The sequence below is a fragment of the Diplocloster modestus genome, assembly GCF_019042245.1.
Lineage (GTDB): Bacteria > Bacillota > Clostridia > Lachnospirales > Lachnospiraceae > Diplocloster > Diplocloster modestus.
In genome coordinates, this window is the sequence record NZ_JAHQCX010000016.1 from 1 (window position 1) to 112762 (window position 112762).

The 112762-nt window shown below is 48.5% G+C and carries 120 protein-coding genes, 2 tRNA genes and 2 pseudogenes (1 of these 124 cut by a window edge); 26 read left to right on the forward strand and 98 right to left on the reverse strand.

All coding sequences use genetic code 11. The features are described 5' to 3' along the window. From KTH90_RS18690 to KTH90_RS18875, 37 genes are all read right to left on the reverse strand, one after another. A partial coding sequence (locus KTH90_RS18690) for a hypothetical protein (RefSeq protein ID WP_238727253.1) occupies positions 1 to 324 on the reverse strand: 324 nt, incomplete at its 3' end. A gap of 12 nt (positions 325 to 336) precedes the next feature. After that, the gene (locus KTH90_RS18695) at positions 337 to 669 is read right to left on the reverse strand and encodes a hypothetical protein (RefSeq protein ID WP_158353113.1); all 333 of its coding nucleotides are present in this window, start codon (positions 667 to 669) and stop codon (positions 337 to 339) included. 16 nt (positions 670 to 685) lie between these two features. Then, positions 686 to 1123: a hypothetical protein gene (locus tag KTH90_RS18700; RefSeq protein WP_158353115.1), complete on the reverse strand. Its 438-nt coding sequence runs from the start codon at positions 1121 to 1123 to the stop codon at positions 686 to 688. A gap of 18 nt (positions 1124 to 1141) precedes the next feature. Beyond that, positions 1142 to 3046 carry a phage tail spike protein gene (locus tag KTH90_RS18705; protein ID WP_158353117.1) on the reverse strand — a complete coding sequence of 635 codons (1905 nt, stop codon included), beginning with the start codon at positions 3044 to 3046 and terminating at the stop codon, positions 1142 to 1144. Beyond that, positions 3046 to 3741 (reverse strand): phage tail family protein, encoded by a 696-nt coding sequence (locus tag KTH90_RS18710; protein ID WP_158353119.1) that lies wholly within the window; start codon positions 3739 to 3741, stop codon positions 3046 to 3048. Before KTH90_RS18710 ends, KTH90_RS18705 begins: the two co-directional genes overlap by 1 nt. Beyond that, positions 3741 to 6785 carry a phage tail tape measure protein gene (locus tag KTH90_RS18715; RefSeq protein ID WP_158353120.1) on the reverse strand — a complete coding sequence of 1015 codons (3045 nt, stop codon included), beginning with the start codon at positions 6783 to 6785 and terminating at the stop codon, positions 3741 to 3743. Before KTH90_RS18715 ends, KTH90_RS18710 begins: the two co-directional genes overlap by 1 nt. A gap of 1 nt (position 6786) precedes the next feature. Then, on the reverse strand, positions 6787 to 7164 hold the full coding sequence (locus KTH90_RS18720; protein WP_238727254.1) for a hypothetical protein: 378 nt from the start codon (positions 7162 to 7164) through the stop codon (positions 6787 to 6789). Positions 7165 to 7214: 50 nt separating this feature from the next. After that, positions 7215 to 7523 (reverse strand): hypothetical protein, encoded by a 309-nt coding sequence (locus tag KTH90_RS18725; protein WP_158353122.1) that lies wholly within the window; start codon positions 7521 to 7523, stop codon positions 7215 to 7217. A gap of 13 nt (positions 7524 to 7536) precedes the next feature. Continuing rightward, positions 7537 to 8316, reverse strand: coding sequence for a phage major tail protein, TP901-1 family (locus tag KTH90_RS18730; RefSeq protein ID WP_158353124.1), 780 nt, complete (start codon positions 8314 to 8316; stop codon positions 7537 to 7539). A gap of 13 nt (positions 8317 to 8329) precedes the next feature. Continuing rightward, on the reverse strand, positions 8330 to 8740 hold the full coding sequence (locus tag KTH90_RS18735) for a DUF5072 family protein (protein WP_158353126.1): 411 nt from the start codon (positions 8738 to 8740) through the stop codon (positions 8330 to 8332). 2 nt (positions 8741 to 8742) lie between these two features. Next, on the reverse strand, positions 8743 to 9117 hold the full coding sequence (locus tag KTH90_RS18740) for an HK97 gp10 family phage protein (protein ID WP_158353128.1): 375 nt from the start codon (positions 9115 to 9117) through the stop codon (positions 8743 to 8745). After that, the gene (locus KTH90_RS18745; RefSeq protein WP_158353130.1) at positions 9114 to 9422 is read right to left on the reverse strand and encodes a phage head closure protein; all 309 of its coding nucleotides are present in this window, start codon (positions 9420 to 9422) and stop codon (positions 9114 to 9116) included. Before KTH90_RS18745 ends, KTH90_RS18740 begins: the two co-directional genes overlap by 4 nt. Continuing rightward, positions 9419 to 9748: a phage head-tail connector protein gene (locus KTH90_RS18750; RefSeq protein ID WP_158353132.1), complete on the reverse strand. Its 330-nt coding sequence runs from the start codon at positions 9746 to 9748 to the stop codon at positions 9419 to 9421. The genes KTH90_RS18745 and KTH90_RS18750 overlap by 4 nt, the downstream gene beginning before the upstream one ends. A 9-nt stretch (positions 9749 to 9757) precedes the next feature. After that, entirely contained in the window at positions 9758 to 10936 is a 1179-nt protein-coding gene (locus tag KTH90_RS18755; RefSeq protein WP_238727255.1) for a hypothetical protein, read from the reverse strand. 21 nt (positions 10937 to 10957) lie between these two features. Then, positions 10958 to 11578, reverse strand: coding sequence for a DUF4355 domain-containing protein (locus KTH90_RS18760; RefSeq protein WP_158353133.1), 621 nt, complete (start codon positions 11576 to 11578; stop codon positions 10958 to 10960). A 106-nt stretch (positions 11579 to 11684) separates the two neighbouring features. After that, on the reverse strand, positions 11685 to 11963 hold the full coding sequence (locus tag KTH90_RS18765) for a ribosomal-processing cysteine protease Prp (RefSeq protein ID WP_238727280.1): 279 nt from the start codon (positions 11961 to 11963) through the stop codon (positions 11685 to 11687). A gap of 45 nt (positions 11964 to 12008) precedes the next feature. Then, positions 12009 to 12359 (reverse strand): hypothetical protein, encoded by a 351-nt coding sequence (locus KTH90_RS18770; RefSeq protein WP_238727256.1) that lies wholly within the window; start codon positions 12357 to 12359, stop codon positions 12009 to 12011. A 67-nt stretch (positions 12360 to 12426) separates the two neighbouring features. Further along, positions 12427 to 12588 carry a DUF1129 domain-containing protein gene (locus KTH90_RS18775; RefSeq protein WP_238727257.1) on the reverse strand — a complete coding sequence of 54 codons (162 nt, stop codon included), beginning with the start codon at positions 12586 to 12588 and terminating at the stop codon, positions 12427 to 12429. After that, on the reverse strand, positions 12567 to 14288 hold the full coding sequence (locus tag KTH90_RS18780; protein ID WP_158353141.1) for a minor capsid protein: 1722 nt from the start codon (positions 14286 to 14288) through the stop codon (positions 12567 to 12569). Before KTH90_RS18780 ends, KTH90_RS18775 begins: the two co-directional genes overlap by 22 nt. Next, a complete protein-coding gene (locus tag KTH90_RS18785; protein ID WP_158353143.1) occupies positions 14230 to 15585 on the reverse strand; it encodes a phage portal protein in 1356 nt (451 codons plus the stop codon). Before KTH90_RS18785 ends, KTH90_RS18780 begins: the two co-directional genes overlap by 59 nt. A gap of 1 nt (position 15586) precedes the next feature. Continuing rightward, positions 15587 to 16858 carry a terminase large subunit domain-containing protein gene (locus KTH90_RS18790; RefSeq protein WP_158353146.1) on the reverse strand — a complete coding sequence of 424 codons (1272 nt, stop codon included), beginning with the start codon at positions 16856 to 16858 and terminating at the stop codon, positions 15587 to 15589. Then, a complete protein-coding gene (locus KTH90_RS18795) occupies positions 16830 to 17348 on the reverse strand; it encodes a terminase small subunit (protein WP_158353148.1) in 519 nt (172 codons plus the stop codon). Before KTH90_RS18795 ends, KTH90_RS18790 begins: the two co-directional genes overlap by 29 nt. A gap of 87 nt (positions 17349 to 17435) precedes the next feature. Further along, entirely contained in the window at positions 17436 to 17984 is a 549-nt protein-coding gene (locus KTH90_RS18800) for a hypothetical protein (protein WP_158353150.1), read from the reverse strand. Between the two features lies 1 nt (position 17985). Then, positions 17986 to 18831, reverse strand: coding sequence for an endonuclease/exonuclease/phosphatase family protein (locus tag KTH90_RS18805; RefSeq protein ID WP_158353151.1), 846 nt, complete (start codon positions 18829 to 18831; stop codon positions 17986 to 17988). A 218-nt stretch (positions 18832 to 19049) separates the two neighbouring features. Next, positions 19050 to 19475: a sigma factor-like helix-turn-helix DNA-binding protein gene (locus KTH90_RS18810; protein ID WP_158353153.1), complete on the reverse strand. Its 426-nt coding sequence runs from the start codon at positions 19473 to 19475 to the stop codon at positions 19050 to 19052. 159 nt (positions 19476 to 19634) lie between these two features. Then, a complete protein-coding gene (locus KTH90_RS18815) occupies positions 19635 to 20672 on the reverse strand; it encodes a tyrosine-type recombinase/integrase (protein ID WP_158353155.1) in 1038 nt (345 codons plus the stop codon). Between the two features lie 199 nt (positions 20673 to 20871). After that, entirely contained in the window at positions 20872 to 21123 is a 252-nt protein-coding gene (locus KTH90_RS18820; protein WP_238727258.1) for a LexA family protein, read from the reverse strand. Beyond that, positions 21116 to 21280 (reverse strand): hypothetical protein, encoded by a 165-nt coding sequence (locus tag KTH90_RS18825; RefSeq protein WP_238727281.1) that lies wholly within the window; start codon positions 21278 to 21280, stop codon positions 21116 to 21118. Before KTH90_RS18825 ends, KTH90_RS18820 begins: the two co-directional genes overlap by 8 nt. 466 nt (positions 21281 to 21746) lie before the next feature. Further along, positions 21747 to 22106: a hypothetical protein gene (locus KTH90_RS18835; protein ID WP_158353157.1), complete on the reverse strand. Its 360-nt coding sequence runs from the start codon at positions 22104 to 22106 to the stop codon at positions 21747 to 21749. Between the two features lie 229 nt (positions 22107 to 22335). Continuing rightward, on the reverse strand, positions 22336 to 22503 hold the full coding sequence (locus KTH90_RS18840; protein ID WP_238727259.1) for a hypothetical protein: 168 nt from the start codon (positions 22501 to 22503) through the stop codon (positions 22336 to 22338). A 36-nt stretch (positions 22504 to 22539) separates the two neighbouring features. Further along, entirely contained in the window at positions 22540 to 23673 is a 1134-nt protein-coding gene (locus KTH90_RS18845; RefSeq protein WP_158353159.1) for a hypothetical protein, read from the reverse strand. A gap of 76 nt (positions 23674 to 23749) precedes the next feature. Next, a complete protein-coding gene (locus KTH90_RS18850; RefSeq protein ID WP_158353161.1) occupies positions 23750 to 24493 on the reverse strand; it encodes a hypothetical protein in 744 nt (247 codons plus the stop codon). A gap of 23 nt (positions 24494 to 24516) precedes the next feature. Then, positions 24517 to 24747, reverse strand: a complete 231-nt coding sequence (locus KTH90_RS18855; protein WP_158353163.1) for a hypothetical protein — start codon at positions 24745 to 24747, stop codon at positions 24517 to 24519. A 231-nt stretch (positions 24748 to 24978) separates the two neighbouring features. Beyond that, positions 24979 to 26856, reverse strand: a complete 1878-nt coding sequence (locus tag KTH90_RS18860) for a DUF927 domain-containing protein (protein WP_158353165.1) — start codon at positions 26854 to 26856, stop codon at positions 24979 to 24981. 4 nt (positions 26857 to 26860) lie between these two features. Further along, positions 26861 to 27343 carry a CHC2 zinc finger domain-containing protein gene (locus KTH90_RS18865; protein WP_158353167.1) on the reverse strand — a complete coding sequence of 161 codons (483 nt, stop codon included), beginning with the start codon at positions 27341 to 27343 and terminating at the stop codon, positions 26861 to 26863. Beyond that, on the reverse strand, positions 27294 to 27776 hold the full coding sequence (locus KTH90_RS18870) for a hypothetical protein (RefSeq protein ID WP_158353169.1): 483 nt from the start codon (positions 27774 to 27776) through the stop codon (positions 27294 to 27296). Before KTH90_RS18870 ends, KTH90_RS18865 begins: the two co-directional genes overlap by 50 nt. A gap of 190 nt (positions 27777 to 27966) precedes the next feature. Further along, a complete protein-coding gene (locus tag KTH90_RS18875; RefSeq protein WP_158353171.1) occupies positions 27967 to 28203 on the reverse strand; it encodes a hypothetical protein in 237 nt (78 codons plus the stop codon). Positions 28204 to 28325: 122 nt separating this feature from the next. Here KTH90_RS18875 and KTH90_RS18880 point away from each other — a divergent pair, with 122 nt between their 5' ends. After that, a complete protein-coding gene (locus KTH90_RS18880) occupies positions 28326 to 28511 on the forward strand; it encodes a hypothetical protein (protein ID WP_158353173.1) in 186 nt (61 codons plus the stop codon). A gap of 130 nt (positions 28512 to 28641) precedes the next feature. On the opposite strand, the gene KTH90_RS18885 is transcribed toward KTH90_RS18880, so the two are convergent. The 8 genes from KTH90_RS18885 to KTH90_RS18915 all read right to left on the reverse strand — a co-directional run bounded on the left by KTH90_RS18885 (position 28642) and on the right by KTH90_RS18915 (position 32070). Further along, positions 28642 to 29157, reverse strand: a complete 516-nt coding sequence (locus KTH90_RS18885) for an ERCC4 domain-containing protein (RefSeq protein WP_238727261.1) — start codon at positions 29155 to 29157, stop codon at positions 28642 to 28644. 9 nt (positions 29158 to 29166) lie between these two features. Continuing rightward, positions 29167 to 29763 carry a hypothetical protein gene (locus tag KTH90_RS18890; protein WP_158353175.1) on the reverse strand — a complete coding sequence of 199 codons (597 nt, stop codon included), beginning with the start codon at positions 29761 to 29763 and terminating at the stop codon, positions 29167 to 29169. Positions 29764 to 29777: 14 nt separating this feature from the next. Then, positions 29778 to 30419, reverse strand: coding sequence for an AAA family ATPase (locus tag KTH90_RS18895; protein ID WP_158353177.1), 642 nt, complete (start codon positions 30417 to 30419; stop codon positions 29778 to 29780). Further along, on the reverse strand, positions 30419 to 30991 hold the full coding sequence (locus tag KTH90_RS18900) for an HD domain-containing protein (RefSeq protein WP_158353178.1): 573 nt from the start codon (positions 30989 to 30991) through the stop codon (positions 30419 to 30421). Before KTH90_RS18900 ends, KTH90_RS18895 begins: the two co-directional genes overlap by 1 nt. Next, complete coding sequence (locus KTH90_RS24970) at positions 30988 to 31122, reverse strand: hypothetical protein (RefSeq protein ID WP_275061447.1); 135 nt, start codon at positions 31120 to 31122, stop codon at positions 30988 to 30990. Before KTH90_RS24970 ends, KTH90_RS18900 begins: the two co-directional genes overlap by 4 nt. Continuing rightward, positions 31112 to 31396, reverse strand: coding sequence for a hypothetical protein (locus KTH90_RS18905; protein ID WP_158353180.1), 285 nt, complete (start codon positions 31394 to 31396; stop codon positions 31112 to 31114). Before KTH90_RS18905 ends, KTH90_RS24970 begins: the two co-directional genes overlap by 11 nt. Positions 31397 to 31477: 81 nt before the next feature. Next, complete coding sequence (locus KTH90_RS18910; RefSeq protein WP_238727262.1) at positions 31478 to 31651, reverse strand: hypothetical protein; 174 nt, start codon at positions 31649 to 31651, stop codon at positions 31478 to 31480. A 5-nt stretch (positions 31652 to 31656) separates the two neighbouring features. Then, the gene (locus tag KTH90_RS18915; protein ID WP_158353182.1) at positions 31657 to 32070 is read right to left on the reverse strand and encodes a hypothetical protein; all 414 of its coding nucleotides are present in this window, start codon (positions 32068 to 32070) and stop codon (positions 31657 to 31659) included. Between the two features lie 165 nt (positions 32071 to 32235). Between KTH90_RS18915 and KTH90_RS25520 the strand changes: the two are divergent. Beyond that, positions 32236 to 32289 (forward strand): annotated as a pseudogene (locus KTH90_RS25520) (hypothetical protein); the annotation flags it as partial. 34 nt (positions 32290 to 32323) lie between these two features. On the opposite strand, the gene KTH90_RS18925 reads toward KTH90_RS25520, so the two are convergent. From KTH90_RS18925 to KTH90_RS18940, 4 genes are read right to left on the reverse strand one after another with little or no spacing between them, the layout of a single operon-like run. After that, positions 32324 to 32557 (reverse strand): helix-turn-helix domain-containing protein, encoded by a 234-nt coding sequence (locus KTH90_RS18925; RefSeq protein WP_158353186.1) that lies wholly within the window; start codon positions 32555 to 32557, stop codon positions 32324 to 32326. 10 nt (positions 32558 to 32567) lie between these two features. Beyond that, entirely contained in the window at positions 32568 to 32963 is a 396-nt protein-coding gene (locus KTH90_RS18930; protein ID WP_158353188.1) for a 3D domain-containing protein, read from the reverse strand. Beyond that, positions 32953 to 33093, reverse strand: a complete 141-nt coding sequence (locus tag KTH90_RS18935; RefSeq protein ID WP_238727263.1) for a hypothetical protein — start codon at positions 33091 to 33093, stop codon at positions 32953 to 32955. Before KTH90_RS18935 ends, KTH90_RS18930 begins: the two co-directional genes overlap by 11 nt. A 35-nt stretch (positions 33094 to 33128) precedes the next feature. Continuing rightward, positions 33129 to 33368: a hypothetical protein gene (locus KTH90_RS18940; RefSeq protein WP_158353190.1), complete on the reverse strand. Its 240-nt coding sequence runs from the start codon at positions 33366 to 33368 to the stop codon at positions 33129 to 33131. Positions 33369 to 33449: 81 nt separating this feature from the next. Here KTH90_RS18940 and KTH90_RS18945 point away from each other — a divergent pair, with 81 nt between their 5' ends. After that, a complete protein-coding gene (locus KTH90_RS18945; protein ID WP_158353191.1) occupies positions 33450 to 34037 on the forward strand; it encodes a hypothetical protein in 588 nt (195 codons plus the stop codon). A gap of 193 nt (positions 34038 to 34230) precedes the next feature. Here KTH90_RS18945 and KTH90_RS18950 read toward each other — a convergent pair whose 3' ends face one another. Continuing rightward, the gene (locus KTH90_RS18950; protein ID WP_158353193.1) at positions 34231 to 34440 is read right to left on the reverse strand and encodes a helix-turn-helix domain-containing protein; all 210 of its coding nucleotides are present in this window, start codon (positions 34438 to 34440) and stop codon (positions 34231 to 34233) included. Between the two features lie 132 nt (positions 34441 to 34572). On the opposite strand from KTH90_RS18950, the gene KTH90_RS18955 reads away from it, so the two are divergent. Both KTH90_RS18955 and KTH90_RS18960 read left to right on the forward strand, forming a co-directional pair. Continuing rightward, entirely contained in the window at positions 34573 to 35217 is a 645-nt protein-coding gene (locus KTH90_RS18955; protein WP_158353195.1) for a LexA family transcriptional regulator, read from the forward strand. Positions 35218 to 35382: 165 nt separating this feature from the next. Then, positions 35383 to 36525, forward strand: a complete 1143-nt coding sequence (locus KTH90_RS18960) for a site-specific integrase (RefSeq protein WP_158353197.1) — start codon at positions 35383 to 35385, stop codon at positions 36523 to 36525. A 20-nt stretch (positions 36526 to 36545) separates the two neighbouring features. Here KTH90_RS18960 and KTH90_RS18965 read toward each other — a convergent pair. Then, positions 36546 to 36618: transfer RNA gene (locus KTH90_RS18965), tRNA-Val, on the reverse strand. Between the two features lie 398 nt (positions 36619 to 37016). Between KTH90_RS18965 and KTH90_RS18970 the strand changes: the two genes are divergently transcribed. Together KTH90_RS18970 and KTH90_RS18975 are read left to right on the forward strand one after the other, a co-directional pair. Continuing rightward, positions 37017 to 39593 (forward strand): heavy metal translocating P-type ATPase, encoded by a 2577-nt coding sequence (locus tag KTH90_RS18970; RefSeq protein ID WP_158353199.1) that lies wholly within the window; start codon positions 37017 to 37019, stop codon positions 39591 to 39593. After that, positions 39590 to 39853 carry a metal-sensing transcriptional repressor gene (locus KTH90_RS18975; protein WP_158353201.1) on the forward strand — a complete coding sequence of 88 codons (264 nt, stop codon included), beginning with the start codon at positions 39590 to 39592 and terminating at the stop codon, positions 39851 to 39853. Before KTH90_RS18970 ends, KTH90_RS18975 begins: the two co-directional genes overlap by 4 nt. Before the next feature lie 171 nt (positions 39854 to 40024). Here the strand turns inward: KTH90_RS18975 and KTH90_RS18980 are convergent, their stop codons facing one another. Beyond that, positions 40025 to 40579: a PadR family transcriptional regulator gene (locus tag KTH90_RS18980; protein ID WP_158353203.1), complete on the reverse strand. Its 555-nt coding sequence runs from the start codon at positions 40577 to 40579 to the stop codon at positions 40025 to 40027. Positions 40580 to 40702: 123 nt separating this feature from the next. Between KTH90_RS18980 and KTH90_RS18985 the strand changes: the two genes are divergently transcribed. After that, positions 40703 to 42061: an MATE family efflux transporter gene (locus tag KTH90_RS18985; RefSeq protein ID WP_158353204.1), complete on the forward strand. Its 1359-nt coding sequence runs from the start codon at positions 40703 to 40705 to the stop codon at positions 42059 to 42061. A gap of 7 nt (positions 42062 to 42068) precedes the next feature. Here the strand turns inward: KTH90_RS18985 and KTH90_RS25160 are convergent, their stop codons facing one another. From KTH90_RS25160 to KTH90_RS18995, 3 genes are all read right to left on the reverse strand, one after another. Beyond that, the gene (locus tag KTH90_RS25160; protein WP_330656094.1) at positions 42069 to 42296 is read right to left on the reverse strand and encodes a hypothetical protein; all 228 of its coding nucleotides are present in this window, start codon (positions 42294 to 42296) and stop codon (positions 42069 to 42071) included. A gap of 23 nt (positions 42297 to 42319) precedes the next feature. Further along, positions 42320 to 42493, reverse strand: a complete 174-nt coding sequence (locus KTH90_RS25165) for a hypothetical protein (protein WP_330656096.1) — start codon at positions 42491 to 42493, stop codon at positions 42320 to 42322. Between the two features lie 73 nt (positions 42494 to 42566). Further along, positions 42567 to 42947, reverse strand: a complete 381-nt coding sequence (locus KTH90_RS18995; protein ID WP_158353206.1) for a DUF6483 family protein — start codon at positions 42945 to 42947, stop codon at positions 42567 to 42569. 204 nt (positions 42948 to 43151) lie between these two features. Between KTH90_RS18995 and KTH90_RS19000 the strand changes: the two genes are divergently transcribed. Together KTH90_RS19000 and KTH90_RS19005 are read left to right on the forward strand one after the other, a co-directional pair. Then, a complete protein-coding gene (locus KTH90_RS19000) occupies positions 43152 to 43301 on the forward strand; it encodes a CD1871A family CXXC motif-containing protein (protein WP_238722868.1) in 150 nt (49 codons plus the stop codon). Positions 43302 to 43313: 12 nt separating this feature from the next. Then, the gene (locus KTH90_RS19005) at positions 43314 to 44204 is read left to right on the forward strand and encodes a 4Fe-4S binding protein (RefSeq protein ID WP_158353208.1); all 891 of its coding nucleotides are present in this window, start codon (positions 43314 to 43316) and stop codon (positions 44202 to 44204) included. Here the strand turns inward: KTH90_RS19005 and KTH90_RS19010 are convergent. Further along, on the reverse strand, positions 44192 to 44818 hold the full coding sequence (locus KTH90_RS19010; protein WP_158353210.1) for a class I SAM-dependent methyltransferase: 627 nt from the start codon (positions 44816 to 44818) through the stop codon (positions 44192 to 44194). The genes KTH90_RS19005 and KTH90_RS19010 overlap by 13 nt on opposite strands. 289 nt (positions 44819 to 45107) lie before the next feature. Between KTH90_RS19010 and KTH90_RS19015 the strand changes: the two genes are divergently transcribed. Beyond that, entirely contained in the window at positions 45108 to 45890 is a 783-nt protein-coding gene (locus tag KTH90_RS19015; RefSeq protein ID WP_158353212.1) for a prolipoprotein diacylglyceryl transferase, read from the forward strand. Between the two features lie 22 nt (positions 45891 to 45912). Here KTH90_RS19015 and KTH90_RS19020 read toward each other — a convergent pair whose 3' ends face one another. Genes KTH90_RS19020 through KTH90_RS19030 form a run of 3 tightly spaced genes read right to left on the reverse strand, consistent with a single transcriptional unit; the run spans position 45913 to position 50241 of the window. After that, complete coding sequence (locus KTH90_RS19020; RefSeq protein ID WP_238727264.1) at positions 45913 to 48192, reverse strand: ABC transporter permease; 2280 nt, start codon at positions 48190 to 48192, stop codon at positions 45913 to 45915. Continuing rightward, positions 48192 to 48899 carry an ABC transporter ATP-binding protein gene (locus KTH90_RS19025; protein WP_158353216.1) on the reverse strand — a complete coding sequence of 236 codons (708 nt, stop codon included), beginning with the start codon at positions 48897 to 48899 and terminating at the stop codon, positions 48192 to 48194. The genes KTH90_RS19020 and KTH90_RS19025 overlap by 1 nt, the downstream gene beginning before the upstream one ends. Next, a complete protein-coding gene (locus KTH90_RS19030; protein ID WP_238727265.1) occupies positions 48880 to 50241 on the reverse strand; it encodes an efflux RND transporter periplasmic adaptor subunit in 1362 nt (453 codons plus the stop codon). The genes KTH90_RS19025 and KTH90_RS19030 overlap by 20 nt, the downstream gene beginning before the upstream one ends. A 281-nt stretch (positions 50242 to 50522) precedes the next feature. Here KTH90_RS19030 and KTH90_RS19035 point away from each other — a divergent pair, with 281 nt between their 5' ends. Next, positions 50523 to 51152, forward strand: coding sequence for a TetR/AcrR family transcriptional regulator (locus KTH90_RS19035; protein WP_238727266.1), 630 nt, complete (start codon positions 50523 to 50525; stop codon positions 51150 to 51152). A gap of 80 nt (positions 51153 to 51232) precedes the next feature. Here KTH90_RS19035 and KTH90_RS19040 read toward each other — a convergent pair whose 3' ends face one another. The 8 genes from KTH90_RS19040 to KTH90_RS19075 form a co-directional block, all read right to left on the reverse strand. Then, entirely contained in the window at positions 51233 to 53080 is a 1848-nt protein-coding gene (locus KTH90_RS19040) for a heavy metal translocating P-type ATPase (RefSeq protein ID WP_408626299.1), read from the reverse strand. A 139-nt stretch (positions 53081 to 53219) separates the two neighbouring features. Next, on the reverse strand, positions 53220 to 53438 hold the full coding sequence (locus KTH90_RS19045) for a cation transporter (RefSeq protein WP_158353224.1): 219 nt from the start codon (positions 53436 to 53438) through the stop codon (positions 53220 to 53222). Positions 53439 to 53783: 345 nt separating this feature from the next. Beyond that, positions 53784 to 55151 carry a citrate/2-methylcitrate synthase gene (locus tag KTH90_RS19050; RefSeq protein WP_238727267.1) on the reverse strand — a complete coding sequence of 456 codons (1368 nt, stop codon included), beginning with the start codon at positions 55149 to 55151 and terminating at the stop codon, positions 53784 to 53786. Continuing rightward, positions 55144 to 55725, reverse strand: coding sequence for a TetR/AcrR family transcriptional regulator (locus KTH90_RS19055; protein WP_238727268.1), 582 nt, complete (start codon positions 55723 to 55725; stop codon positions 55144 to 55146). The genes KTH90_RS19050 and KTH90_RS19055 overlap by 8 nt, the downstream gene beginning before the upstream one ends. A 345-nt stretch (positions 55726 to 56070) precedes the next feature. Continuing rightward, on the reverse strand, positions 56071 to 56967 hold the full coding sequence (locus KTH90_RS19060; protein ID WP_238727269.1) for a glycyl-radical enzyme activating protein: 897 nt from the start codon (positions 56965 to 56967) through the stop codon (positions 56071 to 56073). An 8-nt stretch (positions 56968 to 56975) separates the two neighbouring features. Beyond that, positions 56976 to 59381, reverse strand: a complete 2406-nt coding sequence (locus KTH90_RS19065) for a glycyl radical protein (RefSeq protein ID WP_158353227.1) — start codon at positions 59379 to 59381, stop codon at positions 56976 to 56978. A gap of 151 nt (positions 59382 to 59532) precedes the next feature. Continuing rightward, positions 59533 to 60312, reverse strand: coding sequence for a DeoR/GlpR family DNA-binding transcription regulator (locus KTH90_RS19070; RefSeq protein ID WP_158353229.1), 780 nt, complete (start codon positions 60310 to 60312; stop codon positions 59533 to 59535). Next, positions 60309 to 60677: a metallopeptidase family protein gene (locus KTH90_RS19075; RefSeq protein ID WP_158353231.1), complete on the reverse strand. Its 369-nt coding sequence runs from the start codon at positions 60675 to 60677 to the stop codon at positions 60309 to 60311. The genes KTH90_RS19070 and KTH90_RS19075 overlap by 4 nt, the downstream gene beginning before the upstream one ends. Positions 60678 to 61004: 327 nt before the next feature. Between KTH90_RS19075 and KTH90_RS19080 the strand changes: the two genes are divergently transcribed. After that, positions 61005 to 61796 (forward strand): ZIP family metal transporter, encoded by a 792-nt coding sequence (locus KTH90_RS19080; protein ID WP_158353233.1) that lies wholly within the window; start codon positions 61005 to 61007, stop codon positions 61794 to 61796. A 79-nt stretch (positions 61797 to 61875) separates the two neighbouring features. On the opposite strand, the gene KTH90_RS19085 is transcribed toward KTH90_RS19080, so the two are convergent. The 4 genes from KTH90_RS19085 to KTH90_RS19100 form a co-directional block, all read right to left on the reverse strand. Further along, complete coding sequence (locus KTH90_RS19085; protein ID WP_158353235.1) at positions 61876 to 62526, reverse strand: ATP-binding cassette domain-containing protein; 651 nt, start codon at positions 62524 to 62526, stop codon at positions 61876 to 61878. Next, positions 62516 to 63259, reverse strand: coding sequence for a hypothetical protein (locus tag KTH90_RS19090; protein ID WP_158353237.1), 744 nt, complete (start codon positions 63257 to 63259; stop codon positions 62516 to 62518). Before KTH90_RS19090 ends, KTH90_RS19085 begins: the two co-directional genes overlap by 11 nt. A 177-nt stretch (positions 63260 to 63436) precedes the next feature. After that, positions 63437 to 63691, reverse strand: coding sequence for a hypothetical protein (locus KTH90_RS19095; RefSeq protein ID WP_238727270.1), 255 nt, complete (start codon positions 63689 to 63691; stop codon positions 63437 to 63439). A gap of 287 nt (positions 63692 to 63978) precedes the next feature. Beyond that, entirely contained in the window at positions 63979 to 64443 is a 465-nt protein-coding gene (locus KTH90_RS19100; protein WP_330656098.1) for a hypothetical protein, read from the reverse strand. A gap of 318 nt (positions 64444 to 64761) precedes the next feature. Between KTH90_RS19100 and KTH90_RS19105 the strand changes: the two are divergent. After that, positions 64762 to 65463 (forward strand): annotated as a pseudogene (locus KTH90_RS19105) (AAA family ATPase); the annotation flags it as partial. Between the two features lie 22 nt (positions 65464 to 65485). On the opposite strand, the gene KTH90_RS19110 reads toward KTH90_RS19105, so the two are convergent. The 5 genes from KTH90_RS19110 to KTH90_RS19130 all read right to left on the reverse strand — a co-directional run bounded on the left by KTH90_RS19110 (position 65486) and on the right by KTH90_RS19130 (position 70530). Further along, entirely contained in the window at positions 65486 to 66382 is an 897-nt protein-coding gene (locus tag KTH90_RS19110; protein WP_158353241.1) for a carbohydrate ABC transporter permease, read from the reverse strand. A gap of 13 nt (positions 66383 to 66395) precedes the next feature. Continuing rightward, entirely contained in the window at positions 66396 to 67373 is a 978-nt protein-coding gene (locus KTH90_RS19115; protein WP_158345431.1) for an ABC transporter permease, read from the reverse strand. Between the two features lie 66 nt (positions 67374 to 67439). Then, a complete protein-coding gene (locus tag KTH90_RS19120; RefSeq protein WP_238727271.1) occupies positions 67440 to 69149 on the reverse strand; it encodes an extracellular solute-binding protein in 1710 nt (569 codons plus the stop codon). A 27-nt stretch (positions 69150 to 69176) separates the two neighbouring features. Further along, positions 69177 to 69380, reverse strand: a complete 204-nt coding sequence (locus KTH90_RS19125) for a hypothetical protein (protein ID WP_158353245.1) — start codon at positions 69378 to 69380, stop codon at positions 69177 to 69179. Further along, entirely contained in the window at positions 69367 to 70530 is a 1164-nt protein-coding gene (locus tag KTH90_RS19130) for a glycoside hydrolase family 27 protein (protein ID WP_158353247.1), read from the reverse strand. The genes KTH90_RS19125 and KTH90_RS19130 overlap by 14 nt, the downstream gene beginning before the upstream one ends. Before the next feature lie 206 nt (positions 70531 to 70736). Here KTH90_RS19130 and KTH90_RS19135 point away from each other — a divergent pair, with 206 nt between their 5' ends. Continuing rightward, the gene (locus KTH90_RS19135; protein ID WP_158353249.1) at positions 70737 to 71573 is read left to right on the forward strand and encodes an AraC family transcriptional regulator; all 837 of its coding nucleotides are present in this window, start codon (positions 70737 to 70739) and stop codon (positions 71571 to 71573) included. Between the two features lie 382 nt (positions 71574 to 71955). Here the strand turns inward: KTH90_RS19135 and KTH90_RS19140 are convergent, their stop codons facing one another. The 8 genes from KTH90_RS19140 to KTH90_RS19175 form a co-directional block, all read right to left on the reverse strand. Further along, a complete protein-coding gene (locus tag KTH90_RS19140) occupies positions 71956 to 73344 on the reverse strand; it encodes an MATE family efflux transporter (protein ID WP_238727272.1) in 1389 nt (462 codons plus the stop codon). A gap of 166 nt (positions 73345 to 73510) precedes the next feature. After that, a complete protein-coding gene (locus KTH90_RS19145) occupies positions 73511 to 74875 on the reverse strand; it encodes an efflux RND transporter periplasmic adaptor subunit (RefSeq protein ID WP_158353251.1) in 1365 nt (454 codons plus the stop codon). 13 nt (positions 74876 to 74888) lie between these two features. Beyond that, positions 74889 to 77240, reverse strand: coding sequence for an ABC transporter permease (locus KTH90_RS19150; protein WP_158353253.1), 2352 nt, complete (start codon positions 77238 to 77240; stop codon positions 74889 to 74891). After that, complete coding sequence (locus KTH90_RS19155; RefSeq protein ID WP_158345437.1) at positions 77234 to 77941, reverse strand: ABC transporter ATP-binding protein; 708 nt, start codon at positions 77939 to 77941, stop codon at positions 77234 to 77236. Before KTH90_RS19155 ends, KTH90_RS19150 begins: the two co-directional genes overlap by 7 nt. Next, positions 77904 to 78554 (reverse strand): TetR/AcrR family transcriptional regulator, encoded by a 651-nt coding sequence (locus tag KTH90_RS19160; RefSeq protein WP_158353255.1) that lies wholly within the window; start codon positions 78552 to 78554, stop codon positions 77904 to 77906. The genes KTH90_RS19155 and KTH90_RS19160 overlap by 38 nt, the downstream gene beginning before the upstream one ends. 179 nt (positions 78555 to 78733) lie before the next feature. Further along, complete coding sequence (locus KTH90_RS19165; protein WP_158353257.1) at positions 78734 to 79357, reverse strand: ABC transporter ATP-binding protein; 624 nt, start codon at positions 79355 to 79357, stop codon at positions 78734 to 78736. A gap of 61 nt (positions 79358 to 79418) precedes the next feature. Beyond that, entirely contained in the window at positions 79419 to 80801 is a 1383-nt protein-coding gene (locus KTH90_RS19170; protein WP_158353258.1) for an FtsX-like permease family protein, read from the reverse strand. Between the two features lie 4 nt (positions 80802 to 80805). Continuing rightward, entirely contained in the window at positions 80806 to 82305 is a 1500-nt protein-coding gene (locus KTH90_RS19175) for an ABC transporter permease (protein WP_158353260.1), read from the reverse strand. A gap of 240 nt (positions 82306 to 82545) precedes the next feature. Here KTH90_RS19175 and KTH90_RS19180 point away from each other — a divergent pair, with 240 nt between their 5' ends. Continuing rightward, positions 82546 to 83820 carry an ABC transporter substrate-binding protein gene (locus KTH90_RS19180; RefSeq protein ID WP_158353262.1) on the forward strand — a complete coding sequence of 425 codons (1275 nt, stop codon included), beginning with the start codon at positions 82546 to 82548 and terminating at the stop codon, positions 83818 to 83820. 26 nt (positions 83821 to 83846) lie between these two features. After that, positions 83847 to 86381 (forward strand): response regulator, encoded by a 2535-nt coding sequence (locus tag KTH90_RS19185; RefSeq protein ID WP_238727273.1) that lies wholly within the window; start codon positions 83847 to 83849, stop codon positions 86379 to 86381. A 16-nt stretch (positions 86382 to 86397) separates the two neighbouring features. Here the strand turns inward: KTH90_RS19185 and KTH90_RS19190 are convergent, their stop codons facing one another. Continuing rightward, positions 86398 to 87285, reverse strand: coding sequence for an AraC family transcriptional regulator (locus KTH90_RS19190; protein ID WP_158353266.1), 888 nt, complete (start codon positions 87283 to 87285; stop codon positions 86398 to 86400). Positions 87286 to 87618: 333 nt separating this feature from the next. On the opposite strand from KTH90_RS19190, the gene KTH90_RS19195 reads away from it, so the two are divergent. The 6 genes from KTH90_RS19195 to KTH90_RS19220 all read left to right on the forward strand — a co-directional run bounded on the left by KTH90_RS19195 (position 87619) and on the right by KTH90_RS19220 (position 95281). Beyond that, positions 87619 to 88500: a carbohydrate ABC transporter permease gene (locus KTH90_RS19195; RefSeq protein ID WP_238727274.1), complete on the forward strand. Its 882-nt coding sequence runs from the start codon at positions 87619 to 87621 to the stop codon at positions 88498 to 88500. Further along, positions 88497 to 89324 carry a carbohydrate ABC transporter permease gene (locus tag KTH90_RS19200; RefSeq protein ID WP_158353268.1) on the forward strand — a complete coding sequence of 276 codons (828 nt, stop codon included), beginning with the start codon at positions 88497 to 88499 and terminating at the stop codon, positions 89322 to 89324. The genes KTH90_RS19195 and KTH90_RS19200 overlap by 4 nt, the downstream gene beginning before the upstream one ends. A 40-nt stretch (positions 89325 to 89364) precedes the next feature. Beyond that, complete coding sequence (locus KTH90_RS19205) at positions 89365 to 90711, forward strand: ABC transporter substrate-binding protein (RefSeq protein ID WP_238727275.1); 1347 nt, start codon at positions 89365 to 89367, stop codon at positions 90709 to 90711. A 14-nt stretch (positions 90712 to 90725) separates the two neighbouring features. After that, positions 90726 to 93047 (forward strand): glycoside hydrolase family 3 C-terminal domain-containing protein, encoded by a 2322-nt coding sequence (locus KTH90_RS19210; RefSeq protein ID WP_238727276.1) that lies wholly within the window; start codon positions 90726 to 90728, stop codon positions 93045 to 93047. Positions 93048 to 93074: 27 nt separating this feature from the next. Next, on the forward strand, positions 93075 to 94502 hold the full coding sequence (locus KTH90_RS19215) for an amidohydrolase (protein WP_158353270.1): 1428 nt from the start codon (positions 93075 to 93077) through the stop codon (positions 94500 to 94502). A gap of 206 nt (positions 94503 to 94708) precedes the next feature. After that, positions 94709 to 95281, forward strand: a complete 573-nt coding sequence (locus KTH90_RS19220) for an HD domain-containing protein (RefSeq protein WP_158353272.1) — start codon at positions 94709 to 94711, stop codon at positions 95279 to 95281. Positions 95282 to 95318: 37 nt separating this feature from the next. Here KTH90_RS19220 and KTH90_RS19225 read toward each other — a convergent pair whose 3' ends face one another. Continuing rightward, on the reverse strand, positions 95319 to 95774 hold the full coding sequence (locus KTH90_RS19225) for a hypothetical protein (protein ID WP_158353273.1): 456 nt from the start codon (positions 95772 to 95774) through the stop codon (positions 95319 to 95321). 349 nt (positions 95775 to 96123) lie between these two features. Then, on the reverse strand, positions 96124 to 96966 hold the full coding sequence (locus KTH90_RS19230) for a tyrosine-type recombinase/integrase (protein WP_158353275.1): 843 nt from the start codon (positions 96964 to 96966) through the stop codon (positions 96124 to 96126). A 234-nt stretch (positions 96967 to 97200) separates the two neighbouring features. On the opposite strand from KTH90_RS19230, the gene KTH90_RS19235 reads away from it, so the two are divergent. Then, a complete protein-coding gene (locus KTH90_RS19235) occupies positions 97201 to 99057 on the forward strand; it encodes a Na/Pi cotransporter family protein (RefSeq protein WP_158353278.1) in 1857 nt (618 codons plus the stop codon). A gap of 45 nt (positions 99058 to 99102) precedes the next feature. Here the strand turns inward: KTH90_RS19235 and KTH90_RS19240 are convergent, their stop codons facing one another. The 5 genes from KTH90_RS19240 to KTH90_RS19260 form a co-directional block, all read right to left on the reverse strand. Beyond that, complete coding sequence (locus tag KTH90_RS19240) at positions 99103 to 100092, reverse strand: MBL fold metallo-hydrolase (RefSeq protein WP_238727277.1); 990 nt, start codon at positions 100090 to 100092, stop codon at positions 99103 to 99105. A 481-nt stretch (positions 100093 to 100573) separates the two neighbouring features. Next, a tRNA-Arg gene (locus tag KTH90_RS19245) sits at positions 100574 to 100647 on the reverse strand. Between the two features lie 95 nt (positions 100648 to 100742). Then, positions 100743 to 101618 (reverse strand): heparan-alpha-glucosaminide N-acetyltransferase, encoded by an 876-nt coding sequence (locus KTH90_RS19250; protein ID WP_158353282.1) that lies wholly within the window; start codon positions 101616 to 101618, stop codon positions 100743 to 100745. Positions 101619 to 101713: 95 nt separating this feature from the next. Further along, complete coding sequence (locus KTH90_RS19255; RefSeq protein ID WP_158353284.1) at positions 101714 to 102778, reverse strand: GHKL domain-containing protein; 1065 nt, start codon at positions 102776 to 102778, stop codon at positions 101714 to 101716. Beyond that, the gene (locus tag KTH90_RS19260; RefSeq protein ID WP_238727278.1) at positions 102778 to 103542 is read right to left on the reverse strand and encodes a LytR/AlgR family response regulator transcription factor; all 765 of its coding nucleotides are present in this window, start codon (positions 103540 to 103542) and stop codon (positions 102778 to 102780) included. Before KTH90_RS19260 ends, KTH90_RS19255 begins: the two co-directional genes overlap by 1 nt. 260 nt (positions 103543 to 103802) lie before the next feature. On the opposite strand from KTH90_RS19260, the gene KTH90_RS19265 reads away from it, so the two are divergent. Then, complete coding sequence (locus tag KTH90_RS19265) at positions 103803 to 104258, forward strand: 8-oxo-dGTP diphosphatase (RefSeq protein WP_158353288.1); 456 nt, start codon at positions 103803 to 103805, stop codon at positions 104256 to 104258. A 165-nt stretch (positions 104259 to 104423) separates the two neighbouring features. Beyond that, on the forward strand, positions 104424 to 105575 hold the full coding sequence (locus KTH90_RS19270) for a DUF4317 domain-containing protein (protein ID WP_158353290.1): 1152 nt from the start codon (positions 104424 to 104426) through the stop codon (positions 105573 to 105575). A 128-nt stretch (positions 105576 to 105703) separates the two neighbouring features. Here KTH90_RS19270 and KTH90_RS19275 read toward each other — a convergent pair whose 3' ends face one another. From KTH90_RS19275 to KTH90_RS19300, 6 genes are all read right to left on the reverse strand, one after another. Then, positions 105704 to 107023 carry a D-serine ammonia-lyase gene (locus KTH90_RS19275; protein WP_158353292.1) on the reverse strand — a complete coding sequence of 440 codons (1320 nt, stop codon included), beginning with the start codon at positions 107021 to 107023 and terminating at the stop codon, positions 105704 to 105706. Continuing rightward, positions 107013 to 108515 carry a response regulator gene (locus KTH90_RS19280; protein ID WP_158353294.1) on the reverse strand — a complete coding sequence of 501 codons (1503 nt, stop codon included), beginning with the start codon at positions 108513 to 108515 and terminating at the stop codon, positions 107013 to 107015. Before KTH90_RS19280 ends, KTH90_RS19275 begins: the two co-directional genes overlap by 11 nt. Then, positions 108490 to 110304 carry a sensor histidine kinase gene (locus KTH90_RS19285; RefSeq protein WP_158353296.1) on the reverse strand — a complete coding sequence of 605 codons (1815 nt, stop codon included), beginning with the start codon at positions 110302 to 110304 and terminating at the stop codon, positions 108490 to 108492. The genes KTH90_RS19280 and KTH90_RS19285 overlap by 26 nt, the downstream gene beginning before the upstream one ends. 37 nt (positions 110305 to 110341) lie before the next feature. After that, positions 110342 to 111166 (reverse strand): carbohydrate ABC transporter permease, encoded by an 825-nt coding sequence (locus KTH90_RS19290; RefSeq protein ID WP_158353298.1) that lies wholly within the window; start codon positions 111164 to 111166, stop codon positions 110342 to 110344. Beyond that, complete coding sequence (locus tag KTH90_RS19295) at positions 111163 to 112026, reverse strand: carbohydrate ABC transporter permease (protein ID WP_158353300.1); 864 nt, start codon at positions 112024 to 112026, stop codon at positions 111163 to 111165. Before KTH90_RS19295 ends, KTH90_RS19290 begins: the two co-directional genes overlap by 4 nt. Before the next feature lie 113 nt (positions 112027 to 112139). Then, positions 112140 to 112762, reverse strand: partial view of an ABC transporter substrate-binding protein gene (locus tag KTH90_RS19300; protein ID WP_238727279.1) — the final stretch only. Its footprint extends 763 nt past the window's final position; the window shows 623 of its 1386 coding nt (coding positions 764-1386); the start codon falls outside the window, past its right edge; it ends in the stop codon at positions 112140 to 112142.

Below are 112762 nucleotides of genomic sequence, written 5' to 3' on the forward strand. Positions count from 1 at the left end.
ATAGTCCCTGTTAACAGGATTGCTACTGCCAACAACACCTGATTCGGAGAGTTTTTGCCAGCTTAAATTATTATTTAACTCGTTAATTGCAGCGACGGTATTGCTTTTTGCGGTGGTTGTCAACGTGGTGAGATCTCCGATTTTGTCCAGGATCACAGCAAGCCGCTTTTTGATCTTGCCAAACAGGGTGTTGATCGGATCGCCGCTGACCATGTCTGCGTCAGTGCTCGGCGTTGTAAATGGTATCAATGTTGTCGGATCGACCGCGCCAGCCGGTCCCTGTGGCCCAATCACAGGGCCTAAATCGACGGTTGTTGTTGCCATAACTCATACCTCCTATTCGTATGTTGCAATCAGATGGCCGGATGCATTGATCGAAAAGGCAGGAACAGGACCGGCGGATCCCGTGTCTCCTTTATCGCCCTTATCTCCCTTTGCACCTTGTAATCCAGTATCGCCTTTAATTCCTTGCGCGCCTGTCACGCCTTTGATATTACCTTTTTTCACCCAGGAACCGCTTTCTTTTGCGTACATATCCCAGTTTGATGTGTTTAAATATAGATCTCCATTGACTCCTTGCGCTGTTGGTGCTACAGTTCCGTACAATATACTTTTCCCGTCTGACCCAGCCGGTCCTACTACTGATCCTAAATCTAATACTTGTGCCATAATTACACTTCCTTTCCTATTCGTTGACCGTATAAACCAGGCGCCCGCTTTGGATTTCTAATGGGGGCGCGGGTTCATTGTCGTTGTGAGTAAGTATCAAATGTCCGTTACTGTTAACGGCCATTGCAAAGAGTCCCGGATCTAATTGTGTCACAACCGCCGCTCCGTCTTGTCCTGGTGGCCCCTGCGGCCCCGTAAACTCTCCTGCCTCCCGGCGGGCTATCAAGTCATCCGCAACGCTATTTGCATTGCTCGCAGCTGTATCGCAGCGCTGTATCGCGGCCGTGGTATCTGTTTGCCGTTTCTGTTCCGCTGATTCCCGGCCAGCTTCCGCCGCTGCATAGCTTTCAATCTCATCATTTCCGGCTTTGATCGCATCGTGGATGGATCCGCGGACTTCCCGACCATAAACAGCAGACAATATTTTTTCAAGATATACCGATATATTCGCCATTCGGTTTTTGCCTCCTTTCTAATCTATTCCCGTCATGATCCCTCCGCTAAACCGGATCGTTGTATAGGACGATTCGCCTGTCATCACACGGATGCTATCCGTTGATCCAACACCGCCACCCGTTGCGAATCCATCCCTGGCCGTGATTTGTCCGTCTGCATCTATTGCACCGGTTCCGCCGCCCGCTTGAACGGACAGAGATCCAATCAGATTCGCAGCGGCGTAATCGCCCAATATATCATTGAGTAGAAACACATATGTCCCATTTTTAAGCATACCTATTCGGGACCCAAGGATTTCCACACTGGATTCCGTTGGCGAAGTCACACTGAATTTCCCGGATCTACCGTCGTCCTGCAGGCGGATTTCCACTCCACTAAGTATACCTTTTTTGAGCGTCAACCCATTGATATCCAATGTAGCGATCACCGCTCCTGTGGCATCCTGTACTTCCAGGACACCGTTCCCGTTGTCCTGGCCACCCAGGCGAAGGGTTCCACCAAAAATTCGGTCTGCCAGCATAGTTCCGGTGGTGATGAAATCGGCAACAAAATGCCCGTCTATGGTCCATGCGCTGCGGTAAGGTCCAGCGATCCCTGCGGTAGAAAATCCTATCCCGTTTTTATTGATCTGAATAATGTTCATGGCCTGATTTTTATCCGGCGCATCCATGATCAGGATAGCCTGTGGGTGTCCATCGTCCGCCAAATCCAATACAATATACCCTCCCAGTCCGCCGGTAATTAACTGCGTAGCATGTTCGACCGCCTGGTTGATCCGAGTGTTTGTAGACCTTGCGATCTGCTCGATCCGGGCTGATATATCGTTCTTGCTCTTATTGTTTGACTCTGTAAGCGTCTGGAAGGTGCTCCCGAGGGTGATCTTGTTATTCCCCGGATTCGCAAGATCAATATCCATCTTAGACACCAGGAAGAGCCGGTCAAGACCGTGTGGTGCGCTGACCACTCTGATCCAATCGCCCAGCTTGATCTTTTCAGCATCAACATCCATCATGGACATATCCACCGCAGAAAGTTCAATCGTATTCACGAGATTGATGCAATCCTGCAGGTAGGCTTCACCTTTTTTCTTGAGATTTTCTGGAAGCGTCACGTCGTCAAATTCGACGGTGTTCCAGATCCACCCCCAGGTATTCACGGCTGTCTGATCAAAGATATAGTCCTTCCCGCCATTAACTGACGTGATATTAACCCGCAGCTTTGTGCCGTTGATTCCTTCTTCTTCCGTTTCTGCCCCAAGTGGGATTATTGCTGTCCGGATACTTTCTGCCTTTGCATACCGTTTCAGATCGATCAGGTTTTCGCCGAATCGGATCACCTGCGTGTTTGTGTTCCCGTAATCGGACAGGTAATCAAGATATCGATTCCCGCCGTCATGACGGATCCGGATATAGCCGCCATGGGTTTTGACTAGCTTTTCGTTGATCGTGGTCAGTGTGTCCGTATAATTGCTGTCTGATCGGTTGATATACCCATTCGGATCCACTACCGTTACGTCTCCAAGCTGGATCTGCTTCCCGGATTCAACCTGGGCGTTATGGTTGGTGATAAGTTGCTGCAGGAACGGACGGATATCACCGGTGTACTCATAAGGACGCTGTTTACTATCAAGCAGATAGGACAGATCGCCCTCACAGGGGATGGTCCCTGTGTTGTAAAAATCCACCTCATCGGACAACGGTCGGCCAGCAAAGATCAGGTCATCACCCTGATATACTTCGATCACCGAAGTCAACTTATTTATTTTGTCATAATTTTCATGCCCGGCGGGAAGCGCAAATGAGAGGCTCCCGGTCTTATTTAGCTGTAAAGATAGCTTCGGGTTTAGGGCGATCGTCTTATCGTCTCTGGTATCGTGCAGTACATAATCCTTACTGCCGTTCTTACATATAATTCTATACATTATAGGCTGCCTCCCCTATACTCAATGCTCACAGTACCGCTACCTGTAAAGGTTAGGGTGTTTTCTTCCTCTCCTAGCACCAGGTCGTATATTTTGTTTACTCCGGCCACCAGATCGTAGTACTTTGACTGATACGATACCGCCATCGCAGCACTCGCCGTAATAATTGGGATAACATGCTTGCGCAGTCCCGGAATTATCACGGTCAGCTCTCCTTCAACCTGCAGATCATTGTATTCCCTTACAATACCAGTCTCGAAATTAAAATCATCCCACATCCAGTCACCCAGGCTATCTGAGACCTCGTATTTATAAGGATCTACACTCCCAACGATGGCAATAATGCTATGTACCGCGTCTGACTTTTGTGAATCCACCAAGAAACGACCTTCGTAATAAAATTCTGGCTCGGTATCTAGTATGATTTGTAGTCGCTTACCGTGAATATAGTTCATTATCTCGTTTGTAATTTTGTGCCAGGTTTCTATATTTCTATCCTGCAATAGAAAATCAAATTCGATTTGGCGTTCGTGGAATTTAACGCCACCCAACGCCTCCGTCAGATCTATCGTCCCGTCGGCGCCGGGGATCTCAACTTTTACAGTTTTTGCTTCCGGCGCCGAAAGAATTAAATCGGTCCAAATTAATCCCCAGTTATCTTCCGTATGCTTTTCACCTATACGTATTCCAGACATTAATATGCCATCCTCCCTACCATTCTTTCGCGCTGACCCATACCGGTGTCCATCAGCGGAGTTATTTCATCTGCCAGGGTTTTTCCGTTCAAACTGGTTACATGCCTGACGCTTACATTCCTCATTGATTCAGCAATACCTGTTATCAACCGGGCATAATCTATTTCAACTACATTTCCCTGGTTCGCCCTTGCTGCCTCTTTCGCATACTGTACTGATATATCGTGTGGTATCACCTGGGTCCCGTCTGGCAGATATGTAAGTTCACCCCGGCCGCCTTCATTCATCCGAGCGAATCCACCCGCCCAGTCATCGGTACCATGCAACAGGTATGGAATCATTCCAATATTTACCCCAGGTATCTTGTTTATAATGCCTATGGCTGCATTGACTCCACCTATCACACCGTTCACAAATCCCTTAACCTTACTGACCAGTTTTTCAACTGCTCCTGCAATCCCCGAAAAGATCCCGGATACAAACGATGTCAAACCGTTCCACGCGCTTTTTATTCCGTTAAAAACTCCTGATATAAAATTTCTGACATTCGTCATGATCTTTGATACAACATTATATATGCCGTTGAACACTTTGCTCACGGTACCTGATATCGAAGCAATAACAGAAGATACTGCGTTTATTACTGCCGAAATGTAATTGGATATACTGGTCCAGACATTTGAAATCACGCTGAACACAGTAGAAAATATACCGGTTACTACTCCTATAATTGTCCCGATTACCTCAATAATTACAGCTATAATATCTGCTATAAATGTAACAATGGGGGCGATCACGGAAACAATCGCAGTAATTACTCCGCCAATAAACGATACGATCGGGCTTATGGCCGAAAGTATACCGCTTACAACACTTATGACCACACTTAAAATATCAGAGATGATCGGCACTACCGTTTTTATTATGGACATGATCACATTCATGATCGATATAACGGCCGGCATAACTGCCGTCACGACATTCATAATTACGGTAACAATGTTTGTGATCACCGGTAACAGTGAATTGATCAGCTGGGCAATAACCGGAGCCAGTGAAGCCATTAACTGACTTATGACATCGACGATCTGCGCGATAAATGGGGCAAGTTGCTGAATCAAGCTTATTACCACCGGTAACACCGCGTTAATGATCTGCATGGCAGTTGAGAATATATTCATTAGCACGGGGACTAAATTTGAAATAATGGACATTAAAGCCGGCAAAACAGACGCCGCTATCGATCCGATTGTCTGACCCAGCGTAGTAAATACTGGTACAAGGGCAGATCCTATCGTGGACGCCAATGTTTGAATCTGCGGTAAAAACTGCTGGAATAATCCAACGATCATTTCTATTACCGGTCCGATTCCTCCGAAAGCTCCCGATATACCGGTTGCGAAACCTGCAGCACCACCTAAATTACTGGAAAATCCATTTTGTAGGCCTGAAAAAAATCCATTAAATGCCTCTGCAATAGCCCCTACAACATCACCGATGACCCCAAAAACGGATGTTAAGGCGGGAGCTATATTGCTTATTACATCGGTTATTATGGGGGCTAATTGTGTAAATACGTTTCCTACCGTTTCAGTTATCGATGCAAATAGAGGTCCTATCTGGCTGACCAAATTTTGTATCACAGGTAGGATCGCATTGATCACACCGGAAATTGTCTCTTTTACCCCTCCCCATGCTGACATAACGCTATCCTTGAATTCAGAATTCGTGCTCATCAGATAGGCGAAGCCAGCGGCCAGCGCCGCAACAGCCGCAACGATTAGACCGATTGGACTACATAGCCCTGACAGCTTCCCGGCCAATCCCATAATGCTGCTTATTCCAGATGAAATTTTCCCGCCAATTATTAATAGTGGCCCGATGGCAGCTACTAAACCCGCAACGGTAATGATGGTTTTTTTCGTGTTATCATCAAGACCGGTAAACCACTTTGCAAATTCGCTGATCTTATCACTGGCGGATTCTATCGACGGTGCCAACATATCGATCATCGACGACCCCAAATCAATTGCTGTATTCTTGATTTTATTCAGCGAATTTCTTATCTTATCCCCACTAGTATCCAGTTTTGCGTAGGCGGCCTCTGTAGCTCCGGTGGCGGTTCCCATTGCTTCTAATTTTTCGTTAAAAGTATCGAACTGAGAACCGGTTAAGGCGGTCATGGCTACTATTGCTTCCTGGCTTCCAAATAACTCAGCCAGTTTATCAGACTGTCCACCCGTTTCATCCTGTAAAATTTTCAGTGTGCCCGCCAGTCCCTCTGATTTAATCATCGCTGCGCCATTGGCATACCCATATTTATCAAGTAATTTTTCCATAGAGGATGTAGGCGTCATTAAACCTCCTAAGACTGCCTTTAATTGCGTGGATACTTCTGCGGTATTCCCGGTTACGCCGGTAAGGGTCGCCATGGATCCAAATAATTCTTCGTATGATAAATTCAGGGAGTTGGACAGCGGGAATAACGGCTGCATACTTTTCGCCATTTCCGGAAATGTTGTTACACCAAGTTTTGCAGTCTGAAAAGCAAGGTCAGAAATTCTCTGGGCAGTTTCATCGTTTATGCTGTCATATCCCTTCATTCCGGCACTGATCAAGGCGACGGAGTCGGCAACTTCTGCACCACCCGCCTTTGCACTTTTTGCCATTGTTCCAAAGATTTTTTCTGTTTCTTTTCCGCCGTCACCCAGAGACGATATAGCTTGATACATACCGCTTGACATGATTCCCGCTGATATGCCTGTTTGATCGCTTAAATCCATGATGGAACTTTTATAGCTCTCTAAATTTGTCGTGTCGTCCAGCAGAGTATTGATGTTTGCTATGCTGTCCTCAAAATCAAGTGCCATCTTACCGCTTGCGACACCAACGCCGGTGATCGCTCCGGTGATTGGCATCCACTTTTTCCCGGCGCTTTCCATCTTTTTTCCAAATTCATCAAGGTTCTTTTGGGCGGTTGAAAAGGCTTGCTGCAATCCTGATGCATCACCGGTTATTTTCGCGCTTAGTGTATAGTCCGCCATTTCATTTCCTCCCTCGTTTCATAACTTTATTTCTATCAATACCGTTGGCCTGATAAATCAGGTCTACCCACGTCTTTCCTTCTTTGTTTTCAAGCTCTGTGACAAGATTCAGGTTTTCTTTTGCCGTATCTTTATCCAGGCGTTTTGGCTGTTTCTTCCATAGGGGTACTGCCTTTTTCCCCTTCTTTCTTAGGGAATTGCCGATCGCATTGCTTACCGCATTCGAGAGCATCTGGGAGTCTGATACCACTTTGTTTTCCCATGCTTTATAAATAAAGACTTTCTCGCGCGGGGTAAGAGTTTCGTAATCAGATTTGGAATATCCAAAATTTACAGCAAAAAAGGCAAAGTCTATCTCTTTTTGATAGTCCTTTGCCACTTTGCTATATTCCGGATCCGGTGTGGGATCTGTCAGGTATTCAAAATCGATTAGACGGCTGGGAAGAAAAAAGGGCAGTCCCTCTGCAACGCTTCCACAACCAGCATATCGACATTGTCATATCCTTCGTCCTCTATCAACTTTTCTGCAAACTCCTGGCCTTTTTTAACAGGCACGAAAACGTCGGAGCCGGCTTCCTTTAGTCCGAATGAAAAGCAAACTTTGAGATTCTGCAGGGATAAATACCCTTTGTTTTTTCTCAGAAGAGCCATTAAAGGCTCTTCTGTAGTGTTTTCGATCAACTCAACCCGCCTAAGGTTGTATTTCAACTCGTACTCTTTTCCATCAATTTCAATCATCCGTTTTCCCTCCCTATGCCTTTGCTGTTACAGTTGCCATTCCGGCCTTTTTCGCTCTGTTTGACGCATCCACCTCAACCACGGCAATCTCATGTCCGGTTGCTGCAGCTATATCAGCACTACCATCCCACGCTGTATAACCAGTGGAACACACCTGATTATAAATGGGCATTGTTGGATTCGCTGCCACCTTATATTTGTAGCTATTGCCACTTGTCAACCCAGGCGTTACCGTTATCGCCGTCTCTCCGGTATTTGTGCCGGCCACAGACGAAACTGCCAGAGTCCCAAGCGTTGCCAGGCTATCCGGCATCTGGTCCACACCTTCCAATTCCGACAAGTCAACCAGCGGGCCGTTGCCTTCCAAGGAAATGCTGTATGTCATAGCGTCATCATACGGCGCCTCAAGGGAATAGTCAGTAATTACCGCCAAGCCACCAAACATGGGCTTTTTTGTTTTCCCGTTGATAATCTTCGTGCAAACGGGATTCCCGTACTCAAAATATTTTCCCAACTCTTTGTGCGTTTCGTCGCTGGGTACATACAAACCGTCATTATCCACGGACCATTCCTTCATGCCGGCAATTTTAGCTTTCCAGCCCCCCGTGGTATCCTTGCTGGTAACCTCTATGCTGTCTGCACTCCTGTTGATCGTAAGCCCTTGCTGGCCTGACACTGCAAGCAGCCGACCCCCATCGCTACTAAAAATCGCCAGAAGCACATCTTTTCCTGCAATCGCCTTCGCGGAGCTTGCTTCAAAATTACAATAAGTATTGTTCTCGAATCCTGCCATATAAATCATCCTTTCATATCTTTGTTTTAAATCCATAGCTTACTTTGAAGTCATAAGCCAATACTGCATGTTTCTCTTTCGTTTCATCGGTTTGGATCGTCTGTATTCCCTGCTCTGCCTGTCGAATCAGTTCCACGCCCGCCGGCAGGGTTATATCTTCGGTCATGCTTTCCTCGGCCAGCTGGATCAGCTCATATATGCGCGTGCTTTCTCTCCCGGGTTCTGCGATTGCATGAATCCATACGGTAAATACTTCACAAAACATTGTCTTTGTATCTTCGGGCCGCTTATTCACTATCTGGACAAAATAAAAAGGAGCCTTTGTATTTTTGGGCACCTTATCATAGCACGAAAGTCCAGTACCGGCCTCGATCCGTTCTTTTATTGCAGCGTGGAGATCAACCAATCCTAATTTTTTTAACATAGTTACGCCTTTCTTATGTTCTCAATCAGATCCTGCCGGAAGATCGGACTCTGTATATCAACATTATTTTCCAAAAAATGCTGGCCTTGTATAAATCCTCCGTCAAGTGTTCGGCGGCCATATTCGACATGTGGAGCATATTCTTTCAAATACCCGATCTCACCGCTCAGACCGTCTCCGTTTGGCGGTACTACGTCTACAGATTGTCGAAGTTCTCCGCTATCGACTGGTGTCCCGCCCGTGCCAGGGTCTTGACTGCTTACCGCTCGATTCCGCATTTCGGTAAGGTTCTTTTTACAGACTGCATCCCAGCGTATTGAGGATTTCCTTCGCAACGCTGCGGAGAGTTGTTCTGCGCCTTTAAGTTCCATTTTCATAAGCGGTACCCTTTTACGTACAGTAACCGCCATCGGATCCCCAGATCCAGGATCTGCTCAATGGTATAGCAGGAACCATCGTCTTGAATCCTATCCGCTTTTTCCAGTAGATTTCGCGTTGCTCTCGTCAATACTTTGCGGTTTGCTGTTGTCATCTCTCGTCCAAGGAGTTTGATTTCATTTGCTGTCCATGGTGTAAAGCGTCCTAAAATCGTATCCAGAACTTTTCCCTCCGTGATCGGATTTCCAAGTATGTCCTGATCTAATTCTTCATCGTACAATAGATCAAACGACTGATATTTCATAGAAATCTCACCACCCGCCCCGTTCCTTCGGTATTTGTTTTGCGATCCTTCCACGCCTGTATTTCCTGTTCGTATTCAGCCAGCACATTATCTACAAAAGACGTAGTAATACCATCCATGCCCTCTGACTGTATCCCTTCGTAATAAATACGACGGTACATTTTGACAGACGCATCGACAGCAATGGATTGAAAAACATCCGGCAGGACACTTTCCCCAAGCCGGATGTTTAACCTATCTGAAATAGTCGTAACATACTCATTTATGTCTTCAACGGAAATATTGTCATCTTTAAGACGCTTCTGGACCCGTTCAAGTATAGTCATAGATCTCACCTACGCTTTTGCTGTGACGGTTGTCATTCCTGCTTTCTTCGCTTTGTTTGCCACGTCTACCTCGACGATTACGATTTTTTGTCCGGTCGCCGCGGTAATATCAGCGGTTCCGTCCCAAGCTGAATATCCAGTTGTACAGGTCGCATTATATGCGGGCAATGTCGGATTTGCGGCCACCTTGTACTTATAGCTGTTTCCGGACGTAAGCGCCGGCACCACCGTAATCTTTGTGTCACCGGACGCGGTACCCGCTGCAGAAGTAACCGTTAACTCATCTAATACCTCAGCATCTTTTATCGTGCTGACAATTACACCGTCCATGAATTCCGGGTAGAAGATAACTCCGCTGAACATCAATGTTTCGATAGAGGCATTTCCGGTTGTTGTGGCGTGAGTCATGCCGATTAATCCAGTTGCATCTGCGGTCAATCCGAAGGATGTCGCAAGATCACCGGATCCCGCCGGAACATAAGCCCCTCGAAGATTCTCTTTTGCAGTCGCGATCAGCTTTCCAGCCGGAAGAGAAGGCGCTACCACCAGTGTTCCAAGGCCGAGGAAGTCCTGAATGTAGGACATGCCGAATGCGGTCTGCATGGTAACCTGCGCATTACCCAGATAGGCCGCCACGTCATCAGAAGAAACAAAAAAGATCGGCGTTGCGTCTTCGTCTTCGTAAAATTTCTTGACCGCTCCCCAAGCGGAAGAAAGCGCCGCCTGCAGGCCGACGCCAGAAGCCGCCCCGGTCCCGGTTCCAAGCAGATCATAAAAGGTTTTCTTGATTTCTTTCTGAATCCCGGAAAGCAGCTTCTCATCTGTTTTGTTGATTGCCAGTTCGCGGCCACTCCGCTGGATGGCCTCCGCGGTTGTCTGCTTCCGGAACTTCTTGAGGGTTAATTCTACCTGTCGGGCCAGTTCTTGTTTGATCTTAGTGAGACTGATCTCTTCGCCTTCTCCCACCTGGGCCGGCGTGTTCACCTGAGTCATTTTGTAGATTTTAATAATCGTTCCGGCACTCATTGGATCCAGATCCACAATACCAAGCAAGTTCTGCAGCTCAGTAATATTTGTGCTCAGACGTGTCGTAAAATCAACAGATATAGCCGGCTCCAAATCAGTAGTGGTTGTAATATTTTCTGGTACTGCAAAAAGCTGTAAATTCATGATTTCTTTCTTTTTCATTCTCATAGTCTCCTTTTTTGGTTATTTGAATAAGTTCATATTTTCTCGGATAAGCTTCTGGCGTTCTACTCTGTCTTTTATCGCCAGTATTTGTTCTTTGGTATATCCGGAGTTTGTTCCTGCTTTTGGAACATTGCCTTTCAACTCTTCTGCTACGGCCTTTTTGACCGCATCCTGGAAAAGAGTTACGAATGAATCAATCGTACCCTTTGTTTTTTCCGCATCTTCGGAAACCAGCATGGACAGTAAGTCATCATTGATGTTGATGCTTTTCTCCGCCAAGATTGATCGGGCTGTCTTAGACATTTCGGAGAGGCTTTGCTGTTTCATCAGTTTCTCTAACTGCTGTTTCATCAGGTCGCGTTCGCGCTCTGCTTTCTCCTGTGCGCCCATACCTGCCAGGAGTTTGGCTTCATCCAGTTCTTTTTGTTTCTTTTCCTGCCATTCTGCAAACTTCTTATTTAGGATCTTGTCTACATCGTCGTCTGTGTACTTCGGATCAGGCTGTTTCGGATCTGTTTTTTGCGGATCGGCCGGGCTGGGATCTGCCTTCGCCGGTTCTTGTTTGGCGCCTGGTTCTGGACCCGCTGGGCTTGCTGGCTCCGCGAATAACTGTAATGCTAAATAGGTTTTGTTTTTCATACTTTTTTCCCTCCATAGTTTTAAGTGTCAATGCTTCACTTTTTCCGTAGCTTATAGCTTCCACGCCTGGCTATTTAACCGTAAAGTTTTAGACATTCACGCCTGGTCATATAATCCGAACATAGTCCGGATATTCATTGGCGATCAAACAGATGCCAATAAAAAAAGAATCTATCAACAGCGCGGCTGCCTCTGATAAATTCTCTGTTTCGATTATAAATGCTCCGGTATTAAGTGCATAAACCGGAATGCTGCCGATCAAGCTCTGGATGGATTTAACCAGAGTTTGTATGAGCACCGAAACGGCAGAACACACAATATCCTTTCCAGGCTCTGCATAGCCGGCGTGGCCGCCCACTATAATATGGCCGTCCCTGGCCTTCACTTCAATCAAGTCACATCGCCCCTTTCAATAAGGTCTATAAGTTCTTCACAAGCATCTCACCTCCTGAAATGCTTTTAAAATTTTAGTAAACTGAATCGCAATCCAATCAACCATCTCTTCGTTCGTTGCCCACGCAGTAACATCAGCGGAATTTTGACACAATCCTGATTCGTATAGAAATGCGTGAATGATTTCATGTCTAAGGATAGTATTTTTACGATTTTTCTTTGCTGTGTCGCTTTCATCTTTCCAGTCGTCATCAGTGTTAAAATCCTCAATGTGTATCTCTCGCTCATCGAAAAAGCAATATCCCATTCTATTCTTTCCCTTTAACTCAGGGTCATCATAGCTGTCTACTATTATTTTATATTCCGTTCCAAGTATATCTACGCGCATACGTCCTCCTGAAAGTTTTCATAGAAAAAGAGCGCTTATAAAGGCGCTCTAAAATAATAAGTAAAGTTTAATTGTTTATGGCTACGGGCCTCTCTATTAATTCATCCGCATAATCCGGTGGGGTAATCCCTGCCTTTTCAGCAGAATCATGGAGATCCAATATTTCAGTTATTTCCTCTTCCGTATATCCCATTTGATGTGCTCTTTCTATAAATTCTTTTCTTTCCATTCCTTATACTTCCTTTCAATTATTTCTCCGACTTTTTGAGCCGTTGGCCGCGGTGAATCACTATTACAATATTCCGCCCACGCTTCTGCTATAAACTCCCCCGTACTTTCCCCTGCATATCCGGACAGTTCCCGGTTAACATCTTCTTTACTCAATGATAAATATAATTCATTGAATTCAGAATCATTTCGGATATCAAGCATTGTATCAATCTGGTGTCCGATCTCGTGATCCAAAACAGACCTTATCGTATCGCAATCTTGTGGGTGAAACCCGGACTTGACATCTCTCGCCAAAACTTCTTTGAATCTTGCGCTGTCCTTACCCCAGTCTCGATTCACTGTAACACCTGCGTATTTCTTGAATACCGCATGTGTCGGTGACCAGCTCTGCGCAAGCGCGTTTCTGCCTACTGATAGCCCTCTCATTCCATTATTGACAGCCTTGTCTATAAACGGTTTCAAAGCACTTTCTGGGACATTCGGGTTCTGCCTTCTGTATGCATCCAGGTAATACTGATACATAGCCGATTTTACAGCTTTATTTCTTTCGTGTGCCTCACCGGCAAATCCGAAGTTACTTTTCAATTCAGGGAAACGTTCGAAACTTTCCATAAGCCCCCGGTTCCATTCGTTTGCCGTTTCCAGGTCAACGCCTTTATAGCTTACATTTTCGATTCCTAACTCATTTATAACAAATCTTTCGGCATCCGCGATAGATCCCGCAGGGGTAAACTCCTTTTTCTTTATTATATCATTTATTCGATGAGGATCACCATTTTTCTTTACATATTGATTAACAAAATTTCTCCCAACAATTATTGTGAATGTACAACGGCATCTGGTATGAAGTGGAGGAAAATTTATTCCAGGCGCCCTTTCCTTAATCTTAAATTTTTTGTTTATCAATGCCTTGCAAATATCACAAGCATTATTATCGGCAATCGATATTTTGTACTCCTCAAAATCATTTTCAAATGGCGTCATGATAGCTTCATTCATAATATAAGTTCCTTCGGTATAAATCAGGCCGAACATATCTTTCCGCGATACCTTTCCAAATCGTCCCTTAAGCTGCCTCATACACCTTTCATAGCTGTCACCGCGGGCCATTGCTGCGCTGAAATCATTGTTCAGATAATCTGCCAGTTTTTTTCGGTTATCCCAGATCCTGCTTGAGAAGTTCTTTCCGTTGCACCATGCGGCCCCCACCGTTTTTTTCAGAACATCCGGGCTGATTTTATTAAACTGGGTCCCATACCCCAATTCTTTCGCCATGGTTCCGTATCCGCGTTCGTATTGCTTTTCCAGGTGCTTCTCCAATTCTTTTTGCTCTATTGCCCCGATCTGCACTTGTTGTATGTATATGGATTCGCGCATTCCCTCCAACCGGTTCAGCTTATATATGGTTTCCCTCACTGGCATTACATTGACATATTCAGGATATTTGATCATAAAATCATCCATTTGTTCTATCAACAAGCGTTTATCATCTGCCGGAAGATCTTCCATCAATCTGCGGTACTGAATGATATTATCCTCCCCAAAAGATTTATAATAATAAGCAATCTGCTTTTCCAATTGTATCGCTTCACTGTCATATTTTTTTGATAACTTTTGAGTTAGCTTCTTTTCATCAGTTTCAAGCTGGCTCCATAGTTGCTGCTGTCTCTTTTTCCAATACTCCTGGTTGGTTGCCAATTATATCCCCTCCCTGCCCTCTGGAAAAATCGTCGGTATCGCCTTCCATTTCCATGCGCTTTCTCTCAATTTCTTTTTGCACGTTATCAACAATGGACAGAACCATTAACTGTGTTTCCTCAGAAGTGATTCCAGCAAGGTTTCCGGCAATCTGGCTTTCCTCTAAAAGATTGGCAGGAATGTTAGGAGTGAATTTATAGTGAATCCCAACCCACGCGTCTTTCGGCGCATCCGATAATGGATTGCTGAATATAAGCCGATACCTCTGGTTCATTCCGGAAATGAATTTTCGTTCTTTCGTCTTCGAAAGATTGCTCATGCTCTGCAGCTTGTATTTCAACGCGATCCCGGAGCTGTTCCCGAAATTTTCATCCGATATATTCGCCACCATGCTAATTTGGAAAATCAGTCTCTCTAATCGATCGATCAGATGCTCCTGCGTCTCATCACCGTTCGGCTTCGCCAGAAACTCTATTATTACATCCCCCACATCTCCCTCAAGATTTATAACCCTGCTGGCCCTAAGATCTTTTAGTGCCTGCTCATCTAGTTCTGCGCCTAAAACTTTTAAGTATGCATCTGCAAAGTAGTCAACATCATTGGCCTTTTCCGAAATTGCTTTATTGTATGCGTCTATAATGGGCAATACACTTTCAAAAATCCCTAATCTCTCCGCATTTTCCATGTATTCGACTGCCGGGACCCCGTCAAATCCGTGTCTTTTTGGTTCGTCCTCCCATTTATAACTTCCTCGATTTACAAAATGCTGCACTATTATCGAATCGGACCAGCTTCCGTGTTCGATATTGTCGGCATCTTTGTAATACCGTATGAAAAAAAGAGGACGTTCCAGAATGGAGTCATCGTATACAATGAAAGATTCCATCGGGCTAACATACGTGATCCCTATCTGCCCTGTGTCGTCTACAAAGTACATTTCATATCCGCAGCCATAAATACTGCAGATTTTGGACAGCTCCGCGTTATTATCATCCTGGTCGTTATATTGGTCCAAATATTCCAAATACTCTCCCACAGTAGCATCCTCGTGGGTTTCTTTAATCGGATTCCCGATAAAGTATCCATTCATGGTATCCACAATGTATTTTGCAAAGTTAACCGCGATTCGATTATCCGGTTTATATGCTGGTTTATCAGGTTGATCCATGATCTTGTATTTATTCTCGTAAGCATTTTTAAGAATGGAATACCTTTCAGTAACTATCCTTTTATGCTTTGTTATCAGTTCTCCCAGTAACTGCGCTGTCATTTCTGTTCCTGATGCTACACGTATCATGTTATATGCCTCCTGTCACATTCCTGTATGTTGCTTTCGTATCTATCTTCCGTAGTAAGCTTGCGGCACTGTCTGGGCTGTCATCGTGTTCAGCAAATTCTGAATAGTCCAAAATTTCATTGATGTATTCCGGATCCGTATCTTCCAGCCATATAATGTTTTTCCAGTTCTTCCGCAGATATGTGGATATCTTGAGAAACTTGTTCATGCTCTCGTGATACCCATGGACCGGAAGGCCGTTATTGCGCAGCTCCTTCCGCAAATAACCCTTATCCGCGTTATCTTCGCACTCAATAGTTCCTGCTCTAAGTCGCTTATGATGAAGCGCAATTTCATTTATGCAATCATCCACATGCCTATCCCAGCGCTTACCAAAGCCCACTATTGTTCCGTCTAATTGCTTCTTAAAAATTGTGAATGCTGTTCCGTCCTCGCCATCATATGCAGCATCAATATGTGCCAGGCCGTCATAGATTAGTCTTTCATCGTCTGTGAATTTAGGCTCTTTAAACATGGCCTCTTTATCCGCAATATGTTTCAGTTCGTAATTGGCTGCAAATAGGCTATCGCTCATTGACTGCCGGAGCTTTTCTAACTTCGCGCGTGAGATCAGCCCCGTAGAATAACAGTCGTATCGCCTTACATTCGGCATAGTGGATATAGCGTCTTCTTTGTGCCATGGCGTTCCGGTGTTGATAAATCGGCCGCCGCGGTTGCATATGTTCTGCAGCTCCATATACTGTATCTTTGTTCTTTCCCGTTCCGCCCGGCTGGTCCGGTCTTTCAGGTTGACAATATCATCTGTCACAACAATGTCGGCGTGCTTGCCGGTGATGGATGTTCCAATACCCAATCCCACAATCTGAGATACCCCGCGGGAAGATGTGCAGAGGTTGGTGCTGATCTCCGTGGTATTGGACCTGACCAACTGCAGATCAGTATCATATAAGTCGCGAACCAGTCTTTGCATGACGGGCGAACCCATAATCTTCTGGACCTGTGTCATGACTTCTTCTACATCCGGATCCGTTTTCCGGAAGAAAAGAACATTTTCGTTTGGCTGGATGACCGTGTGGATCGCAAGGAATAAGGAAAGATCCGTAGTCTTATAGGATCCACGGTGTGCCAGGAGCGTCTGATCGTCGTCCGCATACAAAAAAGACCGCAGCCACTCGTTATGCAGAATAGTCAGATCTTTGAACCCTACCCAATGACCGATTTTATACGGTTCGTTCCACAGGAGATCAAGGGCCTGCTTTTTTCTGCTGTTCAAAGTATGCCTCCATCTCCCTAATGGAATCATCTATGGCTGGAACATTCAGATTCAGTTTGTCGTTCCACATTCCCAAATGTCTTCCGAGAAGTTCCAGCGCCTTTTCCTTGTCATTGAGTTTTATTTCGATTCCGTTGGTTCCCTCCTTGATTCCGGCAATGGCGCGGATCTGGTCATCGGATAAACGATCTGTATTTTTTATTGTCACGGATCCATCGCACACCGAAGCGTAATCGGTTGCCCTGGCAAATGCAATAGCAGCTAGCTCCTGTATCACTCGATCCTGGGTAACCTCTGTTCTTTCCCGCCGCTCTTCCATACGCTTTTGTATGTATTTCGCGACATTAACATTTCTTAACATCCTTGCGCCGGCTGCCGCCGCTGTTTCATCTTTTTTAACCTTCGGATAAGCGACCTTGTAAGCCCTCGTGGCATTTAGATCGATCAGGTATTCATCTGCAAATATTTTCTGTTTTTCTGTAAGTGCCATCCGGCTCACCTCGCTTTATTTTGGAATAAAAAATGAGATGGCAAACTGCCATCTCTTATCCGCGTTACTTACCAACAAATAATGCTGTTATTCTCTCCTCTCAATAACTCTTGGATATTTCGTTTCACCTCTACCTATTCTGTATAAATTTTGTATTAGTAGAGTTACCTTCTTACTTCCAAGTATTCTTCTTAAATATTCTTCGAAATCATCCTGGGTATCCACTGTAAATTCAGCATTAGGTACCCCCAACTCATTCGCAATTTCTTTTTCTAAAGATATTCCAACTGGATATAAAAGAACCCCATAATAAATGAAGCAAATTCTGTATTTATATTTTGGCATAGATTGCGATGTTAAATACAATTCATATACAAATTTGCTTTCTGCTGTTTCTTCTCCTAATTTGCTTTGGACATCAAACTTATTTATACTCATATTTGCAATGTTCTCAGTCACAGCCATAAATCCTCCAGCTGTAGTATAACTTCTATAATCACCATCATATTCTGCCATTCTAGCAATAACTAAATCTCTGGTTGCTTTAGACAACAAACTACATTGTTCTTGAACTATATCTCTGGGTATCCTGTTCGTCTCGTTGTCCAACTCTAATTTCCACATTCCTTCTGACATTTCATTTCTCCTTTAATTTAAAATAAATTGGAAAATGGTCACTGTAATTTTCTTTATCTGGTATTCCTTTAATAGTCGAAAGCGACCTATCACAAATTTTAGTGATAATCCTTAACGAAGTTTGCTCGAAATATGATATAATATCAGCGCTAATAATAATCTGATCATACATATTCCAGTACATGTTTATTGCACCACTGCTGTCATAATAATATGTGCCGAACGAATTGTTTTCTCTTCCCCACAAACTCCACATTGGATTATAATACATCATTTTATCTCGACCGTATATTTTGCGTTTTTTCCTTTGTTGAACAATATCTTGCCAAGGTAAGGCATGTAACAGATTTCCTTCCATCATAAAATCTTCGTACGGATTAGCATTAAAATCACCCACTATAATTGCGTTGTTATGCCCAACCTCTTTTTGTGCGTCATTCATATCCCCTATCAAATATCCAGCAACAACACCCTGGTCATTTGGCGCTGAGTGTAATTTGCTCGGGAAATGCGTTCCGGCAATCAATAAGTCGAATAACGGTGTTCTGAGATTATATATAGCATAATATCTATTATCTCTTATTAATTCTATACAGTAATTAGAATTACACAAAAATTTCACTCTTGACGGTTGTATTGTTTTATGTTCCCTGAAATCAGTGCCTATTAAGGATATTTTATTGCACAAACCGATGGTTTCAAAACCGTATTCAGCCAACACCAGTATATCACATTTTGTCTGCTCAATTAAACCGACTATACATTGGTCAACTATTTCCTTTTTAGCAAGGTTATCTTTGTCTTTACTATAATATCCTACTCCTGTGTTCCAAAACAAAACATTCATTTTTGTTTTGCCTCTCATTAGTGATTTTATATATTATACCATAGTAATATTCAAAAGAAAATATGAATCATTCTATATATCTTTCTTACTTAGGAGGTCCCCAGCGCCCTTAGTTTCAGACGCCAGGGTGAGGGTACAAAAAGAGGCCGCCCTACCATGGGTGACCTCTTTACATAATTCCATGGTACCATAATATCACCCACATTACTCTCATTCCATCACATCTTTAAATTTCTCAAGGCGCTGGCGTGTATTCGGTGCACATGCTGCCAGCTATATTTCATTTTGACACTGATTTCCTCCCAGCCCATATCCAGGATATATCTATACGTCAGCACATCCTTTTCGCGCTGCTCTGTCAGGGCCTCTATGCGGTCAGTAACCGCTTTAAGCTGCCGGATCCTCCTATACCTCGCTTTGAGGTAGCGCCGTTCCAGGCTGTCCAGCTGCGCAGCGTATCCAGACAGATCCCCTGTCCCGCCGGACCCATGCGGCATCCCGTCTGCCACAAATGCTGGTATGATTCGCATTTGCTTTACCTCGCGCAGCCTGATCTCAAGCCGCGACACATCCCGGATCGCATCCTGGTAGGACCATAAAAATAGCTTCTTACGATCGTTCTCTTTCCTGATTTCATCATTCATTGGCTTCTTCCCCCTTTCCATTCCCGGAGTGCTGGCACCGGACACAACTCCGTGTATATGTACGCCGGCCGGAAGAACGCCTCCCATGCTGCCGCCGGAATCATTTTGCTGTCAAATTCGTATAAGCCTTCTTTGTTCTCTTGCAAGCTAATCTCCTTTCTATGCGCACCTCTTTCGTACGCTCCGCAGTGTCTCTGCGGTGCTTTCGGCGTAGTATTGCGCTGTGGTGGCGGGGTCCTTGTGCCGCAGTACTTCCTGGATCACTCCGATGTCCGCGCCTTTGTTCTTCATGTCCATTCCCAGCGTCTTCCGGAGCTTATGCGGATACACTCTGCACAGCATCCCCATCCGCTCCCGGACATCATGCATCATCCCTCTAATCCCGGCCGCAGATAATCTGCCATATGGCTTCCGGCTACTGACGAATAGCGCGGGATTATCATCCGACCTGGTTTCCAGGTATTTCTGCAGGTGGTAACGTGCCTGTTCATCCAGGTATACTACGCCATAACCGCTCCCCTTCTCTCCGTCAATATCCATGTCCCCCGTACGCCAGTCTATATCGCTGATATTTGCCGGCACCAACTCCCCGATCCGCGCACCGGTGCTTCGCAGCACCTCTATAATTGCTCTGTCCCGCAGGGTCTTGCATCCCTCACGCAGTTGCTCGAGCTCATTGGCCTTAAAGTAATCAATCGGTTTCCGCATAACTTTTTTGGGCATAGTGCTGTCAACCGGATTGTCCGCGATTAATTTTTCGCGGCGCATCCATCCGAAAAAGGCTGAAAGAAACCGCCGCTCATTATTGCATGTAACAGGATTGTTCCGCTTCCCCCCGTCTTTTTCATTATGCGTTTCATACCAGCGGAGATAATATGATATATCAATGTCCTCCATATCGGTAAGGGGCTTATCAATCAGAGTCAGCAGACGCTTGATGGCGCCCAGGTACATCTCTTTTGTGCCTTCGGCCAGCTCTTTCTTTTTGAACAAAAACAGATTGATAATATACTTGTTTTGCTCATCGGTGCTCCTGTGCACTTCCGCCGGCAGCGTTGTTATTTCTTCCATATTCACTTTCACAAATTGGTCCTCTATCACAGTCTGCAACATTTCCAGGGCTTCTCGGCCAATATGCAATGACATTGTCATCAAGATCTGCTGTTCCATACTTGTCTTAAGTGCTTGATTATACATAGATTTTTCCTCCTTAGTAGTTGCTTAAGGAGTACCGATCTGGTATAATATCCTTAAGCAGTTAGATGCGGTGAATATACACTTTGGCCGGTGGTTCACCGCTATTTTTTTGTTTTAGTGACCGAACGTATTTTCGCAACATATGTTCGATCTATGAATCTTTTTTTGGGTCCCGGTACATAGGCCGGAACCCTTAGTCTCAATCAGTTTTTGTGTATTTGTATCCCGGCACCGTGATCGTCCGGGGCTGTCCGTCAAGGTAGTCAATCATGCCATCGTCTCTCATCCGCTGCAGGTGATTATAGACGGATGATGTGGAGTCCAGGCATACCATATCCCCGATCTCGCGGGTGGTCGGCGGGTAACCATGCTCCTGTATGTAATTCACAATGCGATCTAATATCTGTCGTCGCATCTCCTTACCGCGCACCGTCATAGTCTCATTACTCATCTTGCCCTCTCCCCTTCAGGCAGCTATATGCCTGTGCCAAATTACACACGACACAGCTCACCTGCTCGTTGTATTCGGCGCTCTGGCGCTGATCTATCGCCGCCAGGGCAATATTGAGTTTGCTTAAGATCTCCTCCTTGATCACATATGCATCCATCTCGGTCAACCTCCTTTAAATCCCCGTTTACTACTTCGTACGTTTTTTCAAATATATCAGGCTTGCAAGGATAGAATTCTCCGTTCACGCCCTTTATGATAAAATCTCCTTTTGTACATTCATGGTCACCCTCAAGTGTATGGATTTTCATGTTAATGTGAGGAGTTCCCCTTCCAACTTCCCATGCAGCATCCATTATGTCATACCGTAAATCTCTTCCAACAAATGCTTTGATTTCTTCCAAATTTAATCCGGTCCATCGGATTGCTTCGATTATGACTGGTTTCTTTCTATATTTCATCTTTTCTAATCCTCCATAAGTTAATTTGCAATAATCACCCACCACATAGGGATCAATAAGACTAAATAGCTATCCTGTTTCATGCAATAGCAAAATATAAAATCAGCAACCGTAATTATAGCTAAAGCAATATATTTCATTAGTTTTTACCTCCAAAATTTCAGTTTAGTTACTGTAAAGCTCCTCGATACCATATTCATCAATGGCTATTTTAACAAGGTGTTCTAAGCTTATTTTTCCGTCTTTTCCAACACAGTCGAGCCTTACCTCGTCATGTTCTCTCCACAAATGGAACTGATATATCCCTCTTGATTCGGAGTATGAGAACGAAAAATTAGAATCTTTATGCCCTTTAAAATGATGATTGTGGAATACACCGCCGCTGTATCCTACATCGCCATCATTTGTTTTAGGGTGTATTACACTTAGCGACCAACACAAGTTATGTTTCTGGTTATCGGAATACGCTATGTTCCTGAGTGTTTCAGCAAGTTCTTGCACTGTCACCCTTTTATTCACGTTCATTGAATCCCCTTTCTGTGTTAAATTTTAATTTTTTCCGAATCGTTTTTTCTACAATCATTCACCATGCAATGCCATACAGTATCTGTTTCATTCAGATACTCAATGTATCCGTATTCACAGGCAGGACAATATGGCATTTCAGGCATTATGCATCTATCTTCCATTAGTTCAAACTCCTCTAAAGTCTTAATTTCTTTGCGTCCATTGTTTTCTCTCCTCCAGATTTCTCTTAAATCTTAAATTCTTTGCGTGCTGCGTCTGCTATAACTCGCTGCAGCCAGTCACGGGCGTCGCGCTTTCGGATCGGATCGCAAAATTCCAGTGATACAGAAAAGTTATGTTCGTTTTCTTCTCGATTTTCATCCTCCACACTAATGCTAAACAGTTTGTTTTTCATAGCACATCTACCTTCCTTAAATTCCGATTTAGTTAATTAACTTCCTGGGACTATTTCCGGAAAATCCTTCTCGATTTCCATCTGTCCCGGAATATCTATGACGTTCGGAATATCCTCCCATCCTACGCCGATATAGTCCAGTACGCGTCCCCATCCAAACTTTTCGCCGGTTTCCGGGTCCATGCAGCATCGGTACATCCAAAACTCCCATTCCTTCGGGTTCCGTTGCCGAAGCTGATCAAACCGGTGCGGCCGTTTTTCCATATGAATTCCGAATCCACACATGCTGCATCCCGTCCGCTGTGCTCCGGTGGTGTACAGCGTTCCATCAGGTTTCCGTTCGATTGTTCCATATATTTCCGGTATTGGGGCTTTTAAGTCAAGCGCAAGCTGCAAAACATCCTGCCGGAGAAAAGGGGCAAATGGGGCGCTGCGGATCACGGTCTTTCCGAAATAGTTGCACCCGTGATCTGTCAATGCTTCTTCCCTCTGTCCTCCTTCGCTGGCCATGAGGCCCAGAAATGGCCTACTTTTATTTTCCCTTGCCCATTTATCGCATGGATCTTCTTTCATATACTTGCAGCATTTATTCGATACGAGGAAATCGGGTATCTGGTAATCAACGCCTTCATTCTCATTCTCGTATCCACCGAACAGCTTTAACCATTTCTGCGGCATCTTCATGCGACTATTCTTTGCAAAATGACCTTGCGCTCCGCATTCGCCAGTTATGATAGCGTGTCGGACAGTTTTGTTCTTTTCGGTTGGATGTTGCAGTGTATCTATTCGTCCAGCAATCTTTTTGGATATGACAGGAAAACCGAACTCATTTAAAATTTCCACCTTAGGTCTTCCTGGTTTAATAGTTTCAACTCCCAGGGCCTTGTGTACTCTCTGAATGCTTTTATCTTCTAACGATGATACCGATATGGCAGGAACATCTATCCCTATTTTCCGCAGGAAAAGCAGTAGTACAATGCTATCCAGCCCGCCAACGCTCACATGGGCATTTAACCTCCTGGCGTCCAGTTCCCGGATAAACTCATGCGCCCTTAGCTCCGCCCGTTTTAATTTGACTTCATATGGTAGCGCTTGCATGGCCGCCATCTGGGCTTTTTTCTTTTTCTTTTCTGCTCTCCACTCTTCTGTGTTCAGTTCTTTTTTCTCCATTTTTGAAAGGAAGCCGATGCATCTCACCCGGCCGGGGCTTCCGCCTCCTTTCTTCGTTAAATATTGGTTTTATTCATTAACTGAAACTTGCTTCCGGTTCTGCCTCCGGCTGAATATAGGAATCATCATACTCCTTATCAATAATGATTTTTGTACCAGCTCTTTCCAACCTCAAAAGCAATACTTGGAAATCATTTAACCTACGAAGAGAAGAGATCACAATATCTTTTGTAAAATCTAGTTTGTATTCTCCGTCATTGATTGTGCTATTAAGCCATTTCGATATAGGAATTTCCACATTCAGTTCTTCATCATGTTCATTTTCAAATACAATTACTGCTCTCTGAAAATCGCTCCATGACGGCTTATCCTGCTCTTCTACACGCATTTCACAACTTACACTCTGATAACTCACGCCATCGTCATAGTTGATTTCCAAATCGCTCGTTTCAATGTCATTTTCGCACCACTTAATCCACTGCTCGAACAAATTTGTGACTTTAATTTCTTTCTGCTCCGGCTCAATCATAAGTGCTTTGAAGTTCTCTAAAATCTTCTTATCTGCCATACAGTTATCAGAATTTACAATCTCTGTCAGCACGGTATCCATCTTTGGTAGGAATTCTGAAAAATCCCTTGATTCTATGTATGGAACCATTACTTCTTTGATCTTCTTCTCAATGGCATTCTTAGCATCTCCCCATCGGAAAGCACTCTCGCAAGCATCAGAAATTGCCTTCTTGAATTTATCCTTGATAATTTCATCAACTTCATCTTCTGACAGTACCTCCTGGGCTATTCTTAATAATTCATCTTTCATTTTTTTCCTCCTTAAATTATTGTTTAATGCTGTGAACGTTGATTCCTCATCGCTTGGCGGATTTCCTCATGTTCCACATTGATCACCGACGCTAGCGCGATCAACAAACTTTCGCAGACCGGCCTGTTTTCTGGATCTGAATATATGTCCCAGATCCTGCCAGCCTCCTGCGTAAACAACTTCGTGTCCTTATGCTGCTGGTAGAATATATATAGTTTATATGTATCTGACCAGATGCCTTTTACGTTAACCATTTTTTCTGATTCCTCCTTTTACGGTTACCAAAGTTACGATTTAAAAAATAAGTGGTAACCGTTTTGGTAACCTAAAAATCAAGTAATAATGCGGGTTTAAGCAATTAGTTACAAAGTTACAACATTTTTTGTACTCCCTATACGGAGAAAAATATACCTCAAACATTCACACTTTTTATTTCTTATATAGGGCGAAAAAATCACTGTAACCCGTGTAACTTGTAACCTTAATCAAAAGGGTAACTTCTCCTGCCTGTTTTCGATGAGAACAAAACCGTAACTGTCCTCATCTGGTTGATCGCTGGTCCCAGCGAAATCCTCTAATTTCAGCCATACACAGCGTTGTGGACTCCCATCTATCTTTTTTACCTTTGTAGGCTGCCCGCCCTGCATTACAATGAGATCGTTTCTTCCTGCCCAGGACAGGAAAGATTTCTTTGAAAACCCTCCACTTTTGCAAAGTTCGTCAAATGCCTGATTATAGAATATCGCATATCCTTTTTCCTTAACTCCCCACTTCTCGCAACTGGTAATGGTATCAAACCTGGTGCTATTCATCGATATTTTGTCCAATATGTACCGGTAGCACCGCTCATTGTCAGACAGCTCATTCCGGTCAATCAGCACCTTTTTGGCCTCATCCAGAGGAATATACTCCCCATCCTTAAATAAGTGCTCTGTGGCGATTTTATCGGCTGCCAGGATGATCGAAAGGGATATGCTTTGCTTCTGCATTTTCTCATCGTCCATGATCTGTGCCTGAAAATCCTGCTGTATCTTTCGGATCTCCTCTGTTCCCATATCCTTTAAAACCTGAATGAATTCTTTCCCGGCAAATCCGTAATTGTTTTTCAGTATATCGGCGGTGGCCTGTGGATCTGGATAGACCCTCTCCCCACACTCCACTTCAAGAATTCTGTTGATTGCCCCGCCCTGGGAAACATACGAGGCCAGGGGCCGTTCACCGTTCGTTAGGATAGCATTTCTCCAACGGTTTTCCCGGTTGATTCCCAGTTCTTTGTTTGACCGGCTCTTTCCTTTGCCGGAACACAGATCGTATACGACACCCTCGAAGTTTTCCCGGATTCTGGATGATGTTTTGCTGGTATCGTCCAGCATCATGGGCAGATGGTTTAACATATCTGCCTTCGCTTCCAGGGCCACATCCGTTGTCTTAAAATCACCAATATATGCGCTCTCGTCCGGGTTTGCCCAGACTGATGCGCCCAACATCAGAGTGACTGTTTTCCCGCCTTCTGTTTCTCCCCACAAATCTACAAAAAACGGAAGGCCCCCGACGAGATGTATCAGTACGCTGGCAAACGAGGCCGCCAGCATCATTTTAATTTCGATTCGACCGGTCCGCCGGAGCTGTAGAACATGATCAAACCACTTCTCCCGGTTGCCATGCTCTCCAATGCTATCAAACGCTTGCCGAAACCGGCTGTCCCCATCAAAAATGATCTCTGTGTCATAAGGGAGAAAATCGCCCTTGACCCATCCCAGTTTTGAGCTGGAATACTGCACCGCTATGTCATTGCTGTTCAGGTTTTCCACATCTGACAGAAACCGAACCAGCAAGCGGGCATTCTCGCTCGTGACAGCTACGCCCCGGCCTGACAGGGCTACAATCTTGTTGGCGGAAGTGATCAGCGTCTTTGGGACTACGATTTCCTCCCAGCGGCCGTTACGTTTATACACCAGTTTGATCTGTTCCTCGCCGGTTTCCAAATTCTTTAGGCGCTCTACTGGTAGAATAGGATGGTAACAGGCGATCTGCTCCACGGTGCCCATGTTCTGGGCGAATATACCGTCTTCCCGGGCGATCCAGGACCCGCAGAACATATTGTCGTATGGTCCGATAAAATTCGTCCAGTTTTCCAGTGATGCCACGGACCGGTCGCGGTCCCTTTTCCGCATTTCTCGTTCTGCCCGCTTGTATGCTCGCACCATGGAGTCAAATTTAGCTTTTACTCCCAATTCGGCCGCCCGGTCTTGGAGGGACAGCAAAAGCCGCGCTTTATATATCTCGTCTTCCTGCTCAAATACTTCCGTCAATACCTCATCAGACAATATTGTCTTCGCTGTCAGTTCGTTCATCGGCTTCATGCTGTCACCTCTCTTCTGGGCCGTTCAGGATCATATGATGATAAAGCTCTAACTGTAAAGCCTTGTAGCAGTCACACCATGTGTCCGACAATGGTTCCGACCGGTCTGTCCACCGGCGGTACACATCTATCAGCAGAATGTTTAGTTCCTTTTTCTGACGGAGCTTTTCCTCCTGCCGGCGAACCATTTCCCGGCGTTTCTGGGCATGATATACTTTCAGATCGGCCCGGAAAGAGTGTTCGTAGGTCCCTCCCAGCTCCCGGAATGCCTCCTGGAAAGATAACCCGTCCATCATCTGCATAAAAGTAAATATGTCCCCTGATTTCTGGCATGAAAAACAGTAAAAGCTATCTCGGTACAGTTTCATTGAGGGAGTTTTCTCATCATGATAAATGCACCTACAAAACCCATTTCTATTCACCTTGATGTTGTATCGCTCAGCTACCTCCCTCATGGTTATGCTTTGCTTTATTTCCTCTGTGGTCATATGTATCCCTCGGTTCAATCTCTAATGCTTTCTCCAGTGTCCAACCGAGCTTCCTGATTCTATCTGAGAGCGTTTTACGATCAATACCAGAAATTCTTGACCATTCTGATAGGCTGTGAGCCTCCCCATGCGCTATGACGATATTATTATTTCTCTTATTGTTTGCTTGTGTTATTTCATCAACCCACCTGCAATTATCAGGAGAATAATTTCCATTAACGTCTATCCTGTCAATAGACTTTGTATCATCATATCCGTTTCTTATTGACCAATCGTAAAATACCTTAAAATCATCCTTCCACTCAGCACACACCCTAATTCCTCTTTCCCCATACCGGTCATAAGAGGAAGATTTTTTGTTATAGCAGCGCATCTTCATCCCGCGCCATATTCCATGAAGTCTTGTACTCGATTTTCCATGAATATAATTCATTTGGGCTACGCACTCTCTGTGATAACACCCACATGATTTCGTAGAGCCGCTGAGCAAATTGCTCGTTGTAGCGATATGCTCCTTCCCACAATCACAGAGACACCGCCATGTTCTGTTTCCACTTCTATTTGTCCCGGCAAAACAAATCACACGCAATCTTCCGAAGCGTTCCCCAGTCAAATCTATAGCCCTAGACATTTAAATCACCTGCCTTCCAAAAATTATCAAAAGCTGCCTTAGTCAACTTGTCCAGATCGTTCGCCAATGCAAAAGTTAAGTTTCCAAGCACGATAAAGGCCCATTCGTAAATCTCCGGCGCATTGTCTCCTCTGTAAATCGCTTCAAAAAGCGTGTTCTGAAGACTATTCACTTTTTCAGATTCAATTTGCATTTCTTCCAATTTGTACGCAATTTCTTTCACCGTCATGATTTTATCCTCCTTTTTTGTTAGCACTATGCTAACTCATTTTTATATATGCTAACATATGTTAGTAGAATAAACAAGCATTTTTTGCTATAATGTGCTAACAAAAGTTAGGAGGCTTATATATGGCTATCTCAAAAATCCAAACCGGACTTCGTATTGATGAAATCACATACGGAAAGCTTAAAACCTTATCTGAATCTGAAAATCGCTCTCTCAATAATCTTGTGGAGTACATTGTAAAAAGCTACATTTCCGATTATGAGGATAAGAACGGGGTCATTTCTCCTGCTCCATATCAAGATAATTAAGTCCTATATCAACCAACATGAGAACCAGCTGATTGATGGAAACACCCATCCGATCGGCTTTTTCTTTTATTCGCCCATACTGTTCTTCTGGTATTCTTAATCCTGTCTGTATCTTGGTATCCTTCATTATCTACTCACACCCTTCCAGGTAATTTTTTAACTCCCGGTACAAAATGTCCCTGATTAGTTGTCCAGTGGTCGCATCCCTGCAAAAATCAAACTGCATCCCGTAACGCGCACGGAAAGCATTGATACTGGCGATCAGAGCTTTCGGTTTCATCTGGCTGCGATATTTTCCGGTATATACCTTTTCCCAGTTTCCATTCTCCACCAGCAGGTAAACCCGGCAGCCATCGGCCCTGGCACGCTCAAATTCTTGCTCGAACCTGGCGCGCGCCCTCCCGAAGCAAGTACACAGCTCACCAATATCCATCTTCCGCTCTATCACGACTTTGCTGGAAAAATCTAATTGTTTTCCGTCCGGCAGCAAACACTGGCAGGAATAATCTCCATAATCAAGTTTTTGGCGGATATGTGGCAGACCAGTATCATCAATTCGCCTTTGCAATCTCTCCGTCGGCTGCTCCCTGGTGTCCACGAGCAGAGTCATGGATTCCAGGGCAGCTTTTAATTCAAACGGTGTCATGTCTATCACCTAAAAGGGCAGTTCGTCATCGATCCCATCCGGGATATTCATGAACCCGTCCTCACCGGGTGTTGCCCCCGCAGGATATCCGTTATTATCCCTCTGCTTTAGAAGGGTATCGGCAGGAATCTTGAATTTCCCAGATCGAATTTTTTCAGCCGCAACCAGCGAATGACAGTTTGTGTAAAATCCGTGGCGATTTTCGAATTCATACTCTTTGTTGTTGAAAATCGCTCCGATCGTCTTTTCTTTGAGGGTTCTCTCATTCCAGTTCCAGTGATAACCCGGATTAGATTCCTCAAAGGCAGATATAACAGTTTTAAACCGGCGCATGGTCCATTCGTCCTGTTCGCTTCCATCGTCCTTCGGTACTCGGAGTCGGTAGTTTCCTTTCCACTTCTTGTCTTCCTTATCCTGACTCTTATAGTTCTGGGAGAAAAAGTCTTTATGATCTCCCTCTATGATGTCAAAGGATAATACGATTACATCGCCCCACTCATTCGACTGGTAGTCTACATTCAGGATTTTAATTACATATCCGCCAACCGGCAGCCGTTCCTGATCCGTATATGCTTTTGCCTGTGCATAACCGTTTAACTGTCTCATTCGTTCATTCCTCCTTAAAATTCCGCCAAGGCATCAATCACCTTGACAATATCATTTTCAATTTCTTGCTCTTCGAATGCCCCCATGGGTGACTTTGCCGTGCTACTGTTGGCGTGAGTCTCAAACAAATATTTTCCATCAACACACTTTGCTAATAGCACCGTGGTAAATTTGCTTTCCAGCACGATTTTGTCCAGTTTCTTCCCCGAAGTCTTGATTCGGGTGAAAACATATCCGGAATCATCACGCTCCACCTGAGTATGAGCGGTAAATATAATTGTAAGGTCATCCCGGTATTCGTGGGCTTCGCATACCAGATCCCAGACGCAGGCCGCCAAATCAGTCCATTTGTCATATCCCTTTTCTTTACTGCGGCGCATTTCGTCGGCAATCATCAGGCCATTGATGGTATCAACAACAATCACTTTGATCTTCGGGCACGATGTTGCCAGTTTACGAATATAATTCCGAACTATATTTGTGTCATCATTTCTCAAATAGTTCTTATTGTTTTCGCTGTACTGATTCCTCCACCCTTTCCATGACAATCCCTTTTTGTCAGCGTCAATGTAATAAGTTGTTTTTGGATCCAAATTTCGCATAGAGGTGGTTTTACCGGACCCAGAATCTCCCATAATACATATCACCCTTGCCATTATTCTTCGTCCTCCCCTGCGCTGGCTTCAATTACTCTGCTGGCCCACATATCTGCAAAATGCAGAAGCAGGTACAGCGGTCTTTCCTTACCGGTAATCTCATATTTCAGAGGTCCGTAAAGCCCATTATGGTAGAGGATTGCAAAGTATTCCTCTTCCGTCAGGTTCATACGGTTGCCGATTATAGACAAACTGCGGATCTCATGGGGGATATTAAGCAAATCCGAATTAATCATATATGGCTTCTTGTCCGAGCGTTTGCCTGACTTCAAAATATTTTCTACGTACCCAGGTTTGTCGAACTGTCCGACTTTCCCGACATCGTGAAGAAGGCTGGTTATAATTACACTTTCCAATGTCACGGCGGGTTTGAAAACGGACCACATCTGCTCCATGGCCTCGTATACATTCAAACTGTGCCGAGCCAATCCTCCTTCACACGCCAGATGGTACTGGGCGCTGCAGGGGGCTTCGTAAAATCCAGATTCCCCCAAATATGTAATCATAAATTCTACTCCGGCCCTTTCTGTACTTCTTAACAAATCTTCGATTTTTGTTCTGATTTCATTCATGATGCTTCCTCCTCTAAATTGACTTCACATTCTACTCGGTCATATTCCGCCGCTTCCCTGCGCCGGCGGCGTCTCATTCTTTCCTGTTCGGCCTCGTACTCATCGTACAAATCGATGGCATCAGGCAACATCTTGACCGCCTCCCTCTCTGATTGGAACGAGCTGGAAATACTCAATCCCATTGTGGATAACAGATACTCTTGTGTATTTACTATCATGCTCACTTTCTGATAGTGGTTGGCCTACGGTTTCAGCTATTTTTTCAATGCCATCGTTAATATGTACCTGTTTCCAGGTCTGGTTCTTGATTATATCTACTCCTGGGATCCCAGGATCGTTGATTAACCGATCTTGTAAGTTGATTGCCGTCTCAACTGCGGCCAACCAATCATATATATTATTCATTGACAACACATCCTTCCCCGCCTTATAATTAAGGCGTAATAAGTAATTACTCTACTAATTGATCCCGGCGGAGCCCACCTCCTAAGGGATCGTTTTTTTGCAGCGTTCCTGCGGTATCCGCACGCGCCAACCATTTTTTGACCGGATTATGTATATGGGGGTGCCGATCGCTATGTTGTCTATCCCGATCACAATACCGGCGCGCTCCAGGCCGTCGCTGCCTGTCCATTCCACATAGTCTCCTATCTCAATCATCTGCCTCACCTTCCTTCTCTCTGATGCGTGTAGACATCCACGCAATTCCTAAGTTCTTTGCATACCTTGTCGCAGATATCGCGGTAAAGTTTCACATCGTCCTCTGATCTAACCAATCCAGTGATCGACCCACCTCCGTTCGGTTTCCCTTTAGAATACTTGAAGAGCATCCCTGTCTTTTTCATGATAATTTCCTCAAATACGCTGTAATCAGAATAAGTTTTCCCGTTAGGCCCATATGTGATCTTCTCGTCGCGCATATCGTTCCAACTTCCAAAATACTTTTCACGGCACTCTTTTCGAATCCTCTGCAAAACATTGGATGGTGACACACTGGCGGGTTTCAGGGCAAATATAAGCCCTTTTAATTCACTTATCTCTTTTTCCAGTTCTACAATTCTGCTCTCTTCTACTGACATGATTATTCCTCCTTATTTACGCCAATAATTGGCGTATACTTTATTTTTATATTACGCCAAAATAAGACGTAAGTCAATATATTTTAGGAGGTATTTATGTTTAATGACCGATTACGTGCCACTCGTATCTTTCGGAATGTCACCCAACAAAAAACTGCTGATGCAATGGGTGTTTCCCTTAGGCACTACCAAAAATATGAAAGTGGTGAAGTTGAACCCGACTTTATGGGATTAGTCGAACTCTCTGATTTTTTTAATGTTCCGGCTGACTTTCTTCTAGGCAGGGATGATTATTTGAAATCTCTCGGAGTTTCCGTTGATGTATCCCTAGAATGTCCTCCAAGGCGTCCCAGACATCAAAAGAACCGCCAATCTCTGCATACTCAATCTTCTGGTAATGACGAAGATTAATCCCAAGCCTGTCCGCCATCTGCTGTTGTGTCATGCCCGCTTTTTGACGGGCTTCTTTTAGTACCTCTCTCGCCATAGCGATCCTCCTATCCTTTTACGTCTGTGATCACCCGGGCAAACACAGTCTGTCTTCCGTAATCAATACACTCCGCATAATCCTGGATATACAGATCTATGATCCGGCCCCGGATGAGCCTCCCGGTGTCCTGGGCCTCATAGATTCCCACCCACTCGCCCGACTCGTCCCAGATCATCACCGCAGACCCGAGCGGGATCACGTCGGGATCAACCGCTACTGTGACACCCTCACGCGGCCATTTGCCGGAGGCGGTAGGATCTCCTGTCTCGCAGTAGGCTGTGGACTCAAACTTGATTGTGTCGGGCGGCTGATGGTCTTGTCCGGCCTGCGCCCGGATGGCTGCGGCAGCGATGACGATCAGGACGATGGCGATTATGATACCCCAGCGTATCTTATCCTGCATCTCTGTTTCCTCCCACCAAATTTTCCAGCTCAAAAATTGCCCACCTAAGCGCGGCGGAGGCCTCGTTGTCTCCTACGCTCTCTGCTGCCTCTTTAAGTTTGTAGAGCTTTTCCATCTTCTTTTCGTCCATTACCACCACTCCTCGTCTTTGTAATTCCACCAGGTTCATCTTAAAATATCCATCCTTTCTTCTTCCGGGACATGCATCTTATCAAGCAGATCCCAAAGTTCTCCTAGAGAAAAATCATCCGGCCTTCTAAGCTTATTTCTATATGTTCTATCCGTCTTTCGTATGGCCGCACCTGCCCGCTGGTTATCGGTATTGGATTTTTCCTGGTACTTTTTGAGCAATCCCCTAACTTCCCGACGGCGTCTCTCCAATGTTATGTCTTGTGTTTTTGGCATTTCATCACCTCACTGGTTGATTTTATTTTTCTTCCGCCCTATAATAAAACATAATGTTTTACTTATTGGGGGGACTAAGATTTGATTTTTAACATAATTATTGCATTAATAGGGTGTATCACAGGTTGTACCGGGCTGATAATAAGCATTTATAGAGCTTTTTTAGAACGTGGAAAGCTAACAGCCAATGTAAACGAAGATCATTGTTGGTATTTTCCAAAGGTTGATGAATATGCAGCCTCTGTAAATCAGGCTGTTGTTTCGGTACTTTTAATAAATCGTTCCATTTATCCGGTTACCATTTATAAAATTTCTGTCCAATGTGGCAAATTCGACTATTCCTATAATCCGTATCCCGATGACAGTATAAGTGTGCCGTCATCGACATACTTTTTAGGCGATTCCCCTGTAACGCTTCACATCAATACCCAGTCTCAAATAGATCTTCCTTATGTAATCCCACCGTTCGGTGTTTATGATGGTGTATTATTTTTCCCGAAGTTTTCTTCTGAAAACTCCAATTATGTAAACATAAAGCTACAAGTTTATACTTCAAGAAAAAATATCAAAACGAAGGCCCAAATTCAAAAATGGAATGCCGAAAAATATACTTCAAAGATAAAAATAGTAGGCTCCGAATATAAGGACCATAACCAGGGACAACCATAAAATTATGCAGATAATTCCTAGTATCCGATTTCTCTTTATATAACTTTCCACTATATCTTGCTGTTCGGGGACAGATTCTATGAGCTTTATTTCAACCTCTATATCTGATCCTTCCCCCATTACAATGGTTTGTCTCACTTTTTCTATCATTTAGTGTCCATCACCTCCTCCAATCAAATCCATTTTTTTAGGATTAATCGGGCACAAAAATAAAATCCATAGGTATACCCGATATCTCACTGATTTTGCGTAATTGCGTTACATTAGGTTCAGTTTTACCATTTTCCCAATTTGTTATAGTCGAAAGATTCACGCCTATTCTCTGCGCGAATTCTCGTTGAGTTAGACCTGCATTAATTCTGGCAGCCGCAATTCGAATCTTTGGTTTTTCTATCGTTTCCATTCGATCACCTCCAATTTATATAAATATTGTAATCCTATCTTTTAGGATTGTCAAGCGTGAAATACAATATTTTAGGATTTATATTGAATTATATCCGATTTTATTGTATAATACGACCAGGAGGTGTAATCAATGACAGATGATGAGCAGAAAAGGATATTCTCTAAGAATTTAAACTTTTATATTTCGCAGAGTGGTAAACAACAAAAAGAAGTCGCCAGAGATCTGGAAATAAGCGCTACTACTTTTAATACATGGTGTGTCGGCAAAATAATGCCCCGCATGGGAAAAGTGCAAAAAATAGCAGATTATTTTAATATAGGTAAATCTGATCTTTTAGATGATAAAACTACAATGTCCGGGAGACGTCGAAAAAAAGGGGTATTAATTCCAGTCCTTGGGACTGTCCCCGCCGGAATTCCCGTAGAAGCAATAGAAGATATCCTAGATTGGGAAGAGATCACCGAAGATATGGCTGCAACAGGCGAATTCTTTGCTTTAAAAATAAAAGGACATAGTATGGAACCTAAAATTGGTGACGGAGATATTGTAATCGTTCGTATTCAAAGCGACGTCGACAGTGGTTCGATAGTAATTGCTAGGATTGGTAATGACGAAGAAGTAACATGTAAAAAACTACTAAAAAATAAGGACGGTGTCACATTCGTACCCTTTAATCCATCCTATGAGGCTTTATACTACACCAATGAGCAAATCCACACATTGCCAGTTATGATAATGGGAAAAGTAATTGAGTTGAGATCTAAATTTGAATAAAAGAAAAACCGTCCCGGTATTGGCGTACCAGAACGGCTTAACATAGATACTATTGCAGGATTGCTCCTGATATAATACCCGATCTCAAAAGTATTATATCATTCTCCGGGCACCCTGGCAATGGGTGTATTTTTTATACTATTTTTTAAAAGAGGATGATAAATCATGGCAAATGCTAAAAAATTACCAAGTGGATCATGGCGAACTCAAGTTTACAGCCATTCAGAACTGGATTACAACAAGGATGGAACTCTAAAAATAGATCCTAAAACAAAAAAAGTAAAATATAAACGGGTCTATGCATCTTTTACTGCATCTACAAAAAAAGAATCGGAATATATGGCTGCTGAATTCGCCATGACTAAAAAAGGAAAGTCCGGTTGTGTAAATATGACGCTCAGGGATGCTATAACCCAATATATAGACTCTTCAGATGCGATTCTATCCAAAAAAACCATCGAGGAATACCGCAAAATGTTAAAGAATAGTTTCCAATCTATCATGGATATAAGTCTTAAAAATCTGACCGTCCAGAAACTTAAACAAGCCGTAAATGAAGAAACAAAACGGCCGAATAAGCGATACAAAAAGAATCCAAAACCTATTTCTTCAAAAACTGTCAGGAATGAATTTGGATTAATATCAGCCGCCCTAAATGCATTTGATATTGGTATAGAAACTAAAAATGTCAAATTGCCTGAGAGAGTACCTGTGATCAAAGAACTAATAACGCCAGAAATAATTTTTGATATTGTCCATGGTACAAACACAGAACTCCCTGCACTTCTGGCCATGTGGTTAAGTTTTACGCTGTCCGAAATAAGAGGTATTAAAAAATCAGAGTCAATAAAGGATGGTTATATATTAATAAAAGACGTGGTGATCGATGTAGAAAACGAACAATATGTAAAAAACCGACCCAAAAACGCAACGCGACTCCGCCCGCACCGTATCCCGCCATATATTCAGTACCTAATTGATCAAACGGATCAGTATGGGGATCACGTTGTGGATATGTCTATCACTGAATCTGCCTTGTCCAGACGATTCACACGCTTAATCGATCGATCCGGCCTTCCCCATATGACATTTCATGATCTTCGACATGTAAATGCTTCTGTGATGGATATGCTTAATATACCGGAAAAATATCGCCAGGAACGCGGTGGTTGGAAAAACAATAAAGTTATGAAAGGGGTATATACTCATACCTTTTCAGACGAAAGAGTACGATCAGATGATATTATTGATTCATACTTTGAGAGCAAAATGCAACACGAAATGCAACATGAAAAAAAAGAACCCTAGTAAACACTAGGGTTATGCAGTGGAGACAACGGGGCTCGAACCCGTGACCTCTCGCGTGTGAGGCGAACGCTCTCCCGGCTGAGCTATATCTCCAAAGTTCATGTTATCATTGTATCACGTTTTTCCGAAGATACAAGTATTAAATTATAAAAAATAACATCCGGGGACAGGCCCCTTTCTCTAGCGTAGTTGCTCGAAGATTCAGCGTTACTATCGAAAGATGCCAGTCCCCTCCCAGCTCTAAGTGCTTCTCCTTCCAGCTTCCAGATATCACATAATTTTTCTTGATAAAGTAAAAACTGTTCCTATACTATTTACAACAACATACTTATCATGTTTTTTTCTTTGATACTTGACAATAAAAGAAAATAAGATTATGCTTATATCACAGCTACCATACCCCCGGTGGGGTGTTTGGAAACAGCAGAAAAAGCTTAAATCTTTCATTACTATTTGTGCCGCTGACCAACGGCGGCGGAATGGAGACTGCTATGAAACAAAAATTTGATGTCACCGGTATGACCTGTTCGGCTTGCCAGGCACATGTGGAAAAAGCCGCCGCTAAGGTCCCGGGTGTAACGCAGGCCACGGTAAACCTGCTGCAAAACAATATGACGGTAGAATATGATGACACTTCTGTCACACCGCAGAGTATCATTCAGGCTGTGGAGGATGCCGGCTATGGGGCAGTCCTTCATGCGAAAGATACGGGAAATGTTAAGGCCGAACCCGTGAATCCGGCCCAGGAAGAATTAAAAAATATGAAGCATCGGCTGATCCTGTCCATTGTATTCTTCCTGCCCCTTTTCTACCTTTCCATGGGCCATATGATCGGGCTTCCGCTTCCGGGCTTTTTAGCCGGTCTGGAAAATGGAATCGCCTACGCCATGACCCAGTTCCTGCTGACCCTGCCGATTATGTATGTGAACCGGAAATACTATCGGGTCGGTTTCAAGACGCTGTTCCACGGAGCGCCGAATATGGATTCCCTCATCGCGATCGGCTCCACCGCAGCGGTGATTTACGGGATCGTGGCGATCTATCAGATGGGCTGGGGGTTGGCCTATCAGGACTTCGACCTGGTCGGGCGCTATCATATGGATCTGTATTTTGAATCTGCCGGGACCATACTGACACTGATCACCCTGGGAAAATATCTGGAAACCCGTTCCAAAGGTAAGACCAGTGCCGCCATCGAGAAGCTGATCAATCTGGCGCCGAAAACAGCCACCGTCATCCGGAACGGTCAGGAGGAGGAAATCCTGACTTCAGATGTACAGATCGGCGATATTGTAGCGGTACGGCCCGGCAGCAGCATTCCTGTAGACGGCGTGATCACAAAGGGAACCTCTTCGGTGGACCAGTCCGCCCTGACCGGCGAGAGCATCCCGGTCGAAAAAAAGGAAGGGGATCCTGTCATCGCCGCTACGATCAATAAAACTGGTTATTTTGAATTCGAAGCCAGGAAGGTTGGGGATGATACCACTTTGGCGCAGATCGTACAGCTGGTAGAAGAAGCCGCCGGTTCCAAAGCGCCCATCGCCAAGCTGGCAGATAAGATCAGCGGTGTCTTTGTTCCCGTAGTTATTGTAATCGCCGTCCTGGCCGCCGGGATCTGGCTTCTATCAGGACAAAGCATCGAATTCGCCTTATCTGTGGGAATCGGGGTCCTGGTCATCTCCTGCCCCTGCGCACTGGGCCTGGCGACTCCGGTAGCGATCATGGTGGGAACCGGAAAAGGTGCGGAGAACGGTATCCTGTTCAAGTCAGCGGAAGCCCTTGAAACTGCCCATCTGATCAAAACTGTAGTGCTTGACAAGACAGGAACCATAACAGAAGGCAGACCAAAGGTCACGGATCTGCTCCCGGCTCCCGGCGCCAGCGAAGACCGCCTGGCCCTGTTGGCCGCATCCCTGGAAGCCCCCAGTGAGCATCCGCTGTCCGAGGCAGTCGTCGGCTACGCTGCGCAAAAAGGCTGGGAACTGCTGCCTGTGGAAAACTTCCGTGCTCTCTCAGGGCTTGGCATCGAAGGTGATCTCGACCACACTCCCTGTCTGGCTGGCAACCTGAAACTCATGGAGCAGAACGGAATCGATTTTTCTTCCCTGCAAAAAGACGGGGAACGTTTTTCGGAAGATGGAAAAACCCCTTTGTATTTTGCGCAAAACAAAAAACCGTTAGGCATCATAGCCGTTGCGGATACTGTAAAGCCCACCAGCCGGCAGGCCATTGAAGAATTCAAAAAGATGGGAATCGACGTGGTCATGCTGACCGGAGACAACCGCAGAACCGCAGAAGCGATCCGCCGTCAGCTGGGAATCGACCGGGTGGTGGCCGAAGTCATGCCGCAGGACAAAGAGCGTGAAGTCCGCGCCCTACAGGAAAAGGGGCATAAAGTCGTCATGATCGGTGATGGGATCAACGACGCTCCTGCACTGGCCCGGGCTGACGTAGGGGTCGCTATTGGAGCCGGAACCGATGTGGCCATCGAATCCGCCGATGTAGTCCTGATGAAAAGTGACCTGCTGGACGCGGTCGCCGCGGTTCAGTTATCCCGGTCCGTCATCCGCAACATCAAAATGAATCTGTTCTGGGCATTTCTGTACAACACGATTGGAATACCGCTGGCAGCCGGCCTGTTCTACCTGCCCTTCGGTTTAAAGCTCAACCCCATGTTCGGAGCCGCCGCCATGAGCTTAAGCTCCTTCTGTGTGGTAACCAACGCCCTGCGGCTGCGCTTCTTCAAGCCCGGTTTTACACGGCCCGCCCCCGCTCTGGAAACCGACCGGCAGGCCGCACTTAACACCTGTCCACTCACCATGGAAAATGAAAATAAAACTCAAAAAGGAGACAATGAAATGAAAAAAGTATTAACGGTAAACGGAATGATGTGTGCCCACTGCAAGGCAAACGTAGAAAAAGCTCTGAACGCCCTGGACGGCGTAGCATCCGCGGAGGTAAATCTGGAGGAAAAAACCGCCACTGTCGTGTTAAACTCAAAACTTTCCGATGAGACTTTAAGCCAGGCCATTACCGACGCCGGCTACGAAGTGGTATCGGTTCTATGAAAGCCGACAAAGCAACTGTCACCCGTCTGCTCAAAACTGCTCGGGGGCAGCTGGACGGCATTTTGAAAATGGTGGAAGAAGACCGTTACTGTATCGACATTTCCACCCAGCTGTTAGCCACCCAGGCTATTCTGCGCCGGGTAAACCGGGAGATACTCAAAGAACACATGAAAGGCTGTGTCAAGGAAGCCTTCGCCTCTGGAGACGCGGATGAAAAGATCGATGAGATCCTCTCGCTGCTAGATAAGATGGAAAAATAGGCTGCTGCTGGAAATAACGGTTAAAAGTAACGTAATATCCCGAAAAATTATTGTGAAAGAAACAGAACAGATATCCTGCAAGCTGGTTACCCAAAACTCAGCTAGTGGATATCTGTTCTTATATTGCTTCTAGGTCCATATCCAGGTTTATAAAACTGCCCAATTTTCCGCTTATATTTCATCGGTTACCAATGAGGCGTCCAGCGTAGGGACATCCAGTGAAGCAATCCATGTTTCAATGGCTTGTGTCAAAATAAGCTGCTGTTGTAAAACGGCCATTCCAGTCTCAGGAATCCCGGGCAGATTTTCTTTATCCCGAATACTCTCTTCCAAATAGGCCTTCAGGGTTTTTACATTTTCCTCAATGCTTGTCAGGCATGATTTTTGCCCTTCCGGTGACAAGCTTGCCAGATTGACGATAACCGCGTTAAAATCCAGGAAAAACCGAATAGGCTGGGCGGAAATCTTACTCATCAGGTTTTCAAATTCTTTTTCTCCGGCATCCGTTAAAGAATAGACTGCTTTCTCCGGCATTTTTCCCGCTTTTATTGTATTGCTTTTGATATATCCTTTTTCCTCAAGCTGGATTACTTTTTTATAGATAGAAGGGGTACTGATTTTCACCCATCTGGATATGTTACGATACTCCACCAATTTTTGAATATCGTAGGCGCTTAACGCTTCCTTTTTTAATATTCCCAGTACGATCAAATCTATGGTTGCCATAATTCCTCCTTTTTCTGTTGACAAATACTATAATTTATAGTACTATAAACACCGCATCGGATTGCTGTAATTTATATTACTATATTTTATATTCCATGTCAAGAGAAAGGAGTGTTATAAACAATGAACACAGGCAGCAAAAGACTAGCATTACTGGGGAGCGCAGCAGTACCAAAGGCGCTTTTGGCTTTGGGTCTTCCGACAATGATAGGGATGATGATCAACGCGTTATATAATCTGGCAGATGCTTATTTCGTGGGAGGATTGGGGACCAGCCAAATGGGCGCCATCACGGTCGCCTTTCCCCTCGGGCAGGTCGTGGTAGGGTTCGGCTTATTATTTGGAAATGGGGCCGCCTCCTATCTTTCCAGATTATTAGGGCGCGGGAACAAAGAAACCGCAAACAAAGCTGCCAGTACCGCCATTTACAGCAGCCTTTTTGTGGGAGCGGCAGTCATTATCTGCTCTGTTATTTTTTTGAAACCAATTCTGCACCTCTTAGGCGCATCAGAGACTGTAATGCCTTATGCCCTCACTTATACCAGTATCTATGTCACCTTCTCCATTTTCAATGTCTTCAATGTCACGATGAATAACATCGTGTCCAGCGAGGGCGCGGCCAAAACAACCATGTGCGTATTAATAACAGGCGCTGTACTGAATGTTATTTTAGACCCGTTCTTCATCTATCGCCTGGACCTTGGTGTGGCCGGCGCCGCGATCGCCACGGCCATCTCGCAGTGTGTATCTGCCCTGATGTATTTAGGCTATATCCTTAGGAAAAAAAGTTTATTCAGTTTTAGTATTCACGCTTATCGTTTATCGAAAGAGATCATGTCTGAAATATTGAAAATCGGTATTCCCACACTGGCGTTCCAGCTGCTGACCAGTCTTTCCATAACCATGATCAATGACGGGGCAAAGTCGTATGGGGATTCCGCGCTCGCCGCCATGGGCCCGGTAACTAAAATCATGTCTCTGGGAAGTCTAATGGTATTTGGATTCCTGAAAGGACTGCAGCCCATCGCCGGCTATAGCTACGGGGCAAAAAAATATGACCGCTTCCACGAAGCGGTCAAAACTTCCCTCCTATGGTCAACCATATTTTGCGTGATCTTTGGTCTGACCACCACGGTATTTTCCTCCGCAATTATATCTGTATTTACGAAAAATGATATGGAAATGATACATGTCGGCAGGACTGCTTTAATAGTAAATGGTTTATCCTTCCTTCTTTTTGGCTTTTATACGGTATATTCCTCGCTGTTCCTCGCTATGGGAAAAGCGAAAGAAGGCTGTTTCCTGGGAGCCTGCAGACAGGGGATCTGCTTTGTCCCTGTTATCCTGGTTCTGCCGGGGATTATAGGATTACCGGGTATTCTGTATGCACAGCCGATTGCTGATGTGCTCTCTGCCTTTATCACAATATTTATGGCTGTACATCTTCATAAAGAGTTAGCTTTAGAAAAAGGACTTACATAATCATTCATTATATCTTCACGACTTTTCTTTTCCAAAGCAGCATACCATCTTGGAAGCATATTTCCAACTGCTCCTTATCCAAGAGCCAGGAAAGATAGGAACGTACCGTGCTTCCGACAAGCGCATACTGCTCCAAATTCATCTCAAGCCCATAGCCAACAAATAGCTTCTGCAAGATAGTTTCAAAGCAAAGCGATTCGCTGCAAAGTCTCACGATCCCTGCCGCAATTTCCATGACCTTATCCATGTTGTACTGCGCTAAGGATTGAATACTTTCTGTCGCCGCTGCATGTGCCGGATTTTTCTGCCTGCGTCCTTATCGTTGCCGCTGTCAATCAAACACACCTCGTGTTCGCTGGTTTTTACAAGTCCAATTTTCGCAGGACTTTGAATATAGTAGCTTTGCGCCCCGATCTGATGTAATTCAAACATTTTATACCCCTCCTTTTATTCAGGAATGATTTAACGAGAAAAAACCAGCCATTCACAATCGGGCTGCATCTGTTTATTTTAACATAGAGACTACCTCATCTGAAATACCAAACGCCCGTGCTGCCATCTGGATCCCTTCCTCAATCTCTTCCCTTGAGTAATCATGCTCCTCCAGATAAGCATCATCCAGCTGGTTCAGACGGGTATAAAAATCCATAGCCATCTCAAAATAACCCAGATCATCCGTATGCATCTCATCAAACAGCATATTTTCAGCCTCATTAATCCGGCCGGCCTCCAACAGCTGCAGAATCCGTTTATACAGAAAATCACCTTCCGTAAATTCCCCCTCATCCGGGAACTCATACATTACTGTATCCTTACCCAGCAGAAGCTTAGCCAGCATCCGCACCAGATCGTGGATCATGCGCATAATATAATCCTGTTCAAACATCCGATTCACATCTCCTTCACCATTATCCGAATGATAAGCTATAATATACCACTTTACTCCGCAAATTGCCAGCCCCTGTACCGTCATAAAAAAGCCCGTAAAGGAGCAGGAATAATTTTTTTCTGGACAGTTCTCCCTATGTCGTGTACAATAATAAATGCAAACTGTAACTCATAATTTTACACTATACATAAGGAGGTTTCTATGTCCGCTCAATGGAAGAAACGTCTGCCCGGTCTGTGTATGCTGGCCGTCGGTATCGCATTTATCTGCCTGGGAATCCTGCGTGAAGAGAATCTGGTGGTGTTTAAGAAGGCGGCCGCGATCTGCCTGGAATGCATCGGCATAGGATAGGAGGGCGCGCGATTGATACAATCCATAAAAAATCACCTGCGCCTGTGGATCCAGCTGGGTTTTACCGCCCTGTCCAACGGGTATATCGCAGGTTTTATCAAAGGCAAAATCTATACAGGGCCTTCCAAGCAGCTCTGCCTTCCGGGGCTTAACTGCTATTCCTGTCCCGGCGCTCTGGGCTCCTGCCCAATCGGCTCGCTGCAGGCGGTCCTGGGAAGCCGTGATTACAAAATGTCTTACTATGTGGCCGGTTTTCTCATCGCCGTAGGCGCGCTGATCGGACGGCTGGTCTGTGGATTTCTATGTCCCTTCGGACTGGTCCAGGACTTGCTGCATAAGATCCCATTTCCGATCAAGAGAAAAAATCTTCCGGGAGATAAGGCGCTCCGCTATCTGAAATACGTCATTCTGGTGGTATTCGTCATCTGGCTGCCGCTGTTCGCAGTCAACGTCGTAGGGCAGGGTTCCCCCTGGTTCTGCAAATGGATCTGTCCCTCCGGCACCCTCCTGGGCGGAATCCCGTTAGTATCTGCCAACCCGGGACTGCAGGAGAGCATCGGCTTTTTGTTCAGCTGGAAAATATTTCTGCTGATCATGATCCTGCTGCTATCGGTCATCAGCTACCGGCCCTTCTGCAAATACGTCTGCCCGCTTGGCGCCATTTACGGCCTGTGTAATCCATGGTCCCTTTATCATTACGAGGTGGACGCAGCCAAATGTACCCGGTGCAATGTGTGTAAACATACCTGCCAGATGGATATCGACATCTATCAGAAACCCAACAGCCCCGAATGCATCCGGTGCGGGGAATGCAAGAAAGCCTGCCCTCATCACGCCATCAGCAGTGGATTTGCCGTACGCGAGAAACAGGGTAAAACGGCCGGGCAGGATCAGACGTTCTGAGCCTCAGCGCAGAGCCAGCCTTCTGCCGAGGTATACATACGTATTTTACGGAAGCCGGCTTCTCTTAACTGTCTTGCCAGCCCGCTCCTGGAAGGAACTTTCATGCCGATCATCTGTTCGTACTCCTTCCAGCGGCCGGGATTGCTTTCCTCATATTGTGCCTCAAAGATCAGGTACAGCCGGCCGCCGGTTTTCATAACTCTTCTGACTTCTTTTAAGTCCTCTGTCGGATTCGGCCAGAAATAAAAAGTTTCCACCGCGGTAACCACGTCGAAATATCCTTCGATATATGGCAATGCGGACACCCCGGCGCAGTCAATCCGCACTCTCTGGCGGCGGATCTGCTTCCGGTTATATTTTTCAGACTCGGACACAGAAAGTTCCGAGTAATCCACGCCGCAGACCTTACCGTACGGCACCTTTTTCGCGATACGGGCTACGGTTTTTCCACCCCCGCATCCCACATCCAGAACGATATCCGTGCTTCGAAACGGTATTTTCCTGAGCCCCCATCCGGTCAGCCTGGTATGGCCGAAGTTCATTGACCGGATCATCATTCTGCCCCAGAAGCCCTCTGGGTTTCTCGCATTCATTATCAATTTTTTCGGTTTCATATTTTCCTCCAGCGGCGCATAAGCTGCGCCATAAATTCAGGTATGGGTGAACTTTTGTTCAACCTTTCCTCCAGCGGCGCATAAGCTGCGCCGTATATTCAGGTATGGGTTGATTATTTTTACAAAGTAGCATACAATGAAAAATAGTATCGCTCGAAAAAGCCTCGCTGACAATTTTTCATGCATCCCACATAAGCGGCATAAATTCTGCCGCTAAGTGCTCATAGCGATACATATTTCGTTTCAGAATATTATTAAGTTGATTATATCACTAAAAGAGGAGAACGTTATGCATTATAAATTATTTTCAATCGGCCCCATCACGATCTACAGCTACGGTTTCATGATTGCCCTCGGTTTCCTGGCAGCGATTCTGCTGGCCATGTACCGTTCGAAAAAATATGAAGTGGACGGCAATACGGTTATTGATCTGGCTCTTTGCTGCATTGTCGGCGGACTTCTAGGCGCCAAACTGCTCTATCTGATTACCGATCTGCCCAATCTGGTCCACTCCAAAAACCTGCTTTCCGATATCACCAACGGATTCGTCGTATACGGTGGTATTCTGGGCGGTGTGCTGGCCTGCTATATTTACACCCGGCGTAAAAAAATCAATTTTCTGAAATGCCTGGATCTAATCGCCCCCTCCGTAGCCATCGGCCAGTGTCTGGGCCGTATCGGCTGCCTGATGGCCGGCTGCTGTTATGGCCGGGAGACTACCTGTTCCATCGGCATTGTTTTTCAGAATTCACCAATGGCTCCCAACGGCATCCGGCTTCTGCCCACCCAGATCTTCTCAAGCGTCGGTGATCTGCTGCTGGCCGTCGTCCTGATCCTGTATGCACGCCGCAAGCCTACAGACGGCAGGGTGATCAATCTGTACCTGATCCTGTATGGTGTCGGCCGCTTTATCATTGAAATCTTCCGGAACGATCCCCGTGGCAATGTCGGATTCCTGTCGACTTCACAGTTCATCTCCATCTTCATCGTAATCTTCGGAATAATACAGTTACTCTGCCTCAACAAGCGGGACAAGCTTAATAAAGAGACACACAAAACCGAGGAATCATAAATCATCTTCGGAGGAAGCGCTCCTATTTTAGCGCTTCCACAAGCTCAATCTGCTTTGTCTTTCCTGACAGTAGAAAATTCACCCCCGCTGAGACCAGCAAGGTCCCCGCGGCCGACAAAAGCATCGACGCTTTGGACACATAGGGGATCATGTCCTGCGACTCTGATATACTGCCGCACAGCGCGGCCAGTAATCCATATCCCAGGGGGATCCCCAGCAATATTCCGGCTGCGGTAATCCAAAGATTCTGTTTCTGCAATATGCCGCGGATTCTTCGGGTTCGAAATCCCAGAACCTTCAGTGTGGCGATTTCTCTGGTCTTCTCGATAAAAGACAGCGCTACCAGGTTGTATAAGACCACGGTTCCCAGGATTACGGCCGCCAGAATCAGGATTCCCACCATCAGGTACATCATTTCCATCGTCTCATTCATGGAGCTTTTCATATCGTCCAGGCTCTGAATTCCCTGAATTCCCTCCTGATCCCACAGGCCGGCTTCCGGGATCTGATTTGTCAAAACCGCTGTGGGACGAAAGGAAAGATTTAATTTTTCATAAGTCTTACGCGTCATAGCGATCCCCTGTCCGGTAGGTACCCGGTAAATTTGCGAAATCCTGGATCTATGCCAGGTGCTGTCGCCGATGGGATGCCAATTTACAAATTCCCCTTCCTCCACATCTAGCGCTGCCGCCATCTTATAGGAAAGGGCGATTCCCCCCTCCGTAAGCTGCACCTCCTGCTGCTTCGGATTCTGGAAATGACAATAGCTTCCGTCATCCACCGCGGTCAGCTGACCGGTCTTCGTAACGCCGTCCGCTTCAAACTCCGCAGCTTTCTCCACAATCATCTGGCCGTCATACTGGTCCGCCAGTTCCTGTCCCAGGTGAAACCCTCCCTGTTCATCCAGTAATATCTTCGTACGGTTGGTCATCAGTTCCTCAAAGGACCAGTCCGCCAGTGACCGGAATGAGTCATAACATCCAAAGGCACAGATTAAAAGCATGGTACAGCCGGCCACCCCGATGACTCCCATAAGAGACCGGATCTTATTTCTGAGAATATCCCGAAGATTCCACTGTGAAGAAAAATTCATCCGCAGCCACCATTTACTTTTTTCCAGCACCGTATGTCTGATATGCTTAGGGGCCGGAGGTTTCAGCGTGTCCGCCGGAGACTCTCTTAACTGCCTTTGGCAGGCCAGGAAACTGACCAGGGCGGATATCACCGCCACAAGCACGAGGCCGGCCGGGGACAGTGCGCAGAGCGAACGATCCCAGGACGGCAGCAGATACATTTGGGAGAAATTGGAAAAGATCAGTTCCGGTATCAGCCAGTAACCCAGGACAGATCCCAACACTGCCCCCAGCACACTGATCAGTATCCCGTAGGATACATAATGCCGTGTTATTTTCTTTCTAGTAAATCCCAATGCCTTCAGCGTACCGATCTGCATTCTCTGGTTTGCAGTCATCCGGGTCATAGTCGTTATAATCCCCAGAACCGCTATAAACAGAAAAACGGAGGGGAATAATAAGCCCATCATTTTGTGCTGTTCTATTTCCGAATCCAGCGTCTGATAACTGCTCTGCTGATTCCGCTCGGTAATCACCAGATCTTCCGAGGAAAAAGACTGTACCAGCGCCTTTTTAACCGCAGAGATATTGGCTTCCTCCTGAACGTCAACCAATATCGTATCATAACCCGGAAAATCCCCCGGGAATTCCTCCGGGTCCAGGAATCCATACCCATAATTGCCGTAATCCGGCATCATCTCCGCCTGGTCCTCGGTATAATATACATATTCCGGGTTCTTTATTATCCCCCTGACCGGTTCCTGAAAATCCACAGACTCGTAACGCAGTGTCAGTATATCCCCTATCTCCACTCCCTGCCCGAGCGCGAACATGTCATCAACCCATATTCCAGCGGTCCCGGGCTGCCAGGGCGTTCCTTCCAGCAGCAGCATCCCGGACACTTCCTGATCCGAGATAAAATTCAACTTCATCGATGGTTCGCCCGACGGCATCTGTGCTTTTGCATCAACCATCCGTCTCAGAGACGCCCGCTTCACATTCCTGGTCCGAAGGGCGCTGTCCTGGTCCCTGTCTGTAAAGAGACTCCCCTGCAGCCACAGATCTGCCAGATTCGTCTGCTCATAATAGGTGTCCGAAGATTTCCGAAGCCCGGTAGCCTCTGCGTCCAGACCGACGAACACCAGCATTCCCAGCAGAGACATCAGGAAAATCGATAAAAACTGTGTGCGGTTTTTCAGAAAATCTCTCCAAAGCTTACGTTTCAGCATTACCAGCTTACCTCATCCGCCGATTTTGGCTCAGTATTGACGATTATTTCCTGTATCTGCCCATTTCTCACCCGGATCACTTTATCCGCGATCCCTGCAAATGAACTGTTATGCGTCACCATCACGACTGTGCGTTTCTTCACGCGGCTCATCCATATCAGCAGTTTCAGGACTTCCCTTCCAGTCTCTGTATCCAACGCCCCGGTCGGCTCGTCGCATAACAAAAGCTTCGGTTTCTTCGCCAGAGCACGGGCAATCGAGGTACGCTGCTGCTCTCCGCCGGACATCTGCGAGGGAAACTGATGGATATGCTCCGATAGTCCTACAGCTCCCAGCGCTTCCAGCGGGTCCATGGTATCCTCTTCCAGCTCCCGCATAAGGGCTACATTTTCATAGGCGGTCAGTGTGGGAATCAGATTATAAAATTGGAATACAACACCCACATTCCTGGCCCGGTAATCCGTCAGCGCGTCATCCGTATATCCTGTGATATCCTCACCCTCGAACAGAATAGACCCGGAGGTAACCGTATCCATTCCTCCCAGCAGATTCAGCAGGGTGCTTTTACCAGCTCCGCTGGGCCCCAGGATCACCACCAGCTCTCCTTCACATATGGTTAGATTCGCATCCTTCAGTGCATAGAAACTGCGTTCCCCGCTTTGATACTCCTTCGTGACACGCTCGAATTCAATCAGCGTTTTGTCCATAGGCCCGGTCTCCTTCCTGACTGGTTTTCACAGGGTCTGTTATCACCTGCTCTCCTGCCTCAAGGCCTTCCAAGATCTGCACGTACTCCTCCCCGGTGAGGCCCGTCACCAGATTCCGCCGTTTAATCCGTCCCTCCGATACCACATAACAATAAGAGCCGTCGTCCGTGTACAAAGCCTCGGCCGGTATCCGAAGGGTATCCTCATCCTCATCGATCAGAATACTGACGTCCGCCTCCAGCCCAATGTATACCTTATCATCCGGCTGGTCCATATGGATATCCACACAAATCTGCGATTTATCCGCATCTTTTTCCGCGGTACGGCTGATCCGCTCCACACTGCCCCCGTACTCCCGGTCCGCCAGATAAACCGTTGCCTTCTGGCCAGCCGCCAGCTTTCCAACCACATACTTTGAGACATCCAGCTGCACTTTACAGTCGGAAGGATCCAACAGGGTAAACAGCCGTGTCCCCTTCATGACCATCGCGCCTTCCTCCACCGTGATATCCGCCAGTATCCCGTTAAATTCCGCGATGACACCGTCTGTTCCCTTCTGCAGATCTTCCTCGGCCAATTGAAGCTGAAGCTTGGCCGCACCGCTGGCCGCCTGCAGTTGATCCTTACCGCCGCTGTTCAGCCTGTTCGCATCCGCGGCAGAATGTTCTGACTGATACTGAGTCCAGGAAGCCATATAAAGGGACAGCTGAGTCTGATGACTGCTCATCTGGGCACTGGTTCCCGGGACATCCAGACCGTCATAGTCGCTCTGAAGTCCCGCTAACTTCTCATTAAGCGCCGCCCTCGTCTGGTCATCCGCCGCCATGCTCAGAGCCGACTGCACACTGCTGATCTCGGCAGCTTTCTCTTCCGCCTGCGCCAGTGTTTCCTGCAGACCTGCGATAAAATTCTTTTCATCCTGGATCTGCTGCTCCAGCACATCCAGGGATGTCTCAGAATTTTTCACAATTGCAGAACTTCTGGAATCAGACTGGACAGCATTTTTATATGCCCCCTCATCCGCCTCCACTGCCAGTGCCGCCTGACCCGCTGCATTGGCCAGATCAGAAATATCATATGTGACCAGTTTCTCTCCCTCCTGGACAGAAGCTCCTTCCTCTTTCGAAAACTCCTGAACGGATGCGGATACCTGTGCATAATATGCCTTCGTCCGGCCGCTCTTGATGGTTCCTGTGCCTTCCACCATTTCCCGGACCTCTCCGCTGTTCACCGTTTCCGTATGTACCGTTACAGCAGAAAATCGATATCCCGCCGTACCCACCGCTGCACAGATCACAACCGCCGCGCCGATCCACATTCCTGCCTTCCGCTTTTTCGTCATCTTCTCCCACCTTCTTATAAATATGAAATTCATTTCATATTTATAATATATTCCTTTCTTGCAGCTGTCAACCAGAACATGAAATATATTTCATGTTCTGGTAAATTCTTCTTCAATTCCTCAGCAAAAATCCTCCCGGACACCGATCACCCTGCTGTAAAAAAGCATAACAGGATTTGACATCCAACCGCGAATTGTCTAAACTACAACTAAGCCTCATTGGAAAAAGGGCTGAACTACAGGTCAAAAACCAATTCCATAGATTCATGGAAAGGAGCCGTATGGAAAAACAAAAGATCCGGGAGCCAAGGCAGCAGCGCTCCATCGAAAAAAAACAGAAAATCGCGGAGGCCGGTCTGGAATTAATCTGTCAGAAAGGCTATTATCACACCAACACCGCGGAAATCGCCAAGCTGGCCGGAGTATCCACAGGCATCGTCTACAGCTACTTCCGCGACAAAAAAGACATCCTTCTGGCCGCGCTCCAGCTCTACTCAGATCAGATCACCAGTCCGATGTTCGAAACTCTCAAAGAAATCAAGACAATCGAAAACCTGCCCGAGCTTCTTAGCCGGATCATAGATTCCTTTGCCGACAGCCATCGGGAAACCAAATCCGCCCATGAAGAACTGGGCGGCCTGGCTCACACAGATCCCGATGTCTATGCCCTCTTCCTGGATGCAGAAAATAAAATCACCGCACAATTGACCGACATCATCACCAGCCTGTCCCTGGTATCCACGAACATCCAGGAAAAAGTCCACATGTCCTACCATCTCGTGGAAGACTACTGCCACGAGATCACCTTCCACAAACACGATTACCTCAATGCCCAGGCCCTGAAACAGGAACTGATCCGGACCCTTTTATTCCTGCTCTCCGACCATCCCACTGCCCCTCTGCTCCGCTAATACTCAAAACCAAACAATTGAAAATGCCGGCTGCACGCCGGCATTTTCAATGTATTCAGTGGCTTTTGCAGTCACATTTCTCATACTTCCGGCTGTGCGCTCCCCACCGTCTTAAGATCCGTCTCTTTCTTCTGTTCCGCTCTAAGGGCTCTGGTCGCATTCAGTATCGCTATGACGGACACTCCTACATCCGCGAATACCGCTTCCCACATATTGGCCACTCCGAAGGCTCCCAGGATCAGGAAGAATGCCTTAACAGCCAGCGCAAACACGATATTTTGTCGAACGATCCGCAGGGTTTTTCTGGCTATCCGTACAGCCACCGCGATCTTGGACGGTTCATCATCCATCAGTACTATATCCGCTGCTTCGATGGCCGCGTCTGACCCCATAGCCCCCATGGCAATACCGATATCTGCCCGGGACAGTACCGGCGCGTCATTGATCCCGTCTCCCACAAAGGCCAGCTGTTCTCTGCCATTCATGTTCTGCAGCAGTTCTTCCACTTTATCGACTTTATCTCCCGGCAGGAGTTCCGTATAAACCTGATCCAGCCCCAGTTTGGAGGCCACTTCCTCCCCGACTTCCCTTCGGTCACCGGTCAGCATCACGGTCTTTCTCACTCCCGCTGCATTGAGGGCGGCTATGGCCGTTTTGGCATCCTCTTTGACCTCATCCGCTATGACGATACTGCCTGCGAATTTGTCATCCACAGCCACATAGACCACCGTGCCGGGCGCTGAACATTCTTCATAAGGGATATCCATACGTTTCATCAGCTTCAAGTTTCCGGCTAAGACCCGGTGTCCGTCGACGACGGCAGATACTCCATGCCCGGGGATCTCTTCCACCTCCCCGATCCTTTCCGCATCCATTTTCCTTCCATAAGCTTCTTTTAAGGACAGGGATATCGGATGATCCGAATAAGACTCGGCCAAAGCTGCGTACTGAAGCAGCTCCTCCTCCTTCATCCCCGCCGGATGCAGCTTTGTGACTTTAAATACCCCCTTCGTCAATGTTCCGGTTTTATCAAATACAATCGTAGTCATATCGGCCAGCGCTTCCAGGTAGTTGCTTCCCTTTACCAGAATGCCGCATTTGGACGCGCCGCCGATTCCTCCGAAAAAGCTTAAGGGAATCGAGATCACCAGGGCACACGGGCAGGAAATAACCAGGAATATTAATGCCCTGTTCACCCAGTCACCCCAGGCTAATCCCAGAAACAGGGGCGGGATAACCGCCAGTAATAGGGCCGCGATTACAACCACCGGCGTATAATATCTGGCGAATTTGGTAATGAAATTTTCTGCTTTCGCTTTTTTACTACTGGCATTTTCCACCAGATCTAATATCTTGGCAACCGTCGATTCCTGAAACTCTCTGGTGACTTCGATCCGCAAAAGGCCGCTGGTGTTAATACATCCACTGATCACATCGCTGCCTGGAACCACTTCTCTTGGCACTGATTCCCCGGTCAGGGCCGAGGTGTCCAGCAGCGATGTCCCCGACGCAACCTTGCCGTCCAGCGGAACCCGCTCCCCGGCTTTCACAACGATGATATCGCCGATCCGGACTTCTTCCGGATCCACTTGTCTTAGCCCGCCGTCCTCTTCGATATTCGCGTAATCCGGTCGTATATCCATAAGCTGGGTGATGGACTGCCTGGAACGGTTCACCGCGTAACTCTGGAATAATTCTCCAACCTGATAAAACAGCATTACCGCCACGCCTTCTGAATACTCGCCGATTACCATAGCTCCCACGGTGGCTATTGACATTAGAAAGTTTTCATCAAACACTTCACCGTGCAGGATATTTCTCACAGCCTTCCACACCACATCTCCGCCTATGAGAAGATAAGGGATCAACATGATTCCTAACTGCCACCACATCTGCCATTCCTCAGGAATCACGGCCGGCGTTGGCATCAGCATAAAGACTCCAAGAAGTATTGCGCTTACGATGATTCGGGTCAACGTTTTTTTCTGTTTCTTCGTCATCTTTATCTTTACCTCCTATACCGCAGTTCCTGCGGCGTATCATCTATGAAACGGTTAAAAGTAAGCTTTACATTTGAATTGTACAGTCCGGTTCCACTTTTTTGCAGACCCTGACGACTTCCTTCATAATCTCCTGAAAACGACCGTCCTCTGCATCAATTACCAGTTTCTGGGTCATAAAGCTTACCGTCGCTTTATTCACCCCATTGATTTTATTGATCGCATTCTCCATCTTTGCCGCACAATTGGCGCAATCCAGATCCTTTAACTGATATCTTTTCGTCATAGCTTTCTCCTTCTTATGATATGTTTAATTTCCGCATTCATACGCTTTTCTTTCATATCAATTCATCTTTTCATATGAATTATTGTTCATATATTATATTATGCGACAACATGCTAAATGTCAATAGGAAAAATGAAAATTTTATACTTTTATCTGGGGGCGGGCCGAAAACCAGGGCGCAGCCCGCTAGGTGTCCGCTCTGTACGGACGTATCCTTTGGGGCGCCCGTACAGAGCGGACACCTGGCGGGCTGCGCCCTGGTTTTCGGACAGTCTCCCCATAGTAATAAAAAAGCCCCGAACACCTGCCGGTTCTTACACCGTGGTATTCGGGGCTGTATATTCATTATGGCCGTTTCGACATTTCTAGGTAGTCGGTGGGAGGAATCACGCTCTTGTACCCGGGACGGATGATCTTGTCCTGGTTGATCAGCTCTTCCATACGGTGGGCGCTCCAGCCTACGATTCTGGCGATGGCGAACATGGGAGTAAAGAGTTCTACCGGGATATCCAGCATGCTGTATATGAAGCCGCTGTAGAAGTCCACATTGGCGCTGACGCCCTTGTAAATATGGCGTTCCTCCGCGATAATCTGAGGAGCCATTCCCTCCACCATCTTATACAGCTGATACTCTTCTTCCCTGCCTTTTTCTTTCGCCAGTTTTTCCACAAAGCTCTTAAGCAGCTGCGCACGGGGATCGGACATGGAATACACCGCGTGTCCCATACCATAGATCAAACCCGCCTTGTCAAAGGCCTCCTTGTGCAGGAGCTTCCTTAGATAAGCGGCGACCTCATCCTGATCGGTCAGATCCTTTACCTGGTTCTCCATATCATCGAACATCCGCACTACCTTGATATTGGCGCCGCCGTGTTTTGGTCCTTTCAGGGATCCTAAAGCCGCAGCGATTACTGAATAGGTATCGGAACCGGAGGAAGTAACCACATGGGTTGTAAAACTGGAGTTATTTCCGCCGCCATGCTCCATGTGCAGGATCAGGGCCAGATCCAGCACCATCGCCTCCAGCGCGCTGTATTTCTGATCCGGGCGGAGCATTTTCAGTATATTCTCCGCGGTAGACAGTTCCGGAGACGGATTGTGGATATAAAAACTGTTATTGCAGTCATAATATCCATAGGCATGATAACCATAGATCGCCAGCATCGGGAACACGCTGATCAGCTTGATACACTGCTTTAACACATTGGGCAGGCTTAAGTCATCCGTATTGTCATCGTAGGAGGCCAATGTCAAGATGCTCTTGGACAATGTGATCATCATATCCGCGCTGGATGCTTTCATGATGACATCTCTGACGAAATTCTTCGGGAGCGTTCTGCTCTCAGCCAGGAGGTTCCGGAAGCCTTTCAGCTCCGTCTCATCCGGCAGTTTTCCGAAGATAAGCAGATATGCCGTCTCCTCATATCCCAGACGTTTCTGTTCGATGAATCCTTTGCACATCTCGGTTACATCGATTCCACGGTAACGCAGGACACCTTCGCAGGGAACCATCTCTCCATTGACATTCTCCTTGGATTTGATCGTCGAGATCCTGGTCAGGCCCGCTACCACGCCTTCGCCGTTGATATCCCGAAGCCCTCTTTTCACGTTATACTTCGTATACAATTCACTGTCTATCTTGCCATTTTCCCTGCATAAATCCGCCAGTCCGGCAAACTCCGAGTTATACTGTTCCATTCTGTAATCACCCATTCCTATCACCTCTCGTAGAATTATTTATCTTAAAGTCACCTCTGATAAAACCGCCGGTCAGCAGCCCATAGGCAACTTCAGAAATCTCATTCAAATTCAGATCCCTGTTATTCCGAATCCATGTAATCAATAGCTCATAGGTTACTCCAGCCGCGTAGGACTGGATATAGGGAATAATCCTCCCATCCGTATCTATACTCCGGGACCGGACGATCACCTTCTGATAGTAGGCCCGGCTCTGTCTCAAAAACAGATAACTTAGATTATTCTCCAGCAGCAACCTCAAAAACGGAGCGTAGGTCTCCCAAAAACCAAAATAGTAGTGAAGGAACTCCATCAGCCTCGAGCTGTCAAACTTCATTTTCAGGGAACATTGATCAAAGATCTCCCGGAGAAAATGCTCCAGAATTTCTTCCTTCGTATCAAAATTCGTATAAAATGTCTGACGGGATAATTCTGCTCGAACTGCGATATCCGATATAGAGATCTTGTCGAATGGTTTTTCTTCCATTAAAGAAATGAGTGCCTTCAGTAAACTGTTTCTGGAACGGATCTGTATCGGATTCTCTCCCATACGTCTCTTCCTTTCTTGTGTGCATGGCGCTACTTTAACTGTCATTACTTACGTATTATATCATGATTGCACAGCAATCATGATACCCTCCGGGGGATGCACACTCCGCGCCGGGGAAAGCGCTCCGGCGCAGATATAATGTCTGCCGACATTATATCCTGATTGCAAGCAATCATGATACCTCCGGGGGATGCACACTCCGCGCTAAGGAAAGCGCTCCGGCGCAGATATAATGTCTGCCGACATTATATCATAAAAACAAAACTTTTACAATTGTAAAACTACTGACAATTGTAAAAGTTCTATGAACAAATCCTGATATTTTTCTAAACTGAGAGGAATCTGTTAAACTTTCTGTGCCAAAAACACTTGATTCAGCTCCATCATGCGCTCTTCTGATAACTGTTGCACGTCTTCCATTGAATAGGGAATGCCGCAGGAACGGTATTTTCCGCTGCCGTACTGGTGAAACGGCAGCAGGCTTCTGGCTGTAATACCCAGCTGATCCAGTATGACAGCCATTTTACGTAAGGTTTCGGGCTTATCGTTCATGCCTGGGATAACCGGGGTCCGGACATGAATATTGGCGCCGGCTGTTTGAAGCTGTTTTAAGTTCTGAAGAATCCTCTTATTATCCACACCGGTCCAGCTGCGATGGATTTCCGAGTCCGGGCTTTTGAAATCATATAGGAACAGATCTGTGCAAGGAAGGATGCGGGCTATATTTTCCCAGGGCACATAGCCGGTCGTCTCGACGGCAGTGGGGATCCCCTCCTCACGGCAGGCTTGCAGCAGATGTTTTGCAAACTCCGGCTGCAGTAATGGCTCTCCCCCGGACAGGGTCACCCCGCCTCCGCTTCTTTCATAGAACATACGGTCCCTTCGGATCACTTGCATGACTTCCTCTACGGTTATCTTTTGCCCTTTGATCATCAATGCATCTGCCGGGCAGACTCCGGCTAATTTTATGGCTTCCTCACTCCCGCATTTCTGCCAATGGATGACCGGCCCTTGATCGGATGCGGTAATCTCACCGTTAGTCGAGGCGCTGACACAGGAGAGACACCGGATACACCGGGACTGGGAGTAGAAAAGCTGCGGCTTACTGCTCTGGGATTCCGGGTTGGAACACCAGCGGCAGCGCAGCGGGCATCCCTTCAGAAAGATTACGGTACGGATGCCGTCTCCATCGTGAATGCTGTATCTTTGTATGTCAAACACATTTCCTCTGATCTCTTCCATAGCTCCTCCTAACATCCTCCATGCACGGTTCTGCTGATGATTTCATCCTGGATATCTTTATCCAGCTCCACGAAGAACGCGCTGTATCCCGCAACCCGTACGACCAGACTTCTGTGCCGGTCCGGATGGACCTGTGCGTCCAGCAGTTTTTCCCGGGTCAGAATATTAAATTGGATGTGCATCCCTCCCATATCAAAATAGGTACGGATCAGATCGACCAGTTTCTGCCGGTCTTCCTCCGTTTTCAAAACAGACGGGAGGAATTTCATATTATAATTGACTCCGTTTAATGCCTGGGTGTGCAAAACTTTCGCTACTGATCTGGCCGCGGCCGTAGGACCGTGGGTATCCATTCCGTGTTTGGGGGAGATTCCTCCGTCCCCCAGCGGTGTGCCCGACAGCCTGCCGCTTGGGAGCGCGCATACCTGACGGCCCAGCGGCGTATTGGAGGAAAGGCAGAACAGGCCGGCACGGAACCGTCCGCCGCGCACTGTTGTTTTACCGTTCACGCTGTCGCAGTATAGCTTGCCCACATAGGCGGTCATGGCATCCGCCTCATCTATATCGTTTCCGTACTTCGGCGCCCGGTTTAAAAGAATCTGACGCAGTACCTCCTGATCCCGGAAATCAGCCTGAAGCGCCAGTGCCAGTGTACGGCGGTCAATTTGCTTCTCTTCATAGACCAGCTTTTTAATGGCGGTGAGGGAATCTCCCACATCGGCGATTCCCACCCCCTGCACGCCAATATAATTATACTTAGCTCCGCCTCTTGTACAGTCCTTTCCGTTTTCCAGGCACCCGTCCAGCAGCAGGGAACTGAAAATGTGAGGGCCATAATCTCCGATTAATTTCTCCGTACAGTTCAGGGAGCATACCAGCATGGATACGAAGTAATCAAGCTGTGTCCGAAAGGCACCCAAAAGTTCATCAAAGCTGGTAAAATCCACAAAATTCCCGGTTTTCGGACCCATCTGCGACCCTGACATCTGGCAGACCCCGTCAAACAGCGCCAGTTCAAAACATTTCGCAATATTGAAGAAACCCGCATTGGTGCTGCCCATGGTATTGCCGTAACCGGTGGGCTCCACACATCCCACGATCGCATAATCCAGAGCCTCTTCATGGGTCAGCCCATCTTTTTCCAGCGCTTCGATAATCAGGTCATCATTGAAAAACGGCATCTTCCCGCCTTCCTTTTTTACCAGAATCTCAATAACCCTCTTCACATACGCGTCAGGATTCTTTGCGGACACACGGATACTGGTATTGGGCTCCGAGTTGAACACCGACTCTTCCGCGTCCAGACACACATAGGTAAAATCGCAGACCGCGTTCTCCCCTTTTTCATCCAGGCCGCCCACTACGACGTTGCACGCGGTCGAAAATCCTCCGTTATTGCGCACGCTGGAATACGTCCCGGCCTTGATCACGTCGCTGTGCTTCACCCAGAGGGCCTCCAGAATCTCCCTGGCTTCCTCCCGTGTCAGGGTACCCGCCTGTATCTCCCGCTCATAATAAGGCCGGAAAAGCTGATCGATCCGTCCTCCTGAGATCGACGAGCCATTCTGATGGCAATAATCGATCAGCATAACAAACCAGTAAGATTGTACTGCCTCATGATAATTCCTGGCCGGATAATAAGGGACCTGGCTGCATACTCCCGCAATCAGTTCCAGTTCTCTTCTGCGTCTTACGTCCTTCTCCTGTTCTGCCATTTGTAAAGCCAGAGCGCAGTAGCGCAGCTGAAAGCTCTTAACTCCTTCGATACAAAGAAGGGCCGCCTGATAAAACTGCATTTTCTCCGCATACTCCGGATCACAGTAATCCATCTGCTCCAGATACTGCCGAATCTGCGTTTCTACCTGGCAGAACCCATAGCGCACGATCTTGCGTACATCCGGCAGATAATGGCCGTGCCCGCTGCGTGTACGGCTCAAGGGGTTAAATACCCGATACGGGGAATCCAGCACCTCCAGAATCCTGGGTTCAAAATAATGCCTGGACCGCTCCCCCGTATTGATGGTTTTCCAATAAGGGAAAATCTCATTCAGCAGATACTCTTTATCCGCCTCTGCAATCTGCAGGGTATCCACCTTGCGCACCGGCATCAAATCCAGTTCCTTTCTGTCAAACATGCCATACTCGGGAAATACAGGGGCGCACCTGGGCTTCGATGCATGGTTCCCCACGATCAGTTCCTCCTGATCGATAAATATGGTCATATTCTCCAGCAGGTATCGAAGCGCCTTTGCCCGCCGCAGAATGTAGGGTTCCCCCTCTGTCTGCCGGTAACTTTCCGTAACCAGCCTGGCCCGCTCCACGCAGATGGCGGGCTTCACTCCACGCATCCTTCCATTTAAGAACTCCGTCCGCTCTGCCCGTGACAGGCCTTCTGGCAGCCATTTTTTATCCATAAAAATTCCCCTTTCTATGTGAAACGGATCTATACTTTTCCTTTTCCTATCCTGATCATAGCATCCTCCGGTATCCCCCACAATGCCGGGACCGCCTCTATTTCCCCCAAATAAAAAGAAACCGAAAGTAATCCTTTGATTTCTTTCGGTTTCAGGAAATAACTACCGGTACCAGTTCCCGCATACGGCTGCAGTACGCCCGGTCCGCCCCGCCATCCGTAATAACCATATCGACCATAGAAAGCGCGCACACCTCCGACAGATACTTCTCCCCGAACTTCCCGCCGTCCGCCAGCAGAACCGTCCGATCCGCGCACTTGCGCATGGCCTTTTTTATCATCATCTGGGGGTAACCGATCACGGTAATCCCCGCCTCCACATCCACCCCGTTGGCTCCCATAAACAAGACATCCGCGTGATACTCCAAAACTTCCCTCTCTCCGGTCTCACCGGCGGTGGCCGCCAGATTCCCGAACACCTCCCCGCCGATCATAAACAGTCTCACATGCTCCAGATTCATCAATTCCCCCGCCGCGATCACAGAATTCGTTATCACCGTCAGCGGCAGCCCTTCTTCCTCCTTAATCAACTGCACCAGATACAGGCAGGTAGAAGAATCATCGATCATAACCGTTTCATGGGCCCGCAGCTCCCGGTAAGCCCTTCTCGCAATGGCAATCTTAGCCGCAGCGTCCCGGTATACCGTCTCCCTGGTATCCTTCCGGTAAATACTGTCCCCGGCCTTAACGGCTCCTCCATGCACTCTCCTGATCAGCCCTTCCCCTTCCAACAGAGTCAGATCCTGACGGACCGTCACTTCCGACACATGCAGGTTCCTGGCCAGATTCGAGATTCTCACGCACTGCTTCTCATCCAGTTCCCTTAATATATAAACCAGCCGCTCCTGCCGGAAATTCCTCTCCGCAGTCACTGCCCATTCCCCCTCTCCTTATATCTGGCGATCTGAATCGCATCCTCGATCTCCAGATCCTTTTCTCCGGCCAGTGACTCCAGGTGATGTCTGAACTCATGCAGCACCGTTTTACGCACCCTCCGCCGAAGCGCCTCCTCCGTCATATATCCATAGATCTGCATAAAAGATCCATAATAGATCGTGATGAACCTCCCCAAATACTTATCCCTGTGATACTCCCCCAAAATACACAGCTCCTCATTCCTGCTCTGGGGATGCAGCTTGCGCTCCGCCTTCAGCACAATACCGCCATTCAATTCCTCAAAAAATTCCTTCGGCATTTCACCGGCAATCTCATTCAACATATCCGAAAAACGATCCATATCCAAGCAGTGTTCCTCACTTTTCGCTTTGCAATCTCGGGTTTCTATTTCTGTATAGTATAGCATAGATTGGTTGTTTGCAAAAGAGGGGGCCGGGGAGCCCTGCAGAAACGGGAGACAAATCGCTTTCTTTCGGCCCCCTCCGCCCAGGCATCCCTTGCGTCCGACCGCTCCGGTACTTTGAAATACATCCTTTGCAATACGTCCTTTGCAAATACCATCCCCTTGTATATTTTTAAAAAACAGGTTAAAATAAAGAAAATCCGGTATACACTTTGATAAAATAGTCCGGATTCTATACTTTACTTTGAAAAGGGGGATTTCGTTATGCAATCTGTATTGTGGGCCGCTGGCGGTACTGGGTTTACTTTTCTTATGACCAGTCTGGGCGCCGCTATGGTTTTCTTTTTTCGTAAGAAGTCGAATGTAAATATACAGCGCGTGTTTCTGGGCTTCGCTGCCGGCGTTATGATCGCGGCATCGGTTTGGTCTTTGTTGATTCCAGCTATTGAGGAGGCCGAGGCGTCCGGTATGATCGGATGGATGCCGGCTGCGGGGGGATTTATTCTGGGTATTGCGTTTTTGATGCTGATGGATAATCTTCTGCCTCACCTGCACCCGGATTCGGCAGCGCCGGAGGGACCTTCCTCCACCTGGAAGCGGACGACTCTGTTAGTCCTGGCTGTGACTTTGCATAATATTCCGGAAGGAATGGCAGTAGGTCTTTCTTTCGCGCTGGCCGCACAGCACGGCAATGATCCCGCGATGTACGCGGCTGCTATGGCTCTGGCCATCGGGATCGGTATCCAGAACTTCCCGGAAGGCGCGGCGATCTCGCTGCCGCTTCGACAGGAGGGCGTCTCCACAGGGCGAGCATTCGTATATGGCAGTTTGTCGGGCATCGTGGAACCGATATTCGGTATCCTGACGGTCCTGATCGCCGGGGGGATCCAGCCGCTGATGCCCTGGCTGTTGTCTTTCGCCGCCGGTGCCATGCTGTATGTTGTGGTGGAAGAGCTTATTCCGGAGGCACATCTGGGCGAGCATTCCCATGTGGGTACCCTGGGCGTCATGGCAGGGTTTCTGGTTATGATGATTCTCGACGTGGCTTTGGGCTGAGGCTTACAGGTTTCGGCCCGGTATCAGCCGGCCGGCACCGTTTCTTTTTGATTACCGGTCGTCCGGGTTCTCTCGTTTATCAGGCGCCGGCCGATAGTTTCCCTTCTAACAGATAGTAGATCTCATCGCTTAATTCTCTTAGAAAGCCTTCATTCCGGTCGCTTAATAGGATCAGTGCGTCCCGCTCCCTGGCTCTGCGGATCAGATCCATCAGCATATCCACACCTCCGGGATCCAGCTCCGAAGTGGCGCCGTCCAGCAGCAGGATCTCCGGCTGTTCCATAAAAGCGGCCGCGATCCCCAGCCGCTGGCGCATCTGGGATGTATAGGCCCCATAGCGTCTCCGCTCCTTGCTTCCTAATTTCACAAGATCCATCATCTTCCGGATGTTTGTATTGGATATCTCCTGCCTGACCGCTGCAAGCAGCTGCAGATTCTGGAATCCGGTATACTCTGCCAGAAAAGCAGGCCTGCCGATCATGACTCCTATGCTGTCCGGCTGCATGATATCGGTTCCCAGTAATTTTTGATTAATCCGTATACTGCCGGCTGTCGGGCGTACCAGACCGCACAGCATGCTAAAAAATACAGATTTCCCGGACCCGCTGTCGCCCTGTATTCCATATACTCTGCCGCCTTCAAAGTAAGCATTTGCCCCGTCTATCACATTCTGATTATGCAGCACTTTCGTCAGCTGCTCTATCTCGATTTCCGTATGGTTAATCTTCATCCATCCTGCCCCCTTCTTCCAGCACGTCAATGTGTTCACCACGATATACGCACACCGACAGCGTCACCGCGAAGAGAAGCAAGGCTTCCCCCAGCAGTATTCCCTGGAATATAAGTGCCGCGCTGTCACCGGCTCCTGCCGATACCAGGTGGGAAAACAGTTTCGCATTGCCCAGGCGGCACAGCAGATAGAACAGTCCCGGAATTGCTATAGCCGCCGCCATATTTTTATAAAACATGGAGATCATCAGGCCGAAACCGGCCATCAGGCCGCTCAGGTTCCATTCCCCGATAAAGTACAGCAGCACGCTCAGAATGAGATTTCGTCCGAATCCCTGCGTGCTCAGGTCCAAATAATGCCATCGGATTCCATAATCAGCGGCCAACTGTATCGTTAACGGTACCGCGGCCACAAAACCACTGGTCAGAAACATGACCGCATATTTGGCTAATATGTAATTTCTTCTGCCTGTACGCGTGATGATCTGCTTCCAGTATCCGTGTCTGGTTTCCGCCAGATAGGACCAGCCGTAAGGACACATAACCAGCAGTGAACTGATACTGCGTGTAATCAATAATCCTGTTGGGCCGCTGCCTGCGGCGATCCCGTTTTTGCAGAACCAGAACTGATAACTGCATTGGATGGCAGCAGCTGCCAGCACAAAACCAAAGGTTAACCACAAGTATCTGTTTCTTACCGCTTTCAGAATCTCTATTCTCAAGAGTTTTCCCAACCGGCTCCCCCCCTTTTTCAGGTAACGAACATAATTAGGGATATTATAACAGAAACCTGTGTCTATTTTGTATCCGATTTGTTATCATATTTTAGCCGAATTCTTATAATTTCCTCTTTTTGTGCGTATTTCTTCACATACAGGTATGGGTGAACACTTTGTTCAACCTTTCCTCTTTTACTGACCCTGGACCGGCATCCTCTTCTGAAATGTTTCCTTCCAGGATTCAATATTTTCCGCATCAAACTTAATCGGCGGTCCTACGATGACTTCGCTCCCCCCGTCCAGACAGGGTTGGATCTCATAGCTTCCCATGTCCGCCGGATTCCACAGATACAGATAGGGACATACCGGATCTTCCCCTGTAATATAATCCGCCATTTCATTGGGAAGCCCCAAGCCGGACGAGGAATACATACTTACCTTCTTCATGGGCATCCTTGGTAAAAACGAGGAAATCAACCGTACTGTTTCGGATTTGTAACTTGTTATCTCCAAAAGCAGGCGTTATTTTATCAGCCATAATCCCGTCCCTTCCCATCATTTCTTCTTATCCTTCGCCCGGCTCTTGTAGACATTATGCTTATTTTTACATTGCGGGCTGCAAAATACGGCGCTGGGCCTACTGGCTACAAAGGCTTGCAGGCAATGTTTACACAGTCGGATAGGTTTATCCGTGTCCGTCAGCATGAAACTGAACATCATCTGCATAGCGAGTATCAGAGAATGAAAATCCAGACGATGGTCGGCTTATCCAGCAGGGCGATTCTATAAGTCGGGGCATTGCCGCCAAAGGCTTCCATACCCTGCTGCATCAGCAGTCGCTGCTCCGGCTGCATAATATCATAGTCCTCGTAGAAAATCACAGAGGTCCGGTAGCTAAAGGCAATATCCTCAAATTGCTGCTTAATCCATTCATACCGTTCAGCGTACTCCCGCTGGAAGTTCATGTTGACAGCCATAGGCTTATCGCTCACGGTCATGGCAAGTGCAATCATCACACGGTCGTTGCTGATGTTCCACATGGACTCCACGCCCCGTTTGACCACATCCGCCTTATCAAAGGGGAAAAACAACTCCAGATACTTCTTCGTGGACATGGTTTCTTCCTTGATAAAATGATTTTTCGGCAGATAAACCGCTTCGTAATCTATGAAGTCGGGTGTGGTTGGCAGTGCCGTCATCAAGCCCAACAAACCATATTTGACCGCAAACTGCTGGATTGCCCTCGTGGAACTGAATAACCGGACAGCGCGCAGGAACAGCCGCTCCTTGTTGGCGCTTTTCCTATCTTTTTCATACCATTCATGGTAGAATAAGCATAGAAAATGTCAGAAAAGAGGCGTGCAGATGAGTGATGAAACAGTATGGCTTTCCAGAGAACAAATGGCTGAACTGTTCAAAGAGACAGAAGTGTAATTGGCAAGCATATAAAAAACATTTTTGATGAAGGAGAATTACAAAAGGAATCAGTATGGGCAAAATTTGCCCATACTGCCGAAGATGCCCGCACCGCCTTGAATACGCTGGAAATGGCCGTGATCAACGGGGATATTCAGGGTACGGAAACCGTGGTCACCCCGGAGATCCTGGAACAGTGCATCAGCCGTAAGTCGCTGCTCTATGATAAAAATGGAGAGGAACATTATAACCTGATCTCCGCCCTTCACAAATCCATGCGCAATTCCGACGTTCAGGCCGCGGTCTACTGGCTGGCCCGTATGCTGGAGGCCGGGGAGGACCCGCTCTACGTGGCGCGCCGTCTGATCCGTTTCGCCAGCGAGGATATCGGGATCGCGGACAGCCGCGCGTTAGAGATCGCCGTGGCCGCCTACCAGGCCTGCCACTTTAACGGGATGCCCGAGTGCAACGTGAATCTGACCCACGCAGTTACTTATCTGACGCTGGCTCCCAAATCCAACGCGCTGTACGTGGCCTACGAAGAAGCCAAAGCGGACGCGCTGCAGATGCTGGCGGAGCCGGTACCCCTGCAGATCCGCAATGCCCCCACGAAGCTGATGCGCGATCTGGATTATGGCAAGGGTTACCAGTACGCCCACGATACCGCCGAAAAACTGACCTCCATGGAGTGTCTGCCGGATTCCCTCGCAGGGCGGAACTATTACCGTCCTACCGGCCAGGGAATGGAGGCTGAGGCAAAAGAGAAAATGGAACGCATCGGGGAGCTGCGGAAGCGGCTGTGACGCTGCGGAACAGGCGGTATACTCATCCTTTTACGGAGCCGATCATCATACCGGTCGCGAAATATTTTTGCATAAATGGATAAATACACATAATGGGAAGCACGGCAACCACCATAGTCGCCAGTTGCAGCGTTGTGGAGCTGACGCCGCTTACATTAGCCAGATCTGCCACACCGGAGCTTGCGGCCATATTTTCCATGGTCTCCTGCGCCTTTATCATTTTCACGAACAGATAAGAGAGTGTGTTCAGACTCTCATTTTTGACATAGAGCATGTTATCGTACCACGCGTTCCAGTTGAATACCGCGGTAAACAGCCCTACTGCCGCCAACACCGGTTTGGACAGCGGCAGCACGATGCGCGTATAGATGGTAAATTCCCTGGCGCCGTCTATACGCGCCGACTCAAACAAGCTCTCCGGCAGTCCCTTAAAGAAAGAAATAAATATCTGGGCATAAAACGCATTGAACACCCCTGGAAGGATGTACACCAAAAAGTTGTTGATGAGCCCATAGCTGCGGATAGCAAGGAAAACGGGAATGATGCCGCCATTAAAAAACATGGCGATCAGCAGCAGTATCATATAGAATTTGCGAAGTTTCAGATAAGATTTGCTGGCCGCATACGCGAACATAGAGGTGACCAGCAGGCTTAGGGCGGTGGACAGCGCCGTACGGGCCACCGAGACGCCAAAGGTCCGCCAGATAGACAAATTCTTGAATACCTGGGTGTAATTCGCCAGTGTGAATTTACGCGGCCAAAAGTAAATGCCTCCCATCATTGCGTCTTTTCCGTCGTTGAAGGATAGAACGACCGCGTTCCAGAACGGAAACAGCATCACAAAGGTAAGTAACGCAAGTATCAGGTATATCATCACATCCGGCAAACCAAATTTTTGCCAGCTCTTTCGATTATTCATATAGGCTCCCCCCTTAAAAATAGCTCTCGCCCGTGGTCAGCTTACTGATCGCGTTGGATGTCACCAGCAGGATAGACGCTACGATAGATTGGAGCAGGCCGATAGCCGTCGCGTAGGAAAACCGCCCCATAGAAACTCCCATTTTCAGCACATACGTATCCAGGATCTCTGAGCGCGGCTGGTTTAAGGAATTCATCAGGTTGTAACTGATGTCAAAGTTGGAACCACCCCGCAGCAGATTCCCTACATTGATAATCAGCAATATCATCACCGTCGGCAAAATCGCAGGCATGGTGACATGCAGAATCCGTTTGAACCGGCCCGCCCCGTCAATTACCGCCGCCTCCGTAACTTCCTGGTCAACGTTAGCCATGGCCGCCAGATAAATAATGGACGAATACCCCAGGTTTTTCCAGACGTCCAGCGTTATGGATATTCCCCAGAACGCTTCCGGCTTCCCCAGGAAAAAATAGGGGTCTTTTAAAATTCCGGCCGATACCAGCAATCCATTGATAAAGCCATTGGGCGACAGCCATGTCGTGGCCATAAGCGCGACTACGGACCAGGCCAGGAAATACGGAAAGTAGCTGATGGTCTGAACCGTTTTCTTGAACTTGGTATGTACCACCTCATTCAGCAGAAGGGCAAAAATAACCGGCAGGGGTATGGTGAAAAAAGCTTTGATAAAGGAGAGGCCCACCGTATTCCAGAGCACGGGAAGCACATTGGGGTCCGTAAAAAACATTTTAAAATGTTTCAACCCCACCCAGGCGCTTCCCCAGATACCGGAATTTAGTTTATAATCCTTGAATGCGATCTGCAGGCCAAACAGAGGGATAATCGCGAACAGAGCCAGCGCCAGCAGCGCGGGCACCACCATCAGCTGTAATTCCCATTGACGTCTCAGTTGATGCCAGAAGCTTTGTTTTTTAGCTTTCGGCAGGTTCTGCTTTTCTGCGGTTAGGCCTTCCTTCCCATTTTGATGTTTCATGTACGCTAACCTCCTACTTTCGTTCCCTGCCCGGTATTTTCGGGCCGGGAACGTTTTAAGTTATGATTATTGTCCGATACCAAGCGATACCCAGTGATCATAGTTCGCCTGGAAATATTCGCAAAGGGTGTCCACTCCGGAGTGCTTCATATCACTGATAAACTTATCATAGGCGGTCTCGAAATCCGCTTCTGTTTCCGCCACGCATACCGCGGCCGTCCCCGCTGCCCAGGTGCTGTAGATCTGTTCCCGAAGCGCCAGCTCATCCGTGTTCGTCAACGCGTAGGTCAAATCAGAGAGCATTTCATTCTGCTGATGGGGAGTCATCACCTCAAAATCCTTCAGCATTCCCGGGTAAGCGCTGTAGGTATTATGAGCTCCATACACAATCGCCCAGTTAGAAGTAAGCCACGCGAAATTGTAGTTATAAACTCCCAGCTCCCGCTGCAGTTTCTCCATACTTTCCGCCTCGGTTTTTATTTTCAGTTCCGTCTCCTTCGGACGGCCGTGCTCATCCGGTTCCCAGGTAAGTCCTTCCGTGCCATAACGCTGCAGGATCTGTCCCTCGTCTCCCATAAGAAAATCAATGTATTGGATACACCGGTCGGGATGTTCCGTATCCTTTGTGATAAAGACGCCCTGATAGCCGGTACTGTAATAATCGTCATGGATCTTAAGCTGATCGGCGGAACGCCCGTCCGGCATAGGATATTCGATCGTCTCAAAGTTCAACTCGTTGACCTTGCCCGTACCTTGGAGCAATGCCCAGTAATAGCCCCAATAACTGAGCATATCCTGATCCGCGTATGCCGCCTTTTTCTGGTCGTTTTTGAATGCCCACTGCTCCGGATTAATCAGGCCCTTCCGGTACCATTCGTTATAAGTTCGGAGCGCTTCTTTATAATAGGGCTGCATGAACGTCATTTCCACCTTGCCGTTGGAGTACTCGAAATGGTCATTGGTCGCCCCATACATACGGGCCAGCAGATTCAGCATGGAATTATGACTCCAGGGCGTGGTCGGCGCATAATCATAGATGGGATTGTTGATTTCGGGATGTTTATCCTTCATCTGCACAATTGCATCTGTATACTTGTCAAGCGTGCTTATATCGGGCCTGCCGATCTCATCGTAATACTTTTTATTCATGGAGACGCTGATAGATCCCCGGCTGTTCAGTATCTGGTCACCATATCTGTTCTCATCCCCGAAGAAACTGACGGTACAATAAAATTTCCCGTCGGGTTCCGTATATATTTTATCCATATTTTTAGGCATGATCTCGCCCAAATGGGGCGCGTACTGTTCGATCAGATCGTTGTACGGCAGCACAAATCCCTGATCCACCAGCAGCGGACGTACCGGTCCGTTCGCCGGTGTTATGATAAAATCCGGAAGCTTTTCGCCGGAGGCCAGCATCGTGTTCAGCTCCATATTATCTGTCGTGGTGGCGTACTGGATATCCAGCGTGACGCCGGTCAGCTCCGTAATCTTTTGGGAGGTGGGATCATCGCCCCATTTCCAGTCCGTGGGCATCATCACGCTATTTATAAACGCAGTAAGGGTGACCGGTTCCTTGCTGTACTCCGACGTGTCAGCGGCGGCAGAATGCCCGCCGGCGTCGCCGGCAGTTTCCTGCTCACCGGCAGCGGCCTCCGGCAAGTCCTTTCCTGCCGGTACATCGGTATCGCTGCTCCCCCCGCAGCCGGCCAGGCTCAGCGCCAATAAAACCAGAGATAGTGTACAGGCAACAACTCTTTTCATTTTCCTTTTCATCCAATAATCCTCCTTGTCACACATAAATCAGAATAAACAGCAACCCAATTCTTTAAAAAACTTAATTTTCTTCCGGAGCTGCTCCTGCGTCACCCCATAAGCGCGGGCCAGGCATTCCAGGCACAGGCATTCTTGTGCGCCCCGGTTAACCAGCCGCCGGAACAGCCCGATCTCATCATGAGTCAGCGGTTTTTGGCATTGATAACATCGTATTTGTCTATATTCCCCCATAACCGCATTCCACCAGTTCCGCCCGATAGATCCGGCAGTCGTGAGCCGGTATCTGCTGCGTATAGATCTCATGATACGTGCCCGCGTCTTCCCCGGTAAAAATATCCTTCAGCCGGAAACCATATCCGCACCTGCTGTCGATACCGATATCATAGAACCGCACACTGGCTTTTGTATCTTCATCCCCAAAGTTAAAGATCCCAATGGCGTAGGTTCCATCACTCAAATGTTTAAACAGCACACGCATGTTTTCATTCCCGAGGCCATCGTCATTGAACTGGAGCTTATGAATGTAAGGTGGCCTGGCTTCCTCATCCTGATCGATATCCAATAGTTCCCGGTTTGTCAGCAGGCGGTATGTTTCATCTGACATCGACCGAATATCCATCCCCAGCACCAACGGCGCGGATAGCATGCACCAGAACGCGAAGTGCTGACGGTATTCCACATCGGTACACCCCTCGCCAAAACCAATACTGCCCTTTCCGTAAAGCCCGGCCACCAGCATATCCAGATCATTAAAGCATCCCGGAGCGCTGTAGGGCAGATTATCAAGCTGGCTGAGCGCGATACTGCGGATCGATTCGTAGGTATCCGTGATATCCCTCGTAGAACGGAACATTCCCGCGCCTGTGGAACGTACCCATTGGGGCGTGTCATCCCTTCCCCAGTTACAGGCCGAAAGCACAATATCGCGGCCTGTAGCTTTAAGCGCCATACTCATCCGGTTGTACAGCATCGGCCCGTCCGCCTGAGAAGGTTTGTAGCAGTAGTCATACTTTAAAAAGTCGACTCCGATATCGGCAAAAAACTTCGCGTCCTGAAACTCATGTCCGAAGCTGCCGGGAAAATCCATGCAGGTGCGGATACCGGCGCTTGAATACATACCGAATTTGAGCCCCTTGCTGTGGACGTAGTCCGCCACCGATTTCATTCCATGGGGAAATTTGGCCAGGCACACCACCAGATTTCCCTTCTTGTCCCTTTCCCGCTCCAGCCACGCATCGTCGATGACGAGATAATTGTATCCTGCCTTGGCAAGTCCGCTCCCAACCATAGCATCCGCGGTCTCCCGGATAATTTCGTCATTGATTTTGTTCGTAAATGCATTCCAGGAATTCCAGCCCATTGGCGGCCGTTTTACGTACATGATATTCCTCCTTTTCTTACTGAGCATTTGGCCCATTCCAGAGCAGTTGTCTATGCAACCGTCCATATTGTTCATAATAGCAAACAAACTCACCTTTTACAGTTGTTTTTTGATTCATTTTTTACACCATTTGTTTCAAGGGTCCCGGTATTCATTGTGCAACTTTATGATAGATGCTATACTGAAAATGAAAGGAGAGTACCTTCATGTCGAAATATTCCGCTCAAAAACCACCTTTTATCATCCATTATTGCGGCAGCGAAGTATGTTCGCCGAAGCATCAGTTTGGTCCGGCTGTTCGTAAACATTATCTGCTTCACTATATCAACTCCGGACAGGGGTGGTTTTCCCTGGGAGATAAATCTTATCACATGCAGGCCGGCTGGGGATTCCTGATATGTCCGAATACCATGGTGACCTATCTGGCTGATGAGACCGATCCCTGGGAGTATTCCTGGGTCGGCTTCAGCGGTCAGTGCTGTGAGGATATATTGGAAAATATAGGCTTGTCCGCTTCTCTGCCGGTGTATACCACCATCGACCCGGAAAAATCCGCCGCTTATATGCGTCAAATTCTGGAGAGTAAATATTTGAATGCGGGCCGGGAATTCGCTATCGCGGGAGCATTTCTCTCTTTCCTGTCCACGGTCAAAGGTAATATCCGGCGTCCCGAAGATTCGGAGCTCAACGATACCGCGGCTCTGGCCACAGATTATATCTTCCGCAACTTCTCGTACGATATCTCGGTGGACGACGTTGCTCATGCCGCCTGTGTCAGCCGGGCCACTTTGTACCGCGTTTTTAAGGAGTGCTTTGGGGTTTCCGTGCAGCAGTATTTGATGGACGTGCGTATCTCCACCGCTGCTGAGATGCTTTCCACAACGGAATATTCTATCAATGAAATCGTTTATTCCTGCGGGTTCAGCAATTATCAATATTTTATACGGCTTTTCCAGAAGAAAAAGGGGATATCCCCTTCCCAGTACCGAAACCATTTCCGTATTCGGAATTTTGGATATGATTCCTGTCCGGACAGAGAGTGAAAGAAACGAAGGGGCTTCGTATGTCCGCTGCTTAGGGCTTTGAAACGCAGGCGGTATACGGGGACGCTGCGGGCGGCCGGATTCTTTTGTATCCCCCTGGAAGCGCGGAGGGCTTGCGCTGGAATACGCTAAGTGAAATCGAAAAGCCGGGTTCAGAGGCTCTTGCCCGTCGGACGTGAAGTCCGCCGTGCATCCTGAATCCGGCTTTTCGGTTTCACTAAGCGTATTCTCAGCCGCCCTATACGCTTCCAGGGGGATACAAAAGAATCCGGCCGCCCGCAGCGTCCCCGTATACCGCCTGCGTTTCAAAGCCCTAAGCAGCGGACATACGAAGCCCCCAGGAAATACGAACCATATTTATTAACACGCCTCCGGCCGCTGTTCAACGAGGTTGCGGTTTTTCGTACCGGGTGAGCCAGGAGCCCATGAGGTAGTAGGCCAGCATCAGGGCCGCGCACAGCACCCAGGTGATAATATAGCCCAGGAATACGACCATGATGTCCTGCATGATGGGTGTCATGACCGTGAGCCAGATGACCCGGACCACACACATGGTACCCACCATGATCAGCATAGGGATAACGGTCTGGCCGGAACCCCTGATGATACCGCTGCATACATTGGCGAACGCCACGAAAAGGTAGAACGGGGCCAGGGTCTTCAGCATGTAACTTCCGTAGTGGATGACATCCTGTTCCTTGGTAAAGATCCGCAGGATGACAGGTCCGAACAGATAGACAAGGACGGACAGGGTCAGGGTGATAATGAGGGTGATGATAAAACTTGCGCGGGCGGTTTTTCGGACCCGGTCATATCTGCGGGCGCCGATGTTCTGCCCGACAAAGGTTGTGCCGGCCAGGCTCAGGCTCATAAAAGGCAGGATGACAAAAGCGTCCACTTTTGTGTAGGCCCCGCAGCCCGCCATGGCCGCCGCGCCGAAACCGTTGATCTTGGATTGGACGATGACGTTTGAGAACGCGATGATGGACTGCTGCAAGCCCGCGGGCAGGCCCACCCGCAGAATTTTCAACAGGTATATTTTATGTATTTTCAGATCTCTTAGAATCAGGCGGTAGGACTCCGTGGTCCGGATCAGGCGGATGATAATCAGAACTGCCGAAACGGTCTGGGCGATGATGGTGGCGTATGCCACACCGGCCACTCCCATTTTGAAACATACCACAAAGATCAGGTCCAGTGCCACATTTACCAGGCTGGAGGCGATCAGATAGTATAGGGGACGCTTGGAATCACCGATTGCGCGCAGGATTCCCGCTCCCATATTGTAGATCATCAGGGACAAGATTCCTGCGAAATAGATTTTCAGATAACGGACCGAAAGTTCCATCACCTCCGCAGGAGTGCCCATCATCCTCAGTATAGCCGGGGTGAAGAGTATCCCGCAGAAGGTCAGGAATACGCCGCTGATCAGAATCATGGCTATGGTGGTGTGCACGGCGTCGTGCAGTTCCTTTTTCGCGTCCGCCCCGTAATATTGGGATATGATGACGCCTGCGCCTGTGGACAGCCCCAGGAAAAAACCGATCAGCATATTTATAATAGACATGCTGGAGCCGACGGCCGCCAGGGCATTCTTTCCCACATAGTTGCCGACGATGACCGAATCCACCGTATTATACAACTGCTGGAACAGGTTACCGATCAGCAGGGGCAGGGCGAAAAGAAGCAGCTGTTTCCAGATTACCCCGCTTATAATCGCATTCTGCCTGTTTTCTCCATCCTGACGCTGTTCCACTCTCATCTCTCCCATAACCTTTTGATCCTTTCCCTCTCATTTATTTTCCGGTGTGGGAGGGGACTGTCCCTTTCCGGCAGCGCAGCCGGCCTGCAAGAATATCGAAAGAGGAAAGGGACTGTCCCCGCTTTACTCTTTCCTATAGGTCAGTCGCCGTCCGGAATGAGCCAGTCCCCTCTCATCAGTATGTGACTCTGCTGCCGTCTTTTACTTTGCTGTCATAGGGGTTTGTGATGACGGTCTCCCCTTCTTTAAGCCCGGAGCGGATCTCCACCCGGCCGGCGCTCTGCACGCCGGTTTCCACCGGTACCAGTACGGCTTTGTTCTTTCGGATTACATATATGGAGCTGCCCGCCCCGTCCGGGATCAGGCTTCCGATCGGGACGGATAACACGTCTTCGGCTGCGGTAAAGGTGAATGTGACATCCACTTCATATCCGGCTCCGATCGCGGCCGGAAGATTCCCGGCGGATAATTCCACCGTACAGCGGTTTTCGGTCAGGCCCACCGTAGATACCACATCGTCCGCCACGGGAGAAATGAAATCTACAGCCGCCTCAAACGAGGTCCCGTCCGCCAGGGTGCACACCGCGGTATCCCCTGTCTTCAGAGCCAGCGCGTCCTCGGCAAGCAGGGACACCTGTATTAACATCCCCTCTTCGTCATAGATGACCGCCACGGGCTGGTTTTCCGTGACGAATCCCCCCACATCCGCCAGCAGATTCCACAGAACCCCTGTCTCAGGCGCGGTCACCGGGCCCCGCTCCATCTTTTCTTCCAGATCGTCTATCGTGATCTGAAGCTGCTGTGCCGCCGCATAGGAACTGTTATCTGTGTTGGAGCCGCTCTTGCCCAGGGATTTTAGCTGCTCCTCACAGGAGGCGATCGTCTCTTCATAATAAGCCCGTGTGGTGTCGGAGCTATTGTTCTGGGCAATGATCAGCTGCTCCTCCGCCGCATTCATCTGGCTTTGCAGCGCCTGCACTTCCCCTTCGCCCGGAGTGTAGCTGCCCGGCATATCCTTGTAATAATCCCGGGCGTTTTCATAGGACTGGACCGCCTGCTCATAGTTGATCCGGGCGATGGAGAGCTGGGCGTTTGCCGTCCCCCCTTCCCCGAACAGGCGGTCATACTCCTGTCTGGCGGCCGACAGCTGCTGCTCCAGCTGGGCGCGCCTTACGGATATCTCCGCCTTCGCGTTCTTATTCTCGGAGTAAATAGCCGACTGCTGAAGCTTCAGGGAATCGATCTGGTTCTGAAGTTCCTTTTTCACAACCGACGTGTCGATTTCCAGAAGAGTATCCCCTTCCTGCACTTTCCGCCCCACTTTTACAGGCGCTTCCCTGACGGTTCCCGTCATGTTCGCGTTGATGGTGATGCTGTGCCCGGGCGCCAGATGCCCCTGCTCCGTAACTTTCTCCGCAAGGGGGCCCCGTACGGGAACTTCCGCCTGCACCGGCAGGGACTGCAGCAAATAGAACGCGCCGGCGCCGGCACAGAGTACCACTAAGACGACCGCAAACCATATTTTATATCTTTTTTTCATGTTGAATCCCCCGTTATTCTCGTTCACGCAGAAGTTCCACAGGCGTGATTTTTTTCATTTTCTTTAAGATTGCCCGGTTACTCATCGCCACCGCCAGGAAAATAAGCCCCACGGATACCAGCAGGGAAGCGCCGTCCACAAAGTCCGGAATCGAGAACAGCTCCAGAGCCATCGTGCTGGAAATCAGCCTGCTGGCGCCCATGGTCATCGGAACGCCCAGTATCACTCCGCCGAAGGTGAGCAGCCATTGGCTGACCGATACGGTGTCCAGGCATTGCCGGTCGGACAGGCCCAGCATCCGCAAAGTGGCAAGCTCCCGCTTAAGCTCCTCAAAGCTGATCAGCGAGCTGGTGTAGATTACCGCCAGCCCCACCAGAACTCCCATGAACGCCATAACTCCCATGATACCGGTTAAGTTCCCCATCATGCCCCGGTATTGGTCCACCCGCTGCTGCCGGTTCTGAATCGTGGTTACCGATGTAGCGTCATCCAGCCGTTTTAGCAATTCCTGGCGCACCGGCTCCGGCGCCTTGATCAACATGGAAGTATAGGCATCCCGGTATTCGCTGATCTTTTCGACCCCTTGAAGGGACATATAGGCGCTGCTGCCCAGATATTGGGAGAACACTGCGGTCACCGGAACCCGGCTGATACGTTTTTCCGGGTAAGACACCTCCACTTCCAGCAAGTCGCCGGGCGACACGCCAAGCCTCCCGGCCATGTGGACCGACAGGACCAGTCCTTCCGGCTGTACCCTGACCTCCTGCCCGTCCTCGCCGTAAAGGCGGCACAGCCCGGAGTCCTGGGGAATCCCCTGGATCACGGAGTCGATCTCATCGCCCGGCCCCCGCAGGACCGCCGGTACCTCCACGATCCCCTCGATCCGTTCGATACCGGGGCTGCGTACCGCACGCCGGGCGTCACCGGCAGCCACCGGGGCGCTGAAGGATACGGTTATGTCCTGCTGCTGGTTCTTTTCCAGATAATCAAACAAAAAGACGTCAAACAGCGAATTCATGGAGACCAGAGTCGCCGTAATCATATAGGCGCAGGCGATCCCGAACAGCGAGAGCGCCGAACGCCTGGGATTACGTGCGATACTGCGCACCGCCATGGTTCCCGGCACAGTAAACAGTCCGGTAAATCCCGGGATCTTCTCCAGAAACAGCTGCCTTGCATTCTTCGGCGGGGCGGGATGAAGCGCCTCCGCGGGCACCAGCCTGGTTGCCGATTTCACGGACAAGCCTCCCACCACCGCACAAAAAAGGGTAGCGGCAAAAATACCGATGATCATATAGCGCGGCGAGACCGGCGACGACACTTTCGGAAGGCTGAAATATACCCGGTAAAAATCCGCCATCGGTCCCGCGGCCATACTCCCGCCTATCCCGCCGAAAAATCCGCCTGCCAGTCCCACAGCAGCTCCATAAGCGGTATAATGCCAGGCGATGGACCGGGCCGGAATGCCGAGCGCCATCAGCGTGCCGATCTGGGTCCGCTGCTGTTCGATCAGCCGGTGCAGCGTTATGTACAGGATGATGGACGACACCATCAGAAACAGGAAGGGAATGGCTGCCGTCACTTTATTAAGTTGTTCTAATTCCATTTCCAGAACCGAGACGGAAAGTTCCTCTTTATTTTCATAGACCCGGTAGCAGCCGTAGGGTTTCAGGGTTTCTTCCACATCCTTTCGGACCTGTTCCCAGTCCGCGTCCGGCCGGAGGGTCAGGACGAAATTATTGGCCCGTCCCTGCATGCCGTATAATCTCGCCATCATATCGTAATCCATAAACGCAGCGTCATAAGTATCCGGCGTAGGCAGCAGTTCGTTGATATTTTTCACCAGATAAATATTCTCCGGCGATATCCCGGTGCCCACTATGGTAAATGCGGTTTCCCGGCCCCCAACGGAGAGCTTCAGGGAATCGCCCGGCGACAGATCCCATGCCTTGCTGAAACCGTCTCCCGGGATGATCTGCCTTTCTCCCGCCTGGGGCATCATTCCCCGTGATAACAGGGGCAGATTATAACCATCCCCGCTGACAGAGATAAGTTTTAACTCCGCTTCCGCCGGCAGTCCCGCCACCCGCGCTGTTTTCACCAGACGGGCTTCTGCCCTGCTGATTCCCTCGATGCGCTCCAGCTCCTTCACGGCCGAGGCAGGAGCTTCCTGTACCTCCGCAAACGCGTCGCAGAAATTGGTCTTCTCAAAAAAATAATCCTTGGAATCTTCCAGCTGGTCCGCCGCGATCGACATCACCGAGTATCCTGCGAACCCCGTCATCACAATAACCGCTGCCACGATATAGGAAGCGGCTCCTTTGCGCATATCCCGAAGCATCTTTCGGAACAGATATCCTACCATGTCATCTCCTCCGCAGATACGGGAGCCGGGTTTACTTCCACCCGTTCGATGCGCCCGTCCCGCATATAGAACACCCGGTCGGCCACCTGGGCCATCCCCGCGTTATGAGTGATGGTGATCACCGCACAGCCCAGACGTTTCCGGACTTCCAGCAGCAGATTCACCACGGCGATACTGTTCTTGCTGTCCAGAGCGCCGGTGGGCTCGTCGCACAGCAGCAGGCCGGGATTCTTCACGATCGCCCGCGCGATGGATACCCGCTGCTGCTCCCCACCTGAGAGCTGGGATGGAAAATGCCTGCTCCGCTCCTTAAGCCCCACCATCGAGAGCGCTTCGTCGGGATTCATGGGGGAAGAGACGATACTGGCGGCAAGGGCTACGTTTTCCCTTGCGGTCAGGGACGGGATCAGGTTAAAGAACTGGAACACAAAGCCTACGGTGTCTTTCCGGTATTCCGACAGCTGCACGTCATTTAACTGCGTAAGCTCCCTGTCCCGGTACCAGATATGTCCGGCGCTGGGACGGTCCATTCCCCCCAGCATATTAAGCAGCGTACTTTTTCCTGAGCCGGACGGCCCCAGCACCACGATAAATTCGCCTGCCGCGATATCAAAAGCCGCTTCCGTCAAGGCGTTGACCTCAACGCCGGCACTACCGTAGGTTTTACTTAAGGCTTCCCCCCGAAGTATGGTTTCCGGCATGCTGCACCCCCTTTTCTGCAATTCCGTATATCAGAATTTCGAAGACCTGCTTTATTTTTTCGAGAGCCTCTTCCCGCCCTCCCTTGCTGTAAAAATCCTGAAGAAGCGAAGTGGCCAGCGGTAAGATCATCTCGATCACCAGATCCAGATCCACGTCTTTTCGCACCAGGCCTTTTTGCTGATCCTGCCGCAGATACTCAAGCACCTCGCTCTGGGACCGGCCCATCTGTCCCACGATATGCCGGATGAACTCGCTGTCATCCTGCGCCATCAGCATTCCGATCTGATTGTACCTGGGACAAAGCTCGATCCATTCCAATATCCCCGGAATAGAGGCAAGCGCCGCTTCGAAAAAGGTGATGTCGCCGGAAGGTTTCGGGTACCTTGAAAATATTTCCAGCTTCTCATGGCCGATCTTGTCGAGAATCAGCATATAGAGATCCTCTTTCCCTGAAAAATACTGGTAAAAGCTCCCCCGGGGGATACCGGCCGCTTTGACAATCCGGTTGATGGACGCGTCTGAGTAACGGTACCTGGCAAATTCGTCAATGGCGGCTTCTATGATCCGTTCTTTTTTGGGCGGTGGGAGATTTTCGAATGTAGACGTGGGCATGGATGGTCCTCTCCTTTTTCAACATGACAAGGTTGTCACATCATTTTTATCAGTATAATACACTCTCTTGAAAATAGCAATACAGAATTAAGGAGGGACCGGCCTCCTCCGAATCTGCCGCCGCCCGGAAGAGCCAGTCCCTCCAATTTCGAAACTTACTGTTTGTATATGTAACGGCTTTATGCCACCTGGCCGCCATGTAAGGTAATCACCACATCCGCCTCTTTTGCCACTTCATTGGAATGGGATACCATCACCACACACCGTCCATAGGTTTTTGCCGCATCCTTGAATACCGCCGTGATCTCCCGGGCCGTCGCCTCATCCAGGTTACCGGTTGGCTCATCTGCCAGGATCACAGGGGCCTGAGACGCCAATGCCCGGGCGATCGCCACCCGCTGCTGCTGGCCGCCGGACAGCTTCAGTACATTACGCCTGGCCTCCTCCCCGGTCAGCCCCAGCCTGGCCAGCACCGGAAGCGGCTCCTCCTTCGCGGTCAGGCACACATTCTCTTCCGGCGTCATATAGTCGATCAAATTATAGTTCTGGAACACAAAGGAGACGCCTTCCCGCCGGTACCGTTCCAGCCCGATTTCCCGGATTTCTTTTCCGTTAAATATGACCTGGCCTGCGTTTGGAACGTCCATGCCTCCCAGCAAAGATAGCAGCGTGGTCTTTCCACAGCCGGACGGCCCCAATATCACATACATTTTGCCTTTTTCAAATCCCAGATCAATCCCGTTCAAAACCGGCCTGCCTTCCGTATAATAATAGAAAACCTGTCTCGCTTCCAATATGTTCATTCTAACCTCCCGTATCCCATAGCTCCCAAAGGACTATGATCCTGCCGATCTGCAAATTTTCTTATTCCATGACCGTTAAGAGTTCCTTCGGCTTCCTGCGTACGATCACAAGAAAAGATATTCCCACCGAAATACCGACAATCACGATCCCCATAACGCCGGACAAGGCAAGCACCGGGAGCCGCAGCTCCGCCCCGAAGTTTACCTCCGGCGCCGCCGCATCCACGTCCACGGGATCATTAGTGAACGTGTAGGATACCGCTTCCGTATTCTCCTCCGCCTCCCCTGCGGCATCATGATAAAGCACCTTCCCAGCCTGCCGGGACAAAGGAAAGGAAACGGCGGCCGCCAGGCAAAAGGCCAGTGCAAAGATAAGACCGCACTCCAGAAAATGCTGCCACAGAATATTCCTCTTGGAAATCCCAAAAGCCATCAGCACCCCTGCCTCATGAATGCGGTCCCGCTCCCACAGGGTCAGCAGCAATGAGAGCAGGCTCACACTGATTACCGTGATCAGCCCCACCATCAGAAAAGTCATTCCGCTCAGCCTGTCCAGCGGTTCCACACTCTTTTGATAAGCCGTATTATTAACGGTCAGTCTCAGGGAACCCCAGTCTACCCCATCAAGCCTTTGAACCTCCTGCACAATCCGTTCCAATTCTTTTGGGTCTCTGGCAAAAAATGCGGCTCCCCCGTTAAAATATCGCTGTGACGTCCCCTGCAGTTTCCGGCCTATATCCTGACTGGTTGCGGCGTCTATGAAAATGAAGTTAGCCGGCAGGTCACATTCCGGTGTGTTCTGGTTTCCGGCCTCCGTGTGCATTTCATCAAAAATACCTGCGATCTTCAGCCGGTAGCCGTCCTCCGAAGCGCCCGCGCCGGCAGCTTCACCTGTCACATTGCCGTCTTCTGTTATATATGCGGTAAATGTATCGCCCGCCTTCAGCTGATTCATCTGCGCTAATTCCCGCGATATTAACGCCTGCCCCGTATCGTCCGGCCTCAGATGCCTGCCTTCTTCCAGGGTAAAAATATTCAGCACAAAATATTCATGCAGGCTGCTGTCGTTATTGCCCAGCAGGCGGGTCATCTGCGCTTTACCGTCGCCTTCCCCGGTGAACTTTCCGGGCTTTAGGGTCAGCTCCGGCACGCTCAGATACCAGGTATCCATGGCGTTATACGCTTTTATCCCCTCTGTTTCCATCACCTGATCGATCAGCTGCCGGTCCGTGAACTGCCGGATATTCATCTTCTGGTAATCGGGCGCGATCTTAAAATATCCGCCTATGCTTTCCCGCAGCTGAGCCGCCGCTGTCTTAGCGGCCCGGTTGACCGCCATCCCTGCCAGCAGCAGGGTCATAATGACCAGAAATGTGACCAGCAGCAGCGCCGTTTTTCCTTTTTTCCGAATAACAAAAAGATACGCTCTGCGATATGCCGGCATAGCATCACCCTCCTCCCAGAATATCCCGCGGCTTCTGCCTGATCACCCGCATGGATGAGACGACCACGGATGTGACCGACACCAGCAGCATGGTCAGGAATACCCCCGACGCGGTTCCCGGCGTCAGATGATACGTAAGCGACACCTCCGCATCCGGCATTTTATTAACCATCACATTGGATTGCTGGTCTATGACTACCTCGAAGGGCTGGGCGCTGCCCGGCGAGCTGACCATTCCCGCCAGTCCATTCCCGATCACATCGGTTACCGGCCCGGCCAGCAGACCGGCCAGCAGAAAGGCTGCTGCGGCCACAACACAGCATTCCAGAAGGAACTGGGCCAGGGTTGTCTGCTTTTTCACCCCGATGGAGGCCAGTATGCCGATCTCCCGCTTTCTGCTCCGCACCCACATAGTCAGAATCAGGGAAAGGACCGCCAGCGCTCCCGCGGCCATTATAACAGCCAGCACCGTGGACAGCTTTACCATCGTCCGCAGCGGCCCGGCCGCGGCCTGATAATCGTGATCGTAGCGTTTCAAGCTGTAGTAGCTCCAGTCCACCGTATCGTTTGCCAGGACCTGTTCCTTTACGGAATCCAGCAGCAGAGGGTCTTCCACGAACAGGGTCACTTCACTGATCACCCGGTCGCTTTCACGGGCCAGCACGTCATTGCCGTAATGGGTATTGTATTCAACCTGCGCCCAATGCCGCATGTTGGGGTCTGCGAAGATAATATTGGCAAAGATATTGTCCTCGGAAGTCCAGTTGGACAGATCCTGTTCGAAATTGATCCGGAAAATCCCGACGATCTCCGACTCAAACGCCGTTCCGTATCGCTCCCCGGTGATAAAATCAAAATTATAAGAATTGATCCGGTCACCGATCTGAAGCCCGTTCATCTTTGCCAGCTCCTCTGAGATGACAGCCTTTCCATAATCTCCTGTTTCGATATGGCGGCCCTGTGTCAGCTCCAATGCGCCGTTAGCGAAAAATGGATGCCACCGGCCGTCTTCGATCAGATAAAAACCATTGGTATGGGAATAGGTCTCATCGGAAAGCCTGCTCTGCCGCAGGCTCTCGTCCAGCCCCTGCGGGTCCGTTTCTTCTATCTGCCGCAGCTCCTTCGAATACCCTCCCGGCCTTACCTCCAGGCCGGTATATAAGGTTTCATGCCCCATTTCGGAAAAAAATCCGCAGACTCCATCGATATCCAGCAGCTGTTCCAGCTTGGACTGGGTCAGCAGGGGCACCTTCAGCCTCCGCTCCATCTCCCCGTCCTCATTTTGAGCCAGTTCAAACAGATGCTCCCCCGATATCGGATTCATTTCCAATACGAGTCCGGTGTTCATGGTCTTTCGCACTTCATCCGCGGCCTTTTGGGCGCTGGCGCGGATCGAGAGTCCCACCAGCAGGAAAAGGCCCGTCACAAGCATGATCAGGAATAATAGAATACTTCTCACTTTTTTCCTGGTGACGTATAAATATGCCCTCTTAAAAACACCCATACAAAACCCCCTTTGCCACTTGCTGCGCCTGTACCTATTTTATTGACCATATTATATCATAGCTATTTCTGCGGTTCAATTTGTAGTTTTGGCAGTTTTGGCTGGCTGCGGTGCTGTAAATATCCTTGTGCTGCCGGATACGCCATGTTACAATTATAAAGCAAATGGGATATTCCGTAATCCTTTTATCCTCCGTTTGGATCGGATTATATTTCTTATAGATTAAAAGAGGTTTGAACCATGAAAAAACACCCGGTTATTTTACTATATATTCTCCTCAGTATTCTGGTTTCCTGTATTTTCACCGGATGCGGGTCCGCCCGGAGCCGGAATATCATATTTGAGAACAGTCAGGAAGACGTAAAACCACAGGTCTCCTTGACTTTTTTTGGGTTCAAATACGAGGCCCTCAATGTCACGGCAATCGAAAATTCCCTGCATGGCTTCATGGATCAATACCCGGACATCTCCATCTCCTATGACGGCATTAAAAATCCCCCATATTTTGAGATACTCGAAAAAAGACTGGCTACCGGAAACGGGGACGACGTCTTTATGCTGGATCATGCCAGGGTGCTGGAACTGGGCCGGCAGGGTGAACTGGCGGATCTTTCCGGCCTGTCCACCCTGGGGAATTTCAGTGAGCTGGCAAAAAGCCAGATGACCGCCCTCGACGGTATTTATTATCTTCCCACCTCCATCTCAGCTTTCGGCCTGTACTGTAATCTGGATCTTCTAAAGGAGCACGGGCAGGAGGTTCCCCATAATCTGGCGGAATTTGAGCAAGTATGTGACTATTTCGCCGCGGAAGGTATCACGCCGATTGTGGCCAATAACGATATTTCTTTGAAAACCGTGGTCCTGGCAAAATGTCTGCTGCCCTATTATTCGGGTGCTGCCTCCGGTCAGATCGCGCGGTTCAATGATGATCCGGCCGCGCTTGCCGATACCCTGCGCCCCGGCTTTCAATTCGTAGAGCGGATGTTCACGCGCCGCTGGATAGACCGGAAGGAAACGCAGCGCACGTCTAAGACCAAAGAGGATCTGGCCGCCTTTTCCAAAGGGGAGCAGCCGTTTATGTTAACCGGCGTCTGGGCCGTCCCCCGGCTGCGGGATCTGAATCCCGATTTTGAATTCGAGGTCTATCCCTACCCTATTCTGGATGACGGAAGCGTGTTGGTGATCAATATGGATACCCGGATCGGCATCAACGCCAACAGCCGCTATCCCGAAGAAGCCAAACAGTTTGTGGAATATCTCACCCAGAACGATGTCATGTGGGAATTTGTCGACAGCCAGAGTTCTTTCAGTCCGCTGAAGGAGAACCGTCTGGCCGAAGACGACGCGATCCAGCCAGTCGGGCCGTATCTCACCAACGGCCGCAGTGTAATCGGTTCCGATGACAATCTGCTGTTCCCGATCTGGGATCTGTCCCGGGAATGTATCGAGGGTATGCTGGAGGGCGACGATGCGGATACGGCCGTATCCCATATGGAGCAACTGCTGACACAATAGATTGGATTACGCTGGAGGAATGAAACATGAAAATAAAACACAGATGGAAAACGCTTCTCCTTGCGGTCCTATCCGTGTCAATCGTGCTTTTGGGCAGTATCTACTACCTCAGGAGCGTACAGAACTCTCTGTGGCTCAAATCGGTAACCGACGTCCTGGAAGTAACGGCGCAGGGCTGTCATGCGCTGGATACTTATATTGAAAAGGATATGGAGATGCTGCATTGGCTCGCCGAAGACCTGTCGGCGGAAGATTCCCGCGACGGCAAAGCAATTCAGGAGGAAATGCTGCATCTGTCCGGAGATTCCGGCTCCTCCTATATCTGCGTCAGCCTGGATACCAATACCTGTTACGGCACACAGCCCGGGGAGGCGCAAAAGCTTAACCCGGAACAGGCCGAGGCTTTATTGTCCCTGCAGGGCAGCGGAATTCGGGAACCGTATCTGGATGGCCGTACCGGCGTGTGGACGTTGGGATATTACGAACGGTTTTCATTTCAGGACGGAGCGGAGGGATTCCTGCAAAAGTCCCTGCCCCTCTCTACGGTCGCGGAACGGTTTTCCCTGTCTTTCTACGACGATACCGGGTTTTCTTATGTGGTCAGCCCACAGGGGGATATTTTGATCCGCTCTTTACACCGCAACAGCAACCGTACCTTTCAAAACCTGTTTGATATCATCGACCTGCAAGGCAATGATCCGGATGAAATCCGGTCATTTCAGGCCGCATTGGAGCTTGGGAAAAAAGGGGCTGCCCGCTTCCACTATCAGGAAGAAGACTACGTGTTCTGTTACGTGCCCATGGAAAATACGCCGGGATGGTATCTGGTGTCCATTGTCCCCAACCGGGTCATCATGGAACAGACCCACAATATTGTCCAAAATTCCCAGGTGTTTCTCATTCTGATACTGGTAAGCGGTCTGATCATGGCCGCATTTTATATCGTCCACCGAACCACCTCCCGGCGGATACTCCAGGCCGAAGAACGCGCGCGCCTGGCCGCCGAGAGCGCGAACACCGCCAAAAGCCGTTTTCTGTCCAATATGTCCCATGATATCCGCACTCCTATGAACGCCATCATCGGTATGACCCAATTGGCTTCCCGTCACGCCGGGGAACCGGATAAGGTCAGGGAATATCTGAAAAACATTGAACTGTCGGGACAGCTTCTGGTGGGACTGATCAACGATATTCTGGATATGTCCAAGATCGAAAGCGGTAAAATGAAACTGAATAACATGGATACTTCCCTGGAAACACTGCTTACGAATCTGGTGCGAATCATACAGCCGACGGCTGCACAAAAGAACCAGGGATTCCACATCTATTTACACGGCATTACACACGAAACGCTTTCTTTTGATCCGCTGCGCCTCAATCAGGTGCTCATCAACCTGCTCTCCAACGCGGTAAAATTCACGTCGGAGGGCGGCGCGGTCCGGGTCGATATTACGGAAAGTCCTTCCGTCCGGGAAAACAGAGCCCATCTGACCATCCGCGTGGCGGATACCGGGATCGGTATGAAGCCGGAATACCTCCGGCACATCTTTGATTCCTTTTCCCGGGAACAGGACGACCGGGTTCATCAGACCGAAGGAACCGGCCTTGGCATGGCCATTGTCAAAATGATCGTCGATATGATGGAGGGGACGATCACCGTGGACAGCAGACCCGGGGAGGGTTCTGTCTTCACCGTGGACCTGGACCTGCTCCTTGCGGCCGCTGCCGATCAGGAAAACCCGGCGCTGCCCGGCATCCGAATCCTCATCGCGGACAGTGATCCCGAAGAAAGCCGCACCACCGCAGAATTTCTGCGCGCTCTGGGGCTAAGCCCGGATCTTGTTCCGTCAGGAGAAGCGGCCGTACAGAAAGCGGCCGCCGCCCACAGCCGCGGGGATGATTACACTTTGATCCTGTTGGATGCGGAATTGGAGGATCCGGACGCGGTCGGGACAGCCCTGGCAATCCTGGAGCAGACGGGCGAAAAACCGCCGTCTCTTCTCCTGTCCGCGTATGATTGCGCGGGTATGGAGGAGGAAGCTGCCGCTGCCGGCATAAAAGATTTTCTTCAGAAGCCGTTACTTAAAACCGCTCTGCACCGCTGTATCTGCCAAAACGTCCTGGGAGATAAACCGACGGCGACTTGCAAAGACATGAGCCAGGATCTGACCGGCAGGCGTATTCTTCTGGCGGAAGATAATATGCTGAACCAGGAGATCGCGCGGGAATTATTGGAAGGCCTGGGCGCGCAGATGGACATGGTTTCCAACGGCCTGGCCTGTGTGGAATCATTTGAAAAATCGTCTCCCGGGCATTATGACCTGATATTAATGGACGTGCAGATGCCCGTCATGAACGGGTATGAGGCGACAAAACAGATCCGCGGCTTAGACCGTGCGGACGCCGGCGTCATCCCCATCCTGGCTATGACCGCGGATGCCTTCGCGGAGGATGTGGAGGCCACCCTGGCCGCGGGTATGAACGGTCATCTGGCCAAACCACTGGATATTCCGACAATGATAAGACAGATCCATCTACTCTTGAATGGGAATGGAGACTGACCGCCGCCGCAACCGTTTACAGGTAGCCGTGTGTCCGCAGATAGGGATTTTTCACATGGGACATGTTGGGGCCTGCCAGGGACTTCCGGTATTTCAGGGGCGGCTGCCCGTAATAGTGCTGGAAAGCCCTGGTAAAGGATCTGCTGTCGGAGAAACCATTGTCCAGAGCGATCTGCAGGATGGAGTAGTCGCTTTCCGTAAGGTCCTGGTAGGCGTGGTGCATGCGGATACTGGTCAGATATTTCTTAAAGGTGGTGCCCATGCACTCTTTAAAGGTCCGTGACAGATGTTCCTTGGATATTCCGTAGTCCCTGGACAGGGTATCCAGAGAAATCGTCTCCCGGTAATGCGTATCGATATAGGCTATAATATCCTGGCACCGCTCCATGTACTTCTGGGTTTTGATAGCGGTAGGCACCTCCTTCTCCCTCTTGAACTCGGTGAGAAGTATATATAAGATCTCATAGAAACTGCTGTTTAGCTTCAGCTGGTAATGAAGATTCGTTTTCCGGTTGCTGAACACCGGAAAAATTTCTTTAAAGATTCTGCCCAACTGGGTATAACCGGCTTTCTCCTGATCCAGCACAAAACAGATATCCTCATAGGCGGGGTAAATCTGTTTTAAAAAAGCCACGGGAAATATAATAGTGATGGCCTCCGCAGGGCTTGAATAATTCATATGGCAGCCGTGCACCTCTCCCCCGTTGATCAGGACCAGATCCCCGGCCTTCGCCACGAACCTGCGGCCGCCCACGTCAAACAGGCAGTCCCCCCACAGGATGTAGGTCAGCTCCAGGCTGCGGTGCCAGTGTTTATCCACCTCCATGATCTGGTTCTCTGTGTGTACATACACCCAGGCGAGAAATTTTTCAGGAACTTTAATCGTCTCGTGGGGATATTCCATAGAATCCTCCTCTGCCGTTTGCCGGCTCTTTTTTTTCTATTTTTCTTTCCTATTTGACCTTCTATTTTCTTCATATCTTGTCTTTATTATGGTAAATCCCTCTGAAATTGTCAATATTACGTTAAATAATATCAATTTTTTGCATATTTTTCGCTAATAATCGAACTGAAACTCCACGGAAGCCGGATTATAATAAAATCACTGAAGAAAACAACATACCCACATACCACGGTAAAGAGGCTGTCATGATGTAATAGAAAAGTTATTACGGATATGGCGGCCTTTCAAAAATAAACAACATTATCAATGGAGTTTCAAGGAGGTAGGTAATCTGTGAAAAAGCAAAAAATGGGATTTTGGCGCCACGCGCTGTTTCTGGGGCCGGCATCCCTGGCCTTTGCGCTGGCCGTAGTCGTTCCGTTTGTAATCAGCGTCATCTATTCGTTTACGGACTGGAACGGAGTGGCCAATGACATCAAGTTTATCGGACTGGACAACTTTGTGAGAATCTTCTCCGGGAAGTCTAATTTTCTGGGTTCCTTCTGGTTTACACTGAAAATCTCGGTGGTGAACGTCATTTTGATCAACGTGCTGGGAACCCTGCTGGCGGTAGCCCTTACATCGGCCATCCGCGCAAAAGGGCTGTTCCGTGTAGCCTTTTATCTGCCGAATACGATCGGCGGCCTGATTCTGGGTTTCGTATGGCAGTTCATCTTCGTCACAGGCTTTCCCGCTATTGGACAACTGCTTCAATCGGGCTTTTTCAACCAACAGTGGCTGGGCACGGAGTCTACCGCGTTTATCGGACTGGTGATCGTCAGCGTCTGGCAGAACGTGGGGTATGTGATGGTAATCATGACCGCCGCACTGATGGGCGTCCCTTCCGATCTGATCGAATCCGCCCGGATCGACGGCGCGTCGGCTGTGTGCACCTTCTTCAAGGTAAAACTGCCTCTGTGTATGCCTTACATAACCGTGTGCCTGTTCTGGACGATCTCCAACGCCTTTAAGATGTTCGAGCTGAACTACTCGCTGACGAAGGGCGGCCCCTATGGATCTACCAATTCCATGGCCCTGTATATTTACAACGACGCGTTTGCCAACAATAAATACGGGTTAGCCACTGCCGAGTCACTGGTGTTCTTCGTAATTATCATGCTCATAACCGGCATCCAGATGTACTTCACCGGCAAGAAAGAGAGGGAGTACCAATGAAAAAAGGTAAAATCGGATCTGTCATCCTGTTTCTCGTCATGTTACTGGCGGTCCTTGTGTTCCTCTATCCTCTGTTCGTGGTGGTGATGAACTCCTTTAAGCCGCTGGGCGATATTATCGCAAGGCCTCTTGAGATTCCCGGCATCCTGCATCTGGAGAATTATATCAATGCCTGGAAAACGGTAGAAATCCCCAGGGTCATGTGGAATACCGCCCTGGTGACCGTCCTCTCCGTAACCGGGATCGTACTGTTAAGCGCTATGAGCGCCTACTGGTCCGAGCGGCATCCCACCGTTTATTCCCGTATATTTTCCAGGCTGCTGGTTCTGTCCATGCTGATCCCTTTTGCCTCCCTGATGATTCCTCTGGTACAGGTGATGCGGGTGTTCCGCCTGAACAATTCCCTGTCCGGGGCCATCGTCACCTACTGGGGAATCGGTCTGGCCTTCGCCTTCTTTATGACACAGGGCGCGGTGAAATCTCTCCCCTATGAGCTTGAGGAGGCGGCCAGAGTAGACGGCTGCGGCCCGGTGCGGGTATTCTGGCAGATCATTCTTCCGCTGCTGCAGCCCACCATGGTGACGATCTTCGTCATGGACATCTTCTGGATCTGGAATGACTTTATCGTTCCGCTGATCCTGCTGGACAGCAGCCAGCTGAGCACGATCCAGCTGGCGATCAAGAAACTGTTCAGCCAGTATTCCAGCCAGTGGGATCTGGCGCTTCCGGCGCTGGTGATCTCCATTGTTCCTATATTAGTGGTATTCGTCCTGTTACAGAAAAAAATCGTCGGCGGTATTCTGGCCGGAGCTGTAAAGGGATAAATATAAAACAAAACCGTAAATACAGAAGGAGGAAACGTATATGAAAGAAAGAAAAAGACTTTTGGCACTGCTGTTGTCAGGTGTGATGGCCCTGGGCATGTTTGGCTGCGGAGTTACCACCGGTTCCGGTGATGCCGCCCCGGAAAAGACCCCGGCCGCACAGGACAGCGGGGAAGCCGCCGGCGATAAGGGCACTGGCACTGCCGATGCAGGTACCACAGAGAAAAAGACCATCTACATCTATCAGCTGAAGATCCAGATCGACGAGGCATTGAAAAATGTATGCAAACAATATTCCGAGATGCATCCGGAGGTGGAATTCGTGGTGGAATCCGAGGCCGATAACTATTTTACCTCATTAAAGACCAAGTTTACCGGCGGACAGGCTCCGGACGTGTTTACCATCGTAGGTAACGCGGACGCGAAGCTGTGGCAGTCCCACCTGGAAGACTTAAGCGACCAGCCCTGGGTAGCGGATATGATTGACCTGGCCAAACAGGACATTACCATCGACGGCGGCGTATATGGACTGCCGGTTTCCGTGGAAGGCTATGGTTATATGTACAATAAAAAACTGTTTGAACAGGCGGGAATCACCGAGGTGCCCACCACGCTTACCCAGATGAAGGCAGCCGTGGATAAATTAGAAGCGGCAGGCATTTCCCCCATCACACAGCCCTACATGGATTGGTATCAGGCCGGAAACTTTATGGTAAATGTAGGGATTGCCAGACAAGAGGACCCCATGGCGTTCCTCCAGGGATTAAACGACGGCAGCACCACTTTCGTGGATAACCCCGTATTCCTGACGCTGGCGGATTATCTGCTCTATGACGTATCCAAATGCACGAACCCGATGAATACCGACTTCAACACCCAGACTTCCCTGTTCAGCAACCAGGAAGTGGCCATGACCCTGGGAGGAAACTGGAACCAGCCCACGCTGGACGAAGCCGGACCGGATCTGTCCGCGGGCTTAATGCCTTTCCCCATCGATGATGACAAGGAAGCCAACGATATGCTGTTTGCCGGGGTAACCGGATACTGGGGCATCAACAAGGACTCTGAGGCAAAGGAAGAGATCAAGGAATTCTTTACCTGGCTTTCCACCACCCCGGAGGGACAGAAATGCATGACCACCGATCTGCAGATGATTCCCGCCTTCCGGTCCTTTGAAGCGGACCCGGACAGCATCGGTGAACTGGGAACAGATCTTTCTTCCTATATTAATCAGGGTAAGGTATATGGCATGTATCATTCCTATTATCCGGACGGATTTGCCCAGGCGGCCGGGGAGGCCGTACAGAAGCTGGTGGCCGGCAACATCGACGGCGTGGCTTTCACCCGTGAGCTTCAGAACGGCTGGAATAACTTAAAGACCGAGTAAACGGAGGTTATTTTGTGAATATAGAGGATATTATCAAAAAAATGACCCTGCATGAGAAGGTGATGTTCTGCACAGGTAAAAATTCCTGGAGAACGCTGGACTTGCCGCACCTCGGAGTGCCGTCTGTCCTGATGAGCGACGGCACCAGCGGGGTCCGGTTCCAGATGGGCTCTGACGATCCAAAGCCCTCCACCTTTTATGACACATTAAGCGGCCGTTTCGACGACGAGAAAGCCCTTAACAATACCTGCGAGGCTACGGCATTCCCCTCCGGATCAGCCATCGCCTGTTCCTGGAACAAAGACCTGATCCGCCAGGTCGGCCGGGCCATCGCAGCCGAGTGCCGGGGTATCGGCATCCAGCTGCTGCTGGGCCCGGGTATCAATATCCGCCGGCATCCCCTGACAGCCCGGAACTTCGAATATTATTCCGAGGACCCCTGTCTGGCCGGCGACATGGCTGCCGCCATGGTAGAAGGTGTCCAGAGTCTGGGTGTGGGAACCTGCATGAAGCACTTCGCCTGCCACAATTCCGACACCCGCAGAACCCGTGTCAATGTAAAAGCGGAAGAAAGGGCTCTGCGTGAAATCTATCTGGCCCCCTATGAGCGGGTAGTAAAGAAAGCGGATCCCACCAGCGTCATGTCCGCGTATAACAAGATCAACGGCCAGGAGTGCAGCGGGGATAACCGCTATGTCCGCGACATTCTGAAAAAGGAATGGGGATTCGACGGCTGTGTCATCTGTGACTGGGGCGCCGTCAAAGATTCCGTGGAGGCCTCCAAAGGCGGCATTGACCTGCAGATGCCTTTAAGCCCTGCCTCCTCCAAATATCTGGAAGAAGCGGTACAAGACGGCCGTCTCGATGAAGCGCTGCTGGATGAGCGCGTACGCAATATTCTGAAGCTGGTACAGCGCCTGTCGGAATCCGCGCCTGCCGATTCCGATACGGAGGCAGACTTTGACCGGCATCACAAGCTCGCCAGGGAGGCCGCTTCGGAAAGCATGGTCCTGCTGAAAAATGACCGGATACTGCCGATCCGGCCAGGTTTTGCTAAGAAGCTGGCTGTAGCCGGCCTGCTGGCCGAACAGCCGCTGTACCAGGGAACCGGCTGCGCCATCGTCCGGGCCAAAGAGGTGGATATCCCTCTGACAGCCATCAAGCGCTACGCCGATGAAATGGATATGGAAGTCACCTATGTCCCCGGCTACGGCGCGGATGGCACAATCGACCCGGATCAGCTTAAAAAAGCAGAGCTTGCCGCACGGGAGGCCGATCTGGTCCTGGTATTCGCCGGTTCCTTCCTGCCCGAGGAGGACGACGACTATAACCGTAAAAACATGGCGATCCAGGAGGGACATGAAGCTTTGATCCACGCAGTCTCCGGCGCCAATGAAAACACTGTGGTCATCCTGTCAAACGGGGACGTATGTGAAATGCCCTGGGAGGCGGAAGTAAAAGGGCTTCTGGACGTGTGGTACAGCGGGGAAGGCATGGGACAAGCGGTAGCCGATATCCTGTTCGGAGAAAGCAATCCCTCCGGCCGTCTCTCCGCCACCATTCCCTTCCGGTTAAGCGACACTCCCGCCTATCTGGAATTCCCGGGCAATACGTTTGACCTGACCTACAATGAGGGCATCTATGTGGGTTACCGGTATTATGATAAAAAAGATGTGACACCCCGCTATCCTTTCGGTTACGGGCTGTCCTACACTAATTTTCACTATTCGGGCCTGAAGGCCGGCGATGACTACCGCGTTCCCGGGACCTACCGGGTCAGCGTGGACATCACGAACCGGGGGGCCTACGGCGGAAAGGAAGTCGCGCAGCTCTACATAGCCCAGGCCGCTCCCGGACTGCCCCGTCCTGTGCGGGAGCTAAAAGCCTTCGAAAAGGTGTACCTGGGGCCGGGAGAGACAAAGACCGTCACCTTTGATTTGACGGAGAGAGACTTTTCCTATTATGACCCGGAATCCGCAGGCTGGGTCGTGGACTCCGATACCTTTATGATAGAGATCGGCGCTTCCAGCAGGGACATCCGGGAAAGTCATAAAGTTCAGGTTTACAATGAGAAAAAGCCCGTGCGCAGATTGCGCAAAGACTGTGGTTTTGCGGAGCTTCTCTCCACGGAGCAGGGCAGGGAAATCTTCTATAATTTCCTGATAGAACGAAAGCTGCTCACAAGGGATCAGATCAATCCTGAGACGGAAAAATCCTTCCTGTGGGCCTTCTGGCCGGTCCGTTGTTTTCTCGATATGGGCGCCGGTGAAATGATTACTTACGAAATGATCGATGAGCTCATCGACCGGATCAATCAGGCATTGGAAAACGGTTAATCCGATCGTGGCACAGGAGGAATCTCGATGGACAGAATCTTATTAAAAAACGCGTCGGCAGTCGTGACCTGCGACCCGGCGGATCATGTGTACTATGACTGCGATATCCTGATCGAAGGGCCGAAGATCCTTTGCATAGGTAAAAATCTGGACGCAAAGAAACAGGATACCCCGGGGAATCGCAGTCGTGCCGCGGACACGCAGATTATAAATGCCAGGGGGAAATTCGTATATCCCGGACTGATTAATACTCATCACCATTTTTTTCAGACTTTTGTCAGGAACCTGACGGCGATCGATTATCCCAACCTGATGGTGATGGACTGGATTGAAAAGATATATCAGATATTCCAGATCATAGATTCCGAAGTCATCTACTACTCCACCCTGACTGCCTTCGCGGATCTGATCAAGCACGGCTGTACCTGCGCCTTTGACCACCAGTACTGTTACACGAAAAAGACGGGCAAAGAGCCGGTGGACAGGCAGATGGAAGCCGCCGAACTGCTGGGCATCCGCTATCACGCCGGCAGGGGCGCCAACACCCTCTCCATGTCCGGAGGCAGCTCCATCCCCGATAACATGCTGGAAACCACAGAGGAATTCTTAGTGGACTGTGACCGGCTGATCGGCAAATATCACGATCCCCGTCCGTACTCCATGAGGCAGATCGTCATGGCCCCCTGCCAGCCTCTCAACTGCCGCCCGGAAACCTTCCGGGAAACCGTCCGCATGGCCCGGGATAAGAAGGTGCGTATGCACACCCACCTGGGCGAGGGTGAAAATGAAGGGATGCTGGCCCGTTACGGCAAGCGGACCATGGACTGGTGCCAGGAGCTGGGCTTCATCGGACCGGATGTGTGGTACGCCCATGACTGGGAAGTGCTGCCGGAAGAATACCAGGTGCTGGCCGGGACCGGTACGGGGATATCCCACTGCCCGGCGCCCGCTGTGTTGGGAGGATTCCCCATCCTGAACCTGAAGGAATTGGATCAGGCCGGGGTGCTGGTAAGCCTGGGCTGCGACGGTTCGGCTACCAACGACAGCTCCAATCTGCTGGACTCCCTGCGCATGGCCTATCTGATGCAGGCCTATCATGCTAAGAAGCGAAATGGCTGTGTATCCGCTTATGATATGTTAAAAATAGCTACGGTGAACGGAGCAAAGACGCTGGGGCGCACCGATCTGGGAAGTTTGGAGCCGGAAAAGGGAGCGGATCTGTTTTTGGTTGACACGGAGAACCTGGAGCTTACAGGCGCCCTGCACGACCCGAAGAATCTCCTGGCCCGGGTGGGCCAGACCGGCTCTGTATGGATGACCATGATAAATGGGAAAGTCGTCTATAAAGACGGGGTTCTAAGCGGCGTTGACGAGAAGCGCCTGGCCGCTGAAGGGGAGGCCGTCTGCAGCAGAGTCATCCGTTTTTCCAGCAGTGCCTTTCCACATTTTCAATAAAATTATATTCAATAGCACGATCGTCTTTGCTGAACAAGTAAGGATCGGGAACCGGGAAGAGGTGAATCAGCTTTTTGCTTCTTCCTTTTTTCCGAATATGTAGCGATAGAAATTTACAGTATACAGTCCCCACTGATTGTACAACGAACGTCTTACTGGTATAATTCAAGGAAAGGCAGAGCCAAAAAATGAAAAGGACAAAAAACATGGAAAACATAGAAAAGATCCTGCGATTTATAGAGGAAGCGGAAGGGCTGAAATCGGTTACCCGTTATGCCTGGACGAAGGATGGACGCCGGGAGAGCACTGCGGAACATAGCTGGCGTATGACTCTTTTTACCGCACTGGCTGCGGCAGAGGACCCTTCCATCGACTGGAAAAAAGCCGTCTTGATGAGTCTGATTCACGATATGGGGGAATTATACGACGGAGATATCTCCGCCGCCACAAAACCGGATGAATCAGTAAAATATACCCAGGAGCTTCGGGCGATCGAAAATTTGGCCTCTCTGCTGCCGGCGGATCAGGGAATGATGTTCCGGAACCTGTGGATGGAATATACAGACGGCAGTACGAAAGAAGCCCGACTGGTCAAAGCTCTTGATAAAGCCGAGACGATTCTGCAGCACAGCCAGGGACAGAATCCGGCTGACTTTGATTATGCATTTAATCTGAAATACGGTAAGGAATATTTTGACAGTGGCTCGGGACTTACACGGCTTCGCGAACTATTGGATGAAAAAACGCAGAACCGTTCTGCAGAATTCTCAAAAGAATAAATACTGCAACCTTTCCATAGAGCTCCCTACTTCTACTTTAATATTTTTCTAAATATTGATGCAGTAATCTCATGAGTTCCATTCCGCTGCGGAAATAGACTTTACGCCCCTTTACCCGTATCTCCCCCTGCATACTGGCATGCTGACGGTAATATACCCTTATTTCAACCCCTGTTTTCGTCGCATTATATTTCCCATCCCCTTCTGAATTCAGATCTTTTTGCGGGGTCCAGGCAGACAAATCCAGGAAGTACGGGCTGCTGTTTTTTAAATGCCTGTGGTCGACACTGGACTGGGGATAATTCACGGAATCCATAACGTCATCCATAATCAGCAGCAGTTGATCCAGTCCACAAAAATCAAATTCCTGTTTGTAATACCAGCTATAGAGCTTACCGCTGGCGACCTTGTCCTGGTATGATTGAAACTGCACATACATTGTGCGCGTACACTCCGGGACACATCTCTCATAATATGTAAGGGCTTCTTCCATAATACACACCTCCATGAAATCTAAATAGGTTTCCAGTCACACTGGAGTTTCATAAAGAGACAGAAGATTTATTCTGTCTTGTTTACAAAGAATACCGCAAATGAAACTCTGATTTTCTATTATTCCGTCTTCTTATTTCCGACAAAAAGGTGCATAAAATAGACCGGAGGATGCCCGGTCTATTTCACGCACCTTTTTCTACTTTTTGTTCACTTTGCAGACATGTTATGCAACTAAAATTTGTTGTAAAAGATAAGAATTTATAGTAAAATTAATAAGAATTATGTATTCGGCAATCTCGATCTGAAATTAGCCAAGACAGAATAAATCTTCTGTCTTGTTTACTTTTTCAACAAATCAAATGAAGCCTGTCTAACGCCTGCATATGCTCTTCACCGGAGGACAATAGATAGATACGGGTAGTTTCTACGCTGGAGTGTCCCATCAAATCTGCCAATTTAGCAATATCTTTTTGAGAATCATAAAAAATTCGTGCAAATAAATGGCGTAAATTATGTGGAAAGACTTTCCCCGGATCCACTCCGGCTGCACAGCAAAGATGTTTCATCTGTGCCCATATCTCTTTGCGGTCCAACGGACGTCCGTGTCTGGTCAGAAACAACTCTCCTGAGTCGATTTTTTGGTCCCTCGCATATTTTAGTAATTTATAACAGAGCTTTTCCGGGAGCAGGATGGTCCGTGTTTTTCCTTTTAATATAATCACGGCTTTTCTGCACCGGGCAGCTTCCACCGTAATATAGCGGACTTCGGAAGCCCGGATGCCGGTCGAAGCCAGGGTCTGCAGAAGAAGGGAAAGCCTGCTGTTCTGCTTGCGGTCAGCTGTAGAAACCAGCCGTTCATATTCACAGCGTGTCAGTTCTTTTTCTTTCGACGCAAAAGTCCGCCGCTGAAGCCGAAGAGGCTTCACAATACAATCTTCCCAGCTCATAAAACGGAAAAAACCATTGAGGGCAGCTAACGAAGTGTTGACACCGGCAGGCGCAAATTTACGTGTCAATTCATTTTTATAGTCAATCACGCCGTCTTTATCCAGCTGTTTTTTCTCTGGCAGCCAGTGATAGAATCTTGTCAGTGCCCGTTCATATTTTTCAATGGTCGCAGCACTGCGCTCCTGACAGTGTAAATCTTCCAGGTACCTTGTAAGATCCAGCAAATCCATACCATGCATCATAATTCATACCTCCTTTGTAATCATTAGCATGACCTTTTTGCAGTAGATCATACATAATCTTCATGTTATGCCCTGAGCCTTTTTTTATCATACCTCGATGCTTATCGCTCAAACACCATATCATTTTCAAAATTCATGATAAAAGAATTATAAACCATAAATTGACATGAACTTCAAAATGAATTAACATAAAATTAAACAAATTTTTACATAAGGAAAGGTCGGTTTTCGACAATGGATATCGTATCAGTCATTACGTTGCTGGGAGGTCTCGCATTTTTTCTGTTTGGCATGTCCCTTCTGGGAGATTCTCTAAAAAAAGTAGCCGGTAGCCGGCTGGAGGTATTTCTTGGAAAACTGACCTCCACCCACATTCGGGGGATTCTGCTTGGGACCTTTGTGACGGCCGTAATTCAGAGTTCCTCCGCCACCACCGTTATGGTCGTGGGTTTTGTAAACTCCGGTGTTATGAAACTGTCCCAGGCGATCGGCATCATCATGGGCGCAAATATAGGGACCACGGCCACCGGCTGGATCTTAAGCCTGACCGAGCTGCAGGACGGCGGCACAGCGGCGCAGTTGTTTTCCGTGTCCACCATTTTTGCCCTTATCGCGCTGATCGGTATCATTCTCTACATGACAGCCCACAGTACGAAGAAGAAAAACGTGGGCGTTATCCTGCTGGCATTCTCCATATTAATGTACGGCATGCAGATTATGAGCAGCGCTGTGGAACCTCTGAAGGACAGCGCCGAATTCATACGTGTGCTGACCGTTTTCTCCAACCCCTTCATCGGAATTCTGGCCGGAACCCTGTTCACCGCCGTTATCCAGAGTTCTTCTGCTTCCGTAGGTATCCTTCAAGCCCTGGCCGTCACCGGCAGTATATCGTACGATATGGCGGTCCCGCTGATCCTGGGCATGAGTATCGGTGCCTGCGCACCGGTTTTGATATCCAGTATCGGCGCAAACAAAAACGGCCGGCGGGCCGCATTTATCTATTTATATTATAACCTATTCGGTTCTCTGGCCTTTATGGTGGTCTATTATGCCGGTACGCGGCTGCTTGGCCTATCCTTTACCTCCATGGCCGCCACCGCCGTAGGGATCGCCATCGTCAATACGGTCGCCAAACTGTTTGCGACCATTGTGCTGCTTCCCTTCATGGGCCAGCTGGAGAAGCTGGTTTATCTCACCTTCAAATCCTCACCCGAGGATGAGGAGTATGAAGAAAACCTCTTGGACGAACGCTTCCTGAATTATCCTCCCTTGGCCATTGAACAGTGTAATCACACCATCAATAAAATGGCTTGGGCCGCTAAGAAAAATATACTGCAGGCAATTGACCTGCTGTCTGATTACCGTCCCGAATCCGCGGAAAAAATCGTTAACCGGGAAAACGTGGTGGACAAGTATGAGGACAAGCTGGGTACCTACCTGGTTAAGTTAAGCGGTAAGGAGCTGTCCCACAGTGAAGCCCGCCAGTCCTCCAAATGCCTCCACAGCATCACCGATCTGGAGAGGATCTCCGATCATGCCGTGAATGTGATGGAACTGGCCGCAGAACTCCACGAAAAGAAACTGACATTTTCTGCGGCAGCGGACACAGAACTGAGTATCTGTATCGCCGCCGTCAGGGAGATTCTGGATATCGCCTTTGGTGCTTTCACATCAGACGATTTGGACATGGCACACCGGGTGGAACCGCTGAAGCAGATCATCGGTGAAATGGCAGGCGCGATGAAATCAAGCCACATCGAACGCGTCCAGGCAGGCAAATGTACTTTGGAACTGGGATTCGTGTTCAACGATCTGCTCAATAATTTTGAGCGGGTGGCCGATCACTGTTCCAATGTAGCCCTGAGTGTCATCGAGATGAATGACCTCTCTTTTGAATCCCATGGCTATTTCCGCTCCTTAAAATCCTCTCAGGCGGAGAACTACGCGGAGCTTGTGGAGGAGTACAAGAAGAAATACTACATCCGGCTGCCTTTTCAAGAGGAAATACCAGGTCCAGAGAAAGCGGTTAACGGTTCTGCCGGTTTTGACTCTGATTATGAAAAAACAGCATTACACGCTCCAGGTGCCTGACGTGTCCTTGATGCCATCAGGCTGTTGCAGCAGCCGAACCAACAGTTACTGCCAGCAATAGTATCTCACAAACTCTCCTGACACATCCCGGACGATCCGCTGTGCATCCACCAGGTAATAGAGGTGGGCCAGCGTTTCCGCCATGGCGAACCAGCGCTGATTGTATGGGAACATCTCCCATGACAATCCCCGAAGGGACCAGTGTATCAGCCCTGCTGTCTCGTAGGCGGTAATGCCTGGGTGATCGATTACCGTCTGCTGGATCTCGTCCAGCCGGCACCTGTGGTGTTCCAGAAGCTGGTCGATTCTTTGATAGAAATCCTCACCGGCCTCTCTGTGAGCCGGAAAGGACGCGCGGACCGGTATTTTCCGAACCATTTTAAGGCTTTCCAGATAATCGGCGAGGGAATGGGGCACGGAAGGCCAAATGCTGATATTCGGCGTTATGTCAAACAGGATATGGTCCCCGGTAAACAAGAGCTGCTGCTTTGGCAGGTAGAGAACGGTATGTCCGGGCGTATGGCCCGGAGTACAGATCGTCTGCACCTTCAGATCTCCCATCGGCAGATCATCCCCGTCTTCGATCACGTTTACAGGGAATCCGGGCCTGGGTATTTCCAGCCTCCCTTTACTCTCCCCGATGTGACGCATCTGCAGCCCCCCTGGAAAACCCTCCTGCGTAAAAGTTACGTTCATTCCGCCTACAATATTCTCAGCGTTTATCTTCTTAGAATACTCATATTCTCTTTTTCCCATATAGACAGGAACACCGCGCTCCACAAAATCCCACACCAGCCCAATGTGGTCCGCATGGAAATGTGTCAAAAATAACGCCGTACTGGATAAATCCAGATTCAGTTCCGAAATCCCCGCCCACAGAGCCTCATGGCACTCCGGATTGTTAAATCCTGTATCTATCACCAGCGACCGCCCCGGGGTCTGCAGCACATAGATATTCAGATTTTTAAGGGGATTCCTCGGAAGTTCAATTCGAATTCTATAAATTTTCGGGTCTTTCCAAACAAGATCTACCATAGCAAGCGCTCCTTTTTTCCGGCTGTCCTGCCGTCTTTTTTCGCAACGCCCCATCACGGCACTGCTCTTCGAACCATATCCGGGCTTTTCTGATTTCATCAGTATTACCAGGTCTAATGTTATTATATACCAGATTGCCTCCTAAGCACAAAGCCTTTTATAAATAAGCAAAAAATCACTATTAACAAGTCGGATTATGAAAGCTTTAAACTGAAACTCACTGACACTCAAGGAAACATTGGTACAGCCGCAAAATACCCGGTCTCTGGAAGAACCTTTCCGGCTCTTTAAAAACCTAACCTATGGTATTACTCCTGGACAATTCTATAAGTTAATTGAAAAAGAGGAAAAACTTTCAGAACGTTGATTGTATTAACAGAAATAGTATTACCTACAGACATAAGAAGAAAATATATCCATTAGATTAAAATAGTACAAATATAAAAGCCCTTACAAACCTGTCGTTTGCAAGAGCTTGATACGTGCGTGAGAGGGTTCGAACCCCCGACCTTCTGGTCCGTAGCCAGACGCTCTATCCAGCTGAGCTACACGCACACGAATTTCCTTTAAATGAAAACCCGTAACAGTAGATATTATACAACATTCTCAAGTTTTGTCAATAGATAAAGAAATAATTTTCCATAATTCTTCTAAACTATTTTTTTAAATATTAAAAAGATAACAGCTAAGATCAGCATACTCACCGGCTGATGCAGCAGATAGATTGGAAGGCTCTGCCTTCCAAACCAATCCGCCCCCGGTATATGTAAGCGGAACACTTCGTCATATTTCTTACTTTTTAGGGTTTCCCATAGAAAATATCCGGTACAGAATAAAAAAAACCAGGGAAATACCGGAAAATAATCGCTGGACGAAAAGCCTTCAAATGGGAATCCCAGAAAAGTAAAAATCTTTATCCTGTAAATCTGTTTTGGGATCTCCAGAATTCTCCACGCTCCCAGTCCCAGATAACCACTTTCGATCTGCCTGGTAAGCCAGAACAGCCCGAAGGACACCAGTATCCCCACATACGGGCTCATACGGCGCAGCAGACGCTTTACCGGGATCATCAGCCACACTGCACATCCCATAAAGTTCAGAATACCAAACCAGACCGTTTCCGTGGGAACAGCTACGGCCGTTACCAGTGTAATAAGGATACCGCAGCCGTTCAGCAACAACCCTCTTTTCCAATTGCTCCGGCCGTACTGCCAGACCGCCCCGGCCACCAGGATGAATGTCCAGCAGATCTCCTGCTGCCATAGCCTGATATACCATTGTCCATACCAATGCCGGTTGTAACCATATATGATATAAATATCATACAGAAAATGAAAAATCACCATTTGTATCACAGCGATTCCCCGGATCCCGTCCAACGTTTTATATCTGTTGTCCCTGCGGTTCCCACTGTCCCGGCGATTCCCACTGTCCCGGCGGTTTCTGCTGTCTCGGCAGTTTTTGTTGTCTTTCTTATATTTTATGACACGATTGCATCTGCCCTTAACGGCTGTATATTCCCTCATTCCCTACCCCTCCTGCCACTGTCTTTGTCACTATACTAGCAGACAGGTTCTTTGGGGTAGCATACATGGAAAAACAAGTACTGTTAAGGGAAAAATCAATCCATATATAACAGGATATCCACTTGGAATCTTTCTTCATTATAATAAGTGCGGCACTCTCCAGAGTATTTTTCCGTGATTCTCTTCACATTTTCCAGGCCGATTCCGTGATTGCACGAGTCCGGTTTACGGGTAATGAAAGTCCCTCGCTCCTCCCCCACGACACCTTCATAGGTATTCGCAACCGTAATCACCAGAAAGCCACGGTCCATTTTTATCCGCACCTCCAACTTTTTGTCCGCGGTGTTTCTTAGTGCGGCCATGGCATTTTCCAACAGGTTGCTTAGGATTACATTGATATCAAAGGCCGGGAAGGGCAGTGTCTCCGGGATCTGTATATCCTTTTCCACAGCTGCACCCATCTGTTTCGCATCTCTCAGATAATAATTCAGGATACTGTCGATCATCTCATTTCCCGAGGCCGCATACTCTTCTTTATTCTCCATAAATTCCCGCATCTGCTCCACGTAAGCCAGCGCTCCGTCCTGGTCTTTGGCCCGGATCAGATCTTCCAGCATACGCAGATGGTGCTTCATATCGTGTCTCAGGCCCTTTACCTGATTCTGGGTTTCATGAATCAGCGCGAACTCACTGGAATACATCGCCAGCTGCCGCTTTAGCATCTCAACATTTCTCCTGCGTCTCATCCGCTCGATATTCTCGATTCCCAGTTCAGCCAGGAGGAAAATCACCAGGGACCAAACATCACAGCGCAGACGCTGCTGCTGTGTTACCGGATACTGGACCAGAATTACATAGCCCATAATCTGCCTGATCAGAAGCCGTACTGCCTCCTCTAAAACTACGACGCCTAATTTGCGTCCCAGGCGTTCCTTATAAGTCAGGGCCGCGCCGGGCAGCAGCAGCATCCAGAGGATCCAGTCTACATCTGTGGGCATTACGATGCTTAAATAAGTGCTGGCCAGCAGACATAACAGATAAAAGATACATTCCCGTCTTTTCCCCGCTTTGGACCGGTCAAGAAAGATTCCCAGGAACCTGATCACGATGAATACTCGAAATATATTGATCAGAAAAATGTAAAAATTCAAATAGTCCATCAGATCTTCCTTTCCGCATATCCCGCCAGCAGCTTCTGCCGTATCTCATTCCGGTACCTCTGGCTGATCGGAAGCTGATCCTCATTGACCATCATCACGGTATCATACCGGTACTCCTTTACGCAGTTGGAATTTATGATAAATGATTTATGTATGGTCCAGAAGCCTTTTTTGCACATCTGCTCTTCCACATCCCGCATTCTGCCGTAAAACTCCCTGGTTTCGCCGAACTGTACCACACGGATTTTCTTCCCGTCACATTGAAAATAAAGAATGTCCTGATATAGTACTTTGCACAGCGACCTCCCGCTGATAAAAGAATAAAAATCCCGCTGTCCCCGGGTCAGTTTCAGATACTGCCCGATCTTATTCCCGATTTTTTCCACCGACAGCGGTTTGATCAGGAAATCCATAGGCCGGACCGCGAACAGGCACATGGCATAGCTCTGCCATGAGGAAATATATACGATCTGCGTTTTTTCATTTCCCAGCTCCTCCCGGATCATTCTGCCGATATCCACTCCGCTTAACCGCGTCAGCTGGATATCCAGGAAGATCAGATCGAAACTGCTCTCCTCCTTCATATAGCGGTATAAGGCTTCCCCGGTATAAAACACCTCAGTTTGTATTTTCAAAGCATATGTTATTGCAAAGCTTCGCACCGCTTCCTCAATCTCAGAGCAAGTACCGGGCTCATCATCGCAGACCGCAATTTTTAGGATAGCGGTCTCATCCCCGCTTCCAAATATTTTTTTCTGTTCCAACCTCACACTCAACTTTCTCGCTAATTCAGCCTGTTATTTGCTATTTACCAGTAGTTTAACACATTGGTCTCCTTCTTACAAACAGGCTTTATCCGATGGCTGCCTGCATTGTAATCCAGACATTTTTCTGATACAATAGGCAGGCGAAGAAATGGTCTTTTTCGAGCAAAAATGCTGTATCAAAACCCGGCGGACGCCTTCTGCAGTATCCACGAGAGTGCGGCAAGCCGCAAAAACAGAAAGAAATCAGGTGATACCCTATGGATCGAAGTGAAAAAACGATAATTACCAACATGTGTATGATATATGACGATGCCGGCTATGTACTGGTGCAGGATAGGAAAGACCCCGGCTGGAAAGGCATCGCCTTCCCGGGCGGACACGTGGAAGCCGCAGAATCCTTTACGGATGCGGTGATCCGGGAGGTGTATGAGGAAACCGGCCTTCGTATTTCCCAGCCGTATCTATGCGGAATCAAACAGTGGCCCTATGACGGCGACACCCGGTATGTGATCCTCCTCTATAAAACCAACCGTTTTACCGGTGATCTGACATCCTCCCCGGAGGGAGAGGTCTACTGGACGAAGCTCTCCGAACTGCCTGCACTGAATCTGGCCAAGGGCATGGCAAAAACACTGCGGGTCTTTCTGGAGGAAGATCTGTCTGAGCATTATTGGCAGGTAAAAGATGGGGTCTGGCTGGACTCCTTAAGATAAATTCCGATATCCCGCACAGATTATTTCCTGAATATAATTTTCTTCATTTCCTGCAAAGGATAACTTCGTTCATTGTAAAAATATTTTCTCTATGCTAAGATAATTGGGTGCCCCCCTGATACAAGGGCATACAGATCTGAACAGAAAGAAGGCCGATACATAACTATGATAAAAAAAGAAGTACTGGAAATCCGCAAGCAGTACACCCCGCAGAACTGCACCATCTCCCGGATCTGCGGCTGTTACGTGGACGCGGAAAAAGAAAAGAAACTGGAACTAAAAGAAGCTTTCCTCTCCCTTCCGGAAGAGGAAATGTTCAAATACTTTGATATATTCAAACAGACCCTGTCCGGTACCATCGGAAAAAACCTCATCAATATGGATTTTCCCCTGGAACAGGAAATGCCGGGAGGCACGCAGGAATTCCTGTTAAAACTTCGGGACAGCAAGCTTCAGGACGATATGCTTCTGGAAGAATTCTACGACAAAGTCATAGAAAACTATTTCTACGGGGAAAACTATCTGATTCTGCTGATCCATGCGGCTTACGATATCCCCGGAAAATCCACCGACGGCTCTGAGATGTTCGACGCCTCCGACGAAGTCTTTGAATATCTGCTGTGCAGTATCTGCCCGGTGAATTTATCAAAGCCCGGCCTCTGCTATAACGCGGAAAAGAACAGTATCGAGGATCGGATCCGGGATTGGATCGTCGAACATCCGGTAAAAGGTTTCCTGTTCCCTGTTTTCAATGACCGAAGCACAGATCTTCACAGTGTCCTATACTATTCCAAAAATGCCGAGGAACTTCAGCCCGACTTTATCGATCAGATGCTGGGATGTTCGCTGCCCCTGACCGCGGAAGGCCAGAAGGAGACGTTTAATACCATTATTTCGGATACGCTTGGTGAGGAATGCGATTATGAGGTGATCCGCACCATTCATGATAATTTAAATGAGATGATCGAAGACTTCAAAGAAGCCCCGGAACCTCTCTCCCTGACGAAAACAGATGTCAAGCATCTGCTGGAACAAAGCGGTGTACCGGAAGAGAAGCTGGAAACCTTTGAGACGGACTACGACGCAGTTGCGGGTGAAAAGACGGCGCTGCTGGCTTCGAATATCGCCAGCGTCCGAAAATTTAACATCCAGACCCCGGATGTGGTAATCAATGTGAATCCGGAACGCACAGACCTGATTGAAACACGGGTGATCGACGGACGGCAGTGTCTGGTCATCGTGGTGGACGATCATATCGAGGTGAATGGTGTGAACGCCAGAACGCTGAGAATGCCTGCGCTGGGGGATGATGAGTAGGTCTGTTGATGCAAGAAGGGGGGAACTGCTTGGTGGGGCTTTTTTGAAGGCTCTTCTTTGCTGTTTTACGGCCCGCTTTCGGGGCTTTCGGGGACATGTCCATTTTGATTTTGGTATTTTGATATATTTTATTCCAATAATTGCTTTCTGATCTCATCCGGGACGAATCTGCCCCCGGTAGCCCAGATCATATGGGTACTGCCTTCCATGGAGCACCCCATTTTTTTCATATATTCTCTACCCTCCTCCTCTGCGAACAACCGCACAGGTCCCCATATCGCACTGCCTGCGGAGGGTTCCATAAAGATTCCTTCCGTCTCATAACACATTCGGATGGCCGGGCAGAGCTTCTCATCATCCACAGTGAGTACCCCGCTGATAAAATGCTCCATAGTCTTCCCCACAAAACCGGAGGCCCGCCCGACAGCCAGACCATCCGCCTGTGTCTTTCCCGTAAGTCCCAGATCCTGCACGCTGATCTGGCTGTGCAGACCGGTCAAAAGCCCCGCCAGCATGCAGGGTGCCTGCGTGGGTTCCACAAAAAAGCAATGCACCTGATCCCCGAAGATCTGTTTCAAACCGAAGGTGATCCCGCCCGGGGCCCCGCCGATTCCACAGGGAAGATACACAAAGAGCGGATGCTCCCTATCGACCTGAATCTTCGCTTCATGAAGCTGTTCCTGGATCTCAAGCGCTGCGGTGGCATACCCCATAAACAGAGACCGGCTGTTTTCATCATCCACAAAATAGCTGCGGGAATCCCGCTTTGACTGTTCCCGTCCTTTCCTTACAGCCTCAGCATAATCCCCTTCGTATTCCACCACTACCACGCCGTGGCCGCGCAGCAGCTCCTTTTTCCACTCCTTCGCATCCGCCGACATATGTACCACGGTCCGGTATCCGAACACCGCGCTGATGATACCGATACTGATTCCCAGATTTCCGGTGGACCCCACCTGGATTGTGTGGTCATGAAATACTTCCCTGCTCTTATTCTCCGCGAGCTTCAGATAAGAATCGCCTGGCTTCAGAATTCCATACCTCTCAGCCAGCTCTTCCGTATATTTACAGATTTCGAAGATTCCGCCTCTGGCCTTTACGGAACCTGCGATCGGCAGATCAGAGTCCCTCTTGATCAGCAGCTCCCCCTTTATCTTTATCCCCGCTTCTTTTTCCAGACGCTTCTTCAGACACTCTGTGAGGGTCAGCGGCGATTCTATTCTCCCGCATCTGTCTGCCGTCTCCGGGAAATAATATCGGATAAGCGGGGCAAAACGCTCCCAGAGCTTCTGTGCTTCCAGTATATCCTTTCTATCATAGGCACATGTTTTTTGCGCCTTCACATAGGGCTCATACTGTGGATTCTGCCAGAATAATTCTCTGGCCTTGGATACCTCCTTTAGAATTGTCTGCTGCTTTAACGGCAGCTTGCTATAATTAAGCTTCATATCCCTTCGATTCTCTCCTCTCCATATAATCTGTGGGGCTCACCCCCGTAATGGACCGGAAAATCCGGCTGAAATAAAACGGATCTTTAAATCCGGTCAATACAGCGATATCTTTTATATACAGCCTCTGCGGCCGCCCCATCAGGTCTTTTGCTTTCTGAATCCTCGCCGCGGTCAGGTAATTAATAAAGGAATCTCCGGAGTACTTTCGAAAAATTTTACTCAGGGAGGTCTGGGATATCCCGAATTCCTCACAGACACTTTGCAGTGTCAGCGGTTCCGTCAGATGTCCCTGTACATACTTCTTGATTCGTTCAAAAAATTCCGCTGTGTCCACCTTGTACCCGGTACTGTCCTGGCTGGACAGTTTCTGCGAGAGAATAGCTTCCACCCCATCCCGAATATCATCCATCGAAGCCGCATAGAAGAAAATATCTTCCAGTATGAATTCCAGGCTCTCTTCCCTTTCTTCCAGATGCCAGAATTTCTTCAACCCATATATCATTCTGTGGACCATCTGTTCCACCCAGATCTGAGTCTTTTTCTGCCGCTCCCACTCGATCAGGCTCTGATTGATCTCTTCTTTCAGATGTATCAGGTCTTTTTCTTTCGCCCAGTGGAAGATATTCTGCAGCCGCTCCTCCACGCAGGTGTTACCGTCCGGCTCCTTTTCCCACTGAATCTGTTCCAGGACCAGTTTCTGGTCATAACCGATGATCAGGCGGGAGTACAGCGCACGGTAGAGCTGCTTCATCTTTTTCGGAAATTCCCGGGGGCTGCACGGTTCCCTGGAGAGGATGGCCGTAACATACTCTCCGGCCGCCTTTTCCCCTATCATATGCAGAAGCCGTTTTTCAAAGGACGCGATGTCGTAATCATTGCTATTCATAAAGCAGAGCATCTCCATCTCATCCCGGCCGTACAAGAAGATCCCATTTCCCTCATAGGAAAAGTTTTCCCATCCTTCCGTCATGGCGAAACGTTTTGGCAGGCCATTTTTCCGGACTACTCCACTGTAATAAATATCTTCGTCGAAATATCTTCGGATCTCATTTTCATCTGGCTGCTCCCCCTTTTGCATCCTGCGGATCAGCTTTAATTTTTTATCATAATCATTTTTTTCAATCTTTATCCTCATCTGGTCCATCGCATTTTGCAGTTCTTTAGGGGCCACGGGTTTTAAGACATAATCACATACCCCCTCCTTCATAGCGCCCTTCAGATATTCAAAATCCTGGTATCCGCTAACAATAATGAAAAGCATATCCGGATATCTTTTTTTAGCCTGCTGCACCATCTCAAGTCCCGACATCACAGGCATTTTCATATCCGCGATAACCAGATCCGGACGTCCCTCCTCCATTTTTTCCAGCCCCTCCAGACCGTTGGCAGCGGTCTCCACGTTTTGAAATCCCGGACATTTCTTCTGAATAATCGTACAGATATATTCGAGGGCGGAAGGTTCGTCATCCACGACCAGTACCCGATACATACGCTTCACCCACCTTTTCTTTCATATATACCGGACCTCCGATCAGTATGGTGGTCCCTGTCTCACCGGAGTGGATATGGAAAATCATATCCTCTCTATAGAAATAAAAAAGTCTCATATAGATACTGACCAGCCCCATTCCTCCCAGCTGCATACCTATGTTGCTGCTTCTGTTCTGTAGGATCACCCGGGTCTCTTCCATCTCCTTTTCCAGTTTTTTCAGTTCCTCCCCGGAAAATCCTTCTCCGTTGTCGGCTACCTGCATAAACCACTTACCATGCTCCTCCCATCCCCGTATCTCAATGTACATCACCTCCGAGGAATGAGCATAACCGTGTACAATCGCATTTTCCACCAGCGGCTGAAGGATGACCTTCGGCATCGTCTGACTCCTGATCCCTTCCTCCACCTCAATTTTATATTCCAGCAGATATTCGTATCTGCATTTTAACAGGAAGAAATACTTTTCCAGACACTGAATCTCGTCCCGTACCAGTGCGTACCGGTTCTTCGTATTGGTTGAATACCTCAGAATCGCCGCCAGGCTGCTGCACATCTCGCAGATCTGATCGTCATCGTTTTGCAGCCCCCGGTTGGAGATCACGTTCAGGACATTGTACAGGAAATGGGGGTTCACCTGGGCCTGGAACAGATCAAACTGAGCCTGGATCTGCAGGCCCGCCATCCGTTGTTCTTCCAAAACCGCCTGTTTTAAACGCTTCATCATATTCTGATAAGCATTTTCAAACGCCTCCAGTTCATCATTGCTCTTGGAGATGGAGACCTGCTCCTCCATGGATTCAATTCGGGTATTTTCCATCATGGTTTTTAATTTTCGTACCGGCTTCATCAGATATCTTGTGATGATGACCACATACCCCATGGACAACAGGAAAAATCCCAGCGCAATCGCAAACGTCGTCCGGATCGTGTAGCTGTTCTGCTCAGCGATTACATCCTGACTCTCCACAATCATCATCCGGACACCGGTCGCATCGGAGACATGCATGCTGATGATCTCCTTTTCCCCATTTTGTGGATTTTGATATTCCCCGCTTCCCGCCCGGATACCCTTAGACAGCTCCTGATAATACGCGCTCTTTTGTTCCCCGGTATCCGTATAGAGAATTTCGCCGTTTTCTTTCAGCGCGACGATATGGATCTGATCATTGGGCGTCCGGAAGATCTCATCCCAGTCCGTAATCAGCTGCTGTACCTCTATGTAACCCATGTTTTTTCCCTGTATCTCTTTTACCACGGACATCACCTGCGGCCGGGTCTTAAGGCCCCAGACGTCTGGATGGCTTCCGAACAGAACAAACCTTCCCTTAGTCCCTTTTATTTGATCAATCCAGGGAAGTTGTGCCGTGGCCACCCCGGTGTTGATCTGCCGTTCCCCATAACTGGCGCTGGAAATAATATCATTGTTGGCATTAAACACAATGACACGGTAAAAATTATTGATTATATAATCTGTATTCAACTTTTCCCGGATGGTATCATATGCTTCCTTCCGATAGGTCTGCCACTTATCGCCCTTATCCATCGTCATGGTCCGAAGTGCTTCCAAAACACTGGGATCGGAGAGAATATAACTGCAGACCATTTCCATCGTTTTCAGATTTTCATCCATCTGGTTCAAATACTGCGCCCCGAGCACTTCCATGTTCCGATACTCGGTCTTAAGCGTCTGCCCGCTGCTGTATCTGTAGTACCAGCCTCCCATCACAAACGTTGTCAGCAGTACAAGCACTACATAAAAACAGATCAGTTTCGATTGAAATCGCATTTTCGTCTCCCTCCGATCAGACGAAACGGCAGACCTTTTATCCCTTGATTGCCCCAGCTACCATTCCATCTACGATTTGCCTGTTAAATATAATAAACAAAATCACCATGGGAATCGTAATAATTATAACATCCGCAAACAGTAAATTATAGGAACTGGAATACTTTCCCATAAAATTATACAATGTCAGCTGGATGGTGGCGTTGGCATTTCCGGGCAGGAAGTAGAGCGGATTGGTAAAATCGTTGAATACACTGACCGCATTCAAAATAATCACCGTGGCGTTCACCGGCTTTAACAGCGGAAATATAATCCGGAAAAACATCTGTATGCGATTACATCCATCGATATATCCCACCTCTTCCAGCTCTTTGGGTATCGCGCTCATATAACTTCTGTACAGGGTGATCGTAAAGGGCGTCAGCAGAGCGGTCTCCACCAGAATCATCCCCAGCAGAGTCTTATAGATATGTAATCCCTGCAGCACCCAGATCGTGGGCATAATCGCAGGCGGTACCATAAGCCCGGTCATAATCAGGACATTGATGACTCCCACCGCCCTGTCTTTTCTTCTCTGCAGTACATAGCCCGCCATGGAGCACAGGATGACCAGCAAAACCACGGAAAAGAAGGTCAGAATCACACTGTTTTTAAATGCGGTCAGCACAATTCCATTGCTGGTTTTGAGCACTTCCACATAATTATCCATCCGAATGTTATCCGGCCAGGTGATCCGCAGCAGATTTGCCTCCCGTCTTTCTTTTAAAGAGTTCACAAACATGAATAGGAAAGGGATCACAAACACGCAGAACACTACCGCCAGCCCAATCAGATCCCCCAGCGTCAATTTTTTCTTTTTCATGCCATCTCCTCCTCTCTCTTGAGAAGAAATCTCTGCAGCGGAAATACAATGAGCGCAATCATCACAAACATAATCACGTTACCCGCGGTGGACAATCCATAGTAGCCTGCAGCATACTGCTTATACACGACGGAGGCCATCACATCCGTGGCAAAGCCGGGGCCGCCTCCTGTCATCGCCCAGATCAGATCAAAGCAGCGCATACCGCTTAAAAAGGAGAGCAAAATGATGGAATTGCGGGATGGTCTGACAAGAGGCATGGTAATATGCCGCAGACATTGCAGTTTGGTCGCCCCGTCCATTTTCGCCGCCTCATAATAATTTTTGTCGATAGCCTGGATTCCGGCGATATAAATGACCGTGGCGACGCCCACACCTCTCCAGATCTCTACCCCGATCACCGAGAACAGCGCGATGTGGACATTGCCAAGCCAGTTTACACCGGAAAGGCCGACCGCCTGCAGCACCAGATTAAAAAGCCCCTTCGTCGGATGCATCAGCGCACAGAACGTAATGCCTATGGCTATGGTACTGATCAGATTCGGGAAAAAGATGAGTGACCGGAGCAGATTCTGAGTCCGTCTCCCCCCGGTGAGAAAAGCCGCGATCAAAAATGCGATGATCACTTTCCCCGCGCAGGACAGAACCGCGTACAGCAGACTGTTGATAATTCCTCTGTTCAGGGAATCCTCCTGCAAAAACATTTTGAAATTATCCAGGCCCACAAAGATAAATTCCTTAAAGTTCCAGACAGTAAGGCTGAAGAAAAACGACAGAACCATCGGCAGAAGAAAAAACAAGGTAAAGACAGTGAGGGCCGGTATGACAAATCCAAGCGGATATATTTTCTTTTTTTTCATTCCCATTACTCCTTATATGTAAATGGTTTTTCAATAATAAAATTCCGGAGATGATGCTTCCCGCACATCTCCGGAATCATACTTACCAGAAACCCAAATCCTGACAGCGGAAGTTATTTCCAGTCCAATCCCATCTGTACCGCAGCCTTCAGACAATCATCATCATATTTTTGGGCGGCTTTCTTTGCTGTCGTCTGCCCTGATATCAATTCCTGGCAGATGGCCGGAAGATCCGCACCCTTAACAGATGTCTGGAATTCCATGGCCGTTCCCCACTTTCCCGCTTCTATATAGCTTTGTTCCTGTTTTACCATATCATACACGTTATCGGGCAGTTCATAACCCTTTTCACAGAAAGGCCCGTCCGGCAATAAGGCGGAGCAATAGGCATCCAGCGCTTCCGGTGTAATGTAGAATTCAAAGAACTGCTTAATCGCCTCGATGTTTTCAGAATTTTTATTTCCATAGAAGGATTCCGGAATCCACACCGTGATACCGTTGTTATCCGCGGAATCTCCAGGTACCGCGAAAGCTCCGATCTTGTTGGCGGCTTCCTCGCCGTACAGTTCATAGATGTTCTGGATCGCGTAGCTTAAGATCGGCCAATGGGCGCCCTCTGCGTTAGCCAGCTTATCGCAGGCGTCATCATAAGTCGTGGCCAGGAAATCTTCATTATAGTAAGGGATGGTTTCCTCCAGCTTTTCAAAGCTTCGAAGGGCTGCCGGTGTGTCAGCGT

What these genes read in the sequence shown, in the direction of transcription:
- KTH90_RS19190 (WP_158353266.1), bottom strand. Translation starts at nt 87,285, where the DNA reads ATGGAATATCCCCACGAGACGATTAAAGTTCCTGAAAAATTTCTCGCC.
- KTH90_RS18740 (WP_158353128.1), bottom strand. Translation starts at nt 9,117, where the DNA reads ATGAAAATGGAACTTAAAGGCGCAGAACAACTCTCCGCAGCGTTGCGA.
- KTH90_RS19275 (WP_158353292.1), bottom strand. Translation starts at nt 107,023, where the DNA reads ATGAAGCTTAATTATAGCAAGCTGCCGTTAAAGCAGCAGACAATTCTA.
- KTH90_RS19215 (WP_158353270.1), top strand. Translation starts at nt 93,075, where the DNA reads ATGGACAGAATCTTATTAAAAAACGCGTCGGCAGTCGTGACCTGCGAC.
- KTH90_RS19050 (WP_238727267.1), bottom strand. Translation starts at nt 55,151, where the DNA reads ATGGGTGATTACAGAATGGAACAGTATAACTCGGAGTTTGCCGGACTG.
- KTH90_RS18940 (WP_158353190.1), bottom strand. Translation starts at nt 33,368, where the DNA reads ATGCCAAAAACACAAGACATAACATTGGAGAGACGCCGTCGGGAAGTT.
- KTH90_RS18970 (WP_158353199.1), top strand. Translation starts at nt 37,017, where the DNA reads ATGAAACAAAAATTTGATGTCACCGGTATGACCTGTTCGGCTTGCCAG.
- KTH90_RS19220 (WP_158353272.1), top strand. Translation starts at nt 94,709, where the DNA reads ATGGAAAACATAGAAAAGATCCTGCGATTTATAGAGGAAGCGGAAGGG.
- KTH90_RS25165 (WP_330656096.1), bottom strand. Translation starts at nt 42,493, where the DNA reads ATGTTTGAATTACATCAGATCGGGGCGCAAAGCTACTATATTCAAAGT.
- KTH90_RS18715 (WP_158353120.1), bottom strand. Translation starts at nt 6,785, where the DNA reads ATGGCGGACTATACACTAAGCGCGAAAATAACCGGTGATGCATCAGGA.
- KTH90_RS19125 (WP_158353245.1), bottom strand. Translation starts at nt 69,380, where the DNA reads ATGGGGGAATATAGACAAATACGATGTTATCAATGCCAAAAACCGCTG.
- KTH90_RS18785 (WP_158353143.1), bottom strand. Translation starts at nt 15,585, where the DNA reads ATGATACGTGTAGCATCAGGAACAGAAATGACAGCGCAGTTACTGGGA.
- KTH90_RS19110 (WP_158353241.1), bottom strand. Translation starts at nt 66,382, where the DNA reads ATGAATAATCGAAAGAGCTGGCAAAAATTTGGTTTGCCGGATGTGATG.
- KTH90_RS18795 (WP_158353148.1), bottom strand. Translation starts at nt 17,348, where the DNA reads ATGGCACTTACAGAAAAACAGAAAATATTTGCAGATGAATACCTGATC.
- KTH90_RS19060 (WP_238727269.1), bottom strand. Translation starts at nt 56,967, where the DNA reads ATGGAAGAGATCAGAGGAAATGTGTTTGACATACAAAGATACAGCATT.
- KTH90_RS18895 (WP_158353177.1), bottom strand. Translation starts at nt 30,419, where the DNA reads ATGGCAAGGGTGATATGTATTATGGGAGATTCTGGGTCCGGTAAAACC.
- KTH90_RS18870 (WP_158353169.1), bottom strand. Translation starts at nt 27,776, where the DNA reads ATGAATTATATTCATGGAAAATCGAGTACAAGACTTCATGGAATATGG.
- KTH90_RS18905 (WP_158353180.1), bottom strand. Translation starts at nt 31,396, where the DNA reads ATGAATAATATATATGATTGGTTGGCCGCAGTTGAGACGGCAATCAAC.
- KTH90_RS19000 (WP_238722868.1), top strand. Translation starts at nt 43,152, where the DNA reads ATGTCCGCTCAATGGAAGAAACGTCTGCCCGGTCTGTGTATGCTGGCC.
- KTH90_RS19025 (WP_158353216.1), bottom strand. Translation starts at nt 48,899, where the DNA reads ATGGACAAAACGCTGATTGAATTCGAGCGTGTCACGAAGGAGTATCAA.
- KTH90_RS18825 (WP_238727281.1), bottom strand. Translation starts at nt 21,280, where the DNA reads ATGGATGCATATGTGATCAAGGAGGAGATCTTAAGCAAACTCAATATT.
- KTH90_RS19135 (WP_158353249.1), top strand. Translation starts at nt 70,737, where the DNA reads ATGTCGAAATATTCCGCTCAAAAACCACCTTTTATCATCCATTATTGC.
- KTH90_RS18885 (WP_238727261.1), bottom strand. Translation starts at nt 29,157, where the DNA reads ATGACACCGTTTGAATTAAAAGCTGCCCTGGAATCCATGACTCTGCTC.
- KTH90_RS19235 (WP_158353278.1), top strand. Translation starts at nt 97,201, where the DNA reads ATGGATATCGTATCAGTCATTACGTTGCTGGGAGGTCTCGCATTTTTT.
- KTH90_RS18755 (WP_238727255.1), bottom strand. Translation starts at nt 10,936, where the DNA reads ATGAAAAAGAAAGAAATCATGAATTTACAGCTTTTTGCAGTACCAGAA.
- KTH90_RS19170 (WP_158353258.1), bottom strand. Translation starts at nt 80,801, where the DNA reads ATGCCGGCATATCGCAGAGCGTATCTTTTTGTTATTCGGAAAAAAGGA.
- KTH90_RS18710 (WP_158353119.1), bottom strand. Translation starts at nt 3,741, where the DNA reads ATGTCTGGAATACGTATAGGTGAAAAGCATACGGAAGATAACTGGGGA.
- KTH90_RS19285 (WP_158353296.1), bottom strand. Translation starts at nt 110,304, where the DNA reads ATGCGATTTCAATCGAAACTGATCTGTTTTTATGTAGTGCTTGTACTG.
- KTH90_RS18900 (WP_158353178.1), bottom strand. Translation starts at nt 30,991, where the DNA reads ATGAATGAAATCAGAACAAAAATCGAAGATTTGTTAAGAAGTACAGAA.
- KTH90_RS18840 (WP_238727259.1), bottom strand. Translation starts at nt 22,503, where the DNA reads ATGAAAAACAAACTGTTTAGCATTAGTGTGGAGGATGAAAATCGAGAA.
- KTH90_RS19290 (WP_158353298.1), bottom strand. Translation starts at nt 111,166, where the DNA reads ATGAAAAAGAAAAAATTGACGCTGGGGGATCTGATTGGGCTGGCGGTA.
- KTH90_RS19225 (WP_158353273.1), bottom strand. Translation starts at nt 95,774, where the DNA reads ATGGAAGAAGCCCTTACATATTATGAGAGATGTGTCCCGGAGTGTACG.
- KTH90_RS19040 (WP_408626299.1), bottom strand. Translation starts at nt 53,080, where the DNA reads ATGCCAACGCCGGCCGTGATTCCTGAGGAATGGCAGATGTGGTGGCAG.
- KTH90_RS18775 (WP_238727257.1), bottom strand. Translation starts at nt 12,588, where the DNA reads ATGGAAAGAAAAGAATTTATAGAAAGAGCACATCAAATGGGATATACG.
- KTH90_RS18725 (WP_158353122.1), bottom strand. Translation starts at nt 7,523, where the DNA reads ATGATTGAAATTGATGGAAAAGAGTACGAGTTGAAATACAACCTTAGG.
- KTH90_RS18800 (WP_158353150.1), bottom strand. Translation starts at nt 17,984, where the DNA reads ATGTCAGAAGGAATGTGGAAATTAGAGTTGGACAACGAGACGAACAGG.
- KTH90_RS19230 (WP_158353275.1), bottom strand. Translation starts at nt 96,966, where the DNA reads ATGATGCATGGTATGGATTTGCTGGATCTTACAAGGTACCTGGAAGAT.
- KTH90_RS24970 (WP_275061447.1), bottom strand. Translation starts at nt 31,122, where the DNA reads ATGTTGCCTGATGCCATCGATTTGTACGATGAGTACGAGGCCGAACAG.
- KTH90_RS19065 (WP_158353227.1), bottom strand. Translation starts at nt 59,381, where the DNA reads ATGGATAAAAAATGGCTGCCAGAAGGCCTGTCACGGGCAGAGCGGACG.
- KTH90_RS18890 (WP_158353175.1), bottom strand. Translation starts at nt 29,763, where the DNA reads ATGAGACAGTTAAACGGTTATGCACAGGCAAAAGCATATACGGATCAG.
- KTH90_RS19150 (WP_158353253.1), bottom strand. Translation starts at nt 77,240, where the DNA reads ATGGTAGGATATCTGTTCCGAAAGATGCTTCGGGATATGCGCAAAGGA.
- KTH90_RS19200 (WP_158353268.1), top strand. Translation starts at nt 88,497, where the DNA reads ATGAAAAAAGGTAAAATCGGATCTGTCATCCTGTTTCTCGTCATGTTA.
- KTH90_RS18805 (WP_158353151.1), bottom strand. Translation starts at nt 18,831, where the DNA reads ATGAATGTTTTGTTTTGGAACACAGGAGTAGGATATTATAGTAAAGAC.
- KTH90_RS18695 (WP_158353113.1), bottom strand. Translation starts at nt 669, where the DNA reads ATGGCACAAGTATTAGATTTAGGATCAGTAGTAGGACCGGCTGGGTCA.
- KTH90_RS19295 (WP_158353300.1), bottom strand. Translation starts at nt 112,026, where the DNA reads ATGAAAAAAAAGAAAATATATCCGCTTGGATTTGTCATACCGGCCCTC.
- KTH90_RS18735 (WP_158353126.1), bottom strand. Translation starts at nt 8,740, where the DNA reads ATGTTAAAAAAATTAGGATTGGTTGATCTCCACGCTGCAATAAAAGAA.
- KTH90_RS19080 (WP_158353233.1), top strand. Translation starts at nt 61,005, where the DNA reads ATGCAATCTGTATTGTGGGCCGCTGGCGGTACTGGGTTTACTTTTCTT.
- KTH90_RS19120 (WP_238727271.1), bottom strand. Translation starts at nt 69,149, where the DNA reads ATGAAAAGGAAAATGAAAAGAGTTGTTGCCTGTACACTATCTCTGGTT.
- KTH90_RS18855 (WP_158353163.1), bottom strand. Translation starts at nt 24,747, where the DNA reads ATGGTTAACGTAAAAGGCATCTGGTCAGATACATATAAACTATATATA.
- KTH90_RS25160 (WP_330656094.1), bottom strand. Translation starts at nt 42,296, where the DNA reads ATGGAAATTGCGGCAGGGATCGTGAGACTTTGCAGCGAATCGCTTTGC.
- KTH90_RS18820 (WP_238727258.1), bottom strand. Translation starts at nt 21,123, where the DNA reads ATGAGTAATGAGACTATGACGGTGCGCGGTAAGGAGATGCGACGACAG.
- KTH90_RS19205 (WP_238727275.1), top strand. Translation starts at nt 89,365, where the DNA reads ATGAAAGAAAGAAAAAGACTTTTGGCACTGCTGTTGTCAGGTGTGATG.
- KTH90_RS19250 (WP_158353282.1), bottom strand. Translation starts at nt 101,618, where the DNA reads ATGAGGGAATATACAGCCGTTAAGGGCAGATGCAATCGTGTCATAAAA.
- KTH90_RS18980 (WP_158353203.1), bottom strand. Translation starts at nt 40,579, where the DNA reads ATGGCAACCATAGATTTGATCGTACTGGGAATATTAAAAAAGGAAGCG.
- KTH90_RS18925 (WP_158353186.1), bottom strand. Translation starts at nt 32,557, where the DNA reads ATGGCGAGAGAGGTACTAAAAGAAGCCCGTCAAAAAGCGGGCATGACA.
- KTH90_RS18770 (WP_238727256.1), bottom strand. Translation starts at nt 12,359, where the DNA reads ATGCGCGTAGATATACTTGGAACGGAATATAAAATAATAGTAGACAGC.
- KTH90_RS19270 (WP_158353290.1), top strand. Translation starts at nt 104,424, where the DNA reads ATGATAAAAAAAGAAGTACTGGAAATCCGCAAGCAGTACACCCCGCAG.
- KTH90_RS18880 (WP_158353173.1), top strand. Translation starts at nt 28,326, where the DNA reads ATGGCTATCTCAAAAATCCAAACCGGACTTCGTATTGATGAAATCACA.
- KTH90_RS18915 (WP_158353182.1), bottom strand. Translation starts at nt 32,070, where the DNA reads ATGTCAGTAGAAGAGAGCAGAATTGTAGAACTGGAAAAAGAGATAAGT.
- KTH90_RS18815 (WP_158353155.1), bottom strand. Translation starts at nt 20,672, where the DNA reads ATGTATAATCAAGCACTTAAGACAAGTATGGAACAGCAGATCTTGATG.
- KTH90_RS19100 (WP_330656098.1), bottom strand. Translation starts at nt 64,443, where the DNA reads ATGACGGCACTGCCAACCACACCCGACTTCATAGATTACGAAGCGGTT.
- KTH90_RS18850 (WP_158353161.1), bottom strand. Translation starts at nt 24,493, where the DNA reads ATGAAAGATGAATTATTAAGAATAGCCCAGGAGGTACTGTCAGAAGAT.
- KTH90_RS19045 (WP_158353224.1), bottom strand. Translation starts at nt 53,438, where the DNA reads ATGACGAAAAGATATCAGTTAAAGGATCTGGATTGCGCCAATTGTGCG.
- KTH90_RS18835 (WP_158353157.1), bottom strand. Translation starts at nt 22,106, where the DNA reads ATGAACGTGAATAAAAGGGTGACAGTGCAAGAACTTGCTGAAACACTC.
- KTH90_RS18810 (WP_158353153.1), bottom strand. Translation starts at nt 19,475, where the DNA reads ATGAATGATGAAATCAGGAAAGAGAACGATCGTAAGAAGCTATTTTTA.
- KTH90_RS19155 (WP_158345437.1), bottom strand. Translation starts at nt 77,941, where the DNA reads ATGCCGGAAACCATACTTCGGGGGGAAGCCTTAAGTAAAACCTACGGT.
- KTH90_RS19145 (WP_158353251.1), bottom strand. Translation starts at nt 74,875, where the DNA reads ATGAAAAAAAGATATAAAATATGGTTTGCGGTCGTCTTAGTGGTACTC.
- KTH90_RS19160 (WP_158353255.1), bottom strand. Translation starts at nt 78,554, where the DNA reads ATGCCCACGTCTACATTCGAAAATCTCCCACCGCCCAAAAAAGAACGG.
- KTH90_RS18960 (WP_158353197.1), top strand. Translation starts at nt 35,383, where the DNA reads ATGGCAAATGCTAAAAAATTACCAAGTGGATCATGGCGAACTCAAGTT.
- KTH90_RS18860 (WP_158353165.1), bottom strand. Translation starts at nt 26,856, where the DNA reads ATGAAGCCGATGAACGAACTGACAGCGAAGACAATATTGTCTGATGAG.
- KTH90_RS18930 (WP_158353188.1), bottom strand. Translation starts at nt 32,963, where the DNA reads ATGCAGGATAAGATACGCTGGGGTATCATAATCGCCATCGTCCTGATC.
- KTH90_RS18985 (WP_158353204.1), top strand. Translation starts at nt 40,703, where the DNA reads ATGAACACAGGCAGCAAAAGACTAGCATTACTGGGGAGCGCAGCAGTA.
- KTH90_RS18745 (WP_158353130.1), bottom strand. Translation starts at nt 9,422, where the DNA reads ATGAAATATCAGTCGTTTGATCTATTGTACGATGAAGAATTAGATCAG.
- KTH90_RS18730 (WP_158353124.1), bottom strand. Translation starts at nt 8,316, where the DNA reads ATGGCAGGATTCGAGAACAATACTTATTGTAATTTTGAAGCAAGCTCC.
- KTH90_RS19095 (WP_238727270.1), bottom strand. Translation starts at nt 63,691, where the DNA reads ATGAAGAAGGTAAGTATGTATTCCTCGTCCGGCTTGGGGCTTCCCAAT.
- KTH90_RS18995 (WP_158353206.1), bottom strand. Translation starts at nt 42,947, where the DNA reads ATGTTTGAACAGGATTATATTATGCGCATGATCCACGATCTGGTGCGG.
- KTH90_RS19185 (WP_238727273.1), top strand. Translation starts at nt 83,847, where the DNA reads ATGAAAATAAAACACAGATGGAAAACGCTTCTCCTTGCGGTCCTATCC.
- KTH90_RS18705 (WP_158353117.1), bottom strand. Translation starts at nt 3,046, where the DNA reads ATGTATAGAATTATATGTAAGAACGGCAGTAAGGATTATGTACTGCAC.
- KTH90_RS19085 (WP_158353235.1), bottom strand. Translation starts at nt 62,526, where the DNA reads ATGAAGATTAACCATACGGAAATCGAGATAGAGCAGCTGACGAAAGTG.
- KTH90_RS19075 (WP_158353231.1), bottom strand. Translation starts at nt 60,677, where the DNA reads ATGGATCGTTTTTCGGATATGTTGAATGAGATTGCCGGTGAAATGCCG.
- KTH90_RS18910 (WP_238727262.1), bottom strand. Translation starts at nt 31,651, where the DNA reads ATGATTGAGATAGGAGACTATGTGGAATGGACAGGCAGCGACGGCCTG.
- KTH90_RS19020 (WP_238727264.1), bottom strand. Translation starts at nt 48,192, where the DNA reads ATGCTGAAACGTAAGCTTTGGAGAGATTTTCTGAAAAACCGCACACAG.
- KTH90_RS19035 (WP_238727266.1), top strand. Translation starts at nt 50,523, where the DNA reads ATGGAAAAACAAAAGATCCGGGAGCCAAGGCAGCAGCGCTCCATCGAA.
- KTH90_RS18865 (WP_158353167.1), bottom strand. Translation starts at nt 27,343, where the DNA reads ATGACCACAGAGGAAATAAAGCAAAGCATAACCATGAGGGAGGTAGCT.
- KTH90_RS19240 (WP_238727277.1), bottom strand. Translation starts at nt 100,092, where the DNA reads ATGGTAGATCTTGTTTGGAAAGACCCGAAAATTTATAGAATTCGAATT.
- KTH90_RS19140 (WP_238727272.1), bottom strand. Translation starts at nt 73,344, where the DNA reads ATGGGAGAGATGAGAGTGGAACAGCGTCAGGATGGAGAAAACAGGCAG.
- KTH90_RS18845 (WP_158353159.1), bottom strand. Translation starts at nt 23,673, where the DNA reads ATGGAGAAAAAAGAACTGAACACAGAAGAGTGGAGAGCAGAAAAGAAA.
- KTH90_RS18875 (WP_158353171.1), bottom strand. Translation starts at nt 28,203, where the DNA reads ATGACGGTGAAAGAAATTGCGTACAAATTGGAAGAAATGCAAATTGAA.
- KTH90_RS19055 (WP_238727268.1), bottom strand. Translation starts at nt 55,725, where the DNA reads ATGGGAGAGAATCCGATACAGATCCGTTCCAGAAACAGTTTACTGAAG.
- KTH90_RS18950 (WP_158353193.1), bottom strand. Translation starts at nt 34,440, where the DNA reads ATGGAAACGATAGAAAAACCAAAGATTCGAATTGCGGCTGCCAGAATT.
- KTH90_RS19015 (WP_158353212.1), top strand. Translation starts at nt 45,108, where the DNA reads ATGCATTATAAATTATTTTCAATCGGCCCCATCACGATCTACAGCTAC.
- KTH90_RS19165 (WP_158353257.1), bottom strand. Translation starts at nt 79,357, where the DNA reads ATGAACATATTGGAAGCGAGACAGGTTTTCTATTATTATACGGAAGGC.
- KTH90_RS18750 (WP_158353132.1), bottom strand. Translation starts at nt 9,748, where the DNA reads ATGACTATACTTGAACGGGTCCAGAAGCGTCTTAAAGATGACAATATT.
- KTH90_RS19030 (WP_238727265.1), bottom strand. Translation starts at nt 50,241, where the DNA reads ATGACGAAAAAGCGGAAGGCAGGAATGTGGATCGGCGCGGCGGTTGTG.
- KTH90_RS18700 (WP_158353115.1), bottom strand. Translation starts at nt 1,123, where the DNA reads ATGGCGAATATATCGGTATATCTTGAAAAAATATTGTCTGCTGTTTAT.
- KTH90_RS18935 (WP_238727263.1), bottom strand. Translation starts at nt 33,093, where the DNA reads ATGGACGAAAAGAAGATGGAAAAGCTCTACAAACTTAAAGAGGCAGCA.
- KTH90_RS18955 (WP_158353195.1), top strand. Translation starts at nt 34,573, where the DNA reads ATGACAGATGATGAGCAGAAAAGGATATTCTCTAAGAATTTAAACTTT.
- KTH90_RS19130 (WP_158353247.1), bottom strand. Translation starts at nt 70,530, where the DNA reads ATGTACGTAAAACGGCCGCCAATGGGCTGGAATTCCTGGAATGCATTT.
- KTH90_RS19280 (WP_158353294.1), bottom strand. Translation starts at nt 108,515, where the DNA reads ATGTATCGGGTACTGGTCGTGGATGACGAACCTTCCGCCCTCGAATAT.
- KTH90_RS19180 (WP_158353262.1), top strand. Translation starts at nt 82,546, where the DNA reads ATGAAAAAACACCCGGTTATTTTACTATATATTCTCCTCAGTATTCTG.
- KTH90_RS19265 (WP_158353288.1), top strand. Translation starts at nt 103,803, where the DNA reads ATGGATCGAAGTGAAAAAACGATAATTACCAACATGTGTATGATATAT.
- KTH90_RS19175 (WP_158353260.1), bottom strand. Translation starts at nt 82,305, where the DNA reads ATGGGTGTTTTTAAGAGGGCATATTTATACGTCACCAGGAAAAAAGTG.
- KTH90_RS19010 (WP_158353210.1), bottom strand. Translation starts at nt 44,818, where the DNA reads ATGAAACCGAAAAAATTGATAATGAATGCGAGAAACCCAGAGGGCTTC.
- KTH90_RS19115 (WP_158345431.1), bottom strand. Translation starts at nt 67,373, where the DNA reads ATGAAACATCAAAATGGGAAGGAAGGCCTAACCGCAGAAAAGCAGAAC.
- KTH90_RS19255 (WP_158353284.1), bottom strand. Translation starts at nt 102,778, where the DNA reads ATGGACTATTTGAATTTTTACATTTTTCTGATCAATATATTTCGAGTA.
- KTH90_RS18975 (WP_158353201.1), top strand. Translation starts at nt 39,590, where the DNA reads ATGAAAGCCGACAAAGCAACTGTCACCCGTCTGCTCAAAACTGCTCGG.
- KTH90_RS18760 (WP_158353133.1), bottom strand. Translation starts at nt 11,578, where the DNA reads ATGAAAAACAAAACCTATTTAGCATTACAGTTATTCGCGGAGCCAGCA.